Source organism: Nostoc sp. UIC 10607 (assembly GCF_047228265.1).
In the GTDB taxonomy this organism is placed as follows: domain Bacteria; phylum Cyanobacteriota; class Cyanobacteriia; order Cyanobacteriales; family Nostocaceae; genus Nostoc; species Nostoc foliaceum_A.
In genome coordinates, this window is sequence record NZ_JBIQNW010000007.1 from 115,344 (window position 1) to 230,686 (window position 115,343).

113 protein-coding genes and 7 pseudogenes (2 of these 120 cut by a window edge) are annotated in these 115,343 nt (G+C 44.7%); 43 read left to right on the forward strand and 77 right to left on the reverse strand.

Annotation, left to right across the window (positions count from 1 at the left end; translation table 11 throughout):
• From ACEYW6_RS09095 to ACEYW6_RS09200, 22 genes are all read left to right on the forward strand, one after another.
• On the forward strand, positions 1 to 118 hold the end of the coding sequence (locus ACEYW6_RS09095) for a bifunctional DNA primase/polymerase (protein WP_412979456.1). 875 nt of this gene lie to the left of the window's left edge; only the last 118 of its 993 coding nucleotides appear in the window; its start codon lies beyond the left edge, outside the window; it ends in the stop codon at positions 116 to 118.
• Positions 119 to 120: 2 nt separating this feature from the next.
• Positions 121 to 603, forward strand: coding sequence for a hypothetical protein (locus tag ACEYW6_RS09100; protein WP_412979457.1), 483 nt, complete (start codon positions 121 to 123; stop codon positions 601 to 603).
• Between the two features lie 5 nt (positions 604 to 608).
• Complete coding sequence (locus ACEYW6_RS09105; RefSeq protein WP_412979458.1) at positions 609 to 1,031, forward strand: hypothetical protein; 423 nt, start codon at positions 609 to 611, stop codon at positions 1,029 to 1,031.
• A 43-nt stretch (positions 1,032 to 1,074) separates the two neighbouring features.
• A complete protein-coding gene (locus ACEYW6_RS09110) occupies positions 1,075 to 1,803 on the forward strand; it encodes a hypothetical protein (RefSeq protein WP_412979459.1) in 729 nt (242 codons plus the stop codon).
• Positions 1,800 to 2,189 (forward strand): hypothetical protein, encoded by a 390-nt coding sequence (locus ACEYW6_RS09115; RefSeq protein ID WP_412979460.1) that lies wholly within the window; start codon positions 1,800 to 1,802, stop codon positions 2,187 to 2,189. The genes ACEYW6_RS09110 and ACEYW6_RS09115 overlap by 4 nt, the downstream gene beginning before the upstream one ends.
• Before the next feature lie 18 nt (positions 2,190 to 2,207).
• Positions 2,208 to 3,206, forward strand: a complete 999-nt coding sequence (locus ACEYW6_RS09120) for an IS630 family transposase (RefSeq protein ID WP_412979461.1) — start codon at positions 2,208 to 2,210, stop codon at positions 3,204 to 3,206.
• 19 nt (positions 3,207 to 3,225) lie between these two features.
• Positions 3,226 to 3,606, forward strand: coding sequence for a hypothetical protein (locus ACEYW6_RS09125; protein ID WP_412979462.1), 381 nt, complete (start codon positions 3,226 to 3,228; stop codon positions 3,604 to 3,606).
• Positions 3,607 to 3,608: 2 nt separating this feature from the next.
• A complete protein-coding gene (locus tag ACEYW6_RS09130) occupies positions 3,609 to 4,205 on the forward strand; it encodes a Mov34/MPN/PAD-1 family protein (RefSeq protein ID WP_412979463.1) in 597 nt (198 codons plus the stop codon).
• Complete coding sequence (locus ACEYW6_RS09135) at positions 4,193 to 5,050, forward strand: ThiF family adenylyltransferase (RefSeq protein WP_412979464.1); 858 nt, start codon at positions 4,193 to 4,195, stop codon at positions 5,048 to 5,050. The genes ACEYW6_RS09130 and ACEYW6_RS09135 overlap by 13 nt, the downstream gene beginning before the upstream one ends.
• 44 nt (positions 5,051 to 5,094) lie before the next feature.
• Positions 5,095 to 5,778, forward strand: coding sequence for a hypothetical protein (locus tag ACEYW6_RS09140; RefSeq protein ID WP_412979465.1), 684 nt, complete (start codon positions 5,095 to 5,097; stop codon positions 5,776 to 5,778).
• Entirely contained in the window at positions 5,775 to 6,122 is a 348-nt protein-coding gene (locus ACEYW6_RS09145; RefSeq protein WP_412979466.1) for a hypothetical protein, read from the forward strand. Before ACEYW6_RS09140 ends, ACEYW6_RS09145 begins: the two co-directional genes overlap by 4 nt.
• Positions 6,085 to 7,140, forward strand: a complete 1,056-nt coding sequence (locus ACEYW6_RS09150) for an SAM-dependent DNA methyltransferase (RefSeq protein ID WP_412979467.1) — start codon at positions 6,085 to 6,087, stop codon at positions 7,138 to 7,140. Before ACEYW6_RS09145 ends, ACEYW6_RS09150 begins: the two co-directional genes overlap by 38 nt.
• Positions 7,141 to 7,360: 220 nt before the next feature.
• The gene (locus tag ACEYW6_RS09155) at positions 7,361 to 7,648 is read left to right on the forward strand and encodes a hypothetical protein (RefSeq protein ID WP_412979468.1); all 288 of its coding nucleotides are present in this window, start codon (positions 7,361 to 7,363) and stop codon (positions 7,646 to 7,648) included.
• Between the two features lie 111 nt (positions 7,649 to 7,759).
• Entirely contained in the window at positions 7,760 to 8,752 is a 993-nt protein-coding gene (locus ACEYW6_RS09160) for a DUF5895 domain-containing protein (protein ID WP_412979469.1), read from the forward strand.
• Positions 8,753 to 8,830: 78 nt separating this feature from the next.
• Positions 8,831 to 10,165 carry a DNA polymerase III subunit beta gene (gene dnaN / locus ACEYW6_RS09165; protein ID WP_412979470.1) on the forward strand — a complete coding sequence of 445 codons (1,335 nt, stop codon included), beginning with the start codon at positions 8,831 to 8,833 and terminating at the stop codon, positions 10,163 to 10,165.
• 65 nt (positions 10,166 to 10,230) lie between these two features.
• The gene (gene dnaX, locus ACEYW6_RS09170) at positions 10,231 to 11,547 is read left to right on the forward strand and encodes a DNA polymerase III subunit gamma/tau (RefSeq protein WP_412979471.1); all 1,317 of its coding nucleotides are present in this window, start codon (positions 10,231 to 10,233) and stop codon (positions 11,545 to 11,547) included.
• A gap of 156 nt (positions 11,548 to 11,703) precedes the next feature.
• Positions 11,704 to 13,521: a 3'-5' exonuclease gene (locus ACEYW6_RS09175; RefSeq protein WP_412979472.1), complete on the forward strand. Its 1,818-nt coding sequence runs from the start codon at positions 11,704 to 11,706 to the stop codon at positions 13,519 to 13,521.
• Positions 13,522 to 13,608: 87 nt separating this feature from the next.
• Positions 13,609 to 14,106 (forward strand): hypothetical protein, encoded by a 498-nt coding sequence (locus ACEYW6_RS09180; RefSeq protein WP_412979473.1) that lies wholly within the window; start codon positions 13,609 to 13,611, stop codon positions 14,104 to 14,106.
• 173 nt (positions 14,107 to 14,279) lie between these two features.
• A complete protein-coding gene (locus tag ACEYW6_RS09185) occupies positions 14,280 to 15,464 on the forward strand; it encodes an RNA-guided endonuclease InsQ/TnpB family protein (protein ID WP_412979474.1) in 1,185 nt (394 codons plus the stop codon).
• Positions 15,465 to 15,808: 344 nt separating this feature from the next.
• On the forward strand, positions 15,809 to 16,768 hold the full coding sequence (holA, locus tag ACEYW6_RS09190) for a DNA polymerase III subunit delta (RefSeq protein ID WP_412979475.1): 960 nt from the start codon (positions 15,809 to 15,811) through the stop codon (positions 16,766 to 16,768).
• Entirely contained in the window at positions 16,765 to 17,640 is an 876-nt protein-coding gene (locus ACEYW6_RS09195) for a DNA polymerase III subunit delta' (RefSeq protein WP_412979476.1), read from the forward strand. Before holA ends, ACEYW6_RS09195 begins: the two co-directional genes overlap by 4 nt.
• A 78-nt stretch (positions 17,641 to 17,718) precedes the next feature.
• A complete protein-coding gene (locus ACEYW6_RS09200) occupies positions 17,719 to 18,390 on the forward strand; it encodes a hypothetical protein (RefSeq protein ID WP_412979477.1) in 672 nt (223 codons plus the stop codon).
• A gap of 347 nt (positions 18,391 to 18,737) precedes the next feature.
• Here ACEYW6_RS09200 and ACEYW6_RS09205 read toward each other — a convergent pair whose 3' ends face one another.
• From ACEYW6_RS09205 to ACEYW6_RS09360, 32 genes and pseudogenes are all read right to left on the reverse strand, one after another.
• A complete protein-coding gene (locus ACEYW6_RS09205; RefSeq protein WP_412979535.1) occupies positions 18,738 to 19,625 on the reverse strand; it encodes an IS1380 family transposase in 888 nt (295 codons plus the stop codon).
• A 122-nt stretch (positions 19,626 to 19,747) separates the two neighbouring features.
• On the reverse strand, positions 19,748 to 19,969 hold the full coding sequence (locus tag ACEYW6_RS09210) for an HU family DNA-binding protein (protein ID WP_412979478.1): 222 nt from the start codon (positions 19,967 to 19,969) through the stop codon (positions 19,748 to 19,750).
• A gap of 17 nt (positions 19,970 to 19,986) precedes the next feature.
• On the reverse strand, positions 19,987 to 20,502 hold the full coding sequence (locus tag ACEYW6_RS09215; protein WP_412979479.1) for a peptidoglycan-binding domain-containing protein: 516 nt from the start codon (positions 20,500 to 20,502) through the stop codon (positions 19,987 to 19,989).
• 26 nt (positions 20,503 to 20,528) lie between these two features.
• Positions 20,529 to 21,152 (reverse strand): SgcJ/EcaC family oxidoreductase, encoded by a 624-nt coding sequence (locus tag ACEYW6_RS09220; RefSeq protein ID WP_412979480.1) that lies wholly within the window; start codon positions 21,150 to 21,152, stop codon positions 20,529 to 20,531.
• Entirely contained in the window at positions 21,149 to 21,550 is a 402-nt protein-coding gene (locus ACEYW6_RS09225) for a RidA family protein (protein ID WP_041457408.1), read from the reverse strand. Before ACEYW6_RS09225 ends, ACEYW6_RS09220 begins: the two co-directional genes overlap by 4 nt.
• A 184-nt stretch (positions 21,551 to 21,734) precedes the next feature.
• Entirely contained in the window at positions 21,735 to 22,100 is a 366-nt protein-coding gene (locus ACEYW6_RS09230) for a hypothetical protein (protein ID WP_185569302.1), read from the reverse strand.
• A gap of 123 nt (positions 22,101 to 22,223) precedes the next feature.
• A complete protein-coding gene (locus tag ACEYW6_RS09235; RefSeq protein ID WP_185569303.1) occupies positions 22,224 to 22,496 on the reverse strand; it encodes a DUF302 domain-containing protein in 273 nt (90 codons plus the stop codon).
• A gap of 12 nt (positions 22,497 to 22,508) precedes the next feature.
• A complete protein-coding gene (locus tag ACEYW6_RS09240; RefSeq protein ID WP_011316807.1) occupies positions 22,509 to 22,886 on the reverse strand; it encodes a hypothetical protein in 378 nt (125 codons plus the stop codon).
• 21 nt (positions 22,887 to 22,907) lie between these two features.
• Positions 22,908 to 23,195: a hypothetical protein gene (locus ACEYW6_RS09245; protein WP_190571297.1), complete on the reverse strand. Its 288-nt coding sequence runs from the start codon at positions 23,193 to 23,195 to the stop codon at positions 22,908 to 22,910.
• 143 nt (positions 23,196 to 23,338) lie between these two features.
• Positions 23,339 to 24,130, reverse strand: a complete 792-nt coding sequence (locus tag ACEYW6_RS09250; RefSeq protein ID WP_412979481.1) for a CPBP family intramembrane glutamic endopeptidase — start codon at positions 24,128 to 24,130, stop codon at positions 23,339 to 23,341.
• Positions 24,131 to 24,158: 28 nt separating this feature from the next.
• Entirely contained in the window at positions 24,159 to 24,899 is a 741-nt protein-coding gene (locus ACEYW6_RS09255; protein ID WP_412979482.1) for a CPBP family intramembrane glutamic endopeptidase, read from the reverse strand.
• A gap of 64 nt (positions 24,900 to 24,963) precedes the next feature.
• Positions 24,964 to 25,923 (reverse strand): CPBP family intramembrane glutamic endopeptidase, encoded by a 960-nt coding sequence (locus tag ACEYW6_RS09260; protein WP_412979483.1) that lies wholly within the window; start codon positions 25,921 to 25,923, stop codon positions 24,964 to 24,966.
• Between the two features lie 82 nt (positions 25,924 to 26,005).
• Entirely contained in the window at positions 26,006 to 26,716 is a 711-nt protein-coding gene (locus tag ACEYW6_RS09265; RefSeq protein ID WP_199326303.1) for a TetR/AcrR family transcriptional regulator, read from the reverse strand.
• A gap of 265 nt (positions 26,717 to 26,981) precedes the next feature.
• A complete protein-coding gene (locus tag ACEYW6_RS09270; protein ID WP_412979484.1) occupies positions 26,982 to 27,923 on the reverse strand; it encodes a DUF5996 family protein in 942 nt (313 codons plus the stop codon).
• Between the two features lie 70 nt (positions 27,924 to 27,993).
• On the reverse strand, positions 27,994 to 28,239 hold the full coding sequence (locus ACEYW6_RS09275) for a UBP-type zinc finger domain-containing protein (RefSeq protein WP_338421223.1): 246 nt from the start codon (positions 28,237 to 28,239) through the stop codon (positions 27,994 to 27,996).
• Complete coding sequence (locus ACEYW6_RS09280) at positions 28,220 to 28,663, reverse strand: hypothetical protein (RefSeq protein ID WP_412979485.1); 444 nt, start codon at positions 28,661 to 28,663, stop codon at positions 28,220 to 28,222. The genes ACEYW6_RS09275 and ACEYW6_RS09280 overlap by 20 nt, the downstream gene beginning before the upstream one ends.
• Positions 28,641 to 30,197: a GMC family oxidoreductase gene (locus tag ACEYW6_RS09285; protein ID WP_412979486.1), complete on the reverse strand. Its 1,557-nt coding sequence runs from the start codon at positions 30,195 to 30,197 to the stop codon at positions 28,641 to 28,643. The genes ACEYW6_RS09280 and ACEYW6_RS09285 overlap by 23 nt, the downstream gene beginning before the upstream one ends.
• Before the next feature lie 73 nt (positions 30,198 to 30,270).
• On the reverse strand, positions 30,271 to 30,996 hold the full coding sequence (locus ACEYW6_RS09290) for an alpha/beta fold hydrolase (protein WP_412979487.1): 726 nt from the start codon (positions 30,994 to 30,996) through the stop codon (positions 30,271 to 30,273).
• 61 nt (positions 30,997 to 31,057) lie between these two features.
• Positions 31,058 to 31,699: pseudogene (locus ACEYW6_RS09295) on the reverse strand (SDR family oxidoreductase).
• A gap of 58 nt (positions 31,700 to 31,757) precedes the next feature.
• Positions 31,758 to 32,126 carry a cupin domain-containing protein gene (locus ACEYW6_RS09300; RefSeq protein ID WP_412979488.1) on the reverse strand — a complete coding sequence of 123 codons (369 nt, stop codon included), beginning with the start codon at positions 32,124 to 32,126 and terminating at the stop codon, positions 31,758 to 31,760.
• A 38-nt stretch (positions 32,127 to 32,164) separates the two neighbouring features.
• Positions 32,165 to 32,395 carry an AraC family transcriptional regulator gene (locus ACEYW6_RS09305; protein ID WP_153228519.1) on the reverse strand — a complete coding sequence of 77 codons (231 nt, stop codon included), beginning with the start codon at positions 32,393 to 32,395 and terminating at the stop codon, positions 32,165 to 32,167.
• Positions 32,396 to 32,528: 133 nt separating this feature from the next.
• Entirely contained in the window at positions 32,529 to 33,194 is a 666-nt protein-coding gene (locus ACEYW6_RS09310; RefSeq protein ID WP_412979489.1) for a hydrolase, read from the reverse strand.
• 436 nt (positions 33,195 to 33,630) lie between these two features.
• Entirely contained in the window at positions 33,631 to 34,491 is an 861-nt protein-coding gene (locus ACEYW6_RS09315; RefSeq protein WP_412979490.1) for an alpha/beta fold hydrolase, read from the reverse strand.
• 442 nt (positions 34,492 to 34,933) lie between these two features.
• Positions 34,934 to 36,853, reverse strand: a complete 1,920-nt coding sequence (locus tag ACEYW6_RS09320; RefSeq protein WP_412979491.1) for an alpha/beta fold hydrolase — start codon at positions 36,851 to 36,853, stop codon at positions 34,934 to 34,936.
• Complete coding sequence (locus tag ACEYW6_RS09325; RefSeq protein WP_153228381.1) at positions 36,850 to 37,002, reverse strand: hypothetical protein; 153 nt, start codon at positions 37,000 to 37,002, stop codon at positions 36,850 to 36,852. The genes ACEYW6_RS09320 and ACEYW6_RS09325 overlap by 4 nt, the downstream gene beginning before the upstream one ends.
• 17 nt (positions 37,003 to 37,019) lie before the next feature.
• Positions 37,020 to 37,775, reverse strand: a complete 756-nt coding sequence (locus ACEYW6_RS09330; protein ID WP_011316793.1) for an SDR family oxidoreductase — start codon at positions 37,773 to 37,775, stop codon at positions 37,020 to 37,022.
• A 162-nt stretch (positions 37,776 to 37,937) separates the two neighbouring features.
• A complete protein-coding gene (locus ACEYW6_RS09335) occupies positions 37,938 to 38,519 on the reverse strand; it encodes a hypothetical protein (RefSeq protein ID WP_412979492.1) in 582 nt (193 codons plus the stop codon).
• A 420-nt stretch (positions 38,520 to 38,939) separates the two neighbouring features.
• Positions 38,940 to 39,122, reverse strand: a complete 183-nt coding sequence (locus ACEYW6_RS09340) for a hypothetical protein (RefSeq protein ID WP_041457393.1) — start codon at positions 39,120 to 39,122, stop codon at positions 38,940 to 38,942.
• A 187-nt stretch (positions 39,123 to 39,309) separates the two neighbouring features.
• Entirely contained in the window at positions 39,310 to 39,867 is a 558-nt protein-coding gene (locus ACEYW6_RS09345; RefSeq protein ID WP_412979493.1) for a DsbA family protein, read from the reverse strand.
• A 234-nt stretch (positions 39,868 to 40,101) separates the two neighbouring features.
• Positions 40,102 to 40,836: an SDR family oxidoreductase gene (locus ACEYW6_RS09350; protein WP_412979494.1), complete on the reverse strand. Its 735-nt coding sequence runs from the start codon at positions 40,834 to 40,836 to the stop codon at positions 40,102 to 40,104.
• Between the two features lie 63 nt (positions 40,837 to 40,899).
• Positions 40,900 to 41,538: a nuclear transport factor 2 family protein gene (locus tag ACEYW6_RS09355; RefSeq protein ID WP_412979495.1), complete on the reverse strand. Its 639-nt coding sequence runs from the start codon at positions 41,536 to 41,538 to the stop codon at positions 40,900 to 40,902.
• Between the two features lie 25 nt (positions 41,539 to 41,563).
• Positions 41,564 to 42,469: an NmrA family NAD(P)-binding protein gene (locus ACEYW6_RS09360; RefSeq protein ID WP_412979496.1), complete on the reverse strand. Its 906-nt coding sequence runs from the start codon at positions 42,467 to 42,469 to the stop codon at positions 41,564 to 41,566.
• 201 nt (positions 42,470 to 42,670) lie between these two features.
• Here ACEYW6_RS09360 and ACEYW6_RS09365 point away from each other — a divergent pair, with 201 nt between their 5' ends.
• On the forward strand, positions 42,671 to 43,591 hold the full coding sequence (locus ACEYW6_RS09365; RefSeq protein WP_412979497.1) for an AraC family transcriptional regulator: 921 nt from the start codon (positions 42,671 to 42,673) through the stop codon (positions 43,589 to 43,591).
• Positions 43,592 to 43,602: 11 nt separating this feature from the next.
• Here the strand turns inward: ACEYW6_RS09365 and ACEYW6_RS09370 are convergent, their stop codons facing one another.
• From ACEYW6_RS09370 to ACEYW6_RS09385, 4 genes are all read right to left on the reverse strand, one after another.
• Positions 43,603 to 43,737: a hypothetical protein gene (locus tag ACEYW6_RS09370; protein ID WP_323267566.1), complete on the reverse strand. Its 135-nt coding sequence runs from the start codon at positions 43,735 to 43,737 to the stop codon at positions 43,603 to 43,605.
• Positions 43,738 to 43,785: 48 nt separating this feature from the next.
• Positions 43,786 to 44,415 (reverse strand): response regulator, encoded by a 630-nt coding sequence (locus tag ACEYW6_RS09375; RefSeq protein ID WP_412979498.1) that lies wholly within the window; start codon positions 44,413 to 44,415, stop codon positions 43,786 to 43,788.
• A gap of 12 nt (positions 44,416 to 44,427) precedes the next feature.
• Positions 44,428 to 51,498 (reverse strand): PAS domain S-box protein, encoded by a 7,071-nt coding sequence (locus tag ACEYW6_RS09380; RefSeq protein ID WP_412979499.1) that lies wholly within the window; start codon positions 51,496 to 51,498, stop codon positions 44,428 to 44,430.
• Positions 51,499 to 51,840: 342 nt separating this feature from the next.
• On the reverse strand, positions 51,841 to 53,016 hold the full coding sequence (locus ACEYW6_RS09385; RefSeq protein ID WP_190570475.1) for a hypothetical protein: 1,176 nt from the start codon (positions 53,014 to 53,016) through the stop codon (positions 51,841 to 51,843).
• A 235-nt stretch (positions 53,017 to 53,251) separates the two neighbouring features.
• Between ACEYW6_RS09385 and ssb the strand changes: the two genes are divergently transcribed.
• The 5 genes from ssb to ACEYW6_RS09410 all read left to right on the forward strand — a co-directional run bounded on the left by ssb (position 53,252) and on the right by ACEYW6_RS09410 (position 57,632).
• Positions 53,252 to 53,635, forward strand: coding sequence for a single-stranded DNA-binding protein (gene ssb / locus ACEYW6_RS09390; protein ID WP_096553012.1), 384 nt, complete (start codon positions 53,252 to 53,254; stop codon positions 53,633 to 53,635).
• An 82-nt stretch (positions 53,636 to 53,717) separates the two neighbouring features.
• The gene (locus ACEYW6_RS09395) at positions 53,718 to 54,137 is read left to right on the forward strand and encodes a hypothetical protein (RefSeq protein ID WP_323267563.1); all 420 of its coding nucleotides are present in this window, start codon (positions 53,718 to 53,720) and stop codon (positions 54,135 to 54,137) included.
• A gap of 138 nt (positions 54,138 to 54,275) precedes the next feature.
• Positions 54,276 to 55,070, forward strand: coding sequence for a ParA family protein (locus ACEYW6_RS09400; RefSeq protein ID WP_190570473.1), 795 nt, complete (start codon positions 54,276 to 54,278; stop codon positions 55,068 to 55,070).
• Between the two features lie 207 nt (positions 55,071 to 55,277).
• Positions 55,278 to 56,561 carry an RNA-guided endonuclease IscB gene (gene iscB / locus ACEYW6_RS09405; RefSeq protein WP_011316780.1) on the forward strand — a complete coding sequence of 428 codons (1,284 nt, stop codon included), beginning with the start codon at positions 55,278 to 55,280 and terminating at the stop codon, positions 56,559 to 56,561.
• 84 nt (positions 56,562 to 56,645) lie between these two features.
• Positions 56,646 to 57,632, forward strand: coding sequence for a ParB/RepB/Spo0J family partition protein (locus tag ACEYW6_RS09410; RefSeq protein ID WP_412979500.1), 987 nt, complete (start codon positions 56,646 to 56,648; stop codon positions 57,630 to 57,632).
• 307 nt (positions 57,633 to 57,939) lie between these two features.
• On the opposite strand, the gene ACEYW6_RS09415 is transcribed toward ACEYW6_RS09410, so the two are convergent.
• From ACEYW6_RS09415 to ACEYW6_RS09510, 20 genes and pseudogenes are all read right to left on the reverse strand, one after another.
• Entirely contained in the window at positions 57,940 to 58,536 is a 597-nt protein-coding gene (locus ACEYW6_RS09415; RefSeq protein ID WP_041457394.1) for an NTP transferase domain-containing protein, read from the reverse strand.
• Entirely contained in the window at positions 58,515 to 59,675 is a 1,161-nt protein-coding gene (locus ACEYW6_RS09420) for an XdhC family protein (RefSeq protein WP_412979501.1), read from the reverse strand. Before ACEYW6_RS09420 ends, ACEYW6_RS09415 begins: the two co-directional genes overlap by 22 nt.
• 57 nt (positions 59,676 to 59,732) lie before the next feature.
• Positions 59,733 to 62,024: a xanthine dehydrogenase family protein molybdopterin-binding subunit gene (locus tag ACEYW6_RS09425; RefSeq protein WP_412979502.1), complete on the reverse strand. Its 2,292-nt coding sequence runs from the start codon at positions 62,022 to 62,024 to the stop codon at positions 59,733 to 59,735.
• 18 nt (positions 62,025 to 62,042) lie between these two features.
• The gene (locus ACEYW6_RS09430; RefSeq protein WP_412979503.1) at positions 62,043 to 63,035 is read right to left on the reverse strand and encodes an FAD binding domain-containing protein; all 993 of its coding nucleotides are present in this window, start codon (positions 63,033 to 63,035) and stop codon (positions 62,043 to 62,045) included.
• Positions 63,022 to 63,867, reverse strand: coding sequence for a 2Fe-2S iron-sulfur cluster-binding protein (locus tag ACEYW6_RS09435; RefSeq protein WP_412979504.1), 846 nt, complete (start codon positions 63,865 to 63,867; stop codon positions 63,022 to 63,024). Before ACEYW6_RS09435 ends, ACEYW6_RS09430 begins: the two co-directional genes overlap by 14 nt.
• Positions 63,868 to 63,970: 103 nt before the next feature.
• A pseudogene (locus ACEYW6_RS09440) lies at positions 63,971 to 64,234 on the reverse strand (transposase); the annotation flags it as partial.
• 192 nt (positions 64,235 to 64,426) lie between these two features.
• Positions 64,427 to 64,981, reverse strand: coding sequence for a hypothetical protein (locus ACEYW6_RS09445; protein ID WP_412979505.1), 555 nt, complete (start codon positions 64,979 to 64,981; stop codon positions 64,427 to 64,429).
• Positions 64,982 to 65,167: 186 nt separating this feature from the next.
• Positions 65,168 to 65,728, reverse strand: coding sequence for an HdeD family acid-resistance protein (locus tag ACEYW6_RS09450; protein ID WP_412979506.1), 561 nt, complete (start codon positions 65,726 to 65,728; stop codon positions 65,168 to 65,170).
• 105 nt (positions 65,729 to 65,833) lie between these two features.
• Entirely contained in the window at positions 65,834 to 68,455 is a 2,622-nt protein-coding gene (clpB, locus tag ACEYW6_RS09455) for an ATP-dependent chaperone ClpB (RefSeq protein WP_412979507.1), read from the reverse strand.
• 44 nt (positions 68,456 to 68,499) lie between these two features.
• Positions 68,500 to 68,817 (reverse strand): chaperone modulator CbpM, encoded by a 318-nt coding sequence (locus tag ACEYW6_RS09460; protein ID WP_412979508.1) that lies wholly within the window; start codon positions 68,815 to 68,817, stop codon positions 68,500 to 68,502.
• Positions 68,814 to 69,821 (reverse strand): DnaJ C-terminal domain-containing protein, encoded by a 1,008-nt coding sequence (locus ACEYW6_RS09465; protein WP_412979509.1) that lies wholly within the window; start codon positions 69,819 to 69,821, stop codon positions 68,814 to 68,816. Before ACEYW6_RS09465 ends, ACEYW6_RS09460 begins: the two co-directional genes overlap by 4 nt.
• Before the next feature lie 124 nt (positions 69,822 to 69,945).
• Complete coding sequence (locus ACEYW6_RS09470) at positions 69,946 to 70,920, reverse strand: YfdX family protein (protein WP_412979510.1); 975 nt, start codon at positions 70,918 to 70,920, stop codon at positions 69,946 to 69,948.
• 423 nt (positions 70,921 to 71,343) lie between these two features.
• On the reverse strand, positions 71,344 to 72,246 hold the full coding sequence (locus tag ACEYW6_RS09475) for a YfdX family protein (protein ID WP_412979511.1): 903 nt from the start codon (positions 72,244 to 72,246) through the stop codon (positions 71,344 to 71,346).
• Between the two features lie 188 nt (positions 72,247 to 72,434).
• Positions 72,435 to 73,189 (reverse strand): annotated as a pseudogene (locus tag ACEYW6_RS09480) (aldo/keto reductase).
• A gap of 206 nt (positions 73,190 to 73,395) precedes the next feature.
• Positions 73,396 to 74,067, reverse strand: a complete 672-nt coding sequence (locus ACEYW6_RS09485) for a BON domain-containing protein (protein ID WP_412979512.1) — start codon at positions 74,065 to 74,067, stop codon at positions 73,396 to 73,398.
• 95 nt (positions 74,068 to 74,162) lie between these two features.
• Positions 74,163 to 75,359 (reverse strand): alcohol dehydrogenase catalytic domain-containing protein, encoded by a 1,197-nt coding sequence (locus ACEYW6_RS09490; RefSeq protein WP_163935437.1) that lies wholly within the window; start codon positions 75,357 to 75,359, stop codon positions 74,163 to 74,165.
• A gap of 277 nt (positions 75,360 to 75,636) precedes the next feature.
• The gene (locus ACEYW6_RS09495) at positions 75,637 to 76,410 is read right to left on the reverse strand and encodes a ChaB family protein (protein ID WP_412979513.1); all 774 of its coding nucleotides are present in this window, start codon (positions 76,408 to 76,410) and stop codon (positions 75,637 to 75,639) included.
• Positions 76,411 to 76,595: 185 nt separating this feature from the next.
• Complete coding sequence (gene dnaK, locus ACEYW6_RS09500) at positions 76,596 to 78,485, reverse strand: molecular chaperone DnaK (protein WP_412979514.1); 1,890 nt, start codon at positions 78,483 to 78,485, stop codon at positions 76,596 to 76,598.
• A 280-nt stretch (positions 78,486 to 78,765) separates the two neighbouring features.
• On the reverse strand, positions 78,766 to 79,356 hold the full coding sequence (locus tag ACEYW6_RS09505; RefSeq protein WP_412979515.1) for a DsbA family protein: 591 nt from the start codon (positions 79,354 to 79,356) through the stop codon (positions 78,766 to 78,768).
• Positions 79,357 to 79,401: 45 nt separating this feature from the next.
• Entirely contained in the window at positions 79,402 to 79,872 is a 471-nt protein-coding gene (locus ACEYW6_RS09510) for an Hsp20/alpha crystallin family protein (RefSeq protein ID WP_412979516.1), read from the reverse strand.
• 293 nt (positions 79,873 to 80,165) lie between these two features.
• Here ACEYW6_RS09510 and ACEYW6_RS09515 point away from each other — a divergent pair, with 293 nt between their 5' ends.
• A complete protein-coding gene (locus ACEYW6_RS09515) occupies positions 80,166 to 80,366 on the forward strand; it encodes a hypothetical protein (protein ID WP_153228380.1) in 201 nt (66 codons plus the stop codon).
• Positions 80,367 to 80,666: 300 nt separating this feature from the next.
• Here ACEYW6_RS09515 and groL read toward each other — a convergent pair whose 3' ends face one another.
• Both groL and groES read right to left on the reverse strand, forming a co-directional pair.
• Positions 80,667 to 82,304: a chaperonin GroEL gene (gene groL / locus ACEYW6_RS09520; RefSeq protein ID WP_011316758.1), complete on the reverse strand. Its 1,638-nt coding sequence runs from the start codon at positions 82,302 to 82,304 to the stop codon at positions 80,667 to 80,669.
• A gap of 153 nt (positions 82,305 to 82,457) precedes the next feature.
• Positions 82,458 to 82,769 carry a co-chaperone GroES gene (groES, locus tag ACEYW6_RS09525; protein ID WP_011316757.1) on the reverse strand — a complete coding sequence of 104 codons (312 nt, stop codon included), beginning with the start codon at positions 82,767 to 82,769 and terminating at the stop codon, positions 82,458 to 82,460.
• Positions 82,770 to 83,558: 789 nt separating this feature from the next.
• Here groES and ACEYW6_RS09530 point away from each other — a divergent pair.
• Positions 83,559 to 84,008: a DUF1931 family protein gene (locus ACEYW6_RS09530; RefSeq protein WP_412979517.1), complete on the forward strand. Its 450-nt coding sequence runs from the start codon at positions 83,559 to 83,561 to the stop codon at positions 84,006 to 84,008.
• 502 nt (positions 84,009 to 84,510) lie between these two features.
• On the opposite strand, the gene ACEYW6_RS09535 is transcribed toward ACEYW6_RS09530, so the two are convergent.
• A complete protein-coding gene (locus ACEYW6_RS09535; RefSeq protein WP_041457396.1) occupies positions 84,511 to 85,698 on the reverse strand; it encodes an NADH:flavin oxidoreductase/NADH oxidase in 1,188 nt (395 codons plus the stop codon).
• Positions 85,699 to 86,288: 590 nt separating this feature from the next.
• On the opposite strand from ACEYW6_RS09535, the gene ACEYW6_RS09540 reads away from it, so the two are divergent.
• Complete coding sequence (locus tag ACEYW6_RS09540) at positions 86,289 to 86,507, forward strand: metallothionein (protein ID WP_062296333.1); 219 nt, start codon at positions 86,289 to 86,291, stop codon at positions 86,505 to 86,507.
• A gap of 194 nt (positions 86,508 to 86,701) precedes the next feature.
• On the opposite strand, the gene ACEYW6_RS09545 is transcribed toward ACEYW6_RS09540, so the two are convergent.
• From ACEYW6_RS09545 to ACEYW6_RS09560, 4 genes are all read right to left on the reverse strand, one after another.
• Positions 86,702 to 86,962, reverse strand: coding sequence for a hypothetical protein (locus ACEYW6_RS09545; protein ID WP_011316752.1), 261 nt, complete (start codon positions 86,960 to 86,962; stop codon positions 86,702 to 86,704).
• A 385-nt stretch (positions 86,963 to 87,347) separates the two neighbouring features.
• Positions 87,348 to 88,724 (reverse strand): glucose-6-phosphate dehydrogenase, encoded by a 1,377-nt coding sequence (gene zwf, locus ACEYW6_RS09550; RefSeq protein WP_412979518.1) that lies wholly within the window; start codon positions 88,722 to 88,724, stop codon positions 87,348 to 87,350.
• A gap of 98 nt (positions 88,725 to 88,822) precedes the next feature.
• The gene (gnd, locus tag ACEYW6_RS09555; protein WP_235526362.1) at positions 88,823 to 89,878 is read right to left on the reverse strand and encodes a phosphogluconate dehydrogenase (NAD(+)-dependent, decarboxylating); all 1,056 of its coding nucleotides are present in this window, start codon (positions 89,876 to 89,878) and stop codon (positions 88,823 to 88,825) included.
• On the reverse strand, positions 89,851 to 90,342 hold the full coding sequence (locus tag ACEYW6_RS09560) for a hypothetical protein (RefSeq protein ID WP_011316749.1): 492 nt from the start codon (positions 90,340 to 90,342) through the stop codon (positions 89,851 to 89,853). Before ACEYW6_RS09560 ends, gnd begins: the two co-directional genes overlap by 28 nt.
• A gap of 296 nt (positions 90,343 to 90,638) precedes the next feature.
• On the opposite strand from ACEYW6_RS09560, the gene ACEYW6_RS09565 reads away from it, so the two are divergent.
• The 3 genes from ACEYW6_RS09565 (at position 90,639) to ACEYW6_RS09575 (ending at position 94,965) form a co-directional block, all read left to right on the forward strand.
• Complete coding sequence (locus tag ACEYW6_RS09565) at positions 90,639 to 91,538, forward strand: hypothetical protein (RefSeq protein WP_011316748.1); 900 nt, start codon at positions 90,639 to 90,641, stop codon at positions 91,536 to 91,538.
• A gap of 235 nt (positions 91,539 to 91,773) precedes the next feature.
• Positions 91,774 to 92,043, forward strand: coding sequence for a hypothetical protein (locus tag ACEYW6_RS09570; RefSeq protein WP_011316747.1), 270 nt, complete (start codon positions 91,774 to 91,776; stop codon positions 92,041 to 92,043).
• A gap of 759 nt (positions 92,044 to 92,802) precedes the next feature.
• The gene (locus ACEYW6_RS09575) at positions 92,803 to 94,965 is read left to right on the forward strand and encodes an ATP-binding protein (RefSeq protein WP_412979519.1); all 2,163 of its coding nucleotides are present in this window, start codon (positions 92,803 to 92,805) and stop codon (positions 94,963 to 94,965) included.
• Between the two features lie 92 nt (positions 94,966 to 95,057).
• On the opposite strand, the gene ACEYW6_RS09580 is transcribed toward ACEYW6_RS09575, so the two are convergent.
• Both ACEYW6_RS09580 and ACEYW6_RS09585 read right to left on the reverse strand, forming a co-directional pair.
• The gene (locus ACEYW6_RS09580; RefSeq protein WP_153228379.1) at positions 95,058 to 95,210 is read right to left on the reverse strand and encodes a hypothetical protein; all 153 of its coding nucleotides are present in this window, start codon (positions 95,208 to 95,210) and stop codon (positions 95,058 to 95,060) included.
• A 36-nt stretch (positions 95,211 to 95,246) separates the two neighbouring features.
• Positions 95,247 to 95,381, reverse strand: coding sequence for a group II intron maturase-specific domain-containing protein (locus tag ACEYW6_RS09585; RefSeq protein ID WP_083468830.1), 135 nt, complete (start codon positions 95,379 to 95,381; stop codon positions 95,247 to 95,249).
• 104 nt (positions 95,382 to 95,485) lie between these two features.
• Here ACEYW6_RS09585 and ACEYW6_RS09590 point away from each other — a divergent pair.
• A pseudogene (locus ACEYW6_RS09590) lies at positions 95,486 to 96,509 on the forward strand (IS4 family transposase).
• A gap of 105 nt (positions 96,510 to 96,614) precedes the next feature.
• Here ACEYW6_RS09590 and ACEYW6_RS09595 read toward each other — a convergent pair.
• Positions 96,615 to 96,800, reverse strand: coding sequence for a hypothetical protein (locus ACEYW6_RS09595; RefSeq protein ID WP_412979520.1), 186 nt, complete (start codon positions 96,798 to 96,800; stop codon positions 96,615 to 96,617).
• Between the two features lie 87 nt (positions 96,801 to 96,887).
• Here ACEYW6_RS09595 and ACEYW6_RS09600 point away from each other — a divergent pair.
• Positions 96,888 to 97,169, forward strand: a pseudogene (locus ACEYW6_RS09600) (transposase); the annotation flags it as partial.
• Positions 97,170 to 97,226: 57 nt separating this feature from the next.
• Here ACEYW6_RS09600 and ACEYW6_RS09605 read toward each other — a convergent pair.
• The 7 genes and pseudogenes from ACEYW6_RS09605 to ACEYW6_RS09635 form a co-directional block, all read right to left on the reverse strand.
• On the reverse strand, positions 97,227 to 98,324 hold the full coding sequence (locus tag ACEYW6_RS09605; RefSeq protein WP_011316743.1) for a glycosyltransferase family 4 protein: 1,098 nt from the start codon (positions 98,322 to 98,324) through the stop codon (positions 97,227 to 97,229).
• Positions 98,325 to 98,944: 620 nt separating this feature from the next.
• The gene (locus ACEYW6_RS09610) at positions 98,945 to 99,328 is read right to left on the reverse strand and encodes a response regulator (protein WP_011316742.1); all 384 of its coding nucleotides are present in this window, start codon (positions 99,326 to 99,328) and stop codon (positions 98,945 to 98,947) included.
• Between the two features lie 553 nt (positions 99,329 to 99,881).
• Positions 99,882 to 102,059: a response regulator gene (locus ACEYW6_RS09615; protein WP_011316741.1), complete on the reverse strand. Its 2,178-nt coding sequence runs from the start codon at positions 102,057 to 102,059 to the stop codon at positions 99,882 to 99,884.
• A gap of 174 nt (positions 102,060 to 102,233) precedes the next feature.
• Positions 102,234 to 102,746, reverse strand: coding sequence for a flavodoxin FldA (gene fldA / locus ACEYW6_RS09620; RefSeq protein ID WP_062296341.1), 513 nt, complete (start codon positions 102,744 to 102,746; stop codon positions 102,234 to 102,236).
• Positions 102,747 to 103,275: 529 nt separating this feature from the next.
• Positions 103,276 to 104,445 carry a zinc-dependent alcohol dehydrogenase gene (locus ACEYW6_RS09625; RefSeq protein ID WP_062298554.1) on the reverse strand — a complete coding sequence of 390 codons (1,170 nt, stop codon included), beginning with the start codon at positions 104,443 to 104,445 and terminating at the stop codon, positions 103,276 to 103,278.
• Positions 104,446 to 104,651: 206 nt separating this feature from the next.
• Positions 104,652 to 104,867: pseudogene (locus ACEYW6_RS09630) on the reverse strand (alcohol dehydrogenase catalytic domain-containing protein); the annotation flags it as partial.
• A gap of 42 nt (positions 104,868 to 104,909) precedes the next feature.
• Positions 104,910 to 105,431: an SRPBCC family protein gene (locus tag ACEYW6_RS09635; protein WP_412979521.1), complete on the reverse strand. Its 522-nt coding sequence runs from the start codon at positions 105,429 to 105,431 to the stop codon at positions 104,910 to 104,912.
• 291 nt (positions 105,432 to 105,722) lie between these two features.
• Here ACEYW6_RS09635 and ACEYW6_RS09640 point away from each other — a divergent pair.
• Together ACEYW6_RS09640 and ACEYW6_RS09645 are read left to right on the forward strand one after the other, a co-directional pair.
• Positions 105,723 to 105,956, forward strand: a pseudogene (locus ACEYW6_RS09640) (IS4 family transposase); the annotation flags it as partial.
• Between the two features lie 568 nt (positions 105,957 to 106,524).
• Entirely contained in the window at positions 106,525 to 107,256 is a 732-nt protein-coding gene (locus tag ACEYW6_RS09645; RefSeq protein WP_011316731.1) for a transposase family protein, read from the forward strand.
• Here ACEYW6_RS09645 and ppsA read toward each other — a convergent pair.
• Complete coding sequence (ppsA, locus tag ACEYW6_RS09650) at positions 107,189 to 109,039, reverse strand: phosphoenolpyruvate synthase (protein ID WP_412979522.1); 1,851 nt, start codon at positions 109,037 to 109,039, stop codon at positions 107,189 to 107,191. The two genes, ACEYW6_RS09645 and ppsA, sit on opposite strands and share 68 nt — an antisense overlap.
• 103 nt (positions 109,040 to 109,142) lie before the next feature.
• Positions 109,143 to 109,715, reverse strand: coding sequence for a dihydrofolate reductase family protein (locus ACEYW6_RS09655; protein ID WP_412979523.1), 573 nt, complete (start codon positions 109,713 to 109,715; stop codon positions 109,143 to 109,145).
• Positions 109,716 to 110,137: 422 nt separating this feature from the next.
• Here ACEYW6_RS09655 and ACEYW6_RS09660 point away from each other — a divergent pair, with 422 nt between their 5' ends.
• Together ACEYW6_RS09660 and ACEYW6_RS09665 are read left to right on the forward strand one after the other, a co-directional pair.
• Positions 110,138 to 110,479, forward strand: a complete 342-nt coding sequence (locus ACEYW6_RS09660; RefSeq protein WP_412979524.1) for a hypothetical protein — start codon at positions 110,138 to 110,140, stop codon at positions 110,477 to 110,479.
• Positions 110,480 to 110,536: 57 nt separating this feature from the next.
• The gene (locus tag ACEYW6_RS09665) at positions 110,537 to 111,031 is read left to right on the forward strand and encodes a hypothetical protein (RefSeq protein ID WP_412979525.1); all 495 of its coding nucleotides are present in this window, start codon (positions 110,537 to 110,539) and stop codon (positions 111,029 to 111,031) included.
• A 91-nt stretch (positions 111,032 to 111,122) separates the two neighbouring features.
• Here ACEYW6_RS09665 and ACEYW6_RS09670 read toward each other — a convergent pair whose 3' ends face one another.
• Positions 111,123 to 112,367, reverse strand: coding sequence for a ParM/StbA family protein (locus ACEYW6_RS09670; protein ID WP_412979526.1), 1,245 nt, complete (start codon positions 112,365 to 112,367; stop codon positions 111,123 to 111,125).
• Between the two features lie 674 nt (positions 112,368 to 113,041).
• On the opposite strand from ACEYW6_RS09670, the gene ACEYW6_RS09675 reads away from it, so the two are divergent.
• Positions 113,042 to 113,191, forward strand: a complete 150-nt coding sequence (locus ACEYW6_RS09675) for a hypothetical protein (RefSeq protein WP_185564193.1) — start codon at positions 113,042 to 113,044, stop codon at positions 113,189 to 113,191.
• Between the two features lie 28 nt (positions 113,192 to 113,219).
• On the opposite strand, the gene ACEYW6_RS09680 is transcribed toward ACEYW6_RS09675, so the two are convergent.
• Complete coding sequence (locus ACEYW6_RS09680; RefSeq protein WP_412979527.1) at positions 113,220 to 113,798, reverse strand: hypothetical protein; 579 nt, start codon at positions 113,796 to 113,798, stop codon at positions 113,220 to 113,222.
• Between the two features lie 515 nt (positions 113,799 to 114,313).
• Here ACEYW6_RS09680 and ACEYW6_RS09685 point away from each other — a divergent pair.
• Both ACEYW6_RS09685 and ACEYW6_RS09690 read left to right on the forward strand, forming a co-directional pair.
• Complete coding sequence (locus ACEYW6_RS09685; RefSeq protein WP_412979528.1) at positions 114,314 to 114,670, forward strand: plasmid mobilization protein; 357 nt, start codon at positions 114,314 to 114,316, stop codon at positions 114,668 to 114,670.
• A 42-nt stretch (positions 114,671 to 114,712) separates the two neighbouring features.
• Positions 114,713 to 115,343: the 5' end (the start) of a relaxase/mobilization nuclease domain-containing protein gene (locus tag ACEYW6_RS09690; RefSeq protein WP_412979529.1), read on the forward strand. Its footprint extends 875 nt past the window's final position; 631 of the gene's 1,506 nt are visible here — the first part of the coding sequence; the start codon lies at positions 114,713 to 114,715; its stop codon lies off the right edge, out of view.

Sequence of the window (115,343 nt, forward strand, 5' to 3'; positions counted from 1 at the left end):
CACCTGGAGCCAACTTTCTCCTAAGTACAAACCAGGCGAATGCGCCTACAAATGGCAGTCTTTTAACAAGACAGGTATCACCATCCGCACCTTATTTAGATTAGCTAATCTCTCTTAATCATGAGCAATCAAACATCACCTGACGAGAATGCAACTGGCTTTGAACATAACTGTAGCAGTAAAGATTTTAATCCTGATATTCAGGATAATCTAAATTTAGAAGAAACATTAGATGAATCAGCAAACACTGAAGTTATAAGTCAAGATTTATCTAGCGGGATAACTTTTACTAAAACCGCCATAATTACAATTCAGTTAACACCAAATTCTGAAAAAGCAATTGTCACAATTGGAATTCAAGATGCACCTCCGATTATTAAGATAATTAACTTAACTGAGATAACATCTCAGCCTGTCATAAATAACTGGCTACAGGATTTAGAAAAATCTCTCCCAGAAATGTTAAATATCTGCAAACAAAGGATGGAAAAGCAGACTACAGAGCAGAATCGACAGGAACAATCCAGACAAGTACAAAAGCGTAACCTACCTGAAGATAAAGATAAAAAACCTGCGCCTAATAACCAACTATCACTATTTTAATTACCATGAAATACATTGCTATTATCGAAGGGCAAGAAATTCCTCTTGATGAGGCGATCGCCCAGGATGACAATACCCTCAAAACAGCCATTAGCGTCTACTTTCCAGAGTATGCTAATGCCGAAATTGAACGGCAAACAACTGATGATACAGTTTCAATTCGTTTAGTAAAAAAAGCAGGTACTAAAGGAAGTCTATTTAGGGAATTGAAAAATAGTTATGAAGAAATAAATCCTGCACTAAAGTTAGGATGGCAGATAAAGCTTCTAGAGATAAACAGTCAAATTAATCTCGAAAATTTAATTACCTTACAACCTGAGATAGATAAAGCTATCAAGCTCGGTCAATCTTGGGAAACCTATAGCGAAAAAGTTGCTCAAAGCCTTAAACAGCAACCTGCTATTACGAGTAAATATCCTGTACTGTAATCACAAATCTATAGCCGCTATAACTCGTAGCGGCTGATTCATTATGCTAGGCAACATACACTCATTCAAAATACCTATTACTTGTATAACATCAATTAATTATCTAGAAAATCTTTCCGAACGAGTAAATATCTTAAGTCTGTATCAAAAATTATTTCCAGAAAAATGGTTAGAATCAACCATACCTATTAATAAACAATCACATCCATCAAGTGCTTATCTAGATAGAGAAATTGAATTTATTAACCTAGTGAATGAAAATCTATTTCCAGTAGAATATATCGATGAAATCGAGTTTAATCCCGAACGTGATAGTATTCTAGTTTCACCACAAAGACTTGAGTGGTGGAATGAAGATTTCGAGGAATTGGTATACTCGGAGAAATTCCTACTGTCATTAATGGGGCAAGGGTACAATATCAGCCAATGGAAACTAAATTTTGGTTTTACTCCTGACTACATTGCTCCAGCAGAAGAAATTTATTTCGAGAAATTCATAAAGCTGTGTCGTCGTTACAAAAGTCCCCTGCAATATTTAGATATAGCCATACGAATTATAGATTACTCAACTCAAAATATTTGGCTAGATATTACGTGTGAAACAAGCGATTGGCTGGAATGGACTTATGATAATATCGTATTTCTCGCTCAAAAATGGCAAGAAGCTGTCTCGATGATGGAGAAATCAAATGAGGTTAGCCATTTGTTAGAAACATCTATTTCTGCTCGAAAAGCAGCAGTGAAAATTTGGAACCAAGCATCAAAAGCATGAATGTAGATACAAATATATTACCAATAATTAACTTAGAAAATGTCTCCCAAATCCTACTTGCCAATATTCCTCAAGATGATTTACTAGGGCAGTTAATTATCCTCAAAGGACAGTTTATTTTAGTCGAACGCGAAGGCAAAGAGTCTAAATACAAATTCTTGTCTCCTGAAGCAGTAGAGAAAGCCTTCACAAGTAAAACTGCCGCGTCTGGATGGCTTTCTAGCAACACAATTTGGTGGGGTAAAAATCCAGAGGGAGAGGCCATTATTCAGTTTTACTCTCCCCAAAAATATCAAATTCAAATTATGGGACAGGAACCTGAAGTAAGTAATCGAACAAAATTAATTACACAAATCAATATACAATATAATTTAGGATTTACTTAGATAATAATTAGGTTTAGAATGATTTTTTTGAGAGAAATTAATCTGCTCTCTTTGAAACTACTGGAGCGCATATATCGCCAAAGTCGATATCATCAGGTACGCCAAAGAGCGCATTTCTTAATTTTAGCTGGACAAGGAATAGAATTAGAAGAATTAATAAAAATATTTAATGTTAGTTATAAGACAATATATAACTGGATAAATCGTTGGGAATTAGAGGGAATGGTAGGACTGTATAATAAACCAGGAAGAGGGAGGAAACGAATATTTAAGCCAGAACAAGAAGCAGAAATTAGAGAGTGGGCGAAACAAGAACCAAGACAATTAAAAAAGACGCTACAAAAAATTAAATCAGAATGGGATATTGAAGTTAGCAGTGAAACCGTTAAAAGAATATTGAAAAATTCTTATATGAGTTGGCATAGAATGCGACGAGATGTTGTAGGAAGTCCAGACCCTATAGAATACAAGGAAAAGTCAGCACAATTAACTGAGTTTAAACGATTAGAAAATGAAGGAAAACTTAATTTATATTACTTGGATGAAACCGGATTTTGTCTCATTCCTTCTGTTCCTTATGGATGGCAAGATATTGGAGAGTATTTAACTATTCCTAGTCGCCGTAGTTTGCGCTTAAATGTTTTAGGAATCATGAATCGCAATAATCACCTTGAAACTTATGTTTCATCTCAAAGTATTAATTCGGATGTAATTATTGCTTGCATTGATACTTTCTTTCCTAAGGTAGATAAACCGACTGTGATTGTTGTTGATCAATCCTCTATTCATACCAGTGGTATTATTCTTGATAAACTTGAAGAATGGTCAGAACGCGGTATTACCATCTTTCAATTACCCTCCTATTCACCTGAGTTAAATTTGATTGAAATTTTGTGGCGGTTTATTAAGTATCAATGGATTGAAATTGATGCTTACAAAAATTGGCAGACTTTTGTAGCATCTCTGGAAAAGATTCTCCGAGAATTTGGTAAAAACTATGTAATTAATTTTGTTTAGTTACTTAATTACTGTCCCTATGCCTGCATTCCTATTTGCTGGATGCAGTAGTAGATATTACCTGTGGGCAATTAAAGGGAGGGTATTTAAACCAGACACACAACTGTACAAGCCCCCTCTACCTAACGTTTGGGAAGATTCTAGTATTTGCTTTAGGGGAAATTCTCTCAGTATGTGCAGTGCTGCAACCATAAGCCAAGTTTGGGATCTGTTCTGGAAATCACCTTTTAACAAGGATTTGTCTCAAGGCAAGTCAAAAACTCATCCCGATAATATCTGCAATCAGCTAATCAAATTACACGAATCTAAAGCTAAATCCTACCCTTCAAGTGACCTTGTTCCGGTTCATAGCTGGAAAGTCACAACCCCAGAAGACATTATCAATCATTTGTTCAGTTAAGCATGAATCCTTTTATCGGTTATCACCTCGCTACAAGTAATAACTTTCCTCCCTACAGTCAAAAACTCCAGGAATACTGGCTGGCAGCAAATGGGCTTTTCTTGCGATCGCACCGCCGCGAGTTAGAGGTTTGCTTGCAACTAACTCAAACTCAAGTTGCTGGACTCCAACCCCTTGAACCCTACTTTCGTCTAAAAGTCCCAAAAGTTCCTTGCCAAGCGATCGCCGAGATTATCAATGCTGCTAGTATCAACGCCCAACAGGAAATCCTATTCTACTTGGGAGTGACAAACAATCAATGGTGGTGTCACACACCACTGCAAACTGCGTCCTCAACTCATGTCTTATCTTTAGAAAGCGCACTTAATAAAAGCTATACAGATAGCTTTGTGGAAATGCACAGTCATGGAACTCTAGCTGCTTATCCTTCAAGTGCAGACAATCAAGAAGAAAAAGGCAAATTTCGAGTGTTCGCAATCGTTGGCACGCTGAATACCATTCCCACAATTTATACCCGCATCGGGATATACAATCACTTTTTCGACATCAACCCCAATCAAATATTTGAACTGCCGCCACAGGTAAAATGCTCGAATTAACTACTTACAAACAAGCTTTACCCGTCTTACCTCGCAATCATACTCGTATCAACTTCGTCTTAGTAGGAGTAGGAGGAACAGGCGGGTTTCTTGCAGAAGATTTATGTCGAATTATTCTGCAACTCCAGCGCACTAGGAAAGAAATTAACTTTGCGATCGTCGATGGCGATACTGTCGAACTCAAGAATATCAGCCGCCAAAATTATCAACAGGCTGAAATTGGGCTACCAAAGGCAGAAACACTGGCTGCAAGATGCAGTGCCAAGTATGGAATAGAGATTACAGCCGTTTGCGACTGGTTTGAAGAAGACATGATTCGCACCGCCAGTTGGTGGAATACCCTAACGGTAATCATCGGCTGTGTAGATAACAGCACAGCTAGAAGCAAAATTCACTCTGTTCTCAAAATAAACAGTGCAAATGAGCCAGCATCACTATTTTGGCTCGATTGTGGAAACAGCAACTATTCTGGACAAGTAGTAATTGGAACGCACTCTAATTTTGATATAGTCCAAGCTTCCAATAACCCAGACAAACCTCAATTCTGGTTGCATCTTCCCTCCCCTGTGCTGGTTCACCCAGAACTGCTAGTTCCTCAGCCAGAAGAACTTAGCGACAATAACCTTTCATGTGCAGAAATTCAAGCACGGAATTATCAATCACTATTCGTCAATAAAATGACGAGTGCGATCGCAGCCCAGTATTTACTTGAATTAACCATCACTGGGGGGTTGAAAAAGTTCGCCAGTTATTTTGACCTCAAAGCAATGTCAACTCGAAGTTTATATACAAGCATCGACCAACTCGAAAAATACTATATTCCGCAAACAAATTACCACAAATAGCTTACGCAAATATATCCCAAAAACTAAAGTTGGGATATATTTTTATGAATCGTTTTAATCACAAAACACTTGAACTAGTTGAACAAAATCCAGAATACTTATCAACGATAAATTATCGTAATCTAACTGTCAAAAGTGAATCTGAAGTTGCTGGCGGTCAGTTTCACCTCATTATGCAACAAATTGGGTTAGGGCTACCAGTGGAAGCTTTATTGAAGGCATACCCCCAAATTAATAACTGGGTCGATAAGGTAAAACCTTTTCTAAATATTCCTGGCAACAAACAATGGAACGCCCAACTTCAATATTTATACCACGATATCCTTCTCTACAGCGAGTGCGACCTGATTATCTACGGTGAAAATCAAGTAGTTAGTTTTGACTGGACAATACAAAAACCTCCTAAATTTGAAATTCTTGAGAGCAAATGGCAAACTCAACTGAGGTTATTTCTCCTATACGAACAAACTGGAATACCATTGGAGCAAATTAGCCTGGTTTACTTGTTCGTTAACACTGATAGTATTTACCAGTTTACTTATTCTGAAGCTAAACATTTAAATTTCAAAGCCCGGATAGAAGAAACACTAGCTCCTTTTGTAGAAGATGATAAAGAGAAAAAACTTTTAGTCCACAAAATGACCCCTCAAGAAGCACATGATAAATGGCTAGCCAAAGAAATATCAACTATGGAATATTTAGCAGCAATTCCTGAAGTTGAAATATGAATCCAACAGAATTAAATATCACGAAAATCGAACTCACTCCTAACAGTGGTTGGACGCTCAATATTCTCTCGCGTCGGATAGCGACTATTACTGATCCCTTGGGAAATAGAAAAACCAGCTACTTCGGGTTCGATAGCAAAAAACAAGCAGAAAAGTTTAGAGATTGGCTTGTCAGAAAAAACAAATGTAGTAGTGCAGTTGTCCGTCACTCAGAACGATTAGCTACTGAATGGGAGGTAAAAGCTTGGAATGTACCAACCTCCCTAATTCTTGAATGCGCCGTCAAAGATTTAAAGGAATCAAGTAATGCAACTATCTCTACTCAATCTACCCTACAACGATGATAATTCACCCATAGCAGATATTTTCAATATTCCTAACTTAGAAAAAGCAGAATTCCTCCGTAATTTAGCTGCTTCCATGCAGCCAACAATCGACCAAAAGAAAAATCCTGCTATTGGAAATCAAAGGGTAACAAAGCGTCGTAAAACTATAGCTCAAGGGGTAATCCAAGAAGGAATTGAACTTGAAATCATCCAGTCTTGGTTATTTGCGATCGCACAAATGTGGGAAGTAGGAAATATCCCACCAATACTACGCGGTATATCTCACAAATCGCAAGTAGAAGCCCTATTTAGAATTTCCCAAATGGGAGAAACAATTCAGAAAGTCCACGAAAAATTGGCAGGCGAATATTACCAAGACTGGGTAAAGTCTTTAAGTCGCGCCGGATTACATACACCAAGCGAAATCATATCCGCAATAACAGAAATTCAACGGTTAGTAAAACCTGAAGCAATTGATACTACCAAGCAACTACTCAATAAGCTTGAGTTAGAAATTATTGGCATGAAAGATGGAGATTTCTTCCCTACTCCTAAACTAGTCTGTCAACGGCTTGTTCAACTGGCAGATATTAAACCAAATTGGCAAATTTTAGAGCCTAGTGCTGGTAGTGGAAATATTGCTGAGTATATCACTAATACCTACCCTAATGTTCAACTAGAGGTGGTTGAGATTAATTACGATTTACGACAAATTCTAGAACTCAAAGGATTTAATCTTGTAGGGAAAAACTTTCTGGAGTTTAACCCCAGTCATTTATACAATGCCTGTATCATGAATCCTCCATTTTGTGAACTTGTCCAACATATCTACCAGGCTTGGAAGTTACTCGTAACGGGTGGTGTATTAGTTTCAGTTATACCTGAATCAGTTTTCTTCAATCGTAAGTACAAAACCTTCAAAGGCTGGCTACAAGCCAATAATAGCTATGTAGAAATAGTAGATAAAGATGCCTTTTTGAGTTCAAATAACTCTACGAACGTAGCTACCAGAATCATTAAACTCATTAAACCATAGTGTACTACAAGCGCATGGCATACTGCCAAATTGATAAAACTAAATATGTCACGTATATTTTCCCTATATGGGGACAATATATGAGATACAAAATCCTTACACAGCAAGAGTTAGAAGTAGCACTTAATAAGTGCAAGCTTGCTGGTTGGAAGGTCAGTAATATCACCAAACTTAGTAATAAAATGCTTGAAATCAAACCCCAACGAACAAGGAGATAAATATGGCAATTGAAACTATTGCTTCTTATAGATTTATTCCTGGTAAAGACAGTCAAATAACCAGTTATGGATCTCCTGAAGAACAAACAGTCGCAATTCATAATTCAAGCATGGCATCTGTGTCACTGACTTTCACAACTGAAAACACATCTGTTCTTAGACAAATTATCATCAGTGTTCAGCAAATATACCAGATACTTATAAATACTAAAACTGAAATTATTCAGGAAGATAATTGCATTGACAGCTTTACAGGCTTAAGGGGAGAGTGTGATGAAAAGTCTATCTAAATAACTAAGTATCAATCAATCTTTTAAGTCGTCTTAATAACAGACGACTTTGATTTTTTACAACGACTTTTTGCTTTACGCATTAAATATTGATTTCCATTAATTAAAATTATGCCAAAAAGTCAAACAAAGCCTACTAATTCTGCTACTGAAGAAAGCACAGTATCCCAGTCTGAATCCTCTGAACAAACAGTTCAGAATAATACAAACATACAAAAGCGTAAATTAGCTATTTCTAAATTTGCAAATCCTGAGTACAATGCGCCGATTAGTAATATCTGCATCTGCCAAGTAATCAATCACATGGAAGCAGAAAAAGTCGGATTGTTTATCAAAGATAAATACTTAGCAGCTATTAACTGGCAAGGACAAGAACCTACACACAAGCACACTTTCTCTAGTGGCACGCCAGAAATGGGAGTATTGCTGCAATCGCCCAGGATGCACATTCTTGATGTTTCTCCCAGATATATTGAGCAACGCGATGATGGCAAAATTGTAGGAGTGTACGAATCACCTGATGGGTACGAAATGTACCAAGCACTTGGCAAAGATGCCGCAGTATTGAGACGGTTTTATTTGTTGCAACTTGTTGATGAAAATAATCATAACCTGCACTCAGTACCAATTGTCTTATCAATTAAAGGCGTTGCGTCATCAAAATTTGGCGAGGCTTATAAACAGTTCCAACGCGAACTAGAGGTTGCATTCGCCCGATTTACTGATACAACTGTCGCTGAAAAACGTGCAGAGTTTCATCGCCTCGGTGTATTTCAACCCACTTTTACGCCATCTCTTGAACCTAAAGAAGCAGTCAACCAAAGAGATAAATCTTGGGTAGCAGTTGTCACTTCCTACAAGTCACCAAATCCTGATGGAAGTGATTTTCTCGAATTCTTCTCAGAAGGCAAAGAAATCGATATCCAAACAACAATGCAGGCAAATCCCGAATTCTCTCACCGTATTGGTAAAACATCAACCGTTGTAGCAGAACATAATCGCCTGGTAGGTGCAGCTGATATGCCAGTAGCAGCACTTCCTCCTAGTACAGCAGGTCAGACTTATACAGCATACAGTACTGAAATGGAAGAATTGCCTTACTAAAAAACTATCTCATGTAATCAAAAAGGGTGCTAGAAATAGCGCCCATTAAAACATCATCTACTAAAAGCAAAATAACAAATGAAACTAAACATTGAACAATCTAAACTCGCAGAAATTCTAGAAACCGCTTATCTCGCAATTAGTCCTAAGCCCACTGACCCAATTTTAGGAAATATCTTACTGATAGCAAATGAAGATGGGATAGTATCAGCAACAGGAACAAACCTTAACCTCACAATTCATACTACAACGACCGCTAATGTAGAAACGTCAGGTCAGGTAGCACTACCAGCCAAACTATTAACTGACACTATTAACAATGTCAGAGGAGAAATTACCTTAGAGGTAGAAAACCAAGCCTGCATAATTACTCACAATAGCGGTAAATGCCGTCTGATTGGCGGAAAACCTGACGAGTTTCCAACTCTTCCCAAGGGAGAAAATCCAATAGAAGTAAATTTAAGTGCCAAGAAACTCCAAGCCGCACTTGAAGGGACACTCTATTGCACCAATGGTGACGAAACAAAGTTAGTTTTAACTGGTGTCAACTTCAAAATTGATACCAATAAGTGGCAAGCTGCTAGTACAAATGGTCACAAATTAGCACTAGTCACAGGAACACTTGATAGCGAATATTCTGACCCAATTGACTTTACTGTTCCAGGTAAGTCACTTAGCGAGTTAAACAAAATTCTCTCTCAAAGTGCCGATACAAGCGTGTGCAATATTCTTCTATCAAATAAAACTATTGAGTTTAGTCTTCCTAATACAAAGGTCATTTCCAGACTTTTAGAGGGAGAATATCCCAAAATCAATAGCTTGATTCCCAGAACATTTGAGTATGAATTTACATTAGAACGCAAGGGATTTGAGAGCGCACTGAAGCGAGTAAGTTATCTAGCTGAACGCAAGCAAAAGGTTGTCAAAATTCTCTGGGAATTGGAAGCTACACAGGCAACACTATACACCGAAGCTACTGATATCGGGGATGCAGTTGACTCGGTACTGATGAAACCAGCAACTAATCATTCAGAAAACATCAGTATTGGATTAAATATCGACTACCTTATCGAAGGATTAAAGCACATTAGTACTGATGAAATCGTGGTGCGGTGTAACAAACCTACGCAACCAGTCATTATCTGCCCAATGGGAGGACTGCTCAATCAGTTGTATTTAGTAATGCCTGTAGAAATTAAGCAGGGGTTTGAAAAGGTAAATAACCAAAGTACAAAGGCAGAAGCCAGCACTCAACCTGAGCCTAACACTGAAGAAGTAACAGATCTAGCACAGGCAACAGATGATAGTGAAAATTCTCAAATAGAATCACCATCTTTAGTAGCGAAAGATACTACTAAAGGTAAGTCAACCTCACGCTCGTCACGAACGAAAAAAGAAGTGGCGACTGCTTAAAAAATTAAACTCCTTATCAGTGCGGTTGGTAGGGAGTAAATAAAACACTTTTAGTCATTAAAACTATGTACCAACCACTACATCTTAAATATCGTCCCCAGACTCTTAGTGAGGTTATTGGGCAAGAACATATCGTTCGCACTCTTATAAATGCGATACTCCCAGGAGGGAGTCGCTCCGCGAACGCTCTCCAAAAGATTGCACCTGCTTACCTATTTAGCGGCCCCAAAGGTACGGGTAAAACCAGTACCGCCCGCATCATCGCTAAATCTCTTAACTGTCAATCAAGCAATGAGCCGACAACTAAGCCCTGTGGAGAATGCAATTCATGCAAGGGAATTACAGCATCTTCTTCTGTTGATGTAACCGAACTGGATGCAGCAAGCAATAGTGGGGTAGAACTGATCCGAGAGCTTATATCCACTACCCAATTTGCACCAGTGGAAAGCAGATTCAAAATATTCATTATTGATGAATGTCATGCCCTAAGTAGCCAATCGTGGCAAGCACTCCTCAAAACCATTGAAAGCCCTCCCCGTCATGTAGTATTTATCTTCTGCACAACCGAGTTACACAAAGTTCCAGAAACCATTGTCTCCCGTTGCCAAAAGTTTGACTTTAAGAGAGTTCCTGTCTCGCTAGTTGCAAGCTACCTAGAACAAATATCTCACCAAGAAAGTATCAACATTGCGCCATCAGCAGTTACCGCCGTAGCTAAAGCAAACAAGGGACATCTGCGCGACTCACTCAAACTATTAGACCAGTTAACCTTACTAGGTGAGGAGGAAATTACCTCTAACTGGGTTTGGGAACTATCAGGCACTATTCCCGAATACGATCTACTCACCGTCTGTGAAAATATCATCAAAGGAGAAATTACGGGCAATTTAGGCATCCTTCAAGATTGGATTGAATCTGGTAAACAGCCAACTGCCATTCATACAAGTCTTGTCAGTTTCCTCAAAGACTTACTTGTGTGCAAAACTAATCCTAATGGCAGACATCTTACACAGCTAGAAGAAGACACCTGGGAGGAATTAGTAAATATCTCGCAGTTGTGGAATATTGACCAGATCCGAAATGCGATCGCAATCTTAATGGCACGCCAAAGTCTCATGCGGGATGAAGACGCGCACCTTTGGTTGGAAGCTACACTTATCGAGATAGTTCCAACCAACAAGGGTAGTCACCAATCACAACCCTGGAAAGATTGGAAAACTGCCCAAGATGCGATTAACTGGGGCAAGGAACAGTTACCCCACTTAACACAAGCGCAGTTACAAGAACACTGGCAAAAGCTGACACCTATTAATGGTAAAAAGGCACCTGCTTGGGTAGAAGCTGTCCAAAAGCTGCAACAAAAACAATTACAGCAAGCTTAACTTTAAGGAGGGTTATAACCGTAGTTATAACCCTATATTTCTTTCTTTATTTAATTAAATAACCAAATAAATTAACATTTACTACCACAGCAGCATACGCAGTTAAGTTGATAGTTAAAAATTAATATCAACATGAATTAGGAAAATTTCTAATTAATGAATTATAACCACAGAGATTTTGTAAAAAAATCTAGAGGGATAATCGTTGTCGATGAAGACAAACTAAACATTTATTGGAAAGACCCCTCTCCAATAAAACCTTGGCAGCCCAAAATACAACTGAAGCCATATCAGGAACTTTTACAAATATTTGTTGATATCGAAACAGCAGGAATCAACCCGTTTGAAAGCCGTATTTATGCTATTGGTTGTATGGATTCAAGGGGATATTCTACTATTTTCATGGATATCTCAGAAGCTAAAATACTGACCAAATTTATCAACCATCTCAGTAAAAGAAATCCAGATGTCATTTTCACATATAACGGGATGGCATTTGATATTCCATTTATTATTACTCGATGCAACTTGCACGGTATAAAACACCCATTTAAAGTTGCATCCAAATCTCGAACTATTCGTACCGCCCAAGTAAGGGGCGAGCCACTAAAAATTCAGGAGGTATTCATCCGAAATAGCCAACACGTAGACATTTATATCTGCGTTCTGAGGTGGGATTTCATAGCCAAAAAGCTAACTAACGGCAGATCGCTCAAAAAGGCTGTATTGGACATGGGACTGCGCCAGAACACTAGGCTAGTTCTTCCCTATGAGGAAATCCTCAGTTGTTGGAAAGATGGCCCTAATAGTAAGGGATGGAAACGCCTAAAAGAGTATCTTGTGTACGACCTCGAAGACACCCGGCTAATTGCGAATAGACTTGTACCCTCATACTATTACGAAGCACTAATTGTACCGGAAATGAACCTCCAGCAGCTAACACTTGCTGGTAATGGTACTAAATGGGAGCGAATATTTGAGCATCATTATCCAGGCTATAAACCAAAACCCGATCGCAAATACAAATTTCAGGGAGGGATGGCTTACTCTATTCCTGGACTGTATAGAAGGGTTGGATATGCAGATATTAGCTCAATGCACCCTTGGGCAATGCTAGACAAGGGTATTTGCTCAATTAAAGATACAGAACGTATTGGGCTAAGTATTCTGCAATATTTGGTGAATGAAAAATTTAGGTTGGAACAACTTGCATCTGCTGGAGATATTGCTGCTAAGGAAAAAAGAGAATCCGTCAAGGTTTTAGCTAACTCCGAGTTTGGATTCTTCGGCACCGCTGAACTCGCCTTCAATGATATGGAGGCTGCTGCATTAGTTACAGCCTACAGTCGAAAAGTACTCAAGCTAATGATTGAAATTATCACTCGGCACGGCGGTACTCCTGTGGAAGTTGACACTGATGGAGTGTTTTTCACACATCCCAACCCAGAAGAGGTACGTAGTTTACTTCAATCTCAATTGCCTAAAGGGATAACTGTCAAGCTAGAGTTTATCGCTGACGCTATGTTTATCCCCGAACGGGGAACCAAAAATTACCTTTTATGGCTTCCAGACGGGAAAATTATCACTAAAGGTAACTGGCGCAACCGCGATCGCTCTCAATTGGAGAAAGAGTTTTCTATTGAGTATTTAACCCTGCTAATTCAAAATGTATCAGCAGCAGAGGATTATTATGCACACATCAAATCCCAGATTTTATCAAGGGAATATCCAAAAGAAAAACTTGCAATCACACGCAAAATTAAAGAGGGCGAAAAAGAAATCCTCAAACTAGGGAAACCTGGAGATGTAGTAACTTATTATTACGGAATTAGTGGCATAACCAATATTAGCAGTAATGAGAATTACTCACGTCAATACTATCTTCACCTTATTGAAAAAAGGCGAGGAGAAATTCTTAAAATAGCTGCTCCTGCAACACTAGAAAGTAACAAACGTCAGTTATCTCTTTTCTAAATGAACAAAGTTGAGATTTTAGGTCATTTTGAAGGCACTAAATATAAAATTTTTTCAAATTCATACATTCTCACTTGTCTGTAACTAATGAAAAATAAATCCTCTTCTCGCAAGCCCAGGCTTAATAAAAAGCAAAGGGATTGGGTCAACTCATTCCTTTCGTCTCATCCTAATGCCAGAGTTAGAACTATTTACGAATTAGATGGCGATCGCGTAGTTCAAATTGAGTGGTGGGAAAACACAAATCCAGTAATATTAGACCCAAAAACTTACATCCAAGGAATTATCAGCTACAATATGTGGGTCAAACTAAGAAAGTCTGGCGACCCCAGGAAAACAGCTGAGTTCTCTTATCGCATTACCCCACCAGAAAAACGAAGCGCATCATGGCACTTAACAGGTCAACTCTCTCTGGAACTTCCTCAATGTTACGAAGTTCCACAACCAAACAACCCAGTTATCATTAAACCAAAAAGGAGAAATACTAAAACCAAAAAACTTAAAAAATTTCTTCAATATACTCTTCCTTTATCAGAGACTAGTGTTCAAATTCATACTACAAATATAGAAAATTGGGAAAAATAAAACAAGCTAATTGCTGATAAAATATTAGGTAATCAACGGATTTACAATGAATCCTATCTAGCTATAGCTAAAAGTCTAAAATCAGGTAAAAAAGATTGTAGAATGAATGCGTTGATCCGTGTGCATAATAATAGCTATAGTTCTCGCGTAAACAAGTTTAAGCAAGTATAGCGATGTACGCTTTAAAAAGAGAGTTAAAACTAAATAACAACGAACGCTCTCTTATGCGTGGTATAGCAGGATTTAAGAGGTTTGTTTACAACTATGCTCTAGATTTAATCACAGCCAGTTGGGATTTTGAAGGCATAAAAGCTGGTGATTCAAAACGACTGGATACCATCAAAAAAGTATTTACTCAAATCACAATGAACAAGCCGGAGTACGCATGGATGAGAAAATATCCATCCACGGTGTATCAATCAGCTTTTCAAGATTTGAAAAATGCTTTTAGTCGCTGGCGCAAGGGATTGACGGGTTTCCCAGTCAAGAAAACCAAAAAGAAAGGAGACTCATTTACTGTTTATAAAACCTCTGGAGTTTACCTCGAAAAGGGTAAGCCAGCACTACCATTTACCAATAGAGTTGTGATTAATCGAGGAAAGAAAATTACCCTACCAGGAATTAAAACATTTCGATTAAAGGAGGCAATTGACTTTATTTGTAGTTCGCAAACATTCACCATTTCAAGAACTGCGGATAGATGGTTTGTATCATTCGTTCTGGATGCCGAAAAAATCCCACCAATTATTCACACCATAGAAAAGATTGGCGTAGATTTGGGAGTAAAGACTTTAGCAGTTTGTTCTGACGGCACAACTTATGCCATGCCAATTACCATAAAAAAAGCGAAAACCAAGCTGAGTAAATTGCAGTGGCGAAATCGTAATAAAGTCCTAGGAAACAAGAAACTCAACATCAAAGCCTCCAAGAACGCTCACAAGTTGTATAATAAGTCAGCTAAAATCTACGCTCGGATTGCCAATATTAGGCGAGATACGACACAAAAGATGACAACCGATTTAAGTCGTAAAGCATACATAATTCGTATTGAAGACTTAAATGTCCAAGGGATGATTGCTAACAGCAAGTTAGCTGCTGCTGTTAGCAACAACTGCTTTTATGAAATTCGTCGCCAATTAACTTATAAGCAGTCTTTCTACGGCACAAAAGTCGAATTAGTCGATAGATGGTATCCTAGTTCTAAAATGTGCTGTAAATGTCATCATATTCAACCAATGAATTTGTCCGAAAGGGTTTTTCATTGCAAAAGTTGTGGGCATATTCAATGTCGAGATGAAAACGCATCCATTAACCTTGAAAATGCCCCACCCAATAAAGTAAGGTTGGCTCAACCTTAACTCAACGCCTGTGGACAAGAAGTAGCCTTCTACCTTGGTCGAAGCAGGAAGAAAACACTAAGCCAATCAATAAGTTTGAGTAAGTTTAGATAAGTTTTTCGGAGCAGTGATAGAGTATCTTCAACAGTTAGATTCTTGGCGCAAATACTTGAGTAATAAACCAGTAGATCACCATATTGATAAATACTCAATTCAAAATTTCGTACAACCAGTACAAACTTAAGTGAGGTATTTACTAGTCACTACATAATAAATACCAAGCAGAAAGAGTTAATACTAACTCTTCTTTTTTTAACCACTGCTTATGACTAACGCATGATAATTAGATGTTTATCTAATCCATAATGCCAGTATACCTATACTACGGCGAAGATACCTATTCGCTCAATCAAAAAATAAACCATTTGGTGAATCAAAATGTTCATGCTGAATGGAAAGCTTTCAACTACATCAAGCTATCTGGAAATGAGAAAAATATTGCTACCAAGGTTTTTACTGAGGTTATGACGTTACCCTTTGGAGAGGGTAATAAAATTGTTCATACAGATAGCGATCATTTAATTGGAAGTTTATCAAATGAGGATAATAACCAAGAACTTGAAAATCAACTTTCTCGAATACCTGCAAGTAACATTCTTTTAATTACTAGTAACAAAAAGCCAGATTCCCGCAGAACAGTAGTCAAAACTATCCTAAAATATGCTCAACAAGAAGAGTTTCCTCTCGTTCCTTGTTGGGATAAAAAGGGGATAATTAATTTAATAGGAAAGTATGCAGCTATCCATCAAGTTAAACTTATACCGGATGTAACTGATTTTCTAGTTGAAGCAATTGGTAATAACACTGCACGAGCCGATAGCGAATTTGCTAAACTTGCTGTCTATGCAAGTCAAAAAATTATTTCTCTTGAGGAAATAAAACAATTAGTTAGTAATCACAATACAGACTACCAAAAGCTTACTATGGCTATGTTAAGGAATCATTCAAACTTGGCAATAGCGCAGGTGGATAAACTACTAGATAATAATGAACATCCACTCAAAATAGTAGCAACGCTTACGTCAATTTTTCGTACTTGGCTAATAACCAAAGCTGGGGTAGAAGCCAAATTATCTGACATGAATATTGCAGAAATAGCCGAATTGAAGAACCCTAAAAGATTGTATTATCTCAAAGATGAAATTAAGGTTATAGGCATTCAAAAACTGAAAAACAGCCTTACCTTACTTTTACAACTCGAAACCGAACTCAAAAGCGGTACTAACAATTTAATTAGTCGAATTATCGAAATTTGCACGATATGAAAAGCGATTTATTTACAGAAATCATCGGACAGCATACCGCCAAACTTCTACTAACCGAAGCAATCGAACGTAATCAAATTGCTCCCGCATACCTATTTAGCAGCGAAGTTGAGGGAGTGGGCAAAGGAAAAACTGCTTTGGCATTCGCAAATGCAATACTCTCAAGAGGAAGTCGCTCCGCGAACGCAGGAGAATCTAAACATCTAGACATCTTACAAATCAAACCAACCTATACCGAAAACACCTCCCAGCAGAAAAGTGTCCCTGCTATCCGAGTAGAACAGGTGCGCCAGGTAATTGAATTTCTCTCAACTAGTGCAGTCGAGGGCAAGCAAAAGGTTGTGATTATCCACGAAGCAGATATGCTCAACCCTACTGCCGCTAACAAACTTCTCAAGACACTGGAAGAACCTAAAACTGGAACGTTTATTCTGATATCATCCTATCCTCAAAAACTATTACCCACTATCGAGAGTAGGTGTCAAATGATACCTTTCCAAAGGTTAACTGATGAGGAGGTTATTTCTGTCCTTAAAGACCAACAGATTGAGGCAACAGAAAAAATACTAGCTATCAGTTCGGGCAGTCCTGGTCAAGCGATCGCTAATATCAAAATGTTAGCTTCCATCTCTCAAGAAATCACAAAGGAACTGGAAGTGCCTCCTGACGATATCCTCAAGGCACTCAGTTTGAGTAACTCCATCTCAAGCTGGAATCACCAGACGCAGTTATGGTTGCTTACCTATCTGCAATACAACTGGTGGCAGAAATTAAAAAGTACTAAGCTACTAGCTAAATTCACTCAAGCAAGACAGCAATTGCTGCATCACGTTACGCCCAGAAGCGTTTGGGATAGCCTACTTCTGCCATAACAAAACCCACTCATTATCAAAAAGCACTGCCAGTTAGAAGTATTTCTAGCTGGCAGTATTTGTTTACACATAAAAGATATGAACCAGCAACACAGTTTATTCGATGTCGAAGAAACCATCCGCAACAGTAAAAACCAAAAAACCAGCGAAATATTAAACCCCAGCACTAGAAAGATACTTCAACTACTAACCAGCCAAGGGATTAACAAAGCTGTAACAGCCAGCCTACTAGATCTAGCAGGAGCAAGCCGTGAAATTGTTCAATACATCGCCGGGCCAATTGTCACTCAGCAAAACGGTTGGCAACAGTCAATTCCCACTTGGGTTTGGCGCGCGATCGCAGTTGATAGATTAGATGCAGCTTTACAAGAGATAGACAAGGGAGAAGTAGGTAAACTCGCCTCTAGTAGCGAAGTTGTTGCACTGATGATGCCAATTGCTTTTGAAGCGCCGCTATCATCCCAATGGACAGATGTTTACCTCTGGGCAAGTTATGATGCCCTTGTCAGACACAGACCTTTCAAGAATTTCAACTACGAAAACCTGTGGGAGAAGATTGGTACAACTCCGGTTTCGTATGACAAAATCCGATCTGATTATGAACCCCTGGCTGCTGATATTCGTTCTCGTGTAGTCAAACACGCGGCGAAAGAGGGATGGGGTAAGAAGTCTTCAAATAACAACAAACACCCTGTTACAGCAAATTCAACTGAAAGTAATACTAAGATGGAGCAATTGTCACTGTTTTAATAACTAATAAAGAGCGATATGAGCCATCGGCAGGGTGACTTCGCGGGCAGCAATACCCTGTTTGTGAGCCTGCTGTAAGGTCATACCGCGAATTTCTCACAAACAATAAAAAATCAATTCATCTCACTTGATTTCAGGCATTTCTTTATACATTATCAATTGAAATTTATGAGGTTAAATAAAGTAAGTACAAATTAGCAATTATCAGGCTAAAACAATTACTCTATTTTTCTTGCTACTGAAAAAACACTCTGTTCATAAAATTAAGCATCCAAAAGAAGCCTTGAATCAAACCAAGTCCAAAGTATTATTAATTAGAGAGGAATGAAATGCTGCTTGACTTGAGATTAAGCGGTATTCAGGAGAATTTTTAAGCATCTGTAAGCAGCAGCAAAGATATGTTTGGAAGGACTTGAGCTAGTAATCGCAATTAAAATTCGCCGTGAGCTTATAGTAATTAAGGCTCCTAACTTCCATATTTTTGTCCGAATAGTTCCAATTTGAGAATTTTGTAATTCTGTTTTGGCTAAACATTGTGACCGCAATGCATTCATCAAAACGTAAGCAAGAGAAGAAAACCATAGACGTAGCTGATTTCCGGCAAATGTATGAGTACTGGTTCTATCACTAAAAAGCTCAAGTTGTTGTTCCTTAAAGCGATTTTCCATCTCCCCTCTGGAGCAATATTTTTGTCTGTATAGTTGACCAGGAGGTACTTTATTGGTAGACAGAGAAGTAACAACAAAACGAATATTATTTCCCTTGATTCCATATTCAACCTTACAAACAACACGACGACTACGACTCCAAGATTCACGAGTCTGATAGTCTAACGACTTATGCCAAATTGAGTTATCAATCAGGTCACAAGCAAGTTCGGAAAGTTGTTCATTTGGTTTAAATACAGTTTCTAAGAATGAAACTACTGTTGATAATTTCTGCTCAAACTCAATCTTTGCTCTATTTTGAGTCGTCGTGGTCATTTGAATTAAACGACTATTTCGCGCCAATCCAAAAACGTAGTCAACTCCAGGGAGCGACTCACACCATGTCATGATATCGTCTCTGGAATAGGCACTATCTCCACGTACTAAAATCTCAACATTCTTCCATTGTGTACGTATTTGTTTAATTACTCTCTGTAGTTCTGATAATGCCCCGGCTGCTGGGTCTACATTTGAAGGTCTATGTTTGGCTGCTAACAAATGTTTTCCAAGGTATGGAGTGTAGAAAATGAAGAAGAAAAACTTTAGTTTTGAATTGCAGCAATAGGTAAAGGTTTACTATGAAACAGCCCATTCATAGTAATCGCCACAGCGGGAACAGTGATTGGATTGCTGGTAACAAAGCAATTCATCTATGGTGCTACTTTCTCCCGAAACTGCTTGCCAGCAGAAAATGCAGGTATTTTGGTAGCAGGAATGGTGATTTTCTCGTTGGTTTGGGGATTACGCCCTTCACGCTCTGAGCGATCGCGTCGCTCGAATGAGCCAAAACCAACAAGTGTTACCTTATCTCCATTCGCTACAGCTTCAGTAACAGTAGTTGTGATTTTGATTGAAAGAATCTTTCGGTTCATTAGAAATCTCCTGTGGCTTATGGTTGTGTAATGTTCTGTTGTTTCCAGGGAAGCGGCGATCGATAGGGGTTTTCGTGCATATCCAGGACTTCCCAGGTGGTTGGATTGACTCGCCCTGTAACTGGGATTCTGTATCGTCGCTGGAGATCGCGTACCGCAGACGTTGTGACCGCACCAAAGATGCCATCGATGATCGCCCCTCTTGGATTGCCTAACCTCACACCTGCGGCTCCTAAAAAGCCATTGTCTTGAAGGATGCGCTGTAACAATTGCACGTTTCTGCCGCGATCGCCTTGGCGCAAGGTAGGTAAGGTTAAATCAGTGTAGGCAGTGGCGATCAGAATGGGGGAGGTTTGTTGTGGAGGAATGCGGTGTGCGATCTGCGCTTCTCCCCTTGGGAGATGCCAAGGGCGAACGCAGCAGCGCTGAGTGCAAAGCACACGCTCCGCGAACGCTATCGCGGGATGAGTGAATGAACCTCCGAGCAATCCTATTGCAATCGTTAGTACTCCGAAAATGAGTTGAGGTTTCATGATTGTCCTCCTGATGGAGATTGGTTTTATTTCGCATCAATTTGCGTCGGAGTGATTACTCCACTCGCTTTGAGACCTGCAACGAGGTCGGTCACTTGACGTTGAGCCTCTGCACTCAGGGAGTCAAAGTCGTCTAAGAAGAATTGACGTTCTAGCGTTAACTTCCGGGTATTTAGCAACCCTTCGATCCGCCAACCTTCGTCGCATTTCGTTACGACGTATAGCGGCAGCGAATCTCGTGACGGTGAAGTTTCAGTTTGTCCGGGCAGTATTACCCTGATAACTACGTGCATGAGCGCGAGTTGCGAGTTCACGAAGCGGACAAAATTCACCTCACCCTCCAGGCATGTTCCTTTGATAACCGTGTCGAACGCTTGCTGATGAAATGCAGCGATTTCTTTTCGACCCTTGAGATGTGTACCCTCGAACGTGAGGAAATCGGCAGTTTTGCTGAACGGGGCAGCAAAGCCTTCCCCGCTACCTCGATTCCAAGCATCAATCATCTGGTGAAGGAAAGCACGGATTGCCGACTCGTCAGCATTAGTGGTGGTTTGAGCTGTTTGTGAATTCACACTCTTGAGTTCTCCTTTTAAGTGATAGACCAGTTTTCGAGCAGCATAAATTGTGTTATTAACGCTTGCAAAACTCACGGAACAATTGCAGTCACGCGAATTTCAATCCGCATCGTGGGTAGTCCAAGCGCCGCGACTCCTACCTGTGTCCAGATTGGAGCGTGATTCGGCATATAATGACGAAATAGCTTGGACATCACTTCGTTAACCTCCGGGGGGAACCCGCCAACATGGTAAGAATTAACGTGAACCACATGCTCCCAACCCGCACCAGCCGTCGCCAAGGTTCGCTCGACGTTCCTGAACGCCTGAGCAATCTCGTCTGCAAGCGATTCGGTAATTTGCAGATTGTCATCCCAGCCACCTTGCCCTGATATCTCCACTCGATTGTCAATTTTTACCGCTTGCGAGTAATGCAATTGATTCAACAGATATTCCCCATAACCAGGGGTAACAAAAAACTTGGGCTTATTCATGGTGTTCCTCATGTAGTACGTTTGACTCTATCTCGCGTTCCTGAAACGAGTTTGTTTCGGCATCATCCGATTTAGACCCGAATGGCACTAAGAAAAGCCCAAAGGCTTGTTTAGTCTCGTTCCCATTCTTAAGACTGGAAACCAGTCAGGGCAGGGGCTGTGTCTTAACGAGCGTGCCATTCATTCAACTTTTTCTACAAGCTTGCTTCATCAAGATACGGTTGTTTTTATACACCTCTAAAGTTCCAGACTGCGGGTTATCCAACGTGCCATCCCATACCCAATATTCATAAATTCCATTCCGAAACTTATACACTCGAACACCTTCTGTTGCTTGGCTAGTTCCTTTATTCAAACTTAAATTACCGTTGGCACTGGTTGCGCGATAAAGCAGTTCACCGTTCGTATAGTTCTGCCAAATATTGATGTTGTACCCACCCTGGCATTTTGTACTCAGGATGATGCCAGCAGTAGAATCAGCAGAAGCTCTTAAGGAAAAATTAGCTAAGATACTGATTGGCAGAGCCAGGAGGAACGCAAATATTTTCATGAGTGTTGTAAAATTAATGAGTTTGACATTACTCGATTGCTACTACAATGCTGTTTCAAAAACGCCAAGGTGCGATCGCCTTTTGAGCGGGCGCTTTGCGCCATCGCGTGCTAATTCTGCAACTTATTTGTGATCGACGGAACTAAGTGCTTCATTGATTAAAGGTGCAATGATAGCGATATTTTTCACCAACTCATCCGAGAGAGAAAATCGCTGTTTTAAGTAATTAGGATCGTTGTAACTCACCCACACCTTGCCGTCAGTCGCTTCATGAGCCAGTACTTTCAGGGGTAAATCCAGGGCGATCGTTGGTTCTGCCACCATGAGGGAAGAGGCAGAGCCTCCCAGAATGGGTTCCCAGCCTGGGCAAGGGCTGTGTCTTAACGAGCGTGCCATTCGATTTAGACACTAATGTTCAGAATTCACTCGCCATGTAATCACAATGATTTCTGCAAACCCTAAGACAAATATTAGCCGCGAAAACGCTCCTAAAATGGCTTCCATCGTCCAGTTCTGACTCTGAACCTCCCAGATCATCCAAACAATATAGAATCCCATCACCAACCAGGGTAGAATTACCGCTGAATTCCGTCTGCGATAGAAGCGGATCGTCCTCTCGCGCCAAAATGGGAAGGTGCTGAGGAGACAAAAAATGTAGGAGGTTCCTGCACTAATGAACAAGCTTCTTTGAAGACCCGAAGGCAGGTTTGGGTATCCAAGCGCGATCGCTGTCAGACAAACTCCCAGCGCAAGATACAGAAAAGTAAACAAAGTAAATCGTTTCATTTTTTCTCTTTCCAATAAAGCTTATTCTCTGTACCACACACGCACACATTGAAAGCAATTGATTGCAAGACCCTGACTGATCATCACTGGGTGGAAAGCATTACTGGTCGTCACTCCGTAGACATCATCACCTGTGCCTTCAATCCGATCGGGTAAAACAACAGTTTCAACATTGATTACCTGTATCGTTGTATTTTCGATCCATTGATTGACCTCACTTACAACCTCAGAGAAGGATTCATACTCGGAAGCTCCACCGAAGGGTCCCCGTTCAGTAATCCGAGGCGCGAAATCTTTGTACTGAATCATTTGATTTACTACCTTAAAACTGTAGAGTTGAGCATCAATTCAAGTAGTGGGCATCGCCCACCATTTTCAAAACCTTTTTCTTTAAAACCTTTCACAGCAAGACTTTGTGGGCAGTGATAGCCCTATGAGATCTATTCCAAAACCTAAGCCAACCTTGCCAGCAAACCGCTAAGAACAAAGGTAAAAGCATGAACGCTGATATGAGCTAACATTGCAGCCTCTAGCGAATATTGCCAAAAGAGCCAGCCAAACGCGATTCCCACAATCCCATTCAGTAACAACGCCCGAATAATTACAACTGGAGTGAGGGGAACGATCGCGGCAGTCGCTGGCAGGTGTAGTAGTCCAAATACCAACGCGGCTAGAACGATCGCACCCTGGTAAATCCCTTGACTGGGCAACGTAATGCCTTGTTTGAAGACTTTCCACGCGATCCAAACAAGCAGCGACATTAAACCCCAGCGCATCAAAATTTCCTCAGTGATGCCGCCATAAAATATTGCTGTGAGCAAATTCAACCAACTTCGCTCTGTATTATTGGCTGCCTGTAGCGCTTCAGGTAGGGCAGGTTGCATCAACTGATCGAGCAACAAGAGAACGATCGCCCCTGCTGCACCCACACCCAAGCTCCACTTCAACTCAACGGCAAAAGATGGAGACTTAGCGGTGTGCAACACCCAATGATCAATCAAATGTGAGTGTAATCCAACGCGATAGGCACAGCCAATTCCGATCAGAATGCTGATTGCCAGTAGGATTGAATACTGTAGTCCTTGCAGAAGCATTAAAATCCCCAATGGCGGCACTTTTTCCAGTGTTTCTGGAGACAGTTTTGCTAACTGTTGCTCGATTAAAGGAATAGACGCGATCGTGAACATAACAATTCCCACACTGCCCAGTACAAATAAAATCCCGAATTGTTTCAGAATGGCCATTGGTTTAATCTCCAGATGATCTGTCCTATTAGCCCGTGCTGGTGAACACCACCATCAGCAGGAACGAGGGCAGGTTGAAAACGAAGTGGACGACGAGACCCGGCCAGATCGATCCACTTCGACGGAAGACCTCGGCGGTGGCAAGACCAGCCACCACAGCAGCGGGAAAGATGTTGTTGATCCCATGCATGAGAGCGAAGATCACAGTGCTGCCCACGACCCCAGCGAACGGGCCGTAGCGCAGCAGCGCGTTGGTGACGATGCCTCGGTAGAGCAGTTCCTCACCAAGGGGTGAGAAGACGGCAATGAACACCGTGCTCAAAACCAGAGACAGTAACCCGCCGCGAGCGCCATCTCCGTAAACATCCTGGACATTGTTCGTGTCCCCAGTGATCTGAACCCAGGCTAGGATCGCCAGACTCTTGAGCACGAAGGCAACCAGTCCTACTCCGACGCCGATCAGGAGCCAGCGAACAGAGGTGCGACGCACGCCGAAGGCACTCAGGGAACGAATCCGCAGCCGCGCAGCCACCGCGAACGCGATCAGCGTGGCGACACCAGTCCATGCAGTTAAGATCAGGCCGTAGACCACGGGGTCAAGACTGAGTTGCTTGAACAGCGAGATGCCTCCGAACCCTACAATTAAATAGACAACGAGTCCGACGATAATCTCGGGCCAGCCCGGACGGGAGGTCTTGCTAGACCGAGCCGAGGACGCGGAAGGGGGCTTTCCCGACTCCCGCAAGTGATTTGAAGAAACACGAGGCATGATAATTGACTCCTTTTATCGGGTTGCTGACTTCAGTTGCTGATGGGTTCGGGATTTGCCGGGGTCACCAACGACCACTCCGATCGCTCTGGGAAACGAGTTTGGATACCCCGTCGCGTTTGAACACCTTGTAGGCGATCGCCAGAAACACGGGTACTGCAACCAGCACTGATAGCGCCCCGTAGGTCGCGTGATACTCGCTGATTGTGAACAGAGCTGGTGAGGGCAAGGCAGTTCCAGTGATGTTGAACAGAAGTGTCCCACCGATGTTGTTCGCGAAGTGTACGCCGATGGCGAGTTCAGTGGTGCCGTCAATCAACGAGACCACAGTCCACACCAGACCCGGAACGAAGAAGTAGTTGGAAAAGACCGTGAGCCAGCCGCCTGCGGACACCTCCGGGTTAAGGAGGTGCGGCAGGGTGAATATCACGGCTGGCACGATCGCCAGAAAAACGCGGTTGCTCCAGATGAGGCTCGCACCCTGCACAACGTATCCGCGAAAGAAAAGCTCCTCGGTAGTGGTCTGGATCGCGGTAAGAACCAGCGCCAACGGCACGAAGAGTGCGAAGGTTATGAGGTTGGAGTTGAAAGAGAAGGTATCCGGGTAGAACAGATACTGCCCCAGCCCACCGATCAGACAGTACGGCACGAACCACGCCACAAATCCGTGACCGACCCGATGCCAGTCTATCCGCTCCCGCGCCGTGATGAGCGTCCGGGGGTGGCGACGGTGGACGAGGGAGACGGCGATAAGGACTCCCACGAAGAAGAACAGGAAACTCGCCATGACAAACAGGTAGTATTCCACGGGACTGAGCACTGAGGGGTCTGCCTGTCCGCCGAGCGCGAACGCGACGAGTACGCTGGCACCACTACCGACGACCAACCACGCAAAGAGGATGATCACCAGTCCCAAAACATACCGCCACCCCCGATGCTTACCCCACCGGGCAGCCTCCACGTAAGTCGTGTCTTTCACTTCCGTTCCGATTTTCTGATGTCCTGTGATTGCTTTGATCCTCATCTTCGTCTCCTTTGCTCGTGCGTGTATGTATTGCTCGAATCGGGCTGCTCGAATTGGGCTGTAGTTGCCGTTGCGATTGTTTTTAGGGATCAACGGGATCACCGACGGCTCCGCCAGTGGCTACGCGCACAGCTTGGGCTATATGCCTGATGGGGTTGCCGATGGAGGCAGGATCGGCTCCCGACATGAGGGCGGTGCTGACATCTTCGCTAATGACGCGCAAAACTGCGGTGGTGACAGCCGCGTGCAACCGCACCTCAATATCATCAGATGGGCGGCGCAGGCGATCCGCGATGATCTCGACCAGTTCTCGCTCAATTCGATCGTGAGTCATTAGCCAGGCGGCTCGAAGATCCGGCTCTTTTTCAGCCAGCACGGTCATCTTGATGACAGCCTCGTCGTAGGCTTGCTGCTCGACATCTTTGGTTCGGTTCGTTGCCCATTCAAGGAGGTGATCTTCAAGAGAGACTTCCCGAGGCCAGCGGCGCAGCACCGCCACACACTCCTCGACATCCTGCGCCAAGACCGGCTCAGCACAGCTTTCCTTGTTGCGGAAGTACCGCCAGAGGGTTCGCACCGAGATTCCAACCGCGCTTGCGATTTGTTCGCCGCTCGTGGCAGCAACACCGTGTTCCCAGAACAAACGCGCTGCCTCCCGCGAAATCTCCAGACGTACCCGCTGTTGCCGTTGTGCATTCATCCCCCCTGATTTGCGATCGCCTGATTTGTGATTGCTCATCGCGTTGCTGTCACCATCACTCGCCATAGCCGTCTTTCGTGCCATATTTGTCATTTAATGACATTTTGTCACTAAATGACATACCTCGCAAGAGATAGCTTTTGCAAATGATTTACACCGCGCTGCTGATTTCGGACTTGACCCCAGTTTTGATTACGAAAGCTCCTTGTTTGCTTACCGCGTTGTATAACTGCTGTTTGCAAATCGGTTGTCCGCTTATCCACTATCCATTCAGTATCTCTAAGTGGCAGCAGATCGCCTCAAACTTTGTATCAAGGTCGCTAGTCCATCCGCTTCAGCAATTTGCAATTTGTTAGCCTTACACGGTTGGGGAACGCTCCAGCGCAACTCGATCCCAATGTCCTAAATTGGCTGCTGCTTCATAGGTGCTTTGGAAAAAGGCAAGGAGCATTGCATCTGGATCGTCAGCTTGTCTCACGGCTTCATAGGGTAGGATAAACTCTTGCATCTCTGAGCTGTAAAAAGCTTCTGTGGGTTGGATTGGGTAATCTCGAAACCCTTCCGGCGCAGGGTAAGCGTAAGCGTAAAAAACAGGCTCCACAACTGACCCACCCCCAGGCCAAAAGCCGCAGCTACTAACTTCATGTGAATAAGCTTCTCGTGTGACCCAATCTGCCATATTCGGAACTCCTCCTGGGTGTTCTGGCGCACGACGACCAGAGAAACGAGTCACAGCCAAGTCAAAGCTGCCCCAAAAAAAATGTACAGGGCTGGATTTACCAATAAACTGGGAACGGAATAAGGTCATGACCCGATCGACTTGCACGAGAATTCGCCAGAACCGTTGTGCATACTCCGGATCGTAAGCTGCGTGTTGATAGTCCTGATCGAACGGGATGGGTTCTGACACTTCTTGCGGCATTGTCCAGATTTGAACTTCGATGCCGATGTCGCTCAATGTAGTTAGCACCATTTGGTAAAAATCTGCCACAGAGCGAGGAGCCAGTGCAATTCTTTTAGTAATGCCGTCGCTAGTGTCGATTTGTAGTTGATGGTCGAGAAAATCAAAGCTAATTTGAAAGTTACGAGTTCCGCAAGGGATTGAAGCGGTTGTTAGTCCACGCGGTGTGACATAAAGAGTAGATTGCCACCAGTGATTGAGTTTAGGTGCCAGTGCCAACCGGATTTTACCGATGACTTGCGTCCATAGATGGAGAGTTGCATAGGTATCCTGCCAAGCTGCTAAGGGCAAACTGGGCCAAACGATGTCAATGGAAGTACTTTGATTAGAAACAGCCATGAAAATCACCCACATGAGAAGAACATGTTGAAGAAATGAGAAGGAAATCTAGATGAAATCAGAATCGCTATCAATAGTCTTTTCCCTGTTCATCTGCAAAACACCATAACCACTGCTCCCCCAATTCAGCCGAACTAACTACTGCATGATTGGTTGCTTCATAATGACGACGAGCGTGTTGATGCTTAGAAGAATCGCAGCACAGCATTTTGCCACAGGTTTGGCAAATCCGCAGGTGTACCCAGCGGCTATTTATTTTAATGCACTCTTCACAACGAAATACGGGATAGGCTGCTTTAGAAATCAGGTTTTCCACAGTTAGATTGTTGAGATGTTCGCAAGTCATAGTTTTTTGGTATCCCTGGTAGAAGACAACGGTGAACAGAATGATTGAGGCTGATGTGAAACCGGAAATTAAGGTGTTCTACTGGATGCTTTAACGGAGCGAGGGCAGTGTCTTCTGTACAGTAGAGGTAACTTCTAGGAATCGATAGCGAGTAAAACTGCTTCAAGTCCAGCGTATCAATCAATGATTGATACGCTTGGGGCAATAATTGTGCGTAACTGGATTGAGCCATTTCGAGGTCAGCATCGTTGAGAAATGCTTCTCGCCACATCTCAAACGGCATCACCATCGTATGATCGTCCGATTCTCTAGCTAGGGAGTCAAATAACGCTTGATAATGCGGCGGAAGGCTATCTCTGAGGCTTTCACCATCATTGAGGCAATTTTGTTCCAACTTTTATCAAATCGGCAGCCTTTTCTCCAATCATAATTGCTGGTGCATTTGTGTTTCCTGTGATCATAGTTGGCATAATCGATGCATCAACAACTCGTAACCCTTCAATCCCCCGTACCTTGAGTTGAGGATCGACAACCGCCATTTGATCAATACCCATTTTGCACGTCCCAACAGGATGCCACGCTGTACCGCACGTTTGCCGAATATAATCTTCGATTGCTTTGTCGCTATGCACAGAACTCCCTGGAGCAATTTCCTCGCCCCGGAACTCATTAAACGCATCGGAGTACACAATTTGACGCAAAATTTTAAGTCCTTCAACCATCAGTTGCATATCAGATTCTTTCTGAAGATAGTTGACCTGAATTAACGGTGGGTCGAAGGGGGAGGAGGAACGTAGTCTTACGCTACCACGACTTTCAGGACGGGTGATGTAAAAGGAAAAGGTGAATCCCAAACCTTCACGTGCATAGGCAGGATCGACATATAAAATTGGAACAATTGTAAATTGCAAATTAGGCGCTGCATCTAAATCATTGTTGGTATGCAGAAATAACCCAGCCTCTCCCCCATTACTACTTGGCGCAAGGGGCACGTCCTGAGTAGACTGGTAGGCAATAACAGCAAGTGGGTGATCTTGAAGATTCTGGCCTACACCCGGCAAATCAACAACTACAGGAATGCCGGAAGCTCGCAGATGTTCTGCTGGTCCAATTCCAGAAAGCATGAGCAGTTTAGGAGAATCGAAGGCACCAGCACTCAAAATCACCTCGGAGTTGACCCTGATTTGATACTCCGTTCCGTTTTGAACATACACTACCCCTACTGCACGCTTTCCCTCAAAGAGTAAACGAGTCACCAATGCTCCTGTTTGAATGGTCAAGTTGGGGCGATCTTTAATCGGACGCAGAAATGCCACTGCTGTACTTTGGCGCTTGCCATCTTTCACGGTCACTTGGTAAAGTCCTGCACCTTCCTGCTGTACGCCATTAAAGTCGGGATTTTGCTCATAGCCCTGTGCGATCGCGGCTTCCACAAAGCGTTGCGACACTTTTGCAGGAGAAAGTGGATCTGTGATACTAAGTGGTCCATCAACCCCGTGAAATAACGATGCTCCCCGCTGCTGGTTTTCCGATTTCTTGAAGTAAGGCAAGACATCCTGATAACTCCAACCAATATTACCTAACGCTTGCCAGCTATTGTAGTCACGTTCATTGCCTCGTATATAAATCATGCCATTAATCGAACTGCTGCCGCCCAAGACTTTACCGCGTGAAGATAAAATTTTGCGGTTATTTAAGTAAGGTTCCCCTTCAGTTAAGTATGCCCAGTCCACTTCCGAGCCTAAGAGTGTAGTAGGCCACAATGAGGGAACTTGAAGTTCTGGCTTGGTATCAGGATCACCCGCTTCGAGCAGCAATACTTTAGTATTAGGGTCTTCTGTAAGACGGTTGGCAACAACGCAGCCTGCTGAACCGGCGCCAATCACAATATAATCAAAAGCAGCACTGTGATGGTATGTAGTTGTCATGATTTCTCCTTTTCAGGTCATTGTTTGTTGAATGACGGCGACATTAGTGGGTTGGCGATCGCAAATTCTGCTGCTAGTCGCGCCCTGCCACAATCATCTTTTCTGCCAAACCAACCGGGTTAGAAAACATGACCTCGTGACTACCGGGCATTTGCACGAACCGAAATAGCCCCAAGCGGCTAGACATTCTGGGATGCCAACCCCAATCGCCTTGAGGAAGGACGTTGTCTTCGGTACAGTAGAGGTAGCTTTTGGGGATGGGCAGCGAGTAAAACTGCTTCAGGTCTAACTTGTCAAGCCACGGTTGATACGGTTGGGGCGATAATTGTGCGTAACTGGATCGAGCTAGTTCGAGGTCAGCGTCGTTGATAAACGCTTCTCGCCAAATCTCAAAAGGTAGCATCACCGTATGATCGCCCGATTGTCTCGCTAGCTGATCGGATAACGCTTGAGAGTGCGGTGGGGTGTTATCGTTGAGGCTTTCACCATCATTGAGGACAAAGGCATTGAAGAAGATGAGTCGTCGAATGCGATTGCTGATTGCTTCAGCAACTTTGGCAATAATTGTCCCACCGAAACTATGTCCGACTAGAACGATATCATTTAAGTCTTTACTCACAATGTAATCGACGATTGATTGCGTGCATTGAGCATGGTTGACGTTTTTGTTCACGCCTTTGCCATGTCCAGCGATCGTGGGCGCAAAAGCATGATGTCCCTTTGCTTCTAGTTGATCAATGACTGCCTGCCAAGCAGAACCATCATGCCAGGAGCCATGAACTAAGACAAAAGTTGACATAGAATCCTTCCTTGTAGATGTGATCTGAAAATCAAGCTCGTCTGTTCTCTCTTGAAATGGGTCAGTTTGCTGTGTATCCGCCATTGATCACTAAGGATTGTCCAGTGATGTAGCTGGCAGCATCAGAGCAAAGGAAAACAACAACTTGAGCGACTTCTTCTGCCTGAGCAATGCGACCCATCAGCACCATAGCTGTAACAGCATCAGCCGTCACGCCCAATTTTTCAAAGACACGATTAAGACCCTCAGTCGCAATGTTTCCAGGATTCACCGCGTTAATCCGGATGCCCTGCTTAGCATAATCCAGTGCTGCCGATCTTCGCTGACGCTCGTTCGCGTAGCGTGTCGTAGACAAGACTCGCTAATGCTAGCCTGCGGCAACGCCAAGGGCGAACGCAAACGCAGCAGCACTTCGCTATCGCGTTAGTCCCATAACGGCATGTTTACTCGCGCTGTAAGGAGAGCCTCCTGGCAGTCCAAACAAACCTGCAAGTGAGGAGTTGTTAACAATTACGCCCGATTCTTGAGATAACATGTGCTGAATTTCATATCCCATGCACAAAAACAGTCCCCAGACGTTGATCTCCATGAGTTTGTCAAACTCCTCGATCGATTGTTCATGCAGGGGTTTCAAGAGTTCCTCATTGCCTACATTGTTGAAAGCACAATCGAGTCGTTCGTAGGTTACAACGGTCTTTTGCACTAATGCTTTGTTTCCTAAGATCGTGATCAATCATCCCTAGCAGTGAGATTTGCATGAATCAGACTGGTGCATAAATCGTTTCGTCTTCTTTGCGCCAAGCTGGATCAACTAGACAAACGAAAACAAGGGGTTCGTCGCCGTAGTTGTGAAGGAACTGAATGGCATTTGGAGGAATGTAAACCGCATCGCCTGGTTCAATGCGACGAACTTCGCTATCGATCGACATTTCGCCAACACCGCTAATGATGTAATAAACCTCAGAAGTCTTTAGAGAATGGGGAATCGAAGTTTCGCCAACAGGCAAGATCGCATACGCCAAACTGTAACGCAAGTTGATGTCTTGTTTGTCAGGATGAAGCAGTTCGCGCAGAACAGTTCCATCTCCAGCGATAATTTCTTCACAGTCGTTTAGTTTTTGGATCAGCATACATTTTTTAGGTTGGCAATTACACAATCGGAGCAAGTTCAAAATCTGTAAATTTTGGAGAAGAAATTTGCCTGTTCCACGCGCCGTTGAATTACGTACTGATAGGGCGAAATCCCCATCGTTCGCTTAAACAAACTTGCACAGTAAGTCGGGCTGATGTAAACTACACTTACCAGTTCGGCTAAGGATAAATCACGATTCAGATGAGCATGAATGTAATCGATCGCTTGCTGCAATTGGCTGTAAGTTAAGCTTCTATTCTCAGGCATGATAATTTGTACGACCTCAGAATAGTGGCGCAACAGATGAATCACTAACGCTTGAGACGGAGACAGTATTTTATCTTTTTCAAAATGCTGTCTCCTATTTTACTTGTTGCTTCCGTAGAGGAAACCTCAAGTATTAATGTCCACCTGAGATCGCTGGAGGGGTTGTTGCCAGGAGCTGAAGTTCCCATGCAAGGGCCACTGCACTAGCACCGCCATGCTCAAGAAGAATCTCTGATACACCCGCAGATGTTTCTGTGCGAGCCCAGTCACGTTGCCATTCAGCAAGTACAGCCATCCAGTTGATTGGAACTGCACCAGCCTGAACCATTCGGCGAACCGCCATGTCATGAGCTTCCGCACTAACACCGCCCGAAGCATCGGTAACGATGAATACTTCATAACCTTCACCCAGCGCCTGGATTGCTGGCATTGCGAGACATATCTCGGTCCAAAGCGCAGCAAGTATAAGTTGCTTGCGGCCGCTTTTCTTCACTACATCTGTAACGTTTGGATCTTCCCAAGTATTGATGAAAGTGCGGTTGATCGGTTTTTGATCGGGAAAAACATCCTGTAGTCCCTTGATGATGTAACCCCCTCTCTCTTCAATGACTGTGGTCAGGATTGTGGGTACGTTAAACACTTTTGCCGATTTAGCAAGACCAATCACATTGTTAATGATCATCGTGGGTTCATGGCTGTTCAAGTTGGTGAACTGATAAGGCTGGTGGTCAATCAGTACCAGGATGCTATCTTCTGGACGAAGCAGTCCTTCTAAGCCGATTTTTGGATTTTTAGACATCGCTATAAGTCTCCATTCAAGTTTACTTTTTAGACACGCCCTAGTGGCGTGGCAAGGCTAAAATAGTGCAAAAATAAGTTATTGTCGTGTGGGCATCTTGCCAGCAGATGACGGGCTAGTAGTTCACCAACCCAAAATTGCTAGGCTAGGGCAAGCAGGGGGAGAAAGAGATTTTTTTTGCTGCTATTAACCTTGCAAAGTTTTCTTGCGAGACTACTAGAAGCCCATCCCACAAGAGAGTTTTAATGCAACATTTAAGGCTTGCCACGCCACTAGCGTGTGATACCATTTCACTAAGATTTTGATACAGACCCAAATCCAGAAACCTTTACAAAAGATAGGTTTCTTAATTTTGAATTTTGAATTGGTATGAGTCTGAATCAAAGGGGTGAATCACACAGTTTTTTCACAAGCCAGAAATTCAGCAGGTCACTGATTATTCCTGCTGAAGAAAGTCCAGTAACAAGGGATTGATCTGATCGGCGTGAGTCCAGTTGATGGCGTGCGGCCCGCCAGGGATGACAACAAGTTGACTGTTTTTAATCAGCTTTGGAAGTCTTGCTGCGGTGGACTCCAGTGGCAAAATGCGATCGCTATCTCCATGAATAATCAGAGTTGGTACATCAATGCGGGGCAAATCGTCGCGGAAATCGGTGAGCCAAGAGGGTACACAGTCCAAAGTCCCTTTAGCAGAAGCTCCTACTGCTACATTCCAACTGGCTTGAATTGCTTCATTGCTGATGCGTTGGCGAAGCCTCTCGGAACGAGAATCGCCAAGCAATACATCAACATTGAAAAACTCTTTGAAAAAGGCAGAGAAATAAGCTGGACGATCGTCAACAATCGCTTTCATAATGCCATCGAAAACGCTTTGATCAACACCCTCTGGATTGTCGTCTGTCTTTAACAGAAACGGTGAAACGGGAGCTATCAGCACGGCTTTCTGCACCCGCTCTGAGCCGTATTTGCCAAGATAACGTGTGACTTCACCCGTTCCCATTGAGAAACCGACCAGCACGGTATTTTGCAAGTCAAGCTTGGTCATGAGTGTATTCAAATCGGCGGCGAAGGTATCGTAGTCATAGCCAGATGAGGGCTGACTGGAGTTGCCAAATCCTCGGCGATCGTAGGTAATTACTCGATATCCTGCATTCAGTAAAACTAAAACCTGCTTCTCCCAGGAATGTCCGTTCAATGGAAATCCATGAATCAGAACAATCGGTTGTCCTGTCCCAAGATCTTCGTAGTAGAGATCGATGGTTGCAGAGTTTTCTTGACCAACGGTAATGTAAGGCATGAGAGGTTTCTCCATTGTAAATTGATGATGTGTTTTTGTCTGTTGCATCACAATCACCGTCTTAACAATGCTGCGTTAAGCAGCAGACTTCAGATAGGGCAAGCATCCATTGCCTACCATCGCTTCAGAACAACGAGAATCCTTCATTGTTGCCCGAGCGCGATCGCCGCGTTTGCCACCTCTAAGATTGCTTTATTTTTGGCTGACATTTGAATCTCTCCTCTGTTCAATTGGATGCTTTAAGCGATAACTTCGTTAAGCTTTCCTTCTCTACGAGAGGCTGCGCCAACGGAACGCTGCGCGTAGCTTGCTTCCCCGTAGGGGTACGCTAACGCTGTTGCTCTACCAATTCCCAATGTTTCTCCTATTCCAATCAATATTGACCTTCAGCACACAATCAAACTCCGATCCGTTTAGCAATTATTAACGCTGTAAAGCTGGTCTAATCTTCTGTAAACTTCAGCACAATTTTGCCCCGTGTTCCTCCCTGCTCTAGACGCTGATGTGCCAGAACGACCTGATCCCAAGAAAATACTGAATCAATCACTGGACGAAGCTGATGACGCTCGATGAGTTTTGTCAAAGCCTCTAATTTTGCTCGGTACTGGGGTGAAAAAACAAAATGAATCGTCAGATTCTTACCCCATGCTTCAAGAAGCGATTGCGGTATTGCAATGTCTACAATGCTTGTAAGCCTACCAAAGGGACGAATGATTTCTAAACTACGCTGAATTGTTTCTTTGCCGATCGTATCTAGAACTAAATCCACACCCAGTCCATTTGTTTCTTGACGAATGACTTCTACGTAATCTTCATTTTTGTAATCAATCACTCGATCTGCGCCCAGTTCTGTCACGAAATCTCGGTTTCTAGAACTACACGTCGCAAAAACGTATGCCCCTATCGCTTTGGCGAGTTGAACTGCGATCGAACCCACTCCACCCGCACCCGCATGGATGAGAACTGTTTCACCAACTTGTAGATTGCCCCTAGTCACTAGACAATCCCAAGCAGTTCCGCCTGCAAGCGGAAAAGAAGCTGCTTCAATGTGCGATAGATTTGCAGGCTTCAATGCAACAATCGCTGCATCAGCCACATGATACTGAGCGTAGCTACCAAATTCTCCAAAAATTTGCGGCGAGTAATATACGTTGTCTCCCACCTTGAAATCAGTCACAGCTTCGCCAATTGCCTCAATCACCCCTGAAACATCGACTCCAAGGATGGCAGGTAGTTGAACCAGTTCCTTGTAATCACCACGACGAGTTTGGTAATCGACAGGGTTAATCGAGGTTGCACAAACTCTGACTAACACCTGATTCGCCTTCAGTGTTGGTATGGGAACAGTTTGAATCTCAAACTTTTCAGCATCACCAAACGCAGTTAATACGGCTGCTTTCATAGATTCCATCTGTGCCAACTCTCCTTGATTTAGAATAAACAGTGACGGAATTTTGATACCACTCAGCGTAGGTAAGTTCTCCCTTTCAAGACGCAGCGTGGAACCGATCGTGCTGTCGAGGAACGCGCGGATCAACGTTGCTACCTCCTCCGCATGGGTCTCCAACGCGAAATGTCCGGCATCGAGCAGATGAATCTTTGCATCCGGGAGATCTCGCTGATAAGCGGCAGCACCAGCGGGCAGAAACGCCGGATCATGACGACCCCAGACGGCGAGAAGCGGCGGACGGTACTCACGAAAGTAGGACTGGAAGGCTGGATAGAACGCGACGTTGCTGCGGTAATCGAGGATCAGATCGAGCTGGATCTCCTCCGCGCCCGCTCGCCCCATGTAGGCGATGTCGAGTTCGTAGCCGTCGGGCGACAAAAGGTTTGGATCGGCTCCGATACCGTACTGCCAATTCCGGATTGTGTCTGGCGTGAGCGAGGAGCGGCAGGCTTCCCGATTCGCTGCGCTCGGTTCGCGCCAATAGGTCTCCCACGATCCCCATTCATCACTGAAACCCTCAAGGTAGGCGTTGCCGTTCTGCGAGATAATCGCAGATATCCGTTCAGGATGGCGCATTGCCAGACGCAGACCTATTGGCGCACCGTAGTCGAAGATGTAGAGTACGTATTGATCGAGCGACAAAGCATCGACGAAGCCCTCGATTACGTCGGCAAGGTGGTCGAACGTATAGTCGAACATCCCGCGTGGCGGTGCCTTAGTCTGTCCGAAACCAGGCAGATCCGGCGCGACGAGCCGAAAGCGATCGGCAAGCAGAGGGATCAGGTTGCGGAACATGTGGCTAGCGGTCGGAAAGCCGTGCAACAGCAGTATCACTGGCGCATTGCTTGACCCCGCCTCGCGGTAGAACACTTCGACATCGCCGACCTGTCGAAACCCGTAGCGTATTTTCATCGTACAATTCTCTTTTTTGATTTTCTTCCGACTGAACTTCGACACTCAGATTTGGAATCTTGGACACCTTTCGCATACCCTACGATCGCCGCTCCTAAACCGCGAGAACCGCCCGTTACCAGTGCAACTTTGCCTGCAAGTGTTGTCATCTCGCACTGTCGTTCGACTACTGCGCTACAAACCCACCATCTACCATCAACATTTCACCTGTTATGAACGATGCTATGTCAGATGATAAAAACAGAACTGCATTTGCAACTTCAAGCGGTGTTCCAATTCGTCCGATCGGGTGAAGTCCTGTTATATAAGCTTTGACCTCATCCTGCCCACCTGTAGCTGCTTCAAACATATCTGTTTCGATTGACCCTGGTGCAACGGCATTAATGCGAATACCCGCTTTGGCATATTGGAGCGCGGCGGCTTTTGTTAAACCTACTACTGCATGTTTACTCGCGGTGTAGAGGGGTACGCCAGGAAGTGCAACGACTCCAGCCCCAGATGATGTATTGACGATTGCACCACTTCCCTGTTTCAACATCTGAGCAATTTCATATTTCATCGACAACCAAACGCCTTTGACATTGACGTTCATAATGCGATCGTATTCCGCTTCTGTTTGCTCAATCAATGAGGGATTTTCGCCGACCATTCCTGCATTATTAAAGGCAATATCTAACCGACCAAAAACGCCAACCGCTTTATCAACCATTGCTTTAACATCGGCTTCTTTCGTGACATCTGATTGCACAAAAAACGCCTCTCCGCCAGCTTCCTGAATCAATCGAACCGTTTCTTCACCTTCATCTATTCGACGACCCACTACCACCACTTTTGCCTGTTGTTTGGCATAAGCGATCGCGGTTGCTCGACCGATGCCCGATGTTCCGCCAGTCACCAAAGCAACCTTGTCTTTCAGCATCATGATAGTTACCTCTTGTTGTGAATGGCTGTGTCACTTTGTCAAAAACTCAATGAGCAATACGTGTAGGGGCCAGCAATAAGAAGCACCTCCTACAACCAGGATGAGTACGATCCTGATTGCAACATGGCGGGTTTAGGCATTGATATTTGCTGGCTCCTACATTTAGTCGCGATCGATCAGTGCGTTTGAGGGCAAGCTCGGATCAAGTACCTTGCGCGCACTGTCAACCCCTACAACGGGCAGTGTACCCGGATCGAGCATGCCGAGTTGAACCAATACACTCGCCTGATCCCAGTAGAGATGTTCGTGGGCTAGCTTGTCGTCATGAAACTGAACAATTGCTACCAATGCCACTTCAACCCGTTTAAGAGTCGGAGCAATGCCGGGTAGCATCCAGTCCATCTGAATGGTATGAGTGAACTTAGCCACCATTTCATCGACGAGTTGATTGGTCCCGATTGTGCGCGAGACCGGAGTCAGCTCCATGTCCGGCGGTATCTGTGGAATGAAGTATTTGGAATAAAACTCGCGCAGTGCTGGTTTCCCTACTCCCCCAATCATTACCGGAATGCCGTTAACGTAAGCATCCTCAACCATCGTGGCGAGAGCATCTTCAGTGTTGTGAGCGTCAAACTCGTGCCGCAGATGCTCATCCCAAAGTTCTTGCAAAGACTCCTGGGCTGGTGTCAAATTGGTAGTTGCTTTTAAAGAAGCTTGTCCGTCTACAGTTTGCTCTTTGACCATGATTAAATACTCCTGGTTCTATCTATCTAAAGTGTCTTGAGTTCCAATGCTTGACTGCTTTCAGATTCTTAAAATGATTTGTCAGATTTTTGTGATGTTAGTGAACTTGTTTCAATAGACGTATAAGCATTCAGCGCCTGTTTCACGAATCAGTTTGGCAGTTTTTTCACCTTCTGCATCGCGTCTGCCTGAGAATACTACCTTTGCTCCAGCAGCACCAAATGCGATAACTTCTCTGCGAGACGCTACGCGAACGTTAAGCTTTCCTTCTCTACGAGAGGCTGCGCCCTAAGCGTAGCTATGCCGCAGGCTTTACGGAACGCTACGCGTAGCTTGCTTCCCCGTAGGAGTACGCTAACGCGGTTACACGACCAATTCCTGAAGTTCCGCCAGTGACTAACGCCACTTTATCTTGCAGTATCATTCTGTTTCTCCTGTTTCAATTTCGTCAGTTTGTATCGGGTAAGTTTGTCTCAGCAACTCAGTGACTTCTTGCGCGATCGCAATCAGGGCATGATTAACTGAGGAGTCGCGAAGAGAACCAGTCTGAGGTGTACCTTCATGCCCAGAATTATTCTTGCCTTGTACTAGTGAATGCGTCATAGAACTATCCTCAATGAAATACCGATTTGTAATTCACTAAATCAATACGCAGGAATTCAGTTGTTGGCATGGTTCAAAAAGCGGCAAATTTGTTCAGTGAAACAGGCAAAATCTAGCCATCAAAATTAGATGGCTTACAGCACTTACAGGCAAGTCAGATATGAATTGAGAGCAAAGATCGGGGAACTTAATAACTTGCAGCAATCATGGCAGCCATCAACTCCGTCGTGTTCCAGCGCTCGGTGTACCGAATTCTATTGATAAACAGGGCTGGGGTAGTCGTCACTCCACTCTGTATTCCGCCTTCGATATCTTCATTGATGCGATCGACATACACTTGTTTAGACAACTCTTTGAGAAATTGAGGAATGTCAAGCCCTAAATCATTGGCGTACTCGACAAGATAACCGTTCTCCAACCTTTGTTGATGGTCAAATAAAGTATCGCTCATTAACCAAAACTTTCCTTGAGCGGCGGCGGCAACGGCTGCTTGGGCTGCCCGTTGTGCCTGGGGATGAATCTGGATCTGTGGAAAATGGCGGAAGATAAAACATAAATAATCCTCTCCAAAAGAAACCGTAAGCTCTTGCCGAATGATTTTAATCAGTTTGTAAACGGCTGCACTTCTAGGACATTGATAATCCCCATACATCACTAATACCACGGCGGCACTTAGCACACCTTGACTGTGATCTTGGATTGAAGCTGGCACAACTAAAGAACTGGAACTATGGTCGTCGATCATCTTTCTACATCTGTATCAAGCATGGAACCTTGCGATTCACTTGCTCAATCCACATGAATTCAATATAAGCAATTGGGTTTTAGTTGTCGTCTACAGTGAGTTAACATTTTTAGGCTGTAATTTGATGGAGCAGCCGCTCCTTCTTAAGATAGAAGGTAGGCTCTAACTCAAGTTAGACTCAAAACTTAATTGCACGGTCAATCCTATCTGTCTGACGTGAACGAGAGCCGTTGCCTACATCATATGGCGGATCGGGCGAACAATCACTTCGTTGACATCGACATCATCCGGCTGAGACACGGCATACAGAACAGCGCTGGCAATCGTATCCGGGTTGAGTGCGTCTTTGCGAAGTTCTTTCAAGAAGCCTTTTGTTGGCTCGTCTGTGATATCAGAGCCGAGTTCGGTCTCAACCACGCCGGGAGAGATGGCGGTGACGCGAATCGTTTTTGACTCTTGCCGCAGTCCCTCAGAGATTGCCCAAACTGCATACTTGGTCGCGCAATAAACAGCAGCAGTGGGCACTACCACATGAGCACCAATAGATGCCGTATTGATGATCTGTCCGCCACCTTGCGCTTCCATGATCGGCAAAGCTGCTGCAATGCCATTCAACACGCCCTGGATATTCACGTTAATCATGTTGTCCCATTCCTCGACCTTCAAGGCGTTCATCGGCGATAAGGGCATCACGCCTGCATTGTTGAAGATGACATCGACGCGATCAAACTTGTCTTTTGCAAACCCAATGAACGCTTTCACATCTTCTCGATCGGTGACATCTACGGCTTTAAATTCTGCTGTACCGCCTGAGGCGTGGATCTCCTCAACAATCTTTTCGAGCTTTTCGGTGCGTCGTGCGCCCAAAAGCACCTTTGCACCGTTTCGAGCAAGTAACTTAGCTGTGGCTTCGCCAATCCCGCTACTGGCTCCAGTGATCGCAATGACTTTGTTCTCAATGTTTAACATCGTTGTTTTCCCTTCTGTTCGAGTTGAGTGCTGTGAACTAAATATTGATTTCCATTTCCTGAATCATGAAGGTGAAACCCTTGTCCACAATTCTGTAAATTTGCTCATGTCTAGGAAAGCGATCGCTTCGATTACCTGGTCATCTTTCATGCGGAAATACCAGGTGTAGGTATTCCGATACGGTCTGCCGTCTCTGGCAGTCGCCTCTCCGTCCCATAGCACGATCACCATATCGCCATCCGCCCAGATGCCGCGCACAGTCGGGACGATTGGAGTTGATAATCGGGCACTGGTCGGGCTAACGACTTGATCGAGTAATGCTTGTCGGCTGCGATATGTGCCCGCAGTTGCACCCGTCCCAGTAATTGTCCAGGTTACATCCGGGGCAAGCAGATCAAATGCACTGCCAGTTCCGTTGCGCCATTGGTCGAAAGACTGCTGGACAGTTGCTTTGTTGCGTTGCTCGATCATCTGAGTTGCTTGTGCATCTGCTGGATTAGACGCAGTTGCTTGGGATAAGTCTGCGATCGCTGAAGGCTGAACCAGAGAGGACTGCTGATTCAACGCTGTCGAGTAATCACTTGACTCAAATGCAGTCACATTCGATTGAATCTCTGCCTTCGCGCGAGCTTGCATCATCACCGGAATAGCCAACAGCCCAATCAGTCCTGCTCCCGTGAAAATTTGACTTAAATAACGCACTATTTCAATCTCCTCAAGCTAATTTTTACTTGGATTTGCTTCCAGTCAATCTATCAACAGCAGCTTCTATTGCAGTTTGTCCGGTGCGCGTTTCTATCTCTGGGCTACTTTCAAAGACGATATGACCAGAGTTGAAACCGCGCATCATCTCGCTGTAGCTGTTGACGGCTTCAGGTGAAAAGCCAAAGCTGGAAATTGTTGCTTGCCAGTCGCTTTCGGGAACAGCAATTGCCTGTACATTACGGTTAAGCACAGCGGCAAAAGCAGCAGCGACATCGTTTGGTGAGTAGTCGATCGGACCATGCAGTTCGATGATGCGCTGACCTTTCCAGTCTTCAATCATGGCTTCAGCCGCAGTGCGCCCGATGTCTTCGGTCGAAACCATAGGCAGCCGACGATCGAGTGGAGCAAAAAAACTGGGCAGTACCCCTAGTTCGGCAGCGATCGCGGCGGCACTCCCCCAATTCTCCATAAACGATGCCGCTCGCAGAACTGTGACGGGAACTGCCAAGTTGCCCAACATGCGCTCTAAAATATGGGTCGTCAAAATGTTGCCCGTACCGGAAGCGTGCTGTGAACCAACCGAAGACAGTAACACGACCTTCCGTGCATCAGCGTTTGTAAGGGCTTCAACATAACACTCGCCGATCTGTTCTGCCAGCGCAAACATATCGCTGACGTTGTAAGCAGGTGGGTTCATCACATAGACGGCATCCGCTTCACGCATCGCGGCGGTCATCGCTTCGACATCAGTGACTTCGGCAATCGCTACGTCTGCACCTTTCTGTCGCCATGTACTGGCAGCTTTATCAGAGCGCAAGACAACGCGCACTGGAAAATTTCTCTCAAGCAAAGCGTTAGCCACTGCTGAACCTGTCTGTCCCGTCGCTCCAAAAACTACATACATAAGGTTCTCCTGCTCATTAATCATTCCGGTCACTCAGGCGATTTTTGCCTTCTTGCATCATTGCCTGATCCTCATCTTGTCTATTCGTGTAAGTTCAGCATAGGTTGGAAAAGCTGTTCTTGAAATGCCCAAACCTATCCGATGATTGCCTAATTCTCCAGAGCGATCGTTTGCAGAGATTCTATAATGTCAACTGTAAGGTATTGAGTTAGTCGAGTCTCTGCTATGACAGTCGCAATCTCTCGCCCTGAAATAATCGCGGATCACCGCCAAGAAATCGCCACACGGATCGTGCGGCATACCAAATCCAGCGGCAACATTATCCAACCCACGGCGATCGAGCAATTAGACTTTGCGCGCTCAGATACAGTATCTACCGCACCTCATAGCGTGTATGAACCCATCCTGGCGATCGTCGTTCAAGGTCAGAAAAAAGCATTTCTGGGTGAGGAGACATATCAGTATGGTGCAATGCAGTATCTCGTCGTTTCCGTTGATTTACCGCTGAGTGGCTTTGTGACTGAGGCGACACCTGACAAGCCGTATTTAGGGCTGAAGCTGAACTTAGACTTGATGCAATTGTGTGAGATGGTTGCCCAAATGGGTTCCAGTTCGGCAAAGCCAGAAAACTCTATTCGAGGTATATCGGTTAGCAACGTCGATCCAGCGTTGATGGAGTGTGCCCTTCGCCTCGTCAAGCTCTTAGACACTCCGCAACACATCTCCATGCTGGCACCGTTAATGATTCGTGAACTCTATTACCATCTGCTGTTGGGTGAACAAGGGGAAGCCGTGCGTCAAATTGCCACATCCGGCAGTAATATGCAGCGAATTGCTTTAGCGATTCAACAAATCAAATCTGATTTTACCAAGCCGATGCGGATCGAGGATTTAGCGAGTCAGATCGGGATGTCTACTTCGTCGTTCCATCAGCATTTCAAGCAAGTCACTTCGATGAGTCCGCTTCAGTATCAGAAGCAGTTAAGACTGTTAGAAGCGCGTCGTTTGATGCTCGCTGAGGATTTCGATGCGACCTCTACTGCCTACCAGGTGGGGTATGAAAGTCCGTCACAGTTTAGCCGGGAATATTCGCGCCTGTTCGGTGCGCCGCCCATTCGAGACATTGAACGGTTACGGACAGCTTGAGCGAAGATTGGCTAGTTATCCATCGACCACAGCATGGCTAGCGATGGCAAGGGTGGTGCGAGTGCCAATGTATTTGGGTCCGAAGGAGCAGTAACTGCAACAAATTTAGTCCCTGGACTGGCGACTCGTTGCGCTTCGCGGTTCATCAGATCAGTGAAATTCTGAGGCTGTTGGGAATCAATTGCAAGTACACCCTACAAACTGACAATGCCGCGCTTAACGGCAACAATCACAGCTTGGGTGCGATCGCTTACATCCAACTTATTCAAAATCCGATTGACATGGGATTTAACAGTGCCTTCACCGATACTCAAAGCCGCCGCAATCTCGGCATTACTCATTCCCTGCGCCAGTGAGCGGAGTACTGCTAGTTCTCTTTCACTCAGTTCTGGATTGCTGAGGCGCTGTACCAACTTTGCTCCCACATCGGGTGGAATATACTTCTGGCCCCGATGAACGGTACGAATCGCATTCAGAAGCTCGTCCGGTTCAGTTTCTTTCAACAGATATCCTTTTGCGCCTGCCTGCAATCCCCGATAAATATCTTCATCACTATCATACGTGGTCAGTACAATAATCCGAGCAGATTTAGCAGTAGCACAAATTGCACCGATGGCGGCAACCCCTTCTACTTCAGGCATTCGCAGATCCATTAGCGTTACATCTGGTTGGTGTTCCCGAAAGGCGGCGATCGCTTGTTCCCCATTTTCGGCTTGGGCAATCACCTGCATATCTGGGTCACGGTTAATAATCGTGGCTAATCCTTGCCGAAAAATGGCGTGATCGTCCGCAATCAGAACCCGAATGGTCGTAGCTTGGCTCATTGTGATGCTCACTCAAGGGTTGACGGTGACAATAATTTCTGTTCCTTGTCCAGGTTGACTCCTAATCGTTAGTTGTGCGCCGATGCGCTCTGCCCGTTCGCTCATGCCGAGTAAGCCAAAACCCTCAGAGGCTGAAATACTTCCAACTCCAAAGCCCTGTCCATTGTCTCTCACGCGCAAGCAAAACTGGTCGCGATCGTAGACTAGCTCCACTCGAATTTCGTCGGCATTGGCGTATCTAATCGCATTAGTTAATGCTTCCTGCCCAATTCGTAGTAAGTTATTCTCGACTTCAGTGGGTAGAGAATACACTGCACCCTCAATCTCATAATATAGAGTGACATCCATTGCGGCAGTTCTGATTTGAGCGATGAGACGATGGAGAGCGCTCTGTAAACTGCCCGACTCCAAAAGCTGGGGACGGAGTGCCACGACCGATCGCCGCGCTTCAGTCAATCCAGTTCGCGCCAATTCTTTGATCAGGTCTAGGTGTGCCCCAGTTGCTTCTAAATCATCCGTTAGCACCTGGTTTGCCGCTCCTACCTGAGCCAGAATGCCTGTAAACGACTGAGCGAGTGTGTCGTGAATTTCACGCGCCATGCGGTTGCGCTCCTCCAAAATTGAGGCTTCTTCTGCTTGCTTCAGCGCCGTAATATCTCGCGTCAGCCAAATCACCTGATCGTGATTGATTGGGGCAATGCGAGCCGAAAGCCAGGCTTCTCGTCCATTTAGAAACGTACCATACTCGACTGTGAGGATTTGTTGGGTTTTCAGCACCTGCTGAATATAACTTAGAAATTCATCAGCTTGTTCCTTTCCGAGTTGATGCATGGTTTTACCAATCATTTCCTCAGTGGGTTGACATCGCAGATTTGGTTCCAGTACCATTATTTCAAGGAATCGCCCTTCAGCAGACAGTACAAACAATGGATCGGGAATTGCCTCAATTAGAGTCCGTAGCTTTGACTCTGAGGCTTGTAGGGCTTCTTCTGCTTGCTTGCGATCGTTAATGTCAACGTGGGTTCCCAACATCCGCATGGGTTGACCTGATTCGTCCCAGGCAACAATTTTGCCAACAGAAAGAGTCCATTTCCACTGACCATCCTGGGTACGCTGGCGATACTCTGCTTGATAGCTGGGGATTTCTCCAGCAATGTAAGCACGGTAGGTTGCGACAACTGATTCTCTGTCATCAGGATGCAAACGAGCAATCCATTCAGAAATCGTTTCGTGGAATGTTGCTGGATCGTAGCCCAGCATTAAAGCGTATTCTGGGTTAACAATTCTTTCTTCAGTTTTTAAATCGAGATCGTAGAGTCCCTGATTTGTGGCTGTTAGTGCTAGGCGCAGCCGTTCTTCACTATTTTGTAGAGCGGCTTCTGCTTGTTTGCGATCGCTAATATCCGCAATCACCCCTTCAATGTAGTCATCGTCTGCATTCAGATAAGCAGAGAAAAGTCCCCAAAACACTGTCCCATCTCGTTTTCGCCCCTGTGCTTCATAGCTTCGCACTTCCCGATCCCGCTTCAGCACCTCAAGGAATTGTTGGCGATCGCTGGGATTTACATAGTAGTCTGTGGCGTGTTCAAGCCCAATCATCTCCTCTGATGAATCAAAGCCAAGCAGATTGGCATAGCATTGATTGGCATCGAGAAGTAATCCATCCGAGAGGCGGGTGCGGAAGATGCCAACCTGTGAGTTTTCAAAAATATTGCGGAACTTAGCTTCACTGCGTTGTAATGCCTCTTCTGCTTGTCTACGCTGGGTGGTGTCATTGCCCACCGATAAGATTTCAACGACTTCTCCCTGTTCATTGAAGATGGCTTGATTTGACCAAGCAACCCAAACTCGCCGACCGTCTCGACACAGGTTTTCACCCTCGCCTTGCGGGTACGATTGAGGATTACGAAGTAAATCACGGACAAAGGGTTTGACATCCCGCCCAGAGGTTTCGATGTCTGGAATGATGGTTTCAAATAAGGTACGCCCTACAATCTGATGTTCTTCATAGCCCAGGAGTTTCACCCCATAATCGTTGATGTATCGAATTCGTCCTTGCGTGTCATAGCAAATGATGACGGAATTCGCGGTTTGTAGCAGGTTGCGGTAATTGGCTTCACTTTGTCGTAACGCAGCAGTTCGTTCTGCGACCTGTTGCTCTAAAGTGCAGTTGTAGTCGGCTAGAAGTTTCTCGGCTTGTTTGCGCTCTGTAATGTCCTCAAAGGTAGCGATCGCATAAGTGATATTGCCCTGTTGATCAAAAACTGGTGTTCCCCGTGCCTCAATTAGAATTGAGACATGATCTCGACGAATTTCTATATCTTCAGTCCTAATGCGTTCGCCCCTTAATGCCCGCACAATAGGTAAGCTCTCCGCTGGATAGATTTGATCCGTTCCCGCTACATAAAGCTGATAAGCCTCTGATATCTGCTCCGTTGCTATGGAAGTATCAGTTTCTTTGCCCGTGAGTTGATTGCCGCATTGGTTGGTATAATAAGGGCGACCCGCCGCATCCACGATCGCAATTCCCACCGGAATCGCTTCAAGGAATTGGGCGATCTTGCTTTCCTTAGCCTGTAGTTCTGAGTAAAGGTTGGCATTTTCGATAGCGATCGCTGCTTGAGTCGATAATAGCTGCAAGACCTGCGATCGCTCTGGTGTAAATACTCCAGCTGCTAACCGATTTTCTAAATACAATACACCGACCAGCTTGGCTTGATTCAGCAGTGGCAAACAGAAAATAGATTGAGGCTGGTTCTGTTGAATGTATGGCTCATTAATAAAAGCACCTTCACGAGTCGCATCATTTAAGGCGACAGGCTTCAGAGTCCGAATCACATATTGAATGATTGATTCTGGCAATCGATCGGCAATTGGAATAGACTGTAACACCTGAGTCGCACAAGCATTCTCATCGGTATTGAGTTCACAAGCCGCTTCAATCGACCATTCTCCTGAGTTTTCTAAAATCAGATATCCGGTTTGTGCGCCAGCATTCTCAATTAAAGTTTGCATCAGTGATCGCAGCAATTGCTTCAGTTCAATTTCACGAGAAATCGCCTGTGAAGCTTTCATCACTGCTGCTAAATCGAAAGCGGTATGGAAGGGATTAGGGATAGTTTCAGCAGTAATAGGAATTGATGCAAAAGCGGCTCTAGACGACTGAGAAAAGAACTGTGGATAGCGTTTTTCTAAGTCTTTAACTTTAGCGGTTGCGCCCCAGCGATCGTAGCAATAGTGCGCCTCTTTCATGTAGGTTTGAGCAATTTTTTCTCGGCCTCGCGCCAGATAATGTTTAGCCGCTAATTCATAAGCTAATGCTTCTTCCTGGATATACTCATTTTCAGCAGCACCTGCGATCGCCCGTTCATAAAACTCTTCGGCCTCAAGAAATTGCCCTAAGACTCGCGCTTTCTCTGCCTCGACTAGATAAAATTCATGTAGATAATTCATTTGAGCATGTTCTGCCCATTTCTGCATCTTTTCTTGGTTGGTGTTAACACAGTTTAGCAAAGCTAATTTTTCAGAGTTTGAAGCATCGAGCAATAGGCTCAAAAGCGCCAGAGAATGATAGAAACAGAATACAGGTAAAACCTTTATTGCTGTCACTTCTTCAAAATGTTGCCTTGCCAAAATAGCAGTCTGTACAGCTTGATGATATTCTTCAAATAGATAACACAGTATAACTTTGTGCAGATATAGCATTTGAATTGCAGTTCCATCTTTAACTGCAAGGGCGCGTGGTAATGCCTGCTCTTCATTACACACCCGACCAACTAAGCGACTGGGATTCTCAGCCCTGTCTAACAAATTAAGAATAGTCTGCCACACTATTGCAATCCAAGTCGAGGGGCTTTCCCGTCTGATTCGATCAACCGCTTTGCTGTATGTTGCCGTTTTCTGTTCCAGTTGGGTGAGTGACTCACCGACGAAAAACGAGTTGTAGCACACGTCATATGCAGCATAACCAGCGGTTTCAAAGTCTCCGGTTTCCACTCCTTCCTGATAAGCCTCAACCAGCAGTGGTATCGTTTCCTTAAGATGTACTTTCCATTGCATAACATGGTCACTAAATAACTGTAATGCTTTAGCCTTGCCTTTTTTGGTATTCAATCGTTCTGCCAAGCTAAGAGCCAATTGACCAAATTTATAGCCGAGTTCAATGTCTTGAACAACTCCACATAGAACAAATCCGTAGCCAGCATAATACAGTGGTGACCAGATAGCATTACCGTAGTTGATTGATAAATTTACCGCTTTGCAAGTAATCAGTATCACCAGTGCTGGTGATACTATGAATGCAGCAGCCCCTATATTCGCTAGGATTGACATTGCTGCTAGCGGTTCTGGTGCAGTCATCTCTGGTAAATTAACCAAGTCTTCAATTTCTCGTTGGGCGATTAGTGCAGCCGTTGACTCCAATCCGCCTCGAACATCTAACTCACTTGGATTTTCTGGTAAGATTACTCCCAGGAGCTTCAACACTTCCAATCCAATTTTAAGTGCTTCTTTCAGGTTGCCCTGTGACAAATATCCTTGAATTCTGCTATCGTAAGCCTGCACTTTGTCAACCACTGTTTTGGCACGAGCGAGTACTACTTCTACCAACTGTTCCATCTCATCAAAGCAACCATGAAGATATGCTGCTTCTGCTGCTTGGGAGTACAGCGCTAAGGTGAGGTCATACTCACTGAGCCAACTCTCCCAATTGAGGAGTTTAAGCCCTGTAGTGAAATACTTAAAAGCTGCTTCATAAGCCGTTGCTGCCTTTGCTTTCTGACCTGCCATTAAATTCAATCTGGCAATTTCAGTTCGTTCTGATCGAGCAGTGACTAGCTCAAGTCCTTGATTGAGATGATCGATGATTTCAAACAACCGATCGGATCGTTGCTCTGGTGAAGTTTTTTCGAGCAATTTGCGACCAATTTGGAGATGAACAACCTGTTTGTGCGATTCATCAATCAAAGCATAAGCCGCTTGCTGAACGCGATCGTGCGAAAACTTATACTTTTGAACCAACAAGTCTTCGTCCAATTCAGATAGAGGTTGAATTAATCCCGCTTGTATTGCTTCTAATAAATCCTGGAAAATTGCTTTCGGTAATTTTTCGCAAACGATCGCCAATGTTTCTAAATCAAACTCAGACCCAACACAAGCAGCGATGGAGAGAACTTGCTGTGTTGCTTCCGGCAATTTCTGCAACTGACGCAGCAGCAACTCCACCACATTATCCGTGATATCTTGAGCTTCAATCTCAGTTAAGTTCCACTGCCAACTCAACTGTTGGGCATCAAAGGTTAACAGGTTTTCGCTATGCAGCAGCTTCAAAAATTCACCAACAAAGAAAGGGTTGCCCTCGGTTTTACGCAACACGACTTGGGCTAAGGAACGAACTGCATCAGCATTGCGATGTAATGTCTCAGCTATCAGTTGACTCAAGGGTTCGAGCGTTAAGGGGGTCAGGATGATTTCCTGAAGTACTGCTCCCTGGTTTCGCAAGCTCTCCAGCATCAAAATTAATGAATGCGTTGGAGACACTTCATGATCTCGATAGGCTCCGATCAAAAACAGAGATTGAGTTTGCTCGTCAAGCAATATGAGTTCAATTAACTTCAACGTCGCGGAATCGACCCACTGTAGATCGTCTAAAAAGATGACCAGGGGATGCTCTTTTGCACAAAACACCCGCACAAACCTTTGAAAAGTTAAATTGAAGCGATTCTGTGCCTCAGTTGCTCCAACTTCTGGTACGGGTAACTGCTTGCCAATAATGAACTCAACTTCGGGAATGACATCTATGATAATTTGCCCATTGCTTCCTAAAGCTGAGAGCAGGCGCGATCGCCACTGTTGCACTTGCTCATCCGGTTCCCCCAGAAGTTGCTGCACCAACTTTTGCAGGGCATCCACAATGGCGCTGTAGGGAATATTGCGCCTGAATTGGTCAAATTTACCCGATATGAAATAGCCGTGCTTTGCTGTGATGGGTTTATAGAGTTCTTGCACCAATGCTGTTTTGCCAACGCCAGCGTAACCAGCAACGAGCATGAGTTCGACATTGAATTGAGCATTTTCTATGCCTGACTCTAGTTTACAAATTTCGCCAAATGTCTCTTTTCTAGCCACTCTGTCAAACGCCGCCAATAATGCTTTAGTCTGGGCTTCTCGTCCATACAGTTTCTGAGGAATGCAAAACTGTTCTGAAACATCTTGTAGTCCCAACGACATGGCGTTGATCTGACCCATTTCTGCCAGTTGCCCGGCGCAGCGTTCTAGATCCGCTTTGATGCCCCAGGCACTTTGATAGCGATCCTCCGCATTTTTCGCCATCAACTTCAAAATTATGCCTGAAATGGGTTTGGGAATAGTGGCGTTCAATTTATGCACAGGAATCGGCGGTTTGGCAATATGGCAATGAACTAGCTCCAGGATGTCTTGAGTAGGGAACGGTAGCTGTCCAGTTAACAGTTCGTAGAAGGTTACGCCTAGCGAGTAGAAATCGGTGCGATAGTCGAGCATCCGGTTCATCCGCCCGGTTTGCTCTGGCGACAGATAGGCAAGCGTGCCTTCTAAGACATGGGGACTTTTGAACGTCGGATTGGTGCAGTTAAATTGGGTCGCAATCCCAAAATCAATAATTTTGACAACGCCAGTATCAGGATTGAGGACGATGTTTCCAGGGTTAATATCTTTATGAATGACATTGGCTGCATGGATTCTGCCTAAAATGTCGCAAAGGGCGATCGCAATACCAAGAAAAGTGGATAAAGGCATCGGGCAGAAAATATCTGGACGCTTTTGCATCCATTTTTCTAGGGACTCTCCCCCAAAATCTTCTAAGAGAATCACCAGAGTGCGTTGATAGTCCTGCTGGCTGTATGCCTTGATAACTCCTTCCAGATTCAGGGAGCGAATAATTTTATATTCCTGTCTGTAGCGGGTTAGTTCTTGGGGAGAGGGATAATCAAGCTTTAGCATTTTTACGACGATCTCTACTCCATCCTCTCTAATGCCCCGGTACACTAGAGAATTGGAACTTTCGTATATTTTGTTTTGGATAGCAATACCAGGCAGAGTGATCATAGAGCAACTCTTGAAAGGATAATCTGGTACACCTCAAACTATACAGCAATCCAGCTATCACATTTTTCATCTTCTGAAATTTTATCAAGATAGGGAAGAAGGGGGGAATTAAACAATTTATCAAGGGTAACAATACCTTCGCCAATTTAAGAGGGTGAGTTGATGTACAAACTCCCATTTCTCCGAAGCTGGGCAAAAACAATCAGTCCTAAAAATTCCTTCCAGGTTTATCGCAAGGCTTTTTTAATTTTTGTAGACTCTTCTTTTGGCAAAAGTATTGTATAAATAAGTATTTTTTCATAAATATAAATTTGTCTTTATTAACCAACAGCAGAATATTAATTATTGCTTTCCACTCAACCGGCCTGTTTGATAAAAATCAAGCAGGTTAGGGAAAGCTTTTTCTAGCAACCAGTTCCGCCCGATTTCTGATTCGGGAATATTTGAAGCAGCCATGTAATAACCACTTCTGTAAGCAGCTACACCTAAACAAGCTTGTAGGCTGGATATAGCCCGTGAAGAAACTGGAATAGCCATCAAATCTTGTATATGACTGGGATGATAATTTTGTCCTACCAGTAAAAAATGAACTAAAGTATGAACCAACCGGGATAAAACAACTGTTCGGTCTTGCCAACGTTCTAAACGGGTCTTCATACGGAAGTAATCAGGTAAATCAGCTGCTAGAGATTCATCAAGGAACAAATCGCTTTGGCTTTCGATAAAATTAGAATCCAGACCTATAAATTGTTTGAGAAAAACAAGCGTTTTGCCCCAACGTTCGTGTTCCTTAGTTTCAGGAGAGAACGCACCTTCTGAATAATGTGAACCATACTTTTCTTGAAGCTGTACAACCGCCTCTTGGTTAATATCACCTTGCCAGTCAGATTCAACAAAAAACTCTTTTAAAATATCTTGCAAGTAGATGGATGAAAACTCACAAATATCTGGTGCTTCATCATCAAAATCGTCTTCATAAGTATCAATAAGGAATTTCTCTAATTTGATTTCTAGCTCTTGCTTTCTATTAACTGGCAGTAATGATTTAGCGTCTTCTAATGATAAAGGAAAATCTAAATAAGGATGACCTTTGGCTAAGTAAGAATCACTCAAATCTGCCAAACTTTCAAGCGTAATAGTCCGGGCAAAATACTCATCTTGTGGGTGTACACATATCCCGTCTAATTCCTTATCCACCAACATCATAGTAATTGCCAGTAGAGCAAACCATGAAGCATCGTGCAAACAAGTCGGTAAATCAGCAATTAAATCTACTAACTTCAGTTCTAGAATTTCTCCCCAAACGCCTATCCTAGCGGTATTAGAAACATCACAAAAATGCTCGACCTCTTCTCCAACAGATGTCTCTCCTAACCACGTAAGATTTTCTACTTGCAAAGGTGAGGAGTAGTCAGGTGTTAGCCGATTTTGGCTGTCCTCATCGAACTGTATCCACATCAAAGCCAAGAGTATCAGCTTACAAATACTTACTCGCTTCACGAGAAGATATTCAAGCATAAGTCATTACTTATAATTTTTAGATACATACCACGACATTGGCGATCCCACCATAGCACAGGATTATTAGCCGTTCCTTAGTAAAAACCGCAATGGTATGAGAAACAGGGATAAAAAATAACTCACAAGTATGAATCAAAAAGTGTGCTTTAAATAAAACAATTCGTCAAAATGATAAATCCTAAAAGAACTAATGCTGACGCAGCAATAAGAGAAATATATCAATTCTCGCGTTATGAACTATATCAACAAAGTCATGCTAGTTGGCAGATGTGGACAAGAACCCGATCTAAAATTTTTCGAGTCGGGCGCAGTTAAGGCTTCAATCTCTATTGCAGTAAGACCACCCTACAGAAGTGAACAAGCTCTTTGGTTTGATTTAGTCGCTTGGGGAAATCAAGCAGAAGTGATTGGAAATTACGTTCGTAAAGGAACTCAAATTGCAATTACTGGTGAGTTTGGATTTGATCGTTGGGCTGATAAAAATTCTGGCACTATGCGGCAAAAACCTGTAATCACAATCAACACCATCGAATTATTAGGTTCACCCCGTAAGGAAGAATCTACATCTACTTCTGTACCGAACGAAACACAGGCTGTAGCTAACGCAAATTTCTAGAAAATCAAAAATCGCCTATGCAGTATAAATCATAGGCGATTAACCATCTAATCAATCTAATCAATCTACAAATCAAACGACCATGATTCATAATACTGCAACTATTAATCTTAAATCAGTGAACACAACCCACGACAAAGAAGGTTCCTTGATTGCTTTTGGGATTGCTGAATTCTACTACCGTTCCAAGGAAGGAGTCGTTACTGACGAGATACCATTCCGTTCCAAAGGCGCACCTGCTGTCGTCATCAACGGACAAGGGGAAGGCGTACATGGTACAGCAGAAGGATATCTTGATTTAGTGGTAGATAACAGGGGTGAGTACAAAGAAAAGATTGCCACATTCGTAATTAGAAACTTTATTTCAGCACAACCGATTAACGAACTCACCCAAGTTAGCAAAAATTCTCACTCGCCTGAAACTCCCGATTTTGCCAAGGAACTACTTGAAGATAACGTTACTTCGACAAATGAAGACCTAGACGAAGAACCCCCATTTTAGAACCAACTAACTGAATAATGCTAGTCCAGACAGGTTTACTGGTTTGAACTAGCGTTATTTTTTTTCAAAAATCCAAAATAAAAATCCAGTGTTTGGTAGAATCGCTGACATGGGTTCACAAAATCGCTTCATTAATATATGTCATCAACCAAAATAATTGCCACTTTCAATCAGTCAGGCGGTGCAGCTAAGACAACTATTACACACAATCTTGGATACCACCTTGCTAAAAAACACCGTGTACTGCTTGTGGATATGGACCCACAAGCATCGCTAACAGCTTTTATGGGATTAGGGGAAGTCAAGCTGCAAACTGAACAAACTATTTATGGTGCGATCGCTGAAGAAACTCCCCTGTATATATGGGAAAAACCTATTCACGGGATGCACATTGTACCAACAAATATCCAATTGGCAGGTACGGAGCAAAAAATTTTTCATGACTTGACCATCGACAACCGCCAACGGCTCAAGTTTGTGCTATCAAATGTACTTGACCAGTATGATTATATTTTGATTGATTGCCCGCCTTCTCTAGGAATTCTAAGCATTATGAGCTTAGTCGCTGCTTCACACGTTATTATTCCTGTTGAAACACAATACAAATGCTATCTCGGCACCAACCAACTGCTAGAAACAATTGCCCGGCTCAAAAAAGGAGGACACCAAAAATTACAAATTGCCTGTATAATTCCAACCAAATACGATAATCGTAATCTTCAAGACACAGGAATACTGGAAGAAATTAAACAACAGGTTGAAGGACGGATACACGTTACTGCCCCCATTCCTAAATCAACAGCTTTTCCTGACGCAACCCAAGCACATCTACCACTTGCACTCCACAAGAAAAACCACCCCGCAGTTAGCATACTCGAAGAAATTACAAAATATATTACTCAACTGTCAGTAACTCAGGGACAAAGCCACTGAGCTTGTAAGAGAAATCAAGCAAGCTGTACTGACCAGTCTAAGTCTTAACTGACTACGTTTTTTGAGTCACGACACCGGAGAATGCGAAGCTAGTTTTCCGCTCTGTCATTTGCAATTAAACAGTTTTAAAGTCACTGAAACAGTGTTGCAAGTGTAAAAAGCTCTTAAAACATTGACGAAGCTAACATTACCCGCAAGGAGGGACTAATGTCCAAAGTATTTGTTTTAGATACCGAAAAAAGACCCTTAGACCCAATTCATTCGGCGCAAGCTAGACAGTTATTACGAAACAAAAAAGCAGCAGTATTTCGGCGTTTTCCTTTCACAATTATTCTGAAAGAATCTAGAGCAGATGCATCTGTATCTGACTTGAGAATTAAGCTAGACCCTGGAGCTAAAATAACGGGAATAGCATTAGTCAATGATTCCACAGGTGAAGTAGTTTTTGCTGCTGATTTAAAGCATAGAGGCTTCGCTATCAGAGATGCTTTGATTTCCAGAAGGCAACTAAGACGTACTAGGAGGAATCGCAAAACACGATACAGAAAACCCAGATTTCTCAACAGAACTAGATCAGAAGGATGGTTAGCTCCTAGCCTTATGAGTCGGGTTCACAATGTTGAAACATGGGTAAACAGATTACGCAAATTCGCACCAATCACAGCGATTAGTACCGAATTAGTCAAGTTTGATATGCAATTAATGCGTAATCCTGAAATCGAAGGTAAGGAATATCAACAAGGTACGTTAGCTGGATATGAAACCAGAGAATTTCTTCTAGAAAAATGGAACAGACAATGCGCCTATTGTGGTATCAAAGATATACCTTTACAGATTGAACACATTCACTCACGCTCAAAGGGAGGTTCTAATTCAATCACTAACCTTACTTTGAGTTGCGAAAAATGTAACGTCAAAAAAGGGACTAAAGATATTAAAGACTTTCTCAAAAAAGATCCCACTAGATTACAGAAAATTTTGGCACAAGCCAAGAAACCATTAGCTGATGCAGCAGCAGTCAATGCCACTAGATACAAACTTCTAGAGGTTTTAAAATCAACTGACTTACCCGTTGAGTGCGGTTCTGGTGGATTAACGAAGTTCAATAGAACTAATCAACAATTACAAAAAACTCATTGGTTAGACGCTGCTTGTGTTGGTCAATCAACTCCAATATTAATTATCAAAGGTATCAAACCGTTGTTAATTACCGCTAATGGGCACGGAACAAGGCAGATGTGTAGAACTGACAAATTTGGATTTCCTAATAGATATGTTCCCAAACTGAAATTTATCAAAGGTTTTCAGACAGGTGATATTGTTAAAGCTGTTGTCACCAATGGAAAAAAAATTGGTGAATACATTGGACGTGTAGCTGTACGTTCTACAGGTAGCTTTAATATCTCTGCTCAGAGAGGATTGATTCAAGGAATAAACTATAAGTTCTGTAAATCAATTCACAAAAAAGATGGTTACAGTTATTCAAGTTAAAAAGACCTCAGCGAATAAATTCGCTCCTGTCGCTTCCCTCTCAGGGCTAAAGCCTCTGAGTTTCCCGCTTACCGAGGATTTTGTATGAGCCAAAAACGCGAACTAGAAAAACTAACCGGACTGGATAATTTATTTGGAGATGACGAAGAAAAATCTTTATCCGATTCCACTTTACCCTTATCTCAAATTATCCTTCCGCCGAGTCAGCCTCGTCGTTATTTTGACCCTGTAAAACTCAAATCACTCGCTGACAGTATCAAGGAAGTAGGGTTACTAGAACCCATTGTCGTTAGAAAGATTCAGGAAGACAAGTACGAGCTGGTCGCTGGTGAACGCCGTCTCAAAGCTTGTGAAATAGCAAAACTTGAGGCAATACCCGTAGTCATTATTGAGTGCGACGAGAAAAAAGCTCGTAAACTACGCTTAGTTGAAAACCTCCAAAGGGAAGACCTCAATGCTTACGAGGAAACTATCGGAATTCTCGAATTACTAGCTGAAGAACTCGATATTGACCAAGAGACAGTGGTCAAACTGCTCTATGACATGAATAATGAAAGCAAAGGTAATTCTAACCATAACGTTATGGTTAGTGAAGAAGGACGAATCATACAAGATGTATTCTCGAAGTTAGGAAAAATTACTTGGCAGTCATTTGTAGCTAATCGTCTTCCTTTACTCAAACTCCATTTGGATATCCAAACTGCATTGCAAAAAGGCGAAATTGAATACACAAAAGCTAAGGAAATCAACCGGATAAAAAATGATGATGAAAGACAGAAAGTTTTAAATAAAGCGATCGCAGAAGGTTTATCACTATCTGAAATTAGGATTCTAGTAGTAAATATTCTTCAGCAACAGTCAGAAAATAAGCCATCATCTCATAACCAAGAGCAAAAAGAAAAAGCTGACAAAATATACAAAGCACTTAGAAAAAGTAAAATTTGGAATGATGAGAAAAAGCTAAAAAAAATTAATAAGCTTTTTGCTCAAATTGAAGCACTTCTAGAAGAAGAAAACAAAGATGATCCTTCTTTACAGCAAGGTAGTCTAGTCTCGGAGAACTCTTTGTAAAAGGTACTGGATGGCTAGAAGTCAACTTATAGATTAAGTAATCGTTAGAGAGTATGTTAACTGAGCTATAAAGACTAATATAATCAGAACTGTGAAAATCTCGATTTAATAGTATTTTTGAAAACGGGTGTGGTCAAAACTAGTTGTTGGCTAGTACTCAACGCTTAACCATTAACTGTCCGCTTGGCATAGATGTATGCCGGGGCAACTACCCACTTCTGACTACATCCCTTACAGTCGTATGAGCATTCATGCTAGTCTATTGCATACTTTTGCTTATTGACTAATAGCCCTAAAGCTTAACTTGTTAACGATGATGCTTGTGAAGTTGTTCATAATCCTCAAGAGTATCTACATCAATAACTCCCTCAGCAAAATAAATGCTTGAACAGTTTGAATAATGCTGACGAATGATTTTTCTAGCACCGATATCATCCTGAAGAAGAGCTAGTTCTGAAAATAACGTTTTGTGAAATATAGTAGGAACACCAAGGATACCCGCGTATTCCGAAGCAACTATCATCGAATTTGTAGCTTGATATCTTGTAACAAGTTGATTAATCAGGTCGGAGGAAACAAACGGTTGATCGCATAACATCAGTACGATCGCTTCAATCTCAGATGCGATCGCCTCAATAGCATTTAGTCCACATCGAATGGAACTGGCCATACCAGTTGACCATTTTTGATTATAAACAATGTGGATATCTAAATTTCTCAGATGCGGCTCAATAGTTTCGACGTAAGCACCCAACACAACAACAACTGGCCGACACTGAGAATTAATCGCCGCTTCCGTGATATGTCGAATTAGTGATTTACCTTGGTAAGCTAGGATCTGTTTAGGCTGACCAAGCCTTGTAGAAGCGCCTGCTGCCAAAATTATAATGCCAATGTTAGACATGGTTGCTCTAAGAGAGAGTGGATCGAGCCTGGGCGCTCGCGCAAGAAACTACCCCTACCTCCGCCAATTACAGCTTGAATTTCTGCCACGATGGACAGGGCGATTTCTTGGGGTGTTTCCGCAGCAATGTCTAGTCCTACAGGGTTATAAATTCGTTGTTCTTGTGCAGATGTGGTAATGATATTTTCTTCAGACAGATCATCCCACAATTTTTGCATCCGGCGTTTTGGGCCTAACACTCCCAGGTAACGCACCTGGGACGGAATCAGAGTCTTGAGAAATGCTAGGTCGCTTAGATAGCGGTGTGTCATGACAACTGCTACAGTTTGCGGTGTCAGCAAATGTTTGTATGAGTGGGAATCATTGAGTTCGCACCAGAGAATTTGGTCAACTTGAGGAAAGCGATCGCCCCTCAAATACCCTGGTCGATCGTCAATTACGGTAACGTGCCAACCCAGATGTTTCGCCAAATGCACCACGGGAATCGTATCATATCCAGAACCAAATACGAGCAGTGGTACTAATGGATGAATTACTTCAATCAACACATCAACGCGTCCTTGAGGTAAAGTATATGATTGTACGCAAGTTTGTTTTTTTCTCAGTGCTTGGTGAGTGTCTATTTCTATCTTTTGAGCAATGAAAATATTAGCAACGTGATTGATGACAGTGCCATCTGATTTCAGCATCATTCGAGAACCAACTGTAATATCTGACGCTCCCTCTATTTTAAAGACAGTAGCGATCGCTCCCACTTGCCCAGACTGCAAACAATCTTGAATGAAAGACATTTGGCTGGCAGCAGTTTCATCACCTAAAGATTCAATCAAAACATCGACAACGCCATTACACCCCAACCCAAAGCCAAATACAATGTCTTCATCCGATGTAGTGTCATATCTTACTACTATCGGTTCACCACCGCCAAACATCAGCGATTGCGCCCGTTCAAAAACATCACCTTCCAAACAGCCACCGCTAATCGCACTAATCATTTGTCCATCTTCAAGCAGTAACATCCTCGCCCCTGGTCGGCGATAAACCGAGCCACTTGTTTGTACTACCATTGCTAAAGCACTACGCTGTGCTGACTTTTGGGTATGTACAAATGCTTGCAGGATATGCTGTAACTCGTTCATATAGTTATTGCTCACTTACGAAACTATGTAATAGCGCTAAATTTGCGGCAGCAAATTCTACAAGAGTTTGTCAGGCGTGATGGGCAAATCTCTGATTCGCTTGCCGGTCGCGTGAAAAACCGCATTGGCGATCGCCGCCGGAATTCCGACCATACCGAGTTCGCCCATGCCTTTAACACCGAGCGGATTGACGATTTTATCGTCCTCCTCAACAAAGATCGTTTCGATCTCCAAGATATCGGCATTAACCGGCACATGGTAGTGCTGCAAATTCGGGTTCATGATCCGCCCGTAACGATGGTCGATTTCAGTCGCCTCTTGCAGTGCCATGCCGATGCCCCAGACAACGCCGCCAATTTCCTGGCTGTGCGAGGCCTTCGGATTCATGATCTTGCCGCTGGCAGTCACTTCAATGGCCCGCGTAACGTGGACAGTCCCCACATCCGGATCGACCTTCACTTCAATGAACTGCGCGCCGTGCGCCAACGTCGCATACTTCTCGCGCTCCTCTGAGGGACGCGACTCGAATGTTTCCGTGATTGCGGTGAGACCATTACGCTTCATCACTCCAGAGATATTGACGAAACGCGACGGGTCGCTTTTTAGTCGCAGTCTCCCGTCGAGCATCTCGACATCGGCGGCGGCTGCTCCCTTGAGCGGAGAATTCGGTTCCTGGTTTGCGAGTGCGAGCAACTTCGTGCCGATGGCCAGAGCCGCGCCGCGCACGGCCGAGCCGACGCTCGCCGTCGTCCAAGATCCCCCCTGCGACGGTGCCAGAGGGAACTTCGTGTCGCCGAGTTCAAATTTCACCTGCTCCAACTTCAGCCCCAGATACTCAGCAGCGATCATGGTCATCACGGTGTAGGTGCCGGGGCCGATGTCACTGGTCGCACTAGCAACTTGCGCCGTGCCATCCACTCGCAGCGTGATGAGGGCGGCAGCAGGCATCTGGAAAGCGCCCCAGACGCCGGTTGCCATACCCCAACCGACGAGTAGGCGTCCGTCGCGCATTGAGCGCGGCTCAAACTGGCGCTTCTTCCAACCGAATTTTTCCGCGCCGAGCCGATAGCACTCCCGTAACGCCTTACTCGAAAATGGCTTGCCGCTCTCGGGGTCTACTTCGGCGTAGTTGATCAGCCGTAGTTCGAGCGGGTCGATCTTGAGCGCGTAGGCCAGCTCGTCCATCGCGCATTCGAGCGCGAACATACCGCTAACGGCCCCCGGTGCACGCATCCAGGTCGGGGTGGGGAGGTCAGTGTTGGTAATCTTCAGCGGCGCGTAGAGGTTCGGGCAGGCGTAGACCTGGCGCGTGAAAAGCGTGGTTTCGTCTGAGAACTCCTCGATGTTGGAGGTGTTGTGTACGACTTCATGAATCATCGTGGAGAGCTTTCCCGATCGCTCTGCGCCGAGCGCGACCTTCTGAATCGTGTACGGACGATAGCCGTGGCCAGTGAACATTTGTGTGCGCGTATAGACGACCTTGACTGGGCGTTTGAGTTCCCGGGCAGCCATCGCTGTCAGCGCCGGATAATAGTTCGGGCGCAGCGACGATCCGAAAGCCCCGCCGACGAAGGGCGAAAGCACGCTCACGTTTTCCTCGGGCACGCCGAAGCTCGAAGCCAAATGTGCGCGCACGCCATAGACCCCCTGCGTCTTGTCGAAGATCGTGAGCTTGTCGCCTTGCCAGACCGCGATGGCCGCGTGCGGCTCTATGGGGTTGTGGTGCTCGATAGGAATGCGGTACTCGGCCTCTACCTTCACAGCCGCTGTACGCATCGTCTCTTCGGGATTACCGCGCGTTAAAGTATGTTCAACAACTAACGGCTGAGTCTCAATCGCTGCTGTACGCATCGTCTCTTCGGGATTACCGCGCGGCTTTAGAGGCGACCCTTGGGTGGGGACGCGCGCGATCGCTCGCACCGCCTCGGTGTCGGTCGTGTGCGGCTCTGTGTTGTAGGAGACTTTGACCAGACGTGCCGCATAACGCGCTTGCTCGTATGTCTCGGCGACGACGAGTGCCACAGGCTGCATATTGAAGAAGATTTTGTCGGACTGGAGCGCCCGAAACGACTTGTCTTGCTCATCGGTAGCGCGCGACGGAGCCTGCACCGTGGAAAACTTCGGATCAAGCTTTGGTGCGTTCAGGTGCGTGAAGACGCGAATTACGCCCGCAGCGCGTTCAGCCTCACGCGTGTCGATTGATTTAATCGTGCCCTTTGCTACGGTTCCCAGCACGATAAAACCGTAAGCGAGATTGGAAACCTGAAATTCTGCGGCGTATTTTGCCTTGCCCGTCACTTTTGCGATGCCGTCTACGCGGCTCATTTCTTTTCCGATGTATCTTGCCATTTCTTTTATTCTCCCTACTTACACAACACCGCCCGACATCGCTCGCTGCAAAGCGAGAACAATGGCGCGTTTTCCGAGTTCGACTTTATAACCGTTATGTTCAAGCGGTTTCGCATCTTTGAAAGCTACTTCGGCAGCAGCCCGAAAAGTTTCTTCCGTCGCTGGTTTTCCGATCAAAACTCTTTCCGCTTCGCCTGAACGCCAAGGTTTATGCGCGACGCTTCCCAAAACAACGCGTGCCTGTTTGATGTTGTTGCCTCTTGTTTCTAAAGCAGCAGCCACGGCAACCAGTGCGAAAGCATATGAAGTGCGATCGCGAACTTTTAGGTAATAAAACTTGTCGGCGAAGTTATTCCTCGGCATTTCGATGGCGACGATCAATTCCCCATGCTGAAGATTGTTATCTTTTTCCGGCGTGTCGCCCGGCAAGCGATGAAAATCCTGGATCGGGATTGTGCGTTCTTGCCCGTTCGTGCCGCGAATCCTCACTACTGCGTCAAGCGCATAAAGCGCATTCGCCATATCGCCTGGGTAAGTTGCCACGCATTTATCGCTGTAGCCAAAAATGGCATGAATGCGATTAAGTCCCTGAAGCGCTCCACATCCGCTGCCAGGCTCGCGTTTGTTACACGGCATAGCGATGTCGTAAAAATACTGGCAACGGGTGCGTTGCATTAAATTTCCCCCGTTGGTCGCCATATTGCGAAGCTGTACGGTGGCACCAGCTAAAATCGCCATTGACAGAAGCGGGTAATTTTGCCGGACGAGCGCATGGTTAGCCGTATCAGTATTTTTGGCTAACGCGCCGATAGAAATTCCGTTCGAGGTCGATCGAATTTCCGCCAGATTCAAACCTAAGATGTCAACAAGTTCGCTGGGACGCTCGACGTATTCTTTCATCAAATCAATCAAATTTGTCCCGCCTGCGAGAAACTGTGCCGTTTGATTAGCGGAAACGGTGCCAACGGCGCTTGCTGCGTCGGTTGCGCTAGAATATTTAAACGATTTCATCGGCTTTGCCCTCCTGATTTACGGCCACGGCAATTTCTTGATCAGTAGAGAAATGCCCGGTCTGGGCTGTTTCGCGCCCGGAATTAACTTCTCTGATTGCCGCAACGATTCCTGGGTAAGCGCCGCAACGGCAAATGTTGCCGCTCATGCGTTCTCTGATTTCTTCATCAGAGAGTTCTAAATTCTGGGGACTCGTCCGCAAATTGTTAGTGACGTGACTCACGTCGCCGTTTTTGGCTTCCTGCAAAAGCGCCACTGCCGAACATATCTGCCCCGGCGTGCAGTAGCCGCACTGGAAGCCGTCGTGTTTGATGAACGCCGCCTGCATCGGATGAAGATTGTCGGCGTCAGCCAGCCCTTCGATGGTCGTCACCTCTTTTCCCTCGCAGCTCGCGGCAAGTGTCAGACACGAAAGCACGCGTCGTCCGTCAACGATCACTGTACAAGCACCGCACTGTCCTTGATCGCACCCTTTTTTGGTGCCGGTCAATCCAAGTCTTTCGCGTAGAGCATCGAGCAGCACCGTGCGCGAATCCACTTCCAGGCGTTGAGTAGAGCCGTTGATTTTCAACAGGACATTAACGGCGTTTTCCACCCCAGCGGTCGAAGCGAACACTGCGTCGGGCGAAGCGGCGAGCGTGGCAAAGACCTCCTCTTTAGCCAGCAGGTGGAAGGCGAAGGTGCCGAGTGCCGCAGCCATATTTTGCCCCAAGAATTTTCGGCGAGCAGCACCAACAATACCGAGTTCGTCGAGTATTGTTTTTTCGTCCGCGCTGAGTTGCTCATCGCTTTCGGTTAGATCGAAGTCTTGTCGTTCTTGATTGTCGTCCATGATTCTCCTTGCAACATTCTCGAACAAGCCCTAGACAAGTGTTTGTTTTTCGCGCCGACTCTTCTCACGGTCTGCACCCACCAAAGGCGCAGAAGCACCTTCGCTCAATCCGCCCTTGCACTGCAAGAGTTGCTTGTCTATCAGATAAATTCTCTATATATTGCATCACCAGTATCATCGCCAACCGCCAAGGTGCTTGCGCTGGCTGACCCCGTTGTGGATACAGTGATGCGAAATCTTCATCCTTATAAAAGACTCCAAGTTCATCACGCAGTCGCATATATAAATTACCTTTGGGGAACGCGGCTTTGGCTACACGTACCGTTTCATCAGGAATAGGAGGAAGTTCTTCGGGATGTAAGCACATATACTGCCTCCATAAGTATTTCTTCTAGTTTATTGATTATTGAGGCATCTGACTTAATTTTTTTCTCCCGTGTAATACACGAAAAGGGATATCTATCTTTTCCAAGTAATACACGGTAAATCCACCGTTTTTTTGTTAAGCAATATTTCGCCAACGGTATCTGTATCTCGGCGGCCACCCAAGAAGGCTTATTTAAACCTGTGGTAGCTCATAGATACCCCAATAGTTAATATCATGCTTCTTCAAAATGACTTCAGCATTTTGAATCTCCTCATCTTTGCCTTTTAGTATTAGTAAATATTCACAGCACTGGATGCGATCGCAATAACGTCTAGCTCGGTCTTCAGGAATAGCTAAACTAGCTAGCACCTTTACTAAATGATTTGTGGCTATAGTACTAACTGCAACACCCGCTACACTGATAATGAATGCTGTTCCAACCGAACCGACTGCAATTATTACTCCAATACCGCCAGGAAGTACCAAACTGCTAAGACCAACTAATACGCTTCCCCAAAAACTTGTAGTTAAAGCGTCACCAACTGCTCCAGTTATATCTACACTTTGATTGTTGATACGCGAACTGACTGATACTTCGCCAATAGAATTTATGCGATCTGCAAATTTTGCAAAAATCGCAACTTTTTCCATTGGAAAGCTTGAGGCTTTCAATTCATTAACTGATTGCTCCACTGCTTTACGGTTAGTAAATACTCCAACAGCGTGCTTTTTATCTGTTGTAATCATATTATCCTTATTTCAGTGAGGCAGCACTAGCTCACCAATAAAACCGAAAGTTATTTCAACAAATTAGTAAATAGTTAACAGTAAACTGTTTTTCAGTTGGGAGTCAAAGTTCCTCACCACTATTGCGTGCTACTTTTGAGTTGGGGTCTAAATCTCCAACTTAAACTTTGATAACTGATAACTGCTTTAAACTCTTGCCCTATAGTCAGGAAGACTACGAGAAGCTAATGAAAGCATGATCATCCAGAGGCCCGTCAACAAAAAATTAATCCCTACAAATACTCCCAATACCCAAACTGTGCTGACAGGCCATTGATACAGAATCAAAATCCCTAGAATAATAGCCATGATACCGCTAAATAGTACCCAACCCCAGTTTGGATCTCGACGCATTTGAGATGCTGCAATTACCTCCAATACACCCTCAATAAAAATGATAAATCCAAAAGCTAAGGTGAGAGAGAGCGCAGCACCAAAGATGTTGCTAATCAACAAAATTCCACCAATTACGTATAGAATACCAACTACTAGTGTTGTCCAGAAGCCTCGTTTGTGACGTGATTGAAATGCATGAACAATTCGGACGATGCCAGCAATAATTAAAGTCCAGGAGAATACGATTGTGATGGCAATAGTGGCAATAAATGGTTCTGCGATCGCTGCAATTCCCAGCAGAATCATCAAAACACCTAAGACAATTGCCAATGCTGAATTTGTTCTGGTTTCTTTAAAATCTTCAGAAGTCATAGCTTTTCCAAAAATGTTTTGATATGTTGTTAAATCTTGAAAGAGAGACGCGATTAACCCTTGTCTGTACAAGAGTTATCTCTCCCTTGTGCTCCTCTGCCCCCTCTAAGCATTGACCAGTTCAGGTGATAAGCGCTTCAACACCAGTCGTTCGTGTTCCACATGGACGTAGATTGTGTCGCCTTCGTGGAACTCGCCGCGTAGAATCGCTTTGGCAATCGGAGTTTCTAGTTCTCGCTGAATCGCCCGCTTCAGGGGACGAGCACCGTAAACTGGGTCATAACCGACCTGAACAATCCAATCGAGAGCCTCGTCGGAGATTTTGAGCGAGAGTTTACGCTCGCGCAGTCGCTCCTCTAAACGCTGCACTTGTAGTTTGACAATTTCGCGCAACTCGTCCTTCCGCAAGCTATGGAAGATAATGATTTCATCAATGCGGTTGAGGAATTCGGGGCGGAAACTTTCTCGCACTGCTTCCATGACGCGATCGCGCATTTGTTCGTACTTGCTATCGTCTCCTGCCACATCCAAAATGTATATTGAACCAATATTGCTGGTCATAATCGCGATCGTATTTTTAAAATCTACTGTGCGTCCCTGAGAATCAGTTAGGCGACCATCATCCAAGATTTGCAGCAGGACGTTGAATACATCAGGATGAGCTTTCTCAATTTCGTCAAACAGAATTACAGAATAAGGTCGGCGGCGAATCGCTTCGGTGAGTTGTCCGCCTTCTTCATAGCCCACGTAACCTGGAGGCGCACCGATGAGACGGGCAACAGCGTGTTTCTCCATGTATTCGGACATATCGATCCGCACCAGTGCATCTTCGGTATCAAACAGATATTCCGCTAAAGCTTTTGCCAGTTCTGTTTTTCCCACCCCGGTCGGGCCTAAGAAAATAAAGCTGGCAATGGGACGATTCGGGTCTGCCAACCCAGCACGGGAACGTTGAATTGCGTCGGCAGCAGATCTTACAGCTTCGTCCTGACCAATCACACGTTTATGTAGCTCTTCTTCCAGATGCAAGAGTTTTTGCATTTCCGATTCAACCAGTCTGCTCACCGGAATACCCGTCCACTTGGAGATAATTTCGGCAATGTCAGCTTCGGTGACTTCTTCGCGCAACAGAGATTTACCGCTAGTCTGGATTTGAGCTAGTCGCGCTTCGGCTTCTTCTAGTTGTCGTTGCAGCTCAGTGAGTTTGCTGTATTTCAGTTCCGCTGCCCGGTTGAGGTCGTAATCGCGTTCGGCTTGCTGAATTTCTACATTGACACGCTCAATCTCTTGTCTAATTTGGCGAATGCGATCGATAATTTGCTTCTCTGCCTGCCATTGAGCATTGAGAGCATCTTGGCGTTCTTTTAACTCCGCAAGTTCTCTCTCCAGCCGTTCTAAACGCTCTCTGGAAGCACTGTCTGTTTCTTTTTGCAGTGACAGCCGCTCCATTTCCAGTTGCAGAATTTTGCGATCGATTTCGTCTAATTCTTCTGGTTTAGAAGTAATTTCCATTTTTAGTTTAGCCGCAGCTTCATCCACCAAATCAATAGCTTTGTCGGGTAGGAAGCGATCGCTAATATATCTCGCAGACAGAGTAGCTGCCGCAACTAACGCACTATCAGAAATCTTCACGCCGTGGTGTAACTCGTAGCGCTCTTTCAAACCGCGCAGAATTGAGATGGTATCTTCCACACTGGGCTGATCGATATACACCTGCTGAAAACGACGTTCCAAAGCCGCATCTTTTTCAATGTACTTGCGGTATTCGTCTAGCGTGGTGGCACCAATACAGCGCAGTTCGCCGCGAGCAAGCATCGGCTTGAGCAAGTTGCTAGCATCCATCGATCCTTGCGTTGCACCCGCACCAACTACAGTGTGAATTTCGTCAATGAACAAGACGATTTGTCCTTGTGCTTCTTGGATTTCTTTTAAGACAGCTTTCAGGCGTTCTTCAAATTCTCCCCGGTATTTGGCTCCGGCAATTAACGCACCCATGTCTAAAGCTATTAGTTTGCGATCGCGCAATGATTCCGGGACATCACCACTGACAATGCGCTGCGCTAATCCTTCTACAATTGCTGTTTTACCGACACCGGGTTCACCAATCAGTACGGGGTTATTTTTAGTCCGACGAGAAAGGATTTGAATCGTGCGGCGAATTTCTTCATCTCGTCCAATCACTGGGTCGAGTATGCCCTCATGTGCCAATTGGGTTAAATCGCGTCCGTATTTTTCTAGCGCTTCATATTTAACTTCCGGGTTTTGATCTGTCACTTTTTGACTCCCTCGAATCTGTTGAATGATGTTGCGGAGTTTTTTTTCATCCAGTCCAAATTCTTGAAACAACCCTTTACCAAAGCGATCGTCTTTGGCAAAGGCAAGTATTAAATGTTCAATAGAAATATATTCATCACCAAACTCTTTGCGGTATTGTTCGGCGCGATCGAGCAGCCTCTCTAAACTGTGTCCGATGTATACCGAACCACTGCTAGCCTCCGATACTTTGGGCTGACGGTTGATGAAGTCGATAGTGCGCTCGTGTAGTTTTTGAACATTCACCCCAGCTTTGTTGAAAATAGAACTGGCGAGTCCTTCCTGTTCCAGTAGCGCTAGCATCAAATGTTCGCTCTCAATCTGCTGATGCTGAAACTGCTTGGCAATTTCGGGAGTACGAACAAGGGCTTCCCAGGCTTTTTCGGTAAATTGCTCGGGATTGGTTGGTTGCATAATCGTGCCCCTTAGCTGAGAAATAAATTATTTTGTTAACGCTCTTAATTACGAATTTGTAATTCAGCACGGTAGGCGCGCAGTTGCGCCTTGAGTTGGTCAATTTCAGTTACCATATCTAGCACCATTGCTGCTCCGACCCAATTCAAGTTCAGATCGCGGTGCAACCTTTGAATCTGCACAACGCGAAAGATATCCTGTCGGCGCAGCATGATTCCTACAGGTTCAATTAATCCCAGGCGGGCAAATCGTTCTAGCAATAAAACCGAGGTTTGGGTGAGGTAGGCGGCTTGCTCGAAACTATAAAGGCGATCGCCTGTTTCTGACCACACCACGCAAGACAAACTCAGGTTAGAACTCATAACCGCACCTCCGTTAAGCCTTGACGGGAATTAAAACTACTGACCTGCCGCAATTTTTCATAGCACTCTCTTTCTTGGGGACTCAAATCTTTGGGTGTCACAATTTTTAACCGCACGATCAAAGCGGTACGATTACCTTTTGGATCGCGCCAGCCCTTGCCACGTAGTCGGAGTGCTTGGCCGGAATCCACACCGGACGGAATCGTCATCGTTACCTTGCCATCGGGCGTAGGAACATCTATTTGTGCGCCAAGTACAGCTTCCTCTGGGCTGACAGGTACTTCGCAAGCAAGATTGTCGCCTTCAAATTTGAAGAAAAGATGGGGCAATAATTCAATTGTCAGATACAAATCGCCGCGTTGCTGACTAAAAGGACTCATCTGTCCTTTGCCTTTGACTCGAATGCGGCTTCCCGGTTTTACACCCGGCGGAATGCGAACAGTGATAGTTTCTCCATCAATTTGTAGCTGCTTCTGTGTACCATGAAATGCTTCAGAAAAAGTGAGGGCGATCGCTGCTTCCGTATCCTGTGCGGGAACTTCAGTGAAGCGGCCGAAGGGGTCTTCTCCATAGCCAAAGTCGGCGTATTCCCGGAATCCTTCTGGTCTTCTTGTAGTGCGATAATTAGCTGTGCGCTGCCTTGTACGACCGCCACTGCGACCTAACCCTCCCAGCAACTCATCAATGAAATCATTAAAGTTGCCATACTGGCTAAAATCATAACCTTGTGTACCCGCCCCTCTGGGTGGAGGTGTACCCGCCGCAGCCTGTTGCCAGTACTGACCATACTGGTCATACTTCTGGCGTTTTTCTGGGTCGGACAGCACTTCATTAGCTTCGTTAATTTCTTTGAACCGCGCTTCCGCTTGCTTATCGTTAGGATTTAAGTCCGGGTGATATTTCCGTGCCAATTTCCGGTAGGCTTTTTTGATATCCTCCGGAGTGGCGTTCTTACTGACACCCAGAATTTCGTAATAATCTTTGAAATCGGTTGCTGCAACCATCAGCACCTCTTGAAATTAACGCGATGGGACGGGTGGGCAGAGTGGCAGGGGGAAATAAAACTCCTCACTCTTATACAAACGCGATGAATCGCGTCTCTACTTCTAATTCTTGTAGAGACAAGGGTTAATCGCGTCTCCTGGCTTCTGCCCTATTTGAGGAATCACCTGGTTTGACGACTTCGGATACTCGGTTGAAGAAACTAGAAAATTGTTCTTGAAGCTTGGCAAATGCGCCTGCTGTGTTCTCACGTGCCTTAACTTGCCGCTCTAGATTTTTAATTGCTTTGTCAAATGCTGCATACTCGCGATCGCCTCTGGCATATCCTAGTTCTTGAGCTAACTTGAGTTGGGTACGAGAATCTTCTAGCAACCTCTGTGCTGCGTCACGATCCTTCTCTGCTAAAGTAACCGCAGTCACTAGATCGGTATGGGCTTTGACTAGCGGCAGGGGTCGAGCTTGTTCTGTCACCACTAAAGTTGAGAGCGCAAGTTGCAGCACGCCTTTGGCTTCATCAATTTTGCCTTCGTTCAACAACCGAGCTGCCTGCTTTGTTGCATCTGGATATCTCTCTAATGGCAGATTGACGATTGCTGTGCGAATCTCGCTCATCAGGTTGTTCAACAGTTCGCGAGCCGCCGGAAAATCTTCTGCAATTACAACAGCCTTAACTTGTTTGCGAATTCGCTCAACCAAATTAAAATCCTGAGGGGCAAAATCGATTATCGCTACCTGAGCCGCCACCGGAATTAGAGCTAGTTTAGGGTATTGTGCTACTAGAATGTCAATTTTTCCAGTTGCTCGTTCTAGGGCAGCAATTGCTTCTTGAGTCTTTCCCCGCTCAATGGCAGCGATCGCTTTTTTAGTTTCTTCGATTGCGGCGATCGCTTCTCGATCCAGTTTACTTTCAGCCTCAGCTGTTGCCTGTTGCCTCTCCTTTTCAATCTCCTGCTGAAGACTAGTATCAAGCTGATTCAATCTTTCAGGAGATACCGCAGCAGAGCTAACTGCATGAACGGGAGCGATGAATAAAAGCGTGGAGAAAAGAATACCCACTAACAGGACTTGCAGCCTTCTAAAGAATCTGTGATATTGGTTCACGATCATTCTCCTGGTTTGTAAACTTGCTTTGCACCTGGGATAGATGCCTTTTTCGTCGCGATCAAACATCTGTACCTTTTTGGGTCTAAGGATTATTCGGGTTTTCCCCTACAACGCCACTTGATGCCAGTCGCTACAACGCGCTTAACCCGACACTAGGTGCTTTATGCCGGGAAACCCTTTCGGCAGTTCCTTCTGGGGGAAACCCCCAGAAGGAACTGCCGACGCTCCTGCGTCGCTACCGCTACGCTAACACCACCGCAGTGGCTCCCCCACACCCTTATACCCTTTCTTTGTTCACAAGCGTGCTGTAGAGAATTGTTGCCGATTTGGAAACCTTATCCAAATCGGTGTTTTGCAAGTTGCCACTGTTGATCAGGGTTGCAGCATGGCTAACCCTCACCTTGATAGGTTTAAACCCAATCAAGCATTAGCTGTTTGCTGACTTTGGGTTTGCTGACTTTCATGAGATGGTCTGTTGACTCTGGACACCCGGTTGAAGAAACTAAAGAACTTTTCCCGGAGTTTGGCAAATGGACTTTCTGTTTTCTCCTTTGCCCTGATTTGCCGCTCAATGTCTCTGATTGCCCGGTCAAGTTCTTTGTACTCGGGATCACGTCTAGCATAGCCCAGTTCTCTCGCAAGCTTGAGTTGGGTGCGAGCATCTTCCAGCAACCGCAGTACTTGGTCCCGATTTTGCTGGTCCTGATTCTGTTGATCCTGTCCCTGAGCGGCTAAAGCCATTGCAGCAGCTAGTTCAGTAAGGGCATTAATCAGTGGAATGGGTCGAGATTGTTCTGTCACCACCAGAGTTGAGAGTGCCAGTTGCATTACCGCTCTGGCTTCATCGGTTCTCCCTTGATGCAACAATCGGGCGGACTCCTTCATGGCATCAGGATACGTCTCAAGTGGCAGATTGACGGTTGATGTGCGAATCTCGCTCACTAGGTTGTGCAACAGTGCACGCCCAGTCGGAAAATCTTCCTCATTCACAGCCCTCTTAGCTTCATCGCGAATTGGCTCAATCAAATCAAAATCCCGAGGGGCAAGATCGATAATGGTTATCTGAGTTGACACAGGAACCAGAGCCAGTTCAGGGTAGCGTGCCAGGAGAATATCAAGTTTTCCAGTTGCCCGTTCCAGAGCTTGAAGTGCTTCTTGAGTATTTCCCTGGTCAATGGCGTTGATTGCATTGCGAGTTTCTTTGAGCGCGGCGATTGCGTCCTGATCTAGGGAACTTTGAGCCTCATTCGTTGCCTTTTGCCTCTCCTGTTCAATCTCCTGCTGAGATTGAGGATTGGGCTGATTCAATGTCGTAGAGTTCATAATCTTCTCCTTGTTTGTTAATTTGTTTTGGGTTTGGAATAGGTGTTTTTTTCATCGCGATCAAACAATTGTTCGATCTACTTCTAAGCCTTCACTAGCCCATTAGTTTTTCCTTTGGTCTTGTACCAAAGGCTTCTCCCCTGCTCCACTCGGACTGCTCCCTTGCCTCTTCGTTGGTTGCAGGCGAGCTACAGCATTGGAAGCACGTGGGGACGGGGACCGGGCGGGAAAGCTTGATCGGATCGATAAAGCTCGGCTTCGGTCAACTGGAGCTCCCCAGCCCCGGCGTTTTCGGCTGCGTGCTCGGGGCTAGAGGCCTTGGGGATTGCGAAGAGCGAGGGCCGCCGCACTAGGAACCGAAGCGCAACCTGGCGAGGGGTCGCGTTGTGCGCGGCGGCGATTTCCTGCAGCACGCAGCCTCCGGTCGTGTGCGGATCTGGGAAGTGGCCGTGACCGAACGGGCTGTAGGCGACCACGGCGACGCCATGCTTCTCACACCAAGGAATTCTTCAAGGTCGGGCAGATCGAAGTTGCTAACTCCCCAGGAGAGAATCTTCCCCTCGTGCTGAAGCTGCTCGAAGGCGGCAATTGTGTCCTCCAACGGGTGCTGACTGCGCCAGTGCAAGAGGTAGCAGTCCAGTCGATCAGTTTTGAGGCGAGCAAGCGACTTCTCGCAAGCCGCCATCGTCCCGCGCCGAGAGGCATTCTCGGGAAGTACCTTGGAGACCAGGAAGACCTCATCGCGTCGCCCGACGATCGCCTCGACGACCACTTCCTCGGCGATGCCGTACATCTCGGCGGTGTCAATATGGGTCATGCCGAGATCGAGACCTCGACGCAGCGTGGCGATTGCGGAGGCGCGATCACAGCGATCGATGTACCAAGTCCCTTGACCGATCACCGCGACCTCACGCTTTGTGGAACCAAACCGACGCTGTTCCATGCTTGTTCTCCTGATTAGATTCTTTTCTTTTGCAAGTTAGCGATTACACTCTGTGTACGCTGCGCGAACGCGCCGATGCGATCCTCACTCTCCATCCTCAGGCTCGTTCCTGATGTCCTCAGGAGATCTCACTTTTATGCGCCGCTACGATACACTGGCTTTTTCGGCGGCAGCGTGTGTAGAGGCGGCCGTTCTGACGGTCAGGCTTAGGGCGAGATCGTGATCCGGTTTTCCACCGAGGTGATTCCTGGTGCCGACCACGCTGCCCGCTCCGCCTCTTGCTTCTCAGCCCAGGAGCGCACCGCCCCCCTCAGGATGACCTTGCTCCCCTCCACCTCGACCGTGATCCGCAGCGCGTCGGTCTCCGCGCTGCGCACCAGCGCCTGCTCAATTTTCTGCTTGAGTTCCGACGGCGACACGCGGGGCTTGATGGTGAGCAAGTTGGTCACCCCTTTGACGCCTTTCAGGCGGCGGACAACCCGCTCGGCATCGTGCTTCTGGTACTCCCACTCGACCACACCCCTGAGCGTGACCCAGCCCTTGGAGACCGTGACGTCGAGATTATCGATGGACACGCCGGCATCCCACTCCAGCGCATGAATGGCGGCTGCGGCAATGTCGGCGTCAGTGCGCTCGGCAGAGACCGGCAGCCGAACCTCGATGTCGTTGGCCACAGCCAGTACGCCACGGACGCGGTGGGCAGCTTCTTCGGCAGCCCACCGCTTGTAAAAGGAATCGACCCAGCCTGTGAGCGTAACAACACCGTCTTTGACAACCACGCCGATTTCGGTAGACTGGACGCGGGGATCCCACTTCAACTCATTCAGCACATCCTTTTGGATTTCCTCGTCAGTTCGGGTTGCGGTTGCAGTTGTCATGGTTGTTTCTCCTTTGAGCTACTCTTATGGTTTAAAACTGCTAAACTTCATTTCAAAGGCTCTAACACCTGCTTCTGCCACAGGATGATCCTGCTCTATGCAGCTTTCTTGGTGCTGTTGTGCGGGTCGATGACGAACTTTTTCGGTGCCCCTTGGTCGAATGTCCGGTACGCCTCTGGTGCTTGGTCGAGCGAGATGAACTCGATGTTTGTGACCTCGCTCAGGTAGTCCATCCGGCCTCCGAGGATGGACTGCATCAGGAGTCGGTGGTACTTCATCACCGGGCACTGCCCCCACATGGCGAACTGCGACTTGATCCATGCCTTGCCGAAGTCGAGGATCAACTTCCCCTGCTTAGCCAGGTCCGTGGGACCACCGGGGTCGGAGCTAGTATAAATGCCAGGGATGCCCATTCCCCCGCCGAAGCGAACCACCGACATCAGGTCGTTCAATACAGCCTCCGGCTGCTCGCCAGCGTCTTTCCCATGGCCGTGGGCTTCGAACCCCACGGCGTCCACCCCGCAGTCCACTTCGCGAACGCCAAGGATCGACTCGATCTGATCGGCCAGCGGCACGTCTTGCGTCAGGTCCACAGTCTCGTAACCCGACTTCTTCACCAGCTGCAATCGGGTCTGGTTCACGTCCCCGACGATGATGGCTGAGGCCCCTAGGAGGCGGGCACTGGCGGCGGCACACCGACCCACCGGTCCTGCCCCTGCAATGTACACCGTGGATCCCGTTCCAACTCCCGCAATGACACACCCATGGTAGCCCGTGGGCAGGATGTCCGAGAGGAGGGTGAGGTCATGGATGCGCTCCATCGCCTGGTCCTTGTCGGGGAACTTCAGCAGTTGGAAGTCAGCGTAGGGGACCATGTGGTACTCGGTCTGCCCGCCTGGCCAGCCGCCCAGGTTGAAGCCGTAGGCTCCGCACGGGAAGTCAGGGTTGGTGTTCATGCAAATGTCGGTGTGCCGCTCCTTGCAGTTGCGGCAGCGGCCGCAGGCGACGTTAAATGGAACCGAGACGAGATCGCCGACCTTAATAAACTCCACGTCCCGGCCCACCTCGACGACCTCACCAGTAATCTCATGACCCAGCGTCATCCCCTCTGGAGCGGCGAAGCGGCCCCGGTAGATGTGCTGGTCGCTACCGCAGATGTTCGTGGTGACCACCTTGAGAATGACACCGTGCTCGCACTTCTTGCCACGAGGGTCAACTAGTTTTGGGAAGTCGATACTTTGAACCTCGACTTTCCGAGGACCTATATAGACTACTCCACGATTGCTTACCATAGCTTGTTCATCCTCTTTTTATGGTTTGAACTACTAAATTTCATTTCAGACCCCCTCAGCTAGTTTCACGGGGCGCAACAACATCGCATTGGCTGCCACAAGTACTCAAGGGAGGAAAAAAGAAAGCCTACGATCAAAACTTGCAGCCCTTTAAGGAGTCGGTGATATCAGTTCATGATGGTTCTCCTAGTTTTTTAAGTTGTTTTGTGACTGGAATAAGTGCTTTTTTCGTTGCAATGGGCTACGCCCCACCGTAGGCGATCGCAACTCTGGAAATTTACGATCTGACTTTAGACCTGGAATAAGTGCCTTTTTCGTCGCGATCGAACATCTGTTTGACCCGATCCCAAGCCTTTGTCAAGGCATTATCTTTTCCATTGGCTTCTCTGAACGACCGATTGTAGGTATCAACAAAAGTTTTTTGCGCGTCGTCCGACAGATTTGCTCTAATTTCTGGTGAAATCTGCTCATTATCTGCCAGTTCACCTTTTGGTTGACGGGGAATCTTCATGTCAGTGATAGCGACTTCTTCCGCACCCGCACTTTCTAACAGTGAGACAACTTCGTCTGCTTGTTCTTGTGGCACTTCCGCGACCAGTAAAAACTCACCTGCTTTCAGGCGTGTTTCGTAAATAGTAGCTTTGTCCTCCGGCATACCCATTGCAATTAAGGCAGCTCCAATGCCTGCTCCCAAGGAACCATATAAAGCACCGCCTGCCGCTCCTAATAATGCTGCTCCCAAAGGGCCTGCTGCTACTACGGTTCCCAAAAAGGGAATGAACAACACACCCACACCCGTAAGTAAAGCCAACAGAGAACCAAACAGCGATCCAAAAATTGCTCCGGTGGCGAGTCCATCCAAGATCACATCTTGTTTAGTCACAAATCCGGAGATACGAGTTTCGGCGTGGAAGTCGCGACCAATAATCGAAATGTTATCTTTGGGAACGCCGCGATCGATTAGACGCTCAACCACTTCTTGCATCTTCTTCTCATCTTTGAAGATAGCAGAGACACTTTTGAGGGCGGTTTTTTCAGATGTAGAAGTCATAAAAATTACTCCAAATTAAAAAACTAGATAACATCACGAAATGTGGCGCAGATTTAAGGACGTGGGGATAGGAAGAGAGTATTTGATAATTTCACTGCGTCACCCAGAGGGTGACGCACGCAGGCTCGCTAAAGCAGTTCCTTTAACTCTGAGAACCAGAGCAACGGACTGCTCGCTGCGTCTTGTTACTTTTGTTCCACAAAGTCTGCATCGATGACATCTTCACCGCCGCCTTGACGGTCTGTTGAAGTACCACCGTTTGGAGATGCACCTGCTTGTGAATAGACCGCAGTGCCGATTTGCATCAGGGCTTGTTGAATTTCGTTAGTGAGGGACTTCATGCGATCAATGTTGTTCTGCTCAATTGCCTGACGCAAGTCTCGAATTAATCCTTCCACGCGGGACTTGTCTGCTGGTGGCACTTTGTCGCCCAAATCCTGAAGTTGTTTCTCGGCTTGATAGGCGACGGAATCCGCCATATTTTTGGTATCAATTTGTTCGCGCCGCCTATGGTCTTCTTCCGCATTGCGCTCGGCTTCTTTCACCATCCGCTCAACTTCAGATTTATCGAGGGTAGACGCACCTGTGATGCTAATGGACTGTTCTTTACCTGTGGCTTTTTCTCTGGCAGTTGCTGACAGAATCCCGTTAGCATCAATGTCAAAGGTAACTTCGATCTGTGGCATACCTCTGGGAGCTGGAGGAATCCCATCTAGTCGGAAGGTTCCCAGGCTCTTGTTGTCGGATGCCATTTCGCGTTCACCTTGCAGAACATGGATTTCTACGTTTGTTTGTGCGTCAGCCGCCGTTGAGAACACCTCGGACTTCTTCACTGGGACAGTGGTATTGCGCGGAATGATCTTGGTCGTCACGCCACCTAGAGTTTCAACACCCAGCGACAACGGCGTAACATCTAGGAGCAGTACGTCTTTTACCTCACCCCCAAGCACACCCGCCTGAATCGCTGCACCCACTGCTACGACTTCATCCGGGTTGACACCCTGGTGCGGGTCTTTGCCTATTATCTGCCGTACCAGTTGCTGGACAGCCGGCATTCGAGTTGCACCACCCACTAGGATTACTTCGTCAATATCTGCGGGACTCCGTTTAGCATCGCGCAGAGCTTGTTCGACGGGAATGCGGCTGCGATCGAACAAATCGGCGCACATTTGCTCGAACTGTACCCGCGTTAAGGTCACATCTAGATGTTTCGGGCCTTCCGGGGTTGCGGTAATAAAAGGTAAGTTAATGTTTGTCTGTGTTGCTCCTGACAGTTCAATTTTGGCTTTTTCTGCGGCTTCGGTGAGGCGTTGCAGGGCTTGTTTGTCTTTACGCAGATCGATGCCTTCGTTACGCTGGAATTCGGTTGCTAGCCAGTCTACGATTCTCTTATCAAAGTCATCACCGCCCAAGTGGGTGTCGCCACTGGTAGCTTTCACTTCAAACACACCATCACCCACTTCTAGGATAGACACGTCAAACGTTCCACCACCTAAGTCAAAGACTAGGATGGTTTCATTGGTTTTCTTGTCAAGTCCGTAGGCGAGGGCAGCCGCCGTTGGCTCGTTGATAATTCGCAGAACTTCAATCCCGGCAATTCTACCGGCATCTTTGGTAGCCTGCCGTTGAGAGTCATTGAAATAGGCAGGGGTGGTAATTACCGCTTGCCTCACTGGTTCCCCCAGATATGTGCTGGCATCATCTATTAGCTTGCGGACTACCTCAGCCGCGATTTCTTCGGGTGAAAATTCCTTGTTCAGAGCGGGGCAGTGTAGCTTGACATTGCCATTACTGTCACGTGCCACTTTGTAAGTAACTTGTTTTGCCTCTTGGGTGACTTCATCATACCTGCGCCCGATGAACCGCTTAACTGAATAAAAGGTGTTTTCTGGGTTCATTACACCCTGGCGCTTGGCAATTTGCCCGACAAGTTTTTCGCCCTTCTTGGTGTAGGCAACCACAGACGGAGTTGTGCGACCGCCTTCTGTGATCGGAATGACGATGGGTTGTCCACCTTCCATTACGGCTATACAGGAATTTGTAGTTCCTAGATCAATACCAACGATTTTTGCCATCGTTAACAACTTCCTTCAAAAATTGAGATAAAAAATTGAAAAGATTGAGATAAAAAATTGAGAGTTTGGATTCAGGACAAGTTGAATAAATGGTATTAAGAAGGCAGAGGGCAGGAGGCAAAGGGCAGAAGGGGAATCCCCATAAATAAATTTAGGGGGATTTAACAACGGCTTCTGAAAGTAAGGATTTCCCGACTTGAGCAAACTGGCGTGGGCTTGTGACCTTTTGGCAGAGGGAAGAATCTATCCTTGAACCTTCTGCCCTCTGGCTCCTTAGCACTCAGGATTCGGCTGCGTTTTGAATCGCGGCTAACAATGAGCGGAGGTCGTAAGAGCCATCGTGGCGCACACCGTTGATGAAAAAAGTCGGCGTGCCGTTGACCCCGCTCTGGATTCCGCTGAGTAAGTCTTCGCGTATCTTGGCTGCGTGGGCGTGCTCGGCGAGTTCGTGACTAAACCGAGGCACATCAAGACCGAGGTTAGCAGCATATTCTATTAGATGTTTGCGATCGAGCGCCTGTTGATGTTCAAAGAGATGGTCGTGCATCTCCCAGAACTTACCTCGCACCCCAGCGGCTTCTGCTGCTTCTGCTGCCTGCTCGGCGTGGGGATGCACGCTAGTTAACGGGAAGTGGCGGTAGACAAAGCGCATGAGATCCCCGGTCAACTGCTGGAGTTCTTTGACGATGAAATGGGCACGACCGCAATAGGGACACTCATAGTCGCCGTATTTCACGAGGGTGACGGGTGCGTTTTTTGGCCCTCGGATATGGTCTCGTTCACCTTCAGGTGTGCCGTTCGCGGTAGCGTCTCTGAAAGAGAAGGCATCGCTAACTGGGAGGCTAAGTTCGCCCATTGCTGTTGTAATCATGTTGTCACCTCCTGCTCTTAAGGGAGTGCTTTGGAAAACATTGCGTCACTGCCCTTGCCCGTTGCCCCTGTGCCCGTCACCTAAGTTTACTTTCACAACCTTGTTCCTATCTTCTTCAGCCTTGGGCAGCCTCAGCTTGAGAATGCCATCTTTGTATTCTGCTTGCACCTGATCGTGCTGGACACGGGTAGGCAACGGAATTACGCGCTGAAACCTGCCATAGCGGAATTCGGTGCGGGTGATGCCTCTTTCTTCCGTTTTGATTTCTGATTTCCGCTCACCGGAAATAGACACTGCCTCTGGCGATACTTGCACATCTAGGTCTTTGGGGTCTACACCGGGAATTTCTACCTTGAGATGAACCGCATCGGGGTTTTCTTGAATCTCTGCGGAGGGAATAAAGGCAATGCCTTCCTCTTCTCTACGACCTGTCGGTGCTATCTCATCAAACAAGCGGTTTAACTGCCGCTGCAAACTTTCAACTTCTCGGAAAGGTTCCCAACGAACGAGTGCCATAATTTTAAGTCTCCTGATGATCTATACTTGAGTGTTTAGAATTCTGCATTAGACTGGGTTTTGTCAGTTGCTGAAACAGCGTTACTATCTTCCAGTGCTGAACTCTATTGACACTATAGAGAAGAAATCTAAGGGCTTTCTGAGGAAATTATGATGATTGGGGATTGGGACAAGGCAAAGTTGTAAGGGGAAAAACAAATAACTTCCCTTTAACCTTTCTCAGTTACGCCAGTTCGCTCAACGGGGGAAACACTCCGAAGTTGCTCCACTTGGTGAGGAAGTTCAAGTCTTGGATGCCACATCCTCCACTTGGGGAGCCACCCCTGTGGGCGGTGAGTCCAGTGCTGCCGGAGGGTTACCCTCCGCAGGCAACTGGCGAACCCGAAGGGGTTTCCCGACTTGAGGGGAGTGGCGTGAGACCCCAAGACCGGAGTGGCTCCGGTTCCCGTCGAGTTGAAACTTCCGATCTTCGTAGCGTAAAGCCTACGGCATAGCTTCTCTACGAGACGCTACGCGAACGCTTAGAGCGACGCAGGAGCGTCACCCGAAGGGGCAAAGACGACACTTGCACTCAACGAGGGAACCTCCCTACGCTTCGGGAACGCTTTCAGCGAACGGGTTCGGGGGATCGCAATCGGCGGAAACCCTTACGGGTTCGGCAGTTCCTCCACTTGGGGAGACCCCAAGACCGGACTGCCTCACCGCCAAGACTGCGACCCCCTCACCGCAACGCAGTGTCTCCCAAAGACCGCACTTCTCTTTGCACGCGACTGGCTCCCCAATACCCAGTTTCCTCAATAATCGAAGCCTTCGCCAGGGCCAGGGCCGACACCAGCTGGCGCTTTCGCCTGCTTGTCAGGTTTTTCTACCACAACACCCTCAGTGGTCAGCACCATACCACCAATAGATGCAGCATTCTGCAAAGCACTACGAGTCACCTTCGCTGGATCGACAATGCCCGCCTCGAACATATTCACAAATTTATTAGCAACGGCATCGTATCCCTCATCAAAGGGCAGTTCACGGACGCGCTCCACAATCACCGCACCATTAGCACCAGCATTATCAGCAATGCGACGTAGTGGAGCATAAAGGGCGCGAGCCACAATCATAGTGCCCGTCAACTCTTCATCCTTCATTTGGCTCTTTGCCCATTCCTCAAGCTGGGGAGCAATGTGTGCTATTGTTGTACCGCCACCGGGCACAATTCCTTCTTCAACTGCGGCTTTGGTGGCATTAATTGCATCTTCTAGACGTAGCTTGCGGTCTTTGAGTTCAGTTTCGGTGGCAGCACCGACCTTAATCACCGCGACACCACCTGCCAGTTTCGCCAGCCGTTGTTGCAGTTTTTCCTTATCGTAGGAGGATTCAACTTCTTGGATTTGGCGACGAATTTGTTCGATGCGAGCTTTGACAGCTTCTTCGTTGCCTTCTGCCACGATGGTTGTGTCGTCTTTGGTAACGATCGCTCGCCGGGCTTTACCAAGCATTTCTAACCTGACATTTTCTAGCTTCAAGCCCGTATCTTCGCTAATCACCTGACCACCTGTGAGCGCCGCGATGTCTTCCAGCACGGCTTTACGTTGAGCGCCAAAGCCGGGAGCCTTCACCGCCGCGACTCGCAGTACACCGCGCAAATGGTTGACAACTAAAGTTGCCAAGGCTTCTTTTTCAATGTCATCCGCAATGATTAGTAGGGGTTTGCCCGTGCGAGCAATTTGCTCCAGAATCGGCACCAAATCTTGAACCATTGTAATCTTGCGATCGGTGATTAAAATGTGGGGTTCTTCCAGCACTGCCTCCATTCGCTCTGGATCAGTCACAAAGTAAGGCGAAACGTACCCTCTATCAAAGCGCATTCCTTCAGTGACTTCCAGTTCGGTCGTTGTGGATCTGCCTTCTTCTAGAGAGATTACACCTTCTTTGCCCACTCTTTCCATCGCCTCAGCCACAATCCGACCCACTTCGGGGTCATTACCCGCTGAAATGGTTGCAACCTGCTCAATGTCCCTAGAATCTTTAATTGGACGGGCGTGTTCTTGAATTTTTTCGATGACGAATTCTGTAGCTTTATCAATCCCCCGTTTCACCGTCAGGGGATCGGCACCAGCCGTAACGTTGCGTAGCCCTTCTTTAAGCATCGCGTGAGCCAGCACAATTGCAGTGGTGGTTCCGTCACCCGCGACATCGTTTGTCTTGGAGGCTGCTTGACGTAGCAAGGAAATCCCGGTATTCTCAGCGGGATCTTCTAGTTCAATTTCTTTGGCAATAGTTACTCCATCATTGACTATTTGAGGAGCGCCAAATTTTTTCTCCAAAACTATATTCCGCCCTTTGGGACCGAGGGTGACAGCGACGGCTTCGGTCAGAGCGTCAAAGCCTTTTTCCAATGTCCAACGGGCCGTGTCCTTGTACAGAATTGTCTTTACCATAGAAATGTTGTCCTTATGAATAACTAATTAGGATGTTTTCAGTAGTGCTGAATAGAGACGCAATAAATCGCGTCTGTACAAGAGTTAGGAGTTTTATCTCCCCCTGCTCCCCCTGCTCTCTTTTCCCCAATACTCAGTCCCTTTGAAAGCTGCTTACTCCACGATCGCCAGGACATCTTTTTCAGATAACAACACGTATTCTTCGCTACCGAGTTTAATGTCGGTTCCGGCATATCTGGAATAGAGAACTCGCTCGCCAATTTTCACTTCCATTGGCTGACGAGATCCATCCTCATTACGTTTCCCCGGGCCGACTTGCACCACTTCTCCAATCTGTGGCTTTTCTTTGGCGGTGTCGGGCAATAAAATTCCCCCAGCAGTTTTTTCTTCCGCTTGCGCGACCTTAATAAAGATGCGATCGCCCAATGGTTTTACTGTCGAAATACTCAGCGATACGGCTGCCATAGGCTATTCTCCTGTTGAGAAGGCAGGAGGCAGTAGGTACATTAGTGAGTGGGCTTTAAACCCACAACTAAAGTTTTTGTCATCTTTCTTCTGTACCCCGCAGTATGTCTCCTACCTTTTTTGTCAAAAATATTGATTGGTACTGCTCAGTGCTTGTTACCTTAACCAAAAAATCTAAGGACTTTCTGAGGAAATCATGGAAGTTGCAAAACAGTTGTATGGCAAAAACCGGGCGTGCAAGAATTTCTGTTGAGGTTCAGCTTAATTGAGTACGATGGTGGGATGTACTGATAGTTGCAGATATCGGCTGAGTTGCAAAGCACTGCAAATGTGATTGGTTGTGAGATTTAGCTTACAGGCTAAAGGGTGCGGCTACTATTAACCGAACTGTATTGAATTGAAGAAGGCAGGAGGCAGAGGGCAGAGGGCAGAAGGTTTTGTTTAGAAGGGGATTCAGACCCCTCCTAAACAAGAGCCACCCTACGGGTGAATCCTACGGATACGCTACGCGAGCGCCAGTCGCCTACAGAAGGAAACCTTCTTGCAGCGCTGGCTCACCAAATTTTCAATTTGGTGGGGGTCTTAAACCCTTACTCCCTACGGTCGTAGCAGAGGGCAGGAATCAGATTTCCTTCTGCCTTCTGCCTCCTGCCCTCTGCCTTTCTTGATAAAACCTCATTGGAGCGGACTGAAGAGAGCCGTCAGTACTAAGTTCAAGGTTATTAGCATCTGCTCAATTCAACCGTTAAACACTGAGGTTGTTTAATGTTCTCAAAGAGGATTTAAATCATGTCAGTAATCAGTATTTCTAAGTTCGAGCGCTTCTTCCGCACTGTGGCAGGTCTAGACGTGGACAAGAACGACCTTAAGCGTTACAGCGACTTCGTCAATCATAAAACCTACGATCTTCTCCTTCGTGGCCAGGCTACGGCGAAGGCGAACGGGCGCGACATCATCGAACCTTTTGATGTACCTATTACAAAGGGACTGGAGGAGAGAATTCACAACTTCAAGGAGATCAACGAGGAGATTGAGCTAAAGCCCATACTGGATTACATGACGACGCGGCCACTGCTCGACCTGGACTACAGTAAAGAGACCGAGGCACGGCTTCCAGACATCGTGGGTGGACTTAGTGTGGCACTTGCCCGCACCTTCAAGATCATCAATCCCGATCTCAAGAACCCCCAGACGATGCACTGGGAGCGCGCCTTCAGCATTTTTGACTTGCTGCTGTAGACTCAGTGAATAGATGGAACGGCATCGAAAAATGGGCGGGGGCTACTTCCGCTTTTTTGTCAAATACCAAGATTAACAATTAGCCCTTTCAAGGTGACTCGAAAAACTCTTATTTCTTCTCAGCATTCTCTGTGTTCTCTGCGGTTTGAAAGTATTTTTTTAACCTTAGAGGTGCAGAGACTACAGCGAAAAGTTCCTCGAAGACGGGTTTCCCGGCGTAGGAAACTTTTCAAGAGAGAGGTAAGCGGCTATTGAGGAATTTATCGTCGAGAACTTTTATCCACCTTGAAAGGGATAGTCCTAATATATTTGACCCGATTAAGTACTTTGCTGCCCCAGAAAATCAAGACTTAGGAGTAGTCAAAGCCCTGCCAAAGCCAGTCTCCAAGCTTGATTTATCGCCTTTTCCTGCACCCTCTTGACAAATGTGCAATTACCTTAACCTCTCACTGATGCCCCTGCCTTCTCTAGTTGATCCCACTGTTGTGCAACGTCAAATTTTTCACCTTCTCTGTCGTTTAACTGCATAACCGTAAGGCACAGGCCAATTAGGTTCTTCATCCAAGCTACAACGGGCATAAATCGACCAGTATGGATTGCGGAGTAATTCTCGACCGATGAGAACCAAATCTGCACACCCACGAGTAATTATTTGGTCGGCATACTCAGCCTCATTTATCAGCCCCACAGCTCCTGTCATGATCCCAGCCTCTTCTCGGATTTTGGCAGCAAAAGGGACTTGATAGCCTTTCTCCACAGGAATTCTGGCATGGGGTACTAAACCTCCTGTTGAAACATCGATCAAATCAACGCCTAGAGTCTTTAGTTCACGGGACAATATGATTGATTGCTGGAGATCCCAACCTCCTTCTACCCAGTCGGTAGCGGAGATGCGTACAAAAAGCGGCATCCCGTTGGGCAAAACATCTCGTACTCGCCTTACTACTTCCAGTAATAAACGCATTCGGTTCTCCAACGAACCGCCGTAACGATCTGTTCGGCGATTACTGAGTGGTGAAAGAAAAGAATGCAATAAGTATCCATGTGCTGCGTGGATTTCAATCATTTGAAAACCTACTTGCAGGGCACGCTGCGCTGCTGCAACGAACGCGAAGATCGTTTCTTGAATACCACGCTCATCGAGGGATATCGGTACAGGAGCGTTCTCTTGAAAAGGAATTGGGCTAGGTGCGACAGGCTGCCAACCTCCTTGTTCAGGTGTCAGTGGCGTACCGCCTAACCAAGGAACATTGCAACTTGCCTTCCTTCCAGCATGGGCTAATTGAATCCCTGTAACAGATCCCTGTTGGCGAAGGAAGCGCACAATGCGAGTTAGTGGCTCGATTTGCTTGTCGTCCCAAAGCCCAAGGTCGCCAGGTGTAATCCGTCCTTGGGGTGTTACGGCTGTCGCTTCAACCATAATCAGACCAGTTCCTCCCACAGCCCGACTCCCTAAGTGGACGAAGTGCCAATCGTTAGCAAATCCATTCTCTGCTGAGTATTGACACATTGGTGACATCGCCACGCGACTTGGCAAGGTGATATCTCGAATTATTAGTGGAGTAAACAAATCCACTTCGGGTATTTCCGAGTCGTGCAGACTCCTTGATTGACAGCCTTGATAACCTGGGGTTTTTAATTCGGTCTGGGCTGGAGATGATGACAAAGTTGTTATGTTCTGTGTAGTCATGATTTGACTGTTCGGTGCTTTATGAACTCACACTTAACGTTTGACTTTCAACTTTTTTTGGCAGACTGATAGGTGGAAACTGGTATTTATGAATCTTGACGATCGTGTTCTCAAAGGAGTCTCTGCTGATTTGCGATCGCCTAGGTTGGGGCATAGCCCATCGCATCTTTGTGAGCATATTCTCCCAAAATTCCCGCTTGTTGTGAATCAAGCTCACTGAACGCAGCAAAGCGACCATATAAGATTAAAACATCACCGGGACGGACATAGGTAGAACCTTGCGGTGCGCCGATGTATGACCCAGCCTAAATTAGAGTGGCATGTTGGCTCCCACCCAGTTCCATAACATAGACATTGTTTGCTGAACTTGAACACTAACGCTAGTTGGTAAATCTAAGGAAAATCTGAGGAGATGCTGGGAGGCAGAAGGTAGGAGGTAGTCCAGGGGGAACGCATCTTATTTCCTAGAGCCGTTAAAAATCAGGTTGTATAAATTATAGCTATTGAAGCAGCTTAATAGTTACTTGAGACAGATGGTTATTTATTAAACAATTCAATAATATGACTTCAAAACAAATTTGATGTTATCCATGACTACAACCGTTACTCAAATGAAATGTGCTTGTCCATCTTGCCTATGCGTTGTTTCTCTGACTGATGCTGTCATCAAAGATGGTAAAGCTTACTGTGGAGAAGAATGTGCCAATAATCATCCCAATGGGCAAGGCTGTGGTCACACAGGCTGTGATTGTCAATCCAATTCGCTTTTTCCCATTCACAATTCGCAGTTACAATCAGTGGTAGCTTGAACTCACGACCTAGAAGCACCACTGAATCAAAAATTCAGTGAATAATTTTAATGCACTCACGCTCTTTCTGGGGTTCAAAAAGCGTGACAAGACATAGTGAACCGGACGCTTACCTAATGATTAAGTACACAATCATGAAGCAGAGCATCTTTTACTACTGATAGGTCAGTAGAAATGAAAACCGATAAATTTTATCAGGTCACTGTCGGGTTAGTTACAGCTTGCAGTGGGGCAAAGTCTGAGTAAACTTCAGTGGGCAGACAACGCAAGATAATCATCAGTAAGTCAGCTTTAACTTGAGGCGTGGAGAAATCCACAATTCGCCGGAACTTGGTCATAGTAAGGACTGTAGCCACCTCAGCTATGTGATTTAAGGCATCTTCAGGCGATGATTCGGCTTCGTCAATCAGCGTCGGGAAGTATTCACGGGCAAACCACCTTTCCTCATCGCTCAAGTCTGTGAGATTTTTATTACTACCGCTATGAAGACTATCTAATACTCACCGTTCGCGTAATAGAGAATGAATTTGATGAAATAGGGGATATGTGAAGAAGCAAGCTTTCCGAAAACAGGCACTCGCCAAGCCTTGTCCCAGCAAAAAACTTGTTGTGAAGTAACTTTAGGTGGTAAGAGTGAAAAATGGCACACATACCCCAACGAATAATTTCAGAACGAATCGATGATGTTGTTCTGCTGCTAGAGGTGATGAAAAAAATGGGACTGCCGGAAATTTAGTTCGGCGAAGGCTTCTATAATTGCGATTTGAGACATGGGAGAGATGCATTAATGAGTAAACTTGAAAACCAATACCAACTCTTCAAGTACAGTATAGGAAGATATCACGTCTCATTAGGATTATGCCAACCGCCATCTGGGGGAATCATGCGATCCGCTAAAGGAGGCCCCCAGGTATGAGGTGCGTATTCGTAAACAGGGGTTGCTCGATCTAGGATAGGAGCAACAATTTGCCACTGTGCTTCTACTTCATCCTGGCGAGCAAATAACATGGAGTCGCCTTTCATGGCATCTTCAAAAAGCCGCTCGTAGGGATTCATCTCATTGCCATGCTCGACTTGAGCGACTAGTCCGACTTCGCTACCCACCATTCTGTCGCCTGGGGTTTTAGAGCGAATGCCGATCGCAGTCAGCACATTTGGACTAAGACGAAAGTAGAAATAATTTGCTAATCCAAAGGCACGCTCGCCAAAAACATCCTGCGGCGGACGCTTGAGCCTGACCACAACTTCAGTAGTTGTACTCGGTAAACATTTGCCTGCACGAATGTAAATCGGAACGCTAGCCCAGCGCCAAGTATCAATGTTGAGCTTAACCGCCGCAAAGGTTTCGACCTTGGAATCAGGAGCTACACCAGGTTCTGAGGCATAGCCCTTGTACTGCCCGCGCACTACATTTGAGGGTTCGATTGGATCTATGGATTTGAGCAATCGCGCTCTTTCATCTCGGATGGCTTCATGCTGCTCGTTGATGGGCGGATCCATCATTAAACACGCCGTCACCTGAAGTAGATGATTTTGCACCACATCCCGAATAGCGCCTGTCTCTTCATAAAACTGTCCCCGTCCATCGATGCCAAATTTTTCAGCCATCGTGATTTGGATGCTGGCAATACTGACACGATGCCAAATCGGTTCGAGTAATGAATTGGCGAAGCGAGTGTAGAGAAGGTTTTGGACCGGTTCTTTTCCCAAGTAATGGTCAATCCGAAAAATATGACTTTCGGGAAAGATAGAGTGCAGAATGCAGTTCAGTATTCTAGCCGATTCTAGATCGCGTCCAAAGGGTTTTTCTACCATAACGCGACCATTCTTTACACAACTTGATTGACCTAACCCTTCGACAACCGTCGCAAACAAACTGGGAGGAATGGCTAAGTAATACAGAGGAGCTTCAGCTATTTGGAGTACCTGGCATAATTTATCATAGGTGGCGCGATCGCTATAATCACCAAAAATATAGTAAAGTAATGAACACAGTTTCTGGAAAGCTGCCTCATCAACGCCTACCTGTTCCTCCAGGCTCTTACGCACATAAGATTGTAATTGTTCGATGCTCCAATCTCGCCTACCCACTCCAATAATTGGAATGTCAAAATGACCGCGCTGAATCATCGCCTGTAAGGCAGGAAAGATTTTTTTGTAGGCTAAATCACTTGTGATCCCAAAAAATACCAGGGCATCAGAGAGTAAAGCTGCCATGATTAACCTCCATATCGACGCGGACAGAGGAAGCAGGAGAGCAGGGGGGTAGAAGGGCACAGAGGAAAAAAGCTGATTAAAATCCCCGTGTCCCCGTGTCATTTTTCCAAATGCCCACCAAACTCGTAGCGCAACGCAGAGATGAGTTTATTTGCAAATTCTGATTGACCGCGAGAGCTAAATCGTGTGTAAAGAGCTGTACTAAGGACGGGAGTTGGAACTGCTTCTTCAATGGCTGCCATTAGTGTCCATCGACCTTCTCCAGAGTCGGATACGCGTCCCCCAAAGTCGGTTAAGTCGGGATCTTTGACGAGCGCCATAGCTATTAAATCAAGTAACCAAGAGCTAATCACGCTGCCCCTGCGCCATACCTCTGCTATATCTGCAAGATTAAAGTCGTATTGGTAAAATTCAGGATTTCGTAAGGGAGCCGTTTCTGCATCGACTTGATGCAATTGTTTCCCAATATTAGCATGGTGAAGAATGTTCAACCCTTCGGCATAAGCTGCCATGATGCCGTATTCAATGCCGTTGTGAACCATTTTGACAAAGTGCCCTGCACCGTGAGAGCCACAATGCAAATAGCCCTGTTCAGCTGTTCCCCCCATTAACTCACGACCAGGGGTGCGCGGTGCAGCTGATACACCAGGAGCCAGCGCTGCAAAGATGGGGTCAAGATATTTCACCACCGCCAATGCACCACCAATCATGAGACAGTAGCCGCGTTCTGCCCCCCAAATGCCACCGCTAGTTCCACAATCAATGTATTCAATTCCTTTGACTTTTAATTGATCTGCACGACGAATATCATCAATGTAGTAAGAATTGCCACCATCAATGATAATGTCGTCAGCGTCTAGAAACGGGATGAGAGTCTGTAGGGTAGCATCTACTGTCGCGGCGGGTAGCATCAGCCAGACGGTGCGGGGTGGCGTGAGTGCTTCGATGAGTTCAACGAATGATGTTACACCACGAGCGATCGCTCCTTCCTGAACCAGCACCTCTGCTTTTTGTGGCTGACGAGTGTAGCCAATGACGGTATGTCCAGCCTGGGTTAAACGGTGTGCCATGTTAGCTCCCATTCGTCCTAGTCCTATCATTCCCAGTTCCATAACATGCCCTGTATTCAAGTGAGAAAAATTGGGAGTATCCATCCCGCAATAGCGCCAGTACCGCAGATGGCTGTTAGAATTGAAAAAACTTCAGTTCGGCTAAACTCTATTAACAACAAATGTTCGACAGACTGGTCTAATGCCATATCCAGGGTAAAAATGCCAATCCAGAATAGAGCGATCGCTATTGCCCAGCCCAATAATCCGCTTGATATCGATGCTCCAGTTAGAATCCATGCAGAACCGAATGTGAGAGATAACAATCCCGCCCAGACGGGAAAGCCAGTGAGTATGCAGGCACGGACTGTGGCAATTGCCAAAATGAACATCGGTATTGCAATCGTCGAGAAATGGCGATCGAGCCAGAGAGTCCATCCCAATCCTCCAAATCCCAGCATTAGCACCGTCAGCCAAACTAGACTATAGAGAAAATGTTTCCAATAAAATTCTTTTGATTCTGGTCGGTTATGGTCTTGTTCAAATGTGGTTACAATTTTGTTAACCATAGGTCTTATACCTCTCTACAAAGACGAATCAGTTAACCAAGCCTGAATCTAGGATTTGTCCAATTTTTCCCATTTCCTTATCTTCTTAACGAATCTGCCCTAACGTTAGTTGGCAAATCTAAGGAAAATCTGAGCAGATACTGATACTAAATTGCGTTTAGAAACACTTATCTCTGCTTTTACAAAAGCATTGCTCTTTAAACGTCCTCATTTTTTGCTTAGATTATGTCGCTACAATTCCCATGTTGATCTAGTAATTAGCTCATGCTGCAAGAGGAACCCTAGGGAGTGAGATCATGACTAAACCGATTCAAATTCTGTTACAGACAACAATTCCCACCAATGAAGATGATTGGTCTATTGGGCGATTTTCTTTGCTAAAGGACTATTTAGCTTCGTTGAAAAGTGACACTGGGGAACCCCTGTACCAGGTAACAGCAAGGGATCGAGAAAATACTGCTGAAAAAAACGATCCAGTTTTAAGTACGCTGGATAATTCAGATTTTGATGAACTGTGGCTGTTTGCTGTGGATGTAGGGGATGGCATAACTCCAAAAGAGTGTCAGAGCATCAGTGCCTTCCGTCAGCGCGGCGGCGGTTTATTGGTCAGCCGTGACCATCAAGATGTAGGTTGTTCGGTTTGCAATCTTGGTGGTGTCGGCGCAGCCCATTACTTTCACAGTAAGAATCCCGATCCCGATCCCTCGCACCACTACCCTGATGACATCTACACTAAGTATATTTCCTGGCCCAACTTCCATTCTGGGTTAAATGGTGACTATGAGAAAATTACTTTCATAGAACCCATTCATGACTTACTCAAGAATCCTACATCACCTTCTGAGGAGATTGAATTCTTTCCGGCTCATCCCCATGAAGGAGCCGTAGGTGTGCCTGCAAACGAGAAGAATGCACGAGTAATTGCCTTGGGTACAAGCTCAGTCTCCGGTCGGGACTTCAACTTAGTAGTTGCTTTTGAAAGTACCCAGGATGAACAAGGAAATATTTTAGGACGTGCGATCGCTGAATCAAGCTTCCACCATTTCGCCGACTACAATTGGGATGTTGATATGGGCGCACCTAGCTTTGTAACCGAACCCCCTGGAGATGGGATGAAGCAAAACCCACAAGCCCTTGAACATATTAAAGCCTATGTGCGAAACTTAGCCCTCTGGCTGGCTCCTACCTCAAGTTAAAGGAAAGTCTCCCATCCTTAAAGACTATGAGTAAACAGCCTTTATCAAACCTTTTTCGATATGTCTTAATTACGAATTACATTAGCGTAGCGGTAGCAAGCCCGCGTTCGCTTTTAGCATCTCGTAGAGAGCGTCATTACGAATTATAAATTAGTATCACTTCCTGCCTGAGGTCATTCTGCAATCCATCCGATGGTATTGTCTCTATGCCTTCAGTTATCGAGAACTGGAAGAGATGATGCAAGAGACAATAATAGGCTTGGCTCTAGTTACGATTGGTGTAGTCATCTCTTGCCGGGGCTTGAAAACTATCTCTGACGACGCGTGGCGCGTTTTAGTAGTAGTCATCGGGCTGATCTGCATCATTTTGGGAGTTGCTATCAGTCATTGGATTGTCAAACTGTTGCTCTTCATACTTTTGCTGATGCTAAATGTTGATCCAAACGGGCGTGGAACTAGCGAAGACACTGTTGGCGAAACATTGCTTAACAATTTTGGCAAGTAATATTGCACAAAAGAGCCATAACTTCGCCTTTGTATAGCAATGGAGAAATTTTGGTCGCTAAGGAAATTGGTGGTGTTGAAAGCCAGGCATAACAAGCATTTCAACAATTAGTATCAATTCAGCCTACTCTGATATTTGAAGGGTTTAACTGTCCCACTTTTGACTAAAAATGGGACAGTAGAGTTGTCCTAGCTTGATTTTGCGTTGATACAGCTTGCTCACTGTAGTCGCCCCAATCATCGAAAATGGGACAGTTGCTCTTAGCGACCATTTTTTCTTTGCTGCTATACAAGCGTTCTTTTTGCAAGATATTAAATAATTTTGAAAGATGAAATATTAAATCCTTTACTGATAACTCACCGTTCGCGTAATCCAAATAGGAAATAATTAATTCCCGAAAAGTACTTGAAAGTATTGCTATGTCTAGCTTTGATATTTTAAACTGGGGGATAAGTCTCTTGCATACCAACTTTCACAAAACATATTGTCAGGAATCTAGATTTGTTGAGAGCGATCGCAGTATTGATTGTCTAAGTCTCCAAAGTCTAGATATCCCAATGCTTAATGCGTTTCATTCATGTATGACAAAGCTTTTAGCCATTTGGCTCAATTCTTTATTTCCTGAATCGATTACGCGAACAGTGAGTGATAAGTCTCTTTACATATATACATATGTAAAGGAAGACTCATAAATTTTTTGTTAACTGTTAAAAATAGGAAAGATGGCTGTGATTTTGAAATCCTACCTATATTTAGAGTATGCGTTTATCTCAAAACACTACTCCAGCAGCCACAGAAACGGAAGTTTTGATTACAGAGGAACTAGCTGGTCGTCCAACAAGACAGGCAGACTTAGCTGATGAAAACCAAGCCCTCCACACACTATCCCAACACCTGAGTGATGAACCGCAATTACTACTCAAAACTCTAGTGCGGATTGGACTGGAATTATGTCAAGCTGATTCAGCCGGAATTAGCTTACTGGAAACACAATCCAATGGCGAATCTAGATTTCGCTGGGTAGCAATTGCAGGCGCATTGGAGTTTTTAGAACAAACCACGACTCCCGGTAATTTTAGTCCCTGTGGCACGACACTTTTTTCTAAAAAAGTACAACTTTATACTTATCCCGAACGCTATTTTACTTACTTACATCATCCACTGTTCCCGATTGTTGAGGGATTGCTAATTCCGCTATACATCAATAATCAACCATTAGGCACTCTTTGGATTGTGTCCCATCGGGAAACACGACGCTTTGATGGTGAAGATCATCGGCTGATGAACCGTTTAGCAGGTTTTAGTGCTTCTGCTCTGCAAAGTCTTAATTATTGGCATCAAAAGGTAGAGAATGCTGTACGTCAAGAGCAAGCAATTCGTGCAAAGCTCAATTACACTCAAGCTCAGTTTGAGGCACTGGTAGCAAACGTGCCTGGGATAGTATATCGTTACTCACCCTGCCCAGATCATCCTTATCGGTTTACTTTTTTCAGTTCCGGCTGTTATGAACTATTGGAGTTGGAGGCGCGAACGATTGTTCAAGATGGAAATTCTTTTGTGGAATTAATTCATCCAGAGGATGTAGCGTCGTTTAAATCTTCACTCACTTATGCTGTAGAGAATTTTTTACCCTGGCGGTGGGAAGGACGGATGATTACGCCATCAGGTAAACTCAAATGGATTGCTGGCAGTTCCCGTGCTGTGCCGACGACAGAAGGCAACGCATGGGATGGGATACTGATAGATATTACAAATCATAAACTCGCAGAAGCAGAGTTACGCCAATCACGAGAAGAAGCCCAAGCCGCAAACCGAGTTAAAGATGAATTTTTAGCGGTGCTTTCACATGAGTTACGCTCACCTCTGAATCCGATATTAGGTTGGTCTAGTCTTCTTCTAAAACGCAAACTCTCTGAAGCCAAGATAGAAGAAGGACTAGCAACTATTCACCGCAATGCTCAATTGCAATCAGAACTGATAGAAGATTTATTGGATGTTTCACGTATTCTGCGAGGCAAACTTAACCTGAATCGCAGTCCGGTAGACCTCACAGATCCGATTATGGGGGCAATGGAAACGGTACAGCTGGCAGCCCAAGCCAAGTCTATTACGCTGCAAGCAGCACTTGAACCAAATATTGGTCAGGTTAGAGGTGATGCAACTCGTTTGCAACAGGTGATTTGGAATCTGCTCTCCAACGCTGTCAAATTTACCCCTCCAGGCGGACAGGTGAAGATCCATTTAGAGCAGATGGGCAATGTGGCTCAAATTACTGTTAGCGATACAGGCAAAGGTATTGCTCCTGACTTTCTAGCTTATATTTTTGACTACTTCCGCCAAGAAGATGGCTCCATCACTAGAAAGTTCGGTGGGCTAGGATTAGGTTTGGCGATCGCACGCCACTTAGTAGAACTGCATGGTGGCACAATCGAGGCGCAAAGTCCAGGTGTTGACCAAGGAGCTACTTTTATCATCCGATTACCATTAATGTCTCCCCAGCCGACAACAACTCAGGATAGTAAATTGTCTGATTTATCCATTGATTTGAGTGGTGTCAAAGTTTTAGTAGTGGATGATGAGCCTGATACTAGGGAATTGGTTGCGTTTGTGCTAGAGCAGCATGGAACCAGTGTCACTGCCGCTTGTTCAGCACAAGAGGCACTAACCATACTTAACCAGTCTAATTTTGATGTTTTACTGAGTGATATTGGGATGCCTAATATTGATGGTTATATGTTGATACAGCAACTCAGAAATTTATGGCCACAATATAGACAAATAAAAGCCATCGCTTTTACAGCTTATGCTGGTGAAATAAATCAGCAACAGGCACTAAAAGCTGGTTTTGATCGGCATATATTCAAACCAATCGAACCATTAACGTTAGCACAAGCCATTTCTGACTTGGTTCGCTCTACTTAGCCATTCGTCACATCAATAATATAGTCAGTCGCGCTAAATTTTTGGGCTAATACGTGGCATCAAGAGCGAATATTATTGATTCTACACGAAAATCACTCTAAGCCGTTGACCCCAGAACAGCTATCTCGGCTCAACCTCATTGTCTCGCACCGTTCTTGCTCGGTCGCACCAAGGGCGATCGCTGCATCAACTACGATGTCGTAAAACTTCCAATTGTTATTTGGTTGGAAGTATTTCTTAATCACCCATTTCTTGCCTTTGTTTCGGTGTTTTCGATATGCTCATTTAATGAGCATTCTGAACACTTTATGATCAACGTAAGAGAACGTCCTAGAACTGACCGCATTTCGGTAGAAATTTCTCCATCCTCTTAATATTGGGTTAGGGACTTCCAAAAAATAAAATATACAAATCATAAAAATGTATCCTGTCAGAAATGTTGAATGTTAAGAAAAGTTAGATAAAAATAGCCCAAAATATAGTATTTTTGGGCGAATGATTAAAAGATATTAGTTTAATTGTGATTATAAATTCATTTCCCAAAATTGTCAAAGACATCCTGAAAAATCTACCAAAAAACGATTATTCTATATTGAACAGTCGTCTATTCTTTAAGTGCTGGCTATCGTATGCCCTGGATAACAGTTTAACCAGTATGCGAGATTTATTTAAAAGATTAAATAACACAGGATTTGATTTAGATATTTCTACTTTTTCCAAAGCAAGTTCTCATCGCACACAAAAACCTTTTCAAGAAATCTATCAGAAATCAAGTGAACTATTACAGCACAAAAGTCATAAAAAACTACATGATAAATATGCTATTTGTCCCATCGATTCAACAATTATTACTCTGACAAGTAAGTTGTTATGGGTACTAGGTCATCATCAAGTAAAGCTGTTCAGTTCCTTAAATCTATCCACAGGAAGTCCATCAGATAATTTCATCAACTTTGGTAATGACCATGATTATAAATTTGGCTCAAAAATGATGTCTAATCTCTCGCTAAATTCTGTTGGTGGCAATAGATAGGGGTTTCGCTGGATTAAAATTTATCCAAGAATTAGTACAAGAAAATAAATATTTTGTGTTGCGGATAAAAAACAATTGGAAACTAGAATTTCAGAACTCAACTGGATTAGTCAAAGTCGGTACATCTGATGATGCTCAAGCTTATAGAGTCATTAATTTTTGTGATTTAGACACGAAAACTAAGTTTCGCTTAGTGACTAATTTACCAGCATCGGGAGATGCCGCAGTTAGTGATGACGAAATTAGGGATATTTATCGGTTACGTTGGGGAGTTGAATTGTTATGGAAGTTTTTAAAGATGCACTTAAAACTTGACAAATTAATTACTAAGAATGTCAATGGTATCACCATACAAATTTACATCAGTTTAATTGCATATTTGATTTTACAGCTTTTATCTATACCCAAACAATGGGGAGATATTCTATTAGATAAATTCCGTTATTTACAATCATGTATGTGTCAAAAAATTAGTTATGTTCATTGGCTTGAGGAGATTATGTTTTATTGACTATTTTAGGCTTTTTAGAGTTATTTTAACTAAATATATAAAGTTTTGTATCTACAATTCAACATTTCTGGTATCCTGTATATCTTGAAGAGCCTGGGTTCATTACTAATCCACTTGAATACACTTCCGGCCTGCTGCTGCTGCTTGGGGGGTATAATACAGTCTTTGTTCACCAAATACCGCGCCATCAGCACTAACTAACCGAAACTGCCAGAAATATATCCCTGTGTTAAACACCACTAAAGTAAAGTTTTCAATACCAATAACAGAGTAAATTTTGATGAGAGACATGATGGTCTTTAATCTAGCTTTTTAAGATGTTATGTGATGAGCTGATTTATTTAGTTAAGAAAATTACAACATTTTTAACCAAGCAAAGTTAGTGATGATGAAATTAGGGATATTTATCGATTACGTTGGGGAGTTGAATTGTTATGGAAGTTTTTAAAGATGCACTTAAAACTTGACAAATTAATTACTAAGAATGTCAATGGTATCACTATACAAATTTACGTTACTTTAATAGTCTATCTAATTTTACAGATGTCATCTATCCCATAACAATGGGGACATACGCTATTAGATAAACTCCGCTATTTACAATCTTGTATGTGTCAGAACATTTATGTTCATTGGTTTGAGGAGATTATGTTTTATTGACTATTTTAGGCTTTTTAGAGCTAGTGTAACTAAATATGTAAAGTTTTGTATTAAGATTCAACATTTCTGGATTTGATGTTTATGTTTAAAATCGCCGAAATGCATAACTTTTTTATTTTGAGTCATGCGCTCTGCCAGAATCTGCCAATAAACTTCTTCATAGCTATCTACCATTTTTTGTACGTTAAAACAATTCTCCACATGTTGACGACAAGCATGACGATCTAGTTCTGCCACTTTGTTAACGGCATTAACACATTCAGAAATACTATTACAAATAAAGCCAGTTTTTCCGTGAACAATTACTTCAGGAACTGAACCTAAATTCATGGCGATGACTGGTGTTCCTGCTGCCATTGATTCTGTCATTACCAAACCAAAGGGTTCTCGCCAAGTAATCGTAAATAAAGTTGCTACTGCACCCCCCATCAAAGCATTCTTTTGAACATGGTTAGCTTCACCCAAATACTGAATTTGCTGACCATCAATTAAGGGCTGAATTTCTCGCTCAAAATACTCTATATCAACGACATCCACCTTAGCTGCCATCTTTAAACGCCAACCAGCCTCTTTTGCAATCTGTATTGCTAAGTCTGTTCCTTTTTCTGGTGAAATTCTTCCCAAAAAAGCCAGATAAGGTGGTTCGTCCGGCTGAGGATGAAACTTATGACTACTGATATCAATGCCATTGTAGACAGTTGCTACATAATTCAACCCTAGCCTAGATTCACGTTGGGAATTGGAAATACTTACATAGGGCTGCTTTTTGGCATATTGAAACATCTTTTCGTTATCAGGGGTAAAGATACCATGTAATGTGGTAACTGTCGGTGTCTTTACTAAATTTGCATAGGGCAACGCACTCCAGCCCATATGTGAATGAATTATGTCAAAGGTTTGGGCTTGCTCATATACCAAAGCCAGTTCCAACATTTCATAGATGTTACACTCTTTGATGCTTGAATCTAGTCTCAAAGCATAAGGATGAACTGATTGCAGCTTTGCCAAAGTTATTGAATCTCCCGATGCAAATAGCGTTACTTCATGCCCTCGCCGAACTAATTCATCGGTCAATAAGCCCACGACTAATTCTGTTCCACCATAACCAAGAGGTGGAACTCTCTCCCAAAGAGGAGCAATTTGAGCAATCCGCATAGAAACTCCTAAAAACTTAAGACTAGAATTTCAAGAAAGTCTTTCTTTTAAAAAGGGTTTTACAGTGTGCGCTTGCCCTTGACCGCAGCTTCCGTAACACTACCCCTATATGTCTTTTAATTATCAAACTTGGGACAAATTGATTTTCCTAACTTTTCTATTGCTTAGAGTTATAGTTAAAAAAAAATTACTTATATTCTTTCAATAGTCTTAGGTTTCCAATAAATTGATACTTCAAAAGTAGTAATTGGCAGTTACCATATTTATATACAAAAATACTTAGTTAATTTACAAAACAGTTGCGTTTTCAGAAGCAGAAATGGTGTTAGCACAACGCCAGCAAGCCTTCTCCCAAAAAGCAGAACAGCGCGAACGCATCTAAATATTGGTGTTGCATAATAGAGGGATGAATTAAATTATTTTTAGCAGTAAGCTAAGACGGCGCTTTTTTGACAATCAAGCTGTTAAGTTATTTCTGCATACTGCACTTAATCGCATGATTCAATTAAGCAAACCAGATAGCTACAAAGTGGAAAAATAATCATTAACTCTGCTAATAGTTGGTGTGTCTTTTTTCTGTTTCATGCAACAAAGCCTAAAAAAGGCATTGCACTCTAACCTCACCACCCCAGTTGCTCAATAATCTGCTCGCCAAGCTGCAAGACATTGAACGGCTTCAGGATCACTCCAGCAAATTCAGAGGGGTCAAATCCCAGCGAATCGTCTGACGGGTCTGTGGCGGTAAACAAGATAACCGGAATCGACTGCGTAGTCGGATTAGTTTTCAAAGATTGCAGCATAGTCAGTCTATATTGACCACACAGGCTCAGATCGAGCAAAATCACGTCTGGTTGCTGCGTTTCTGCCTGCATCAGTCCTGCCTGTGCAGACTCAGCTGTGAGGATTTTCCAGCTTTTGAGGCGTTCTAGCGTGAACTTGACAATGCTGCACAGGTCAGGTTCGTCGTCAATCACCAGGATGCATCGATTTGTATAAGAGGACATAATACCAATTCGTTATTCGTAATGAAGGGGCGTCAGATTTAATCTGGTTTCATGCGATCCAACTTCTCTCTAAATTGATTGATGGAAAATAACAAAGTACGTTCGCGTAGCATTGCCGCTAGCATCATTATTTGAATCAATCCCTTGAGAGCTAATTTGTAAACTAAAGTAAACTACTTGTCTAGTAAGGGTTTTAGGCATTTAAGTTAATAAAGCGCTTATTCGCTGAAACTCAGACCTAGTAATGAGTTAAGTACCCTTAAGATTTTCTTTACGAATCAGCTCTAAGGGATGAAGTATCAATTACTAATTAGGAATTTCCAAGAAATAAATTATCCAATTTATTCATAATTCTATTTTTCTTACTCCCCCTGCTCACGCCAGTTTGCTCAAGTCGGGAAACCCTTTCGGCAGTTCCTCCTGGGGGAAACCCCCAAGATCGGACTGCCGACGCTCCTGCGTCGCTACCGCTACGCTAACACCACAGCACTGGCTCCCCTGCTAACACAGTGATTGGTTATTTTTTTATTTGGAAGTCGCTTATTTTAAATCCCTACCAGGAATTGAAATTTAAAATTCGCTGAATCAAATCGGCTTCTACGATTGGTTTTAAGATATAGTCATCTGCCCCCGCTGCTAGGGCCCGGTACAGGGTATCAGCATCGGCATGAGCCGATAACAACAACACAGGTAGCCGACTCCAACGCGGATCGCTCTTGACTACCTGGCATAGTTCAATGCCGCTAAACCCCGGCATAGCAACATCCAGCAATAGCAGATCGGGAGTGGTGGCTTCCAAGTATTGCCAAAACTGGCTTGAATCTGCCAAGGTTGTGACCTGAAAGCCCCACGGTTGCAGTTGGGCTTCTAATATGGACAACAATGCCGGATCGTCATCCACAATCAGCAGTCTGGCATTGATAGTGTCAATCCGGTGGAGGAGTTGGCTGACGGCTTGAAACACTTCGGTAGGCGTGGCAGGCTTTTGCAAAAAGGCGTTGGCTCCTAAACGGGTGACTTCCACACGCTTGGTTAAATCGCCAAGTCCTGTCAGCACCAGCACAGGAATAGTGGAAAATTGGTGCTTCAACTGTGCCAGTAGGGTCAAGCCGCTTTCGGTGGTATTGGGAAAGGTAAGATCCAATATGATGGCATCGGGTGTGAGGTACTGAAGGCGTTGGCGGGCGAGGGTAAGGTCAGTGACGGTTTCCAGGTGAATGCTCCAGTTTGAAGCATTTGCCTGCATTCGCTCAATCAAGTCAGTATCATCATCAATCAACAAAACCACGCGATCGCTAGACTTCAGTACTGGAGTGGGCGCTGTTGTAGCAAAAGTAGGTAACTGCTGGATAACTTGCCTCAGTTGCCCAAGCAGCGATTTTAGTTGAACCGCTTCCTCTGATTGGACAGCAGCCGTTGGTGTTTTCAAGGTGCGTTCGATCTGGCGGGCAAGTTCTGCTGCTTGCGGCATACCAAATGCCCCCAAAGAGCCAATCAGCCGATGGGCGATGGTCTGGGCGAACTGCCGTCCGTCAGGGGTGAGACTATTAGTAGAGAGGTGGGCGATCGCCTCCTCCAGCTTTGCTAGTTGGCCCTGCAATCGCTCCTGAGAATCCTGCCACATCTGCTGAATTGCCGCCACTGCCTCCGCCTCTGCATCATATCGATTTGCATTCAGCAGGTAGGATGAGGAAAACGCAGAGATGGGGAGATGCGGTGAACCAGCACCTTGGACTGAGCCGCTTTGCGGTGAAGAAGTCGGAGTCTTGGATGTCGCATTCTCCACTTGGGGAGCCACCCCTGTAGGCGGGTTTCCCGACTTGAGGGGAGTGGCTCCATTTCCCGTCGAGTCCGTTAGCGCAGCGTTAGCGACGTTAGGAGCGTCACTTCCGAACCCAGAAGGCAAAGACTTGTGGCGACTGGTCGCCCCAAAGGGTAACGCGGAGAGCCTATCAAATATATTCCCCGTGTCCCCTTGTCCCCGTGTCTCCGTATCCCCACGTCCCCGCGTCTCCGTATCCCCGTGTCCTTGCTCCGACCCCTGCTCCCGCTCTTCTGGCACAGATTTCAGCCGATACCCCAGCCCATACAATGTTTCAATTGGATCGGAATTCAGCCCAGCCATCTGGAGTTTGCGCCGCAACCCGCGAATTTGAGTTGTTATAGCTTCTTCACCGGGACATTCATCAATCGAACAGATGCGATCGAGCAGAGTCCTTCGGTCAAAAATCCGCCGCGGATGTCGCAAAAATAGCTCCAGCAGTTTGTATTCTTTAGGCGTGAGATGTAAGCCTTTGCCTTGACACATGACTTCGCAATTATTCGGATCGAGCTGCAACTGACCCCAGCAGAGTACTTTGGTTAATACTGTGCTGCCTCGTCGCAGTAATGCCCGAATCCGAGCTAGCAGTTCTGATAGCTCATAGGGTTTGGTAATATAGTCATCTGCTCCTGCCTCAAAGCCTGCTATTCTATCTGCCGGATTAACCTTCCTTGTGAGCAGCAAAATAGGCTCTTGCTGATTCTGTGTCCTTAGTTGGCGACACAGACGAATTCCATTCTCATCGGGTAGCATGACATCTAGCACGATCAGGTCATACTCTGTTGCCTCAGCTAACTCTAGTGCCGATCGACTATCACTAGCGGTATCAACTGTAAACTGCTGTGCTACCAAAGAAGTGGTGAGAGCAGCCGCCGTATCTCGATCATTCTCAACGATAAGCAGTTTCATAAAACCTATTTTTCAGGCAATTGAGCCAAGTATTTCAAAGGCAACCCGAAGCAAGCAAGTTATGTTTTAGAGAATGGTTTTCAGTAATTTCTCTCGCGCAGTTTCATCTTTGAGACGGGCAAAGAATTCTCAAATTTACCTAATTAGGTAACAAGCATTTTAGTGAATAAAGCTTTACAAACCAAACTCTAGCTTCAATTGTGTAACCCAAGCTTTGATTCTTTCCTCTGTTAAATCGGATTGATTATCTTCATCAAGGGCAAGACCTACAAATTTACCATCACGAACAGCTTTAGACTCGCTGAATTCATAACCTTCTGTAGGCCAATAGCCAACTGTTTCAGCACCATTTTCTGAAATTTTTTCCTCTAGAATACCGAGTGCATCTTGAAATGTATCTGGATAACCAACCTGGTCTCCAGGACCAAAATAAGCAACTTTTTTGCCCGTGAAGTCAATGTTATCTAACTCATCATAAAAATCTTCCCAATCACTTTGCAATTCTCCAACATTCCAAGTAGGACAACCAACAATGATATAGTCGTAGTTATTAAAATCACTTGGTTCAGCTTGTGAAACATCATTTAACGTTACAACGCTATCACCACCAAACTCCTTCTGAATTATTTCTGATTCAGTTTGGGTATTGCCTGTTTGAGTACCAAAAAATAAACCAATATTAGACATTTGTACTCCTTTTACAGCAGTGTGCTTGATGGCTGGTTAAATTGAAAGTAGGTGGCTTGAATGCTGACTAAAAAATATGTACTAAAAATTATTTCCTAACCAACGATTTTTGCCATCGTTAGCAACCTCCTTCAAAGATTAAGATAAAAAATTGAGAGTTTGGATTCAGGACAAGTTGAACAAATGCCAATCGCCAAATTAGTGATGAGTGAGGAGCAGGGGCTAGTAAGTCAAAAGGTAAAAGTAAAAAGAAAAGAATTAAGAATTAAGAATTAAATTTCAAGACTCCATCAGTTCTCTTTTGCCTTTTGCGCTTCGGGTGACGCTCCTAACGTCGCTAACGCCACTTGCTTTATGCAGGTGCTCCCGTCCACCGCAGTGGCTCACCTTTTTAGTTTTGACTTCATCTTGGGGAGTAGGAGAAGCAGAGGGAGCAAAGAGAAAGTTTTAGTAATTTTTACTACCTGAATAGCTCTGAATACACTTGTTTCTTTCTCTCTCTCCCACTCTCCGTGTCTTTTCTCCTGCCTTATGGTTTGAGTACAACTTTGATACAGTTTTCCTTCTTGTCTTTGAAAATTTCGTAACCTCGGGGTGCTTCATCTAACGGTAGACGATGGGTGATCACGAATGATGGATCGATCCTGCCATTTTGAATGTGATCGAGTAATGTGTTTAAGTACTTATGAACGTGCGTTTGTCCCATTTTGAATACTAAGGCTTTGTTCATGGCAGCACCCATAGGTATTTTGTCTACAACGCCGACATAAACACCAGGAATTGACACGTGACCGCCTTTGCGACAGTCCATCATCACTTGCCGCAGCACATGGGGGCGGTCTGTTTCCAGACGCACTGCTTGCTTGACTTCGTCGTATACTCCTTCTAGACCCGTGCCGTGTGCTTCCAACCCCACAGCATCAATACAAGCATCTGGGCCGCGTCCACCTGTCATTTCTTTGAGGGCTTCACTAACATTTACTTCCTCATAGTTAAGGATTTCTGCCTTGCCTTGATCTTTAGCCATCTGTAGGCGTTCGGGAATTCGATCGATAGCGATGACTCGTTCAGCACCAAGTAGATAAGCACTTCTTATTGTGAATTGTGCGACTGGGCCACACCCCCAGACTGCGACAATATCACCGGGCTGAATATTACAGTTATCTGCCGCCATATATCCGGTGGGGAAGATATCTGTTAGAAACACTACTTGTTCGTCTGTTAGTCCATCAGGAATCTTAAACAAACCAGTATCGGCAAAGGGAACACGGGCATATTCAGCTTGACCACCAGCGTAGCCACCTAGCATATGAGAGTAGCCAAAAATACCAGAGGGTGAATAACCCATGAATTTTTCTGCTAACCAAGCGTTTGGGTTAGAATTATCGCACAATGACCAGAAGTCATGTTGACAGTACCAGCAGTTACCACAGGCGATAGGGAATGGTACAACCACGCGATCGCCTATATTTAAATTTTTGACGGCACTGCCTATTTCAACGACTTCCCCCATCATTTCATGACCCAGGATATCGCCCTTTTCCATTGTGGGGACGTAGCCGTTATAAAGGTGTAAATCAGAACCGCAAATTGCTGTTGTCGTGATTTTAATAACAGCATCACGCGGATTAATGATTTTTGGATCGGGTACTGTTTCCACCCGTACATCGTTGGCACCGTTCCAGCAAACTGCTTTCATAGCCATTAGTCCTTTGTCGGTAGTTAGTGGTCAGTTGTCAGTGGTTATTTTCCTTGTCTCCTCTGCTCCTCTCAGTCCCCAACTCAAGGCTGTAACCTAACTTTTATGCAGTGCTCTTTTCTTTGGTTGAACAGCTCGAAGCCATGCTTGGCTTCTGTTAGGGGTAAGTGATGCGTGAACACAGCAGATGGATCGACTTCGCCCTTCAATACGCGATCGCCTTTTTTCAATTTCTTGACTTCATTGCCAATATCAACGATTTCTCCCATAAACTCGTGACCAATAATGTCACCCGGTTCCATCGTCGGGATGTAGCCATTGTAGATATGCAAGTCAGAACCGCAGATGGTTGCTGATGTAACTTTGAGGATGGCATCGCGGGGGTTAATTATTTTTGGGTCTGGCACTGTTTCCACCCGCACATCGTTAGTGCCGTACCAACAAACATTTCATAGCAATATTTATTAACCTCGCGGTTGACCTTCTGTTGTGGCAATCTCGCCTGCTTCCATCAGCATTCTGAAGCCGCGTAAATCTTCTTTAATTTGCAGTTCTGGGTCTTCGCCAAATAATTTAGCGATGTCTATGACGGGCTTCGCCAACGCAGCCCCAATTTCACCCCCAGGCGGGGTAAATTCTCGGACTGTTTTTACCTCAGTACCACGATTCCCAGGTGCTGGCTTGAAGTGGACGCGACCAGAGGTTTCAATTGCTGCGCCTTCAACCGAAGTCCAGGCAATCAATTCGTTTTCTCGGTCTTCGGTAATGACTACATCCCACTCAACGCTTTCATTTAAGAATCCTTTGCTAATCCAGTGCGTTCGCGTAGCGTGTCCGGAGGACTCTCGCTTTTCGTCGTGTACCCTCACCTGTTTGAGATGCTTGATGAAGCGTGGCAAGTTATCAAAGTTACGCCAAAAGCGATAAAGTTCCTCTACTGGTTTGTTAATGGTTAAAGTCTTTTCAACTTTGACCCGTTGGTTCATGACCGTACTCATGACCATTGCCTCTTGTGCTTGCTATATGTCTTTTAATTATCAAAGTTGGGACAAATTGATTTGTTCTAACTCTTCTATTGCTTAGAGTTATAGTTAAAAAAAAATTACTTATATTCTTTCAATAGTCTTAGGTTTTCAATAAATTGATACGACAAAAGTAGTAATTGGCAGTTCTTAAGGGGGAACGAAATACCCTGAAATGGATATAGGGCAATCAGTGTAGCAACTTATGGTAAAACAAAAATAGCATTCATTCGCAATAAGCTCTGTTTAATGATAATAGTACCTGAATTCTATGAAACACACCTCAAGCGAGAATTGGGACGCACCGAATATTTATTACTAAAACTCCTGATTAATTTATTACAATCTATTAAAACTGTCAGCATAGAATCATTGGCTACTGCTTTACCTTTGCCAATACTCTTTGAAAGTAGAAGGAAGAGAATTCAGCGATTTTTATCTTTAAACTACATCAATATTGAAGAAATTTGGTTTCCAATTATTAGGAGCTAGCTAGAAATAAATTTGGCTCTCCCAGGCTTGGGTTGATAAATTAACACTAAAAAATGGCTAAAACGATTGATATAACAAGGTTTGTCTAAAATAGAATCAAAGATTTAATAAAAATTTACTTTGTTCCTCTTGAATCCCAGACAATGTAAGGATTTAACCTGATATCAAGTATTAATTTTTTATAGCTAGTCTAGCAGAGCCATAAATTTTTCCTTCACCGAAGTTGTTTATGTGGTTATAGCTCGAACTAATTAGGGACGTATTAATCTGTTAATGATTAGTGTAGTTTGGGGCAGACAATCAGGCAAGGATACGACCGTCTTGTAGCTGCATTGTCGTTTGGCAATCAGGTGGTTTTATTAAATCGTTCATGAGATTCCTCTTCTAGCAAAACGGCTTGGTGTCATGGTTGCGGTTTTAGTCTGGTAAATCTTTTTCATGATTGTGATTCCTGCACTTCAGTAAATTCAGGTTTGAGTTTAATAGACTTGTCCGAAATATTAACTTAGGAAAAGAAAAATGGTAAAACGTTGAATTGAGTGTATACCATTTTTCAAACTTAGTTATGGTTTTTTATTATATCCAAAAGTATCCATTAAGAACAAAACAAATTTTAGGGATTAGTTACGAACAATTACAATCACTACTAAATTGTGCGAGCAAACGTCACCAGGAAATTAAAATTCAGCAAGAAAGCCGAAAAATAAGAATTAATGCGGCTGGTGGAGGTCGCAAAGAATTGTTATCAATCCAAGAACAAGTTTGTTTATGCTTATTTTATTTAAGACAGATGCCGACATTTCAAGTATTAGGAATGTTGTTTGGGGTTTCAAAAACGGAAGCCAATGATACATTTCACGACTGGATAGCAATTCTGAGAGATATTTTACCCTCTAGTTTATTAGAACAAGTCTCAAATAATAAGAGCGATTTACTATTTGTTCAAGAAGTATTAACTAATTTTAGGCTATTGTTCGATAGCCTAGAACAGCCAATATATAGACATTCTGACCAAAAAGAACAACAAAAATATTTTTCTGGTAAGAAAAGACAACATACTTTGAAAAGCCAAATGATTGGGATGCCAGAAGGAAAAGATATTGTTGAGGTAGAAGTAGGTGTTCCTGGGCCAACAGCAGATATAAAATTGTTTCGTCAATCTCAGCAAAAATTTGATAAATCTCAACCTTTTTCAGGTAATAAAGGATTTCAAGGTGGCGAAAACATCACTACACCTCATAAAAGAAAACTGAAACGAGAACTGACTCAACAGCAAAAAGATGAAAACAAGTTTTAGTAATATCGATTTCTCCGGCACATCGCATTCCGTATTTGTTGAGATAAGCATAGATAGCGTCTTGAGTTTCCTTTCCACCATTAAACTTAACCAATTCATCCAAAAAGCTATCATCTTTTACTTGTTGTAAATAATCAATTACTTCAGGATAAGGACGAATCACATCTGCGACATCCAATAGTTCCAGACCCATAAACGAAGTAATATTGTTGGGTACAGATTGAGAAAGCGTGTCTGCTACGTTTTTTTCATCTAACCACTCCTGCATTTTTTCATTGATCCACGATGAAGCATTCATAGCAGTCATAATCACGCCAAAACTTTGTGGATCGGATAAACTCTTCTTTAATTTCTGGATATCTTCTTGAATAAAATCGAATAAATCCGCTCCTGATTTCGTCTGGATGTTCTGTTTTAACTCGTCTATCGATGTTTGACTACGCCCAATAAAATCAGAAACGATCGCCGGATCGTATTCGGTCAGCGTTTGAAAATCCAAAGACGATGCACCCTTATTGCTGTTACCGGAACTTTGTTCTTGCTTGTCATCTGGTAACAATTTTATGAAATCTCCCCGATCTAGTATGGTCATAAGTGCGTCCCTTATTAGCGGATCGGATTTTCCCAAAACATCTACTACAATTTTTCTTCTAACAGGTGAAACCAGATCAGGTGTGATATCAACAAACAAGCGTCCACCAGCTTTATACATGGATCGAGCAGCTGTTAACCCAAATAAAGACAATCCCAATGGTTTGATGGGATCAGTCATCATTTGTTGATGACCGACAGATACATAAACGTGATTTTGGCGATCGTTTGCTTCCGGAATGGGATATAAAGTAGTGATGGGGCGACTCTGGACAATATGAAATGTATCATCAACCAAACACCATTCGATGTCCTGGGGGTGTCCGAAATGTTCTTCAATCTTCCTACCAATGCGCTCAAGCTGTAAAATCTGCTCGTCTGTTAGCGCTTGTATATTCTGCCGATGTTGCTCAATCTCCTGTTCTTTTGTACCGCCATCTTTTAAGGCGTAAATAGCCAGTTTCTTAATAGATATCTTTTTATCGATCACCTTGCCGTCACATACTTTATAGATATCAGCATTCACCAGACCTCTGACCAAGGCTTCACCAAGTCCGAAGCTGGCATCAATAGATAACACCTTCCGATTAGAAGTGACAGGATCGGCAGTAAACAAAATTCCTGCCACCTGCGGGAAGACCATCTTCTGAACAACCACAGACAGGTGGACTTGACGGTGGTCGAAGCCGTTTTGGAGGCGGTAAATTACTGCTCTCTCGGTAAATAGCGATGCCCAGCACTTGCTGATATGCTGATAGATTGCGTCCTTGCCAATAATGTTCAAATACGTATCCTGCTGGCCGGCAAAAGAGGCTGTTGGTAAATCCTCAGCAGTTGCGCTGGATCTTACTGCATAGGCATTTTTTTCTCCAAGCTTGGAGAGAAGGCGGGCGATCTCTTCATTAATATCTTGAGGGATGGTTATCCTTTCAATGAAAGAGCGAATCTCACTGCTAAGTTCACCAATTTTATGTCGGTCTTCCACCTTCAGAAGCGATAAACGAGCGAGTAATTCGTTAATCGACGACGTTTCCCCAATGATTCTTTTAAAAGCTTCAGTAGAAATACAAAAGCCATCTGGTACGTAAATTCCTTCAATCTTGGTAAGTTCCCCCAGGTTCGCGCCTTTACCCCCAACAACCTTGAGTTTTGTTTTGTCAATATCTTGAAAACAAAGGACAAATGAACTCATCAGTTTTCCTCCTTTGGCAATTCATAGTACGGTTGCAATCAGCGGCGGCAAACAGCCTTTGCATCACAACCAGGATCTTCAACAGTCCGCTGCATTGCAATTGTTAGGCAGATCCACTCACACCGCCTTTGTGTACTTCATAGCGCAACTCGGCCATGCCAGCACCCATCTGATGAACAGACACTAGGCGCAGAACTGGGCTTAACACTCTGCGAGGGAATAGCGGCTTACCCTTGCCGAGGGTGGCTGAGCCAACCTGGATGATCAGCTCATCCAGTAAACCAGCATCGTAGAACTGACCAGCCAAATCTCCGCCTCCAACTATCCAGATGTTTTTAGTGCCAGCAGCAGCTCGCATTTGGGTGTGGACGTGCTGCACATCTCCATTGACGAATCGGATGTTCGCACCTTCGATTATGGGAAGCTTGCGACTAGAGAATATCCAGGCTGGCTGAGTGTATGGCCACGCAAAGCCAGTCTCAGTGGCAACCTTTTGGGCGTTGCTTATCATCCACTCATAAGTTGCCGATCCCATTGCCAACGCACCCACATCTGAAATGAACTCTGGATAGCTGGAGTCATTCAGGTCGCCAAGCGGAAACAGCCAATCTAGTGAGTCATTCTCAGTCGCAATGAAGCCATCAAGACTTGTCGCTGTAAAGTACTGAGTTTTCATTTTTGTATGCAACTCCTAAATATGACTTCAAGTGCATAACGGTGTCCATCACCTGCCGCAGATCGCCTTTGTATCATAACCGATCGACTCTCGGCGGTCGGTGTGCATGGGCGTTGTTATACGGCGTTCACGTTGGCGTAGCCTCTCGTAGAGAAGTGTGCCGTACCCCTGCGGGGAAGCAAGCTACGCGGAGCGTCTTTGACAGGAGAAGGTATCGCTCACTAGCTGCCGCTACCGCGATAGTGACACAACAGGGCTATTTGAAAATTTTTGAAAACAGGATAGTAGCGGAGGCGTTAGCATTCATTTCCAATTTAAGATTGTTATTTTTTACACGGACTTACGTCCAAATAAAGAAGAGAAAGCACTATAGCTAACGCTCAAATCCTTAAAAAGTAACTCTCACATAGGAGATAAAAATTATGGCTACTAGAACCAAAAAAGTTAGTTTAATTGATGACAACGCAATGGGTATTTACAAAATTGCTGACTACAACGAGCGTAAGTTTAAAGTAGTCTACTACGAGCTACAAGAAACCTGGGGTAAAACTATTCAAGCGCAGTCACAGACTAACTGGAATAAAACACAATGGGATACTTTTAAAGCCAGATTTATTGCTACATTCGGCTCAGTCGAAAACCCCAAATATAGTGTACAACAAATGGTTGACTATTCCATTAAGCACTTCAACAAAGGCTTAGAAGAATTACTCGAAGTCAACAAACGTACTTGGCTACAACGCGAACGTTTATTAGCAAAATAATCACAAATCATCTGATTTTACAGAAAATCTCGCTCATACAGAGTGGGATTTATTTTTTTGACTAATGCTGACGCAGCTAAAAGCGAAACACTCATCAAGAAAACAACTATGGCTGCTAATAAATCTACTAAAGCTCAAGCTGCTACAGTCGATGATTCAACAATGGAGCAATTCAAGATAGAATCATTCGACGTGCGTAAATACAACACAATTTTCTATTCAATTCGTGACCTTTACGGACGTGAATCACAACGGCAACTGGGGTCTGACAATTTCGATTGGAAAGCTTTTAAGCTTCAGTTTGAAATTTGTTTTGGTCGTCCTGAAGATTGTCGTTACACCACAGAACAATTATTGAATTTCGCCAAATACAAATTCAACATGAGTTTGGAAGACTTGTTAGCTTATAACCGTAAATCATGGGAACTCCGCAAAAGACGAGAACAACAATATGCAGGCATGGAGCAAATTAACTCTGTAATTCAACACATTCCAGAAATTACCAATTCTCATGTTGATTGCTACCAAATGCTAGAGCAACAACCATACTAAAATCTTAAAGAATCAGTTAGAAAGTACTACTTTATACAGCACTCATTCTAGCTGATTCTTCTTTTACTACATTGATTTTTGTCTAAACCTGTCAAACATTCTCGTTTACAGCAATAAAGGTACTAGGCCGCTCACAAGGCGTAAAGTTATACTTACGTTTGACTTCTTCACCTGCATTATTTGTATTATCTTCAACAGATTTAGTTAGCGGTACAACCTCAGAGCGTATATAACCAGTTAACTTATCAAACTGAATAATCATGTGCTGGTGAAAAGCCCAAACATCCGCCATCCGATTGCCCATACCAGAAGATATTTCATCAGGTATAAAAATATTAGCGTGCCAGGATACTTTCATCCCCTCTTTCTGGAAGTAAGCATCTATTTCAGGACGAATGTAATCCGCAGTTCCTCCGCAAAATACTAGTTCTTCAATATCCTCATCCATCTTTGAGCGCAACCACCTGGCGATCGCACGCCAATATTCGTCTCTAGCAAGTAATAAAGCTTTGGACATCAACTCTCCATCAAGTTGAATCTCATCACCTTTGCGCTTCCGTGAGAGTTTTTGCATCACCTGGGGGTCACAACTGGCTCCAGCTTCTATCAGTACCTCAATAATATTGGAATTATCAGGGCTTAGTCCCGATGTTTTGGAAATCAAATTATTTACTAACCAAGACATACCAAAATTGCTGGTTATTCCTGCGCCAATCGAACCACTCCGAAAGGTGAAAATACTCGCGTTGCGATAACCAAGCATTACGTACATCGAAACAGGTAGGCGAACGCTTGGCGATCGCCTACGGTGGAAAAATATTCCACTACCCTCAGAAGCTGCATCATAACGAAGCATTTTCACCCGCATCTTACCTGCTGGTGTATCAAACCCCCGAAATGTATCCTTCAAGCGAGTTTGTAACTGTTCCTTGTCTTGCACTTCACCCGGCGGCAGCAGGACACTCAAGTAAGCGGCAACATCATTACCCAGGTTTAACTTCTCCTTAGCCAGCCAAAATGCTCCGCAAATTTTGGGGATTGCTAGTTCGTATTTTAACTCCCTCAGTTGCGATATACCCCCAAAACGACGACGGGCAAGTTCTCCCAAGGCGAAATACTCATCGCCTATCCCTACCCAAGCACGAGATTCAGGACTACCTTCAGGTTGGACACTTTCAACTGAGGCTTTAGCAACATCCGCTACTTCTGAATCTAAAAGTAAAACAACAGGTTTTCCCTCTGGATACTCCTGAACGATAGCCTTAGTTTTACTTGCACCCATATCAATCGTAATTACTACCTTTTTTACGTCTGTTTTCTCCTTAGTTTTGGGCATATCTTTATATTTTATTAATTTTTACTATAGTTCCTAATTTAACTGAAATAGGAATAATGCTGTATGGCAAAACATTTTCTTTACAGGGGTTAACAGGTTTTTTACATACAAAGTAAGTAGAGAAAAAACTATTACGATCATTTTCTTCTCTAACACTAATACCAAACCAAAACTGTAGATTCTAAGTAAATTGATGTATTAAAAATTTCTTCAACACACGCTGGTTAAATTACCTCCTATACCATGACCAAATTACCCCAATCACACCCTAATTCTGTATCAACTAAGAGTTGAATTAGAAAATAATATTTGTCTTTGGCTTGTCAAATAAACAATGTAATTATAATTATTGTACCCAGTATTACCTCAATCATCCCCACATTTACCTCACTAAAAGCACCACAATTGGGCAGTCTTGTACAATAACAAGGTATGTCCAATGGGGTTTATTACAAATTTGCTTTGCTGCAAAATTGTTGATTGCAACTTTTACAAATGAAATATCATGAAGGCAATTGCACCTCCGGAGTTAGAATGCGATCGCCTCTCCAGTTCGGTCAAATACTGTTAATGCACTCGATCACAAGCTTTGACCAAGTATATGGCTGAAATTGTTTAATCGAAACTTTGAGTAATGCAGATGCTTGGGTAAAAACTTCTTCTCAATGTGCCTTGTGAAGAGGTACAAAGCACTTCGTAGCAACAGTGCCTGCGGCGGGCGTAGCGATCGCACTCTAAAAAATACTGCCCACAACAACAAACAGGACAAGGGAGGGAATTACGTGAATATCACAAGCGAAGGCAAAGACTACGCCTTTCTCTAACACCTAACAGCCATTCCTGATAATCCCTTCACTCCAGACGAAATCCTGCATCAACTTCTATTTCTGCCTTAGCAATTGGGTCATCCTCATCATCATTAAAGAATGCATCATCTTCAGAATCTTGTTCCAAAATATTTGATCCGGCTGGTTCTGTGATAACAGATAACGAGTCAGGACTTAGCTCAGTGGAATCAAAAAAAGAAACCGAAGGAGGAACCAAATTAGCTGAAACAGGAGTTACTCCCACACCATTAGTTCCAATTGTTGGTTGTAAGCCAATCACACCCTGCGAGAAAATTCCACTATGAGGATTAACAAGAACTACCTGGGGTAGTCCCTCCATCCCAAATGTCCGTTTCATCTTAATTATCTGGGCTTCAAGTTGCGCGATCGCATCATTGAGGGCCAATTGCAATTCCATACCAGACACTCCGGCAGCCGATAGCGCAAACGGCAGGTAATAAGCCCGCAGCGCCTCACATACTAACTCGGTTTGCCCTCGCTTCTTCGACTGGAGATAGCTAATTACTATCCCATCCTCAGTATCCTTATTCCGCATGATTCGCGCCAACTCAACAGAATCAGCAGGCTTACTCGCTCTTGCCATACCTTTACTTCTATATAATCTGCAAACCAAGCTTTTCAGTAAGCTATTTGTCAATACTCTTACTTTAACCACACTGTAGAAGAACTTACCCCCGTATTTACTCCTAACTACCCCAATTCACACACTAATTACCCCAATCAATTGAAAATTAGGTCTAATTTTAAAAAAAAAATATGTTGTTAACTGATAAATAAACTCTTACAATTCCCATGATTGAGGTATTCTGAGGGCAAATTGACCCAACTATTTCAGCATTACTTCAAACATCAATCGTCTTGCAACAAAACTCTACAACCCTCTCTGCATATGAATTTATATCAGTCCCGTTCCACAATAAACCATTGCTGTTGTCGCACAATCCAGAACTAAAACAAGGTATGTTCAATGGGGTCATTTTATCCTTTTATTATTCGCAATAAATTAGATTAATTGACAATATATTCAATACAATCGTTTATCATGTAGTTCTAAATAAATACTACTTCCGTTTTATATTTACTTTTTGATGATCATGTATGGTAAATGACCCCGTAAAGCGAACTAAATCTATCAAGGTATACCTCTTTGAAGAAGAGAAAACTACAATTGAGGAAAAAGCGATCGCCACAGGGGTAACTGCATCTGAGTATTTACGTTCCTGTGGATTAAGGCGGGTACTAACGGCAAAACCGTCTGCCGACTTGATAACTATCCGCGCTACTGCTGGAAACCTCAAAAGCGAACTGATGATGTTATCTCACTTAGCGAAAGAAACAAACAACCAGCAAATTTTGGATACTGTTAATAAGGCGATCGCACTTGTAGATCAGACCATCGCAGCTGCATTTAACCTAGACGTTCCAGATAAATCACCCTCAAGCCAAGATAAATAAAGCATTACAAGTTCTATAGCCCCCACTTTCAACTGTCTCAACTTGATTCCCGTCATCTACAAAAAACCCAATTTTCTCGACACGCTCAAGTATGTCTTGGGGAAAGATGATGCTGCGATTGTCGATACTAATATGATGGGAACAAGGCCAGATGAATTTAACCAGCAGTTTCTCACCATCAAGTACACCAACAAAGCAGTTAAACGGCAGTGCGCTCACCTCATCATCTCAATCGCACACCGCACAAACTACCACGAGCATTTATCCAACAGTCAGTACAGTTATGTAGCAAGAGAATATCTCAAAGATATGGGATACTTGCCCAAGGAAGAATCATCTTTAGCAGCTACCAGTCAGTTTGTGGCAGTACGCCACCACGATCGCAACCACGAACACCTGCACATAATCGCCTCCCGGATTCGGTTAGATGGCAGCTTAGTTAATGATTCCTATGATTATTTCAACTCCCAAGTCTCAACTAGACGCATCGCGGCAGAACTAGGATTGGAAGTAACACCGACAACAAATGAAGCCGTCGCCTCTAGGTTAGAGCAAGAGTACGGAATAATTACACTCACCAGCCCCAACCGCTCAAAAAGCATTAGAGCAGTCAACAGTAAGCACAAAACTCCAACCAGTAAGGACATTATTCGCCAAGCAATAGGAGAAGCCA

Bases quoted from the DNA above. Each gene is read 5' to 3' on its own strand.
- ACEYW6_RS09100 (WP_412979457.1), top strand. From the start codon at position 121: ATGAGCAATCAAACATCACCTGACGAGAATGCAACTGGCTTTGAACAT.
- ACEYW6_RS09105 (WP_412979458.1), top strand. From the start codon at position 609: ATGAAATACATTGCTATTATCGAAGGGCAAGAAATTCCTCTTGATGAG.
- ACEYW6_RS09110 (WP_412979459.1), top strand. From the start codon at position 1,075: ATGCTAGGCAACATACACTCATTCAAAATACCTATTACTTGTATAACA.
- ACEYW6_RS09115 (WP_412979460.1), top strand. From the start codon at position 1,800: ATGAATGTAGATACAAATATATTACCAATAATTAACTTAGAAAATGTC.
- ACEYW6_RS09120 (WP_412979461.1), top strand. From the start codon at position 2,208: ATGATTTTTTTGAGAGAAATTAATCTGCTCTCTTTGAAACTACTGGAG.
- ACEYW6_RS09125 (WP_412979462.1), top strand. From the start codon at position 3,226: ATGCCTGCATTCCTATTTGCTGGATGCAGTAGTAGATATTACCTGTGG.
- ACEYW6_RS09130 (WP_412979463.1), top strand. From the start codon at position 3,609: ATGAATCCTTTTATCGGTTATCACCTCGCTACAAGTAATAACTTTCCT.
- ACEYW6_RS09135 (WP_412979464.1), top strand. From the start codon at position 4,193: ATGCTCGAATTAACTACTTACAAACAAGCTTTACCCGTCTTACCTCGC.
- ACEYW6_RS09140 (WP_412979465.1), top strand. From the start codon at position 5,095: ATGAATCGTTTTAATCACAAAACACTTGAACTAGTTGAACAAAATCCA.
- ACEYW6_RS09145 (WP_412979466.1), top strand. From the start codon at position 5,775: ATGAATCCAACAGAATTAAATATCACGAAAATCGAACTCACTCCTAAC.
- ACEYW6_RS09150 (WP_412979467.1), top strand. From the start codon at position 6,085: ATGCAACTATCTCTACTCAATCTACCCTACAACGATGATAATTCACCC.
- ACEYW6_RS09155 (WP_412979468.1), top strand. From the start codon at position 7,361: ATGGCAATTGAAACTATTGCTTCTTATAGATTTATTCCTGGTAAAGAC.
- ACEYW6_RS09160 (WP_412979469.1), top strand. From the start codon at position 7,760: ATGCCAAAAAGTCAAACAAAGCCTACTAATTCTGCTACTGAAGAAAGC.
- dnaN (WP_412979470.1), top strand. From the start codon at position 8,831: ATGAAACTAAACATTGAACAATCTAAACTCGCAGAAATTCTAGAAACC.
- dnaX (WP_412979471.1), top strand. From the start codon at position 10,231: ATGTACCAACCACTACATCTTAAATATCGTCCCCAGACTCTTAGTGAG.
- ACEYW6_RS09175 (WP_412979472.1), top strand. From the start codon at position 11,704: ATGAATTATAACCACAGAGATTTTGTAAAAAAATCTAGAGGGATAATC.
- ACEYW6_RS09180 (WP_412979473.1), top strand. From the start codon at position 13,609: ATGAAAAATAAATCCTCTTCTCGCAAGCCCAGGCTTAATAAAAAGCAA.
- ACEYW6_RS09185 (WP_412979474.1), top strand. From the start codon at position 14,280: ATGTACGCTTTAAAAAGAGAGTTAAAACTAAATAACAACGAACGCTCT.
- holA (WP_412979475.1), top strand. From the start codon at position 15,809: ATGCCAGTATACCTATACTACGGCGAAGATACCTATTCGCTCAATCAA.
- ACEYW6_RS09195 (WP_412979476.1), top strand. From the start codon at position 16,765: ATGAAAAGCGATTTATTTACAGAAATCATCGGACAGCATACCGCCAAA.
- ACEYW6_RS09200 (WP_412979477.1), top strand. From the start codon at position 17,719: ATGAACCAGCAACACAGTTTATTCGATGTCGAAGAAACCATCCGCAAC.
- ACEYW6_RS09210 (WP_412979478.1), bottom strand. From the start codon at position 19,969: ATGAACCGAAAGATTCTTTCAATCAAAATCACAACTACTGTTACTGAA.
- ACEYW6_RS09215 (WP_412979479.1), bottom strand. From the start codon at position 20,502: ATGAAACCTCAACTCATTTTCGGAGTACTAACGATTGCAATAGGATTG.
- ACEYW6_RS09225 (WP_041457408.1), bottom strand. From the start codon at position 21,550: ATGAATAAGCCCAAGTTTTTTGTTACCCCTGGTTATGGGGAATATCTG.
- ACEYW6_RS09230 (WP_185569302.1), bottom strand. From the start codon at position 22,100: ATGAAAATATTTGCGTTCCTCCTGGCTCTGCCAATCAGTATCTTAGCT.
- ACEYW6_RS09235 (WP_185569303.1), bottom strand. From the start codon at position 22,496: ATGGCACGCTCGTTAAGACACAGCCCTTGCCCAGGCTGGGAACCCATT.
- ACEYW6_RS09240 (WP_011316807.1), bottom strand. From the start codon at position 22,886: ATGAAACGATTTACTTTGTTTACTTTTCTGTATCTTGCGCTGGGAGTT.
- ACEYW6_RS09245 (WP_190571297.1), bottom strand. From the start codon at position 23,195: ATGATTCAGTACAAAGATTTCGCGCCTCGGATTACTGAACGGGGACCC.
- ACEYW6_RS09250 (WP_412979481.1), bottom strand. From the start codon at position 24,130: ATGGCCATTCTGAAACAATTCGGGATTTTATTTGTACTGGGCAGTGTG.
- ACEYW6_RS09255 (WP_412979482.1), bottom strand. From the start codon at position 24,899: ATGCCTCGTGTTTCTTCAAATCACTTGCGGGAGTCGGGAAAGCCCCCT.
- ACEYW6_RS09260 (WP_412979483.1), bottom strand. From the start codon at position 25,923: ATGAGGATCAAAGCAATCACAGGACATCAGAAAATCGGAACGGAAGTG.
- ACEYW6_RS09265 (WP_199326303.1), bottom strand. From the start codon at position 26,716: ATGACAAATATGGCACGAAAGACGGCTATGGCGAGTGATGGTGACAGC.
- ACEYW6_RS09270 (WP_412979484.1), bottom strand. From the start codon at position 27,923: ATGGCTGTTTCTAATCAAAGTACTTCCATTGACATCGTTTGGCCCAGT.
- ACEYW6_RS09285 (WP_412979486.1), bottom strand. From the start codon at position 30,197: ATGACAACTACATACCATCACAGTGCTGCTTTTGATTATATTGTGATT.
- ACEYW6_RS09290 (WP_412979487.1), bottom strand. From the start codon at position 30,996: ATGTCAACTTTTGTCTTAGTTCATGGCTCCTGGCATGATGGTTCTGCT.
- ACEYW6_RS09300 (WP_412979488.1), bottom strand. From the start codon at position 32,126: ATGCTGATCCAAAAACTAAACGACTGTGAAGAAATTATCGCTGGAGAT.
- ACEYW6_RS09305 (WP_153228519.1), bottom strand. From the start codon at position 32,395: ATGCCTGAGAATAGAAGCTTAACTTACAGCCAATTGCAGCAAGCGATC.
- ACEYW6_RS09310 (WP_412979489.1), bottom strand. From the start codon at position 33,194: ATGTCTAAAAATCCAAAAATCGGCTTAGAAGGACTGCTTCGTCCAGAA.
- ACEYW6_RS09315 (WP_412979490.1), bottom strand. From the start codon at position 34,491: ATGCCTTACATTACCGTTGGTCAAGAAAACTCTGCAACCATCGATCTC.
- ACEYW6_RS09320 (WP_412979491.1), bottom strand. From the start codon at position 36,853: ATGAAAATACGCTACGGGTTTCGACAGGTCGGCGATGTCGAAGTGTTC.
- ACEYW6_RS09325 (WP_153228381.1), bottom strand. From the start codon at position 37,002: ATGACAACACTTGCAGGCAAAGTTGCACTGGTAACGGGCGGTTCTCGC.
- ACEYW6_RS09330 (WP_011316793.1), bottom strand. From the start codon at position 37,775: ATGATGCTGAAAGACAAGGTTGCTTTGGTGACTGGCGGAACATCGGGC.
- ACEYW6_RS09335 (WP_412979492.1), bottom strand. From the start codon at position 38,519: ATGGTCAAAGAGCAAACTGTAGACGGACAAGCTTCTTTAAAAGCAACT.
- ACEYW6_RS09340 (WP_041457393.1), bottom strand. From the start codon at position 39,122: ATGACGCATTCACTAGTACAAGGCAAGAATAATTCTGGGCATGAAGGT.
- ACEYW6_RS09345 (WP_412979493.1), bottom strand. From the start codon at position 39,867: ATGATCGACGACCATAGTTCCAGTTCTTTAGTTGTGCCAGCTTCAATC.
- ACEYW6_RS09350 (WP_412979494.1), bottom strand. From the start codon at position 40,836: ATGTTAAACATTGAGAACAAAGTCATTGCGATCACTGGAGCCAGTAGC.
- ACEYW6_RS09360 (WP_412979496.1), bottom strand. From the start codon at position 42,469: ATGATTAATGAGCAGGAGAACCTTATGTATGTAGTTTTTGGAGCGACG.
- ACEYW6_RS09365 (WP_412979497.1), top strand. From the start codon at position 42,671: ATGACAGTCGCAATCTCTCGCCCTGAAATAATCGCGGATCACCGCCAA.
- ACEYW6_RS09370 (WP_323267566.1), bottom strand. From the start codon at position 43,737: ATGAACCGCGAAGCGCAACGAGTCGCCAGTCCAGGGACTAAATTTGTT.
- ACEYW6_RS09375 (WP_412979498.1), bottom strand. From the start codon at position 44,415: ATGAGCCAAGCTACGACCATTCGGGTTCTGATTGCGGACGATCACGCC.
- ACEYW6_RS09380 (WP_412979499.1), bottom strand. From the start codon at position 51,498: ATGATCACTCTGCCTGGTATTGCTATCCAAAACAAAATATACGAAAGT.
- ACEYW6_RS09385 (WP_190570475.1), bottom strand. From the start codon at position 53,016: ATGCTTGAATATCTTCTCGTGAAGCGAGTAAGTATTTGTAAGCTGATA.
- ssb (WP_096553012.1), top strand. From the start codon at position 53,252: ATGAACTATATCAACAAAGTCATGCTAGTTGGCAGATGTGGACAAGAA.
- ACEYW6_RS09395 (WP_323267563.1), top strand. From the start codon at position 53,718: ATGATTCATAATACTGCAACTATTAATCTTAAATCAGTGAACACAACC.
- ACEYW6_RS09400 (WP_190570473.1), top strand. From the start codon at position 54,276: ATGTCATCAACCAAAATAATTGCCACTTTCAATCAGTCAGGCGGTGCA.
- iscB (WP_011316780.1), top strand. From the start codon at position 55,278: ATGTCCAAAGTATTTGTTTTAGATACCGAAAAAAGACCCTTAGACCCA.
- ACEYW6_RS09410 (WP_412979500.1), top strand. From the start codon at position 56,646: ATGAGCCAAAAACGCGAACTAGAAAAACTAACCGGACTGGATAATTTA.
- ACEYW6_RS09415 (WP_041457394.1), bottom strand. From the start codon at position 58,536: ATGTCTAACATTGGCATTATAATTTTGGCAGCAGGCGCTTCTACAAGG.
- ACEYW6_RS09420 (WP_412979501.1), bottom strand. From the start codon at position 59,675: ATGAACGAGTTACAGCATATCCTGCAAGCATTTGTACATACCCAAAAG.
- ACEYW6_RS09425 (WP_412979502.1), bottom strand. From the start codon at position 62,024: ATGGCAAGATACATCGGAAAAGAAATGAGCCGCGTAGACGGCATCGCA.
- ACEYW6_RS09430 (WP_412979503.1), bottom strand. From the start codon at position 63,035: ATGAAATCGTTTAAATATTCTAGCGCAACCGACGCAGCAAGCGCCGTT.
- ACEYW6_RS09435 (WP_412979504.1), bottom strand. From the start codon at position 63,867: ATGGACGACAATCAAGAACGACAAGACTTCGATCTAACCGAAAGCGAT.
- ACEYW6_RS09445 (WP_412979505.1), bottom strand. From the start codon at position 64,981: ATGATTACAACAGATAAAAAGCACGCTGTTGGAGTATTTACTAACCGT.
- ACEYW6_RS09450 (WP_412979506.1), bottom strand. From the start codon at position 65,728: ATGACTTCTGAAGATTTTAAAGAAACCAGAACAAATTCAGCATTGGCA.
- clpB (WP_412979507.1), bottom strand. From the start codon at position 68,455: ATGCAACCAACCAATCCCGAGCAATTTACCGAAAAAGCCTGGGAAGCC.
- ACEYW6_RS09460 (WP_412979508.1), bottom strand. From the start codon at position 68,817: ATGAGTTCTAACCTGAGTTTGTCTTGCGTGGTGTGGTCAGAAACAGGC.
- ACEYW6_RS09465 (WP_412979509.1), bottom strand. From the start codon at position 69,821: ATGGTTGCAGCAACCGATTTCAAAGATTATTACGAAATTCTGGGTGTC.
- ACEYW6_RS09475 (WP_412979511.1), bottom strand. From the start codon at position 72,246: ATGAACTCTACGACATTGAATCAGCCCAATCCTCAATCTCAGCAGGAG.
- ACEYW6_RS09485 (WP_412979512.1), bottom strand. From the start codon at position 74,067: ATGACAACTGCAACCGCAACCCGAACTGACGAGGAAATCCAAAAGGAT.
- ACEYW6_RS09490 (WP_163935437.1), bottom strand. From the start codon at position 75,359: ATGGTAAGCAATCGTGGAGTAGTCTATATAGGTCCTCGGAAAGTCGAG.
- ACEYW6_RS09495 (WP_412979513.1), bottom strand. From the start codon at position 76,410: ATGACTTCTACATCTGAAAAAACCGCCCTCAAAAGTGTCTCTGCTATC.
- dnaK (WP_412979514.1), bottom strand. From the start codon at position 78,485: ATGGCAAAAATCGTTGGTATTGATCTAGGAACTACAAATTCCTGTATA.
- ACEYW6_RS09505 (WP_412979515.1), bottom strand. From the start codon at position 79,356: ATGATTACAACAGCAATGGGCGAACTTAGCCTCCCAGTTAGCGATGCC.
- ACEYW6_RS09510 (WP_412979516.1), bottom strand. From the start codon at position 79,872: ATGGCACTCGTTCGTTGGGAACCTTTCCGAGAAGTTGAAAGTTTGCAG.
- ACEYW6_RS09515 (WP_153228380.1), top strand. From the start codon at position 80,166: ATGCCACATCCTCCACTTGGGGAGCCACCCCTGTGGGCGGTGAGTCCA.
- groL (WP_011316758.1), bottom strand. From the start codon at position 82,304: ATGGTAAAGACAATTCTGTACAAGGACACGGCCCGTTGGACATTGGAA.
- groES (WP_011316757.1), bottom strand. From the start codon at position 82,769: ATGGCAGCCGTATCGCTGAGTATTTCGACAGTAAAACCATTGGGCGAT.
- ACEYW6_RS09530 (WP_412979517.1), top strand. From the start codon at position 83,559: ATGTCAGTAATCAGTATTTCTAAGTTCGAGCGCTTCTTCCGCACTGTG.
- ACEYW6_RS09535 (WP_041457396.1), bottom strand. From the start codon at position 85,698: ATGACTACACAGAACATAACAACTTTGTCATCATCTCCAGCCCAGACC.
- ACEYW6_RS09540 (WP_062296333.1), top strand. From the start codon at position 86,289: ATGACTACAACCGTTACTCAAATGAAATGTGCTTGTCCATCTTGCCTA.
- zwf (WP_412979518.1), bottom strand. From the start codon at position 88,724: ATGGCAGCTTTACTCTCTGATGCCCTGGTATTTTTTGGGATCACAAGT.
- gnd (WP_235526362.1), bottom strand. From the start codon at position 89,878: ATGGATACTCCCAATTTTTCTCACTTGAATACAGGGCATGTTATGGAA.
- ACEYW6_RS09560 (WP_011316749.1), bottom strand. From the start codon at position 90,342: ATGGTTAACAAAATTGTAACCACATTTGAACAAGACCATAACCGACCA.
- ACEYW6_RS09565 (WP_011316748.1), top strand. From the start codon at position 90,639: ATGACTAAACCGATTCAAATTCTGTTACAGACAACAATTCCCACCAAT.
- ACEYW6_RS09570 (WP_011316747.1), top strand. From the start codon at position 91,774: ATGATGCAAGAGACAATAATAGGCTTGGCTCTAGTTACGATTGGTGTA.
- ACEYW6_RS09575 (WP_412979519.1), top strand. From the start codon at position 92,803: ATGCGTTTATCTCAAAACACTACTCCAGCAGCCACAGAAACGGAAGTT.
- ACEYW6_RS09585 (WP_083468830.1), bottom strand. From the start codon at position 95,381: ATGATTTGTATATTTTATTTTTTGGAAGTCCCTAACCCAATATTAAGA.
- ACEYW6_RS09595 (WP_412979520.1), bottom strand. From the start codon at position 96,800: ATGTCTCTCATCAAAATTTACTCTGTTATTGGTATTGAAAACTTTACT.
- ACEYW6_RS09605 (WP_011316743.1), bottom strand. From the start codon at position 98,324: ATGCGGATTGCTCAAATTGCTCCTCTTTGGGAGAGAGTTCCACCTCTT.
- ACEYW6_RS09610 (WP_011316742.1), bottom strand. From the start codon at position 99,328: ATGTCCTCTTATACAAATCGATGCATCCTGGTGATTGACGACGAACCT.
- ACEYW6_RS09615 (WP_011316741.1), bottom strand. From the start codon at position 102,059: ATGAAACTGCTTATCGTTGAGAATGATCGAGATACGGCGGCTGCTCTC.
- fldA (WP_062296341.1), bottom strand. From the start codon at position 102,746: ATGTCTAATATTGGTTTATTTTTTGGTACTCAAACAGGCAATACCCAA.
- ACEYW6_RS09625 (WP_062298554.1), bottom strand. From the start codon at position 104,445: ATGAAAGCAGTTTGCTGGAACGGTGCCAACGATGTACGGGTGGAAACA.
- ACEYW6_RS09635 (WP_412979521.1), bottom strand. From the start codon at position 105,431: ATGAACCAACGGGTCAAAGTTGAAAAGACTTTAACCATTAACAAACCA.
- ACEYW6_RS09645 (WP_011316731.1), top strand. From the start codon at position 106,525: ATGGTTTTTTATTATATCCAAAAGTATCCATTAAGAACAAAACAAATT.
- ppsA (WP_412979522.1), bottom strand. From the start codon at position 109,039: ATGAGTTCATTTGTCCTTTGTTTTCAAGATATTGACAAAACAAAACTC.
- ACEYW6_RS09655 (WP_412979523.1), bottom strand. From the start codon at position 109,715: ATGAAAACTCAGTACTTTACAGCGACAAGTCTTGATGGCTTCATTGCG.
- ACEYW6_RS09660 (WP_412979524.1), top strand. From the start codon at position 110,138: ATGGCTACTAGAACCAAAAAAGTTAGTTTAATTGATGACAACGCAATG.
- ACEYW6_RS09670 (WP_412979526.1), bottom strand. From the start codon at position 112,367: ATGCCCAAAACTAAGGAGAAAACAGACGTAAAAAAGGTAGTAATTACG.
- ACEYW6_RS09680 (WP_412979527.1), bottom strand. From the start codon at position 113,798: ATGGCAAGAGCGAGTAAGCCTGCTGATTCTGTTGAGTTGGCGCGAATC.
- ACEYW6_RS09685 (WP_412979528.1), top strand. From the start codon at position 114,314: ATGGTAAATGACCCCGTAAAGCGAACTAAATCTATCAAGGTATACCTC.